The 113,771-nt window shown below is 59.6% G+C and carries 100 protein-coding genes, 1 other RNA gene and 1 pseudogene (2 of these 102 cut by a window edge); 58 read left to right on the top strand and 44 right to left on the bottom strand.

Going from position 1 to position 113,771, the window contains the following annotated elements:
• A protein-coding gene (hrpB, locus tag JJD66_RS02585; protein ID WP_200647546.1) for an ATP-dependent helicase HrpB crosses the window boundary here: on the top strand, positions 1–2,077 show its 3' portion. It extends 434 nt beyond the left edge of the window; 2,077 of the gene's 2,511 nt are visible here — the last part of the coding sequence; the start codon falls outside the window, past its left edge; the stop codon is at positions 2,075–2,077.
• Between the two features lie 124 nt (positions 2,078–2,201).
• Here the strand turns inward: hrpB and JJD66_RS02580 are convergent, their stop codons facing one another.
• Both JJD66_RS02580 and JJD66_RS02575 read right to left on the bottom strand, forming a co-directional pair.
• Positions 2,202–3,290: an endonuclease/exonuclease/phosphatase family protein gene (locus JJD66_RS02580; RefSeq protein WP_200647545.1), complete on the bottom strand. Its 1,089-nt coding sequence runs from the start codon at positions 3,288–3,290 to the stop codon at positions 2,202–2,204.
• Between the two features lie 41 nt (positions 3,291–3,331).
• On the bottom strand, positions 3,332–3,991 hold the full coding sequence (locus JJD66_RS02575) for a YciC family protein (RefSeq protein WP_200647544.1): 660 nt from the start codon (positions 3,989–3,991) through the stop codon (positions 3,332–3,334).
• Between the two features lie 182 nt (positions 3,992–4,173).
• On the opposite strand from JJD66_RS02575, the gene JJD66_RS02570 reads away from it, so the two are divergent.
• From JJD66_RS02570 to JJD66_RS02550, 5 genes are all read left to right on the top strand, one after another.
• Positions 4,174–4,899 carry a DUF2076 domain-containing protein gene (locus JJD66_RS02570; RefSeq protein WP_105228619.1) on the top strand — a complete coding sequence of 242 codons (726 nt, stop codon included), beginning with the start codon at positions 4,174–4,176 and terminating at the stop codon, positions 4,897–4,899.
• Positions 4,900–5,018: 119 nt separating this feature from the next.
• The gene (locus tag JJD66_RS02565) at positions 5,019–5,495 is read left to right on the top strand and encodes a LabA-like NYN domain-containing protein (protein ID WP_003194396.1); all 477 of its coding nucleotides are present in this window, start codon (positions 5,019–5,021) and stop codon (positions 5,493–5,495) included.
• 25 nt (positions 5,496–5,520) lie between these two features.
• Complete coding sequence (locus JJD66_RS02560) at positions 5,521–6,132, top strand: 3'-5' exonuclease (RefSeq protein WP_032895195.1); 612 nt, start codon at positions 5,521–5,523, stop codon at positions 6,130–6,132.
• Positions 6,133–7,110: 978 nt separating this feature from the next.
• Entirely contained in the window at positions 7,111–7,677 is a 567-nt protein-coding gene (locus tag JJD66_RS02555) for a hypothetical protein (protein ID WP_200647543.1), read from the top strand.
• Positions 7,667–7,930 (top strand): acyl carrier protein, encoded by a 264-nt coding sequence (locus JJD66_RS02550; RefSeq protein ID WP_198715367.1) that lies wholly within the window; start codon positions 7,667–7,669, stop codon positions 7,928–7,930. The genes JJD66_RS02555 and JJD66_RS02550 overlap by 11 nt, the downstream gene beginning before the upstream one ends.
• A gap of 85 nt (positions 7,931–8,015) precedes the next feature.
• On the opposite strand, the gene JJD66_RS02545 is transcribed toward JJD66_RS02550, so the two are convergent.
• Entirely contained in the window at positions 8,016–8,477 is a 462-nt protein-coding gene (locus tag JJD66_RS02545) for an Lrp/AsnC family transcriptional regulator (RefSeq protein WP_054918076.1), read from the bottom strand.
• Positions 8,478–8,637: 160 nt separating this feature from the next.
• Here JJD66_RS02545 and yedA point away from each other — a divergent pair, with 160 nt between their 5' ends.
• Positions 8,638–9,534 carry a drug/metabolite exporter YedA gene (gene yedA, locus JJD66_RS02540; RefSeq protein ID WP_034126930.1) on the top strand — a complete coding sequence of 299 codons (897 nt, stop codon included), beginning with the start codon at positions 8,638–8,640 and terminating at the stop codon, positions 9,532–9,534.
• A 48-nt stretch (positions 9,535–9,582) separates the two neighbouring features.
• Positions 9,583–10,917, top strand: coding sequence for a DEAD/DEAH box helicase (locus JJD66_RS02535; protein WP_200647542.1), 1,335 nt, complete (start codon positions 9,583–9,585; stop codon positions 10,915–10,917).
• Positions 10,918–11,037: 120 nt separating this feature from the next.
• On the opposite strand, the gene JJD66_RS02530 is transcribed toward JJD66_RS02535, so the two are convergent.
• Together JJD66_RS02530 and JJD66_RS02525 are read right to left on the bottom strand one after the other, a co-directional pair.
• Complete coding sequence (locus JJD66_RS02530) at positions 11,038–12,264, bottom strand: TIGR03862 family flavoprotein (RefSeq protein WP_200647541.1); 1,227 nt, start codon at positions 12,262–12,264, stop codon at positions 11,038–11,040.
• A 171-nt stretch (positions 12,265–12,435) separates the two neighbouring features.
• Positions 12,436–13,356: a histone deacetylase family protein gene (locus JJD66_RS02525; protein ID WP_102666350.1), complete on the bottom strand. Its 921-nt coding sequence runs from the start codon at positions 13,354–13,356 to the stop codon at positions 12,436–12,438.
• Between the two features lie 77 nt (positions 13,357–13,433).
• Between JJD66_RS02525 and JJD66_RS02520 the strand changes: the two genes are divergently transcribed.
• The 3 genes from JJD66_RS02520 (at position 13,434) to JJD66_RS02510 (ending at position 15,616) form a co-directional block, all read left to right on the top strand.
• A complete protein-coding gene (locus JJD66_RS02520) occupies positions 13,434–14,003 on the top strand; it encodes a GNAT family N-acetyltransferase (RefSeq protein WP_054896171.1) in 570 nt (189 codons plus the stop codon).
• Between the two features lie 159 nt (positions 14,004–14,162).
• Positions 14,163–15,032 carry an acyl-CoA thioesterase II gene (gene tesB / locus JJD66_RS02515; RefSeq protein ID WP_200647540.1) on the top strand — a complete coding sequence of 290 codons (870 nt, stop codon included), beginning with the start codon at positions 14,163–14,165 and terminating at the stop codon, positions 15,030–15,032.
• Positions 15,029–15,616, top strand: coding sequence for an HAD family hydrolase (locus JJD66_RS02510; RefSeq protein WP_089042497.1), 588 nt, complete (start codon positions 15,029–15,031; stop codon positions 15,614–15,616). The genes tesB and JJD66_RS02510 overlap by 4 nt, the downstream gene beginning before the upstream one ends.
• A gap of 132 nt (positions 15,617–15,748) precedes the next feature.
• On the opposite strand, the gene JJD66_RS02505 is transcribed toward JJD66_RS02510, so the two are convergent.
• From JJD66_RS02505 to JJD66_RS02495, 3 genes are read right to left on the bottom strand one after another with little or no spacing between them, the layout of a single operon-like run.
• A complete protein-coding gene (locus JJD66_RS02505; RefSeq protein ID WP_200647539.1) occupies positions 15,749–16,723 on the bottom strand; it encodes an alpha/beta hydrolase in 975 nt (324 codons plus the stop codon).
• On the bottom strand, positions 16,724–17,611 hold the full coding sequence (gene ypfJ / locus JJD66_RS02500) for a KPN_02809 family neutral zinc metallopeptidase (RefSeq protein ID WP_014720040.1): 888 nt from the start codon (positions 17,609–17,611) through the stop codon (positions 16,724–16,726).
• A gap of 45 nt (positions 17,612–17,656) precedes the next feature.
• Positions 17,657–18,070, bottom strand: coding sequence for a lipoprotein (locus tag JJD66_RS02495; RefSeq protein ID WP_034126935.1), 414 nt, complete (start codon positions 18,068–18,070; stop codon positions 17,657–17,659).
• A 199-nt stretch (positions 18,071–18,269) separates the two neighbouring features.
• On the opposite strand from JJD66_RS02495, the gene JJD66_RS02490 reads away from it, so the two are divergent.
• Entirely contained in the window at positions 18,270–19,148 is an 879-nt protein-coding gene (locus tag JJD66_RS02490; protein WP_003194370.1) for a DMT family transporter, read from the top strand.
• Here the strand turns inward: JJD66_RS02490 and JJD66_RS02485 are convergent, their stop codons facing one another.
• The gene (locus JJD66_RS02485; protein ID WP_014720038.1) at positions 19,149–20,483 is read right to left on the bottom strand and encodes an MFS transporter; all 1,335 of its coding nucleotides are present in this window, start codon (positions 20,481–20,483) and stop codon (positions 19,149–19,151) included. It abuts the gene before it with no gap.
• Between the two features lie 226 nt (positions 20,484–20,709).
• Here JJD66_RS02485 and quiC point away from each other — a divergent pair, with 226 nt between their 5' ends.
• Both quiC and JJD66_RS02475 read left to right on the top strand, forming a co-directional pair.
• Positions 20,710–22,611, top strand: coding sequence for a 3-dehydroshikimate dehydratase QuiC (gene quiC, locus JJD66_RS02480; RefSeq protein WP_200647538.1), 1,902 nt, complete (start codon positions 20,710–20,712; stop codon positions 22,609–22,611).
• 77 nt (positions 22,612–22,688) lie between these two features.
• On the top strand, positions 22,689–23,354 hold the full coding sequence (locus JJD66_RS02475; protein WP_054896166.1) for a TetR/AcrR family transcriptional regulator: 666 nt from the start codon (positions 22,689–22,691) through the stop codon (positions 23,352–23,354).
• A 141-nt stretch (positions 23,355–23,495) separates the two neighbouring features.
• On the opposite strand, the gene JJD66_RS02470 is transcribed toward JJD66_RS02475, so the two are convergent.
• Together JJD66_RS02470 and aroQ are read right to left on the bottom strand one after the other, a co-directional pair.
• Positions 23,496–24,344, bottom strand: coding sequence for a shikimate dehydrogenase (locus tag JJD66_RS02470; RefSeq protein ID WP_234452146.1), 849 nt, complete (start codon positions 24,342–24,344; stop codon positions 23,496–23,498).
• Positions 24,344–24,790, bottom strand: a complete 447-nt coding sequence (aroQ, locus tag JJD66_RS02465) for a type II 3-dehydroquinate dehydratase (RefSeq protein WP_019818037.1) — start codon at positions 24,788–24,790, stop codon at positions 24,344–24,346. The genes JJD66_RS02470 and aroQ overlap by 1 nt, the downstream gene beginning before the upstream one ends.
• A 39-nt stretch (positions 24,791–24,829) precedes the next feature.
• Here aroQ and JJD66_RS02460 point away from each other — a divergent pair, with 39 nt between their 5' ends.
• From JJD66_RS02460 to JJD66_RS02450, 3 genes and pseudogenes are all read left to right on the top strand, one after another.
• Positions 24,830–25,057 carry a hypothetical protein gene (locus JJD66_RS02460; protein WP_198715359.1) on the top strand — a complete coding sequence of 76 codons (228 nt, stop codon included), beginning with the start codon at positions 24,830–24,832 and terminating at the stop codon, positions 25,055–25,057.
• Between the two features lie 85 nt (positions 25,058–25,142).
• A pseudogene (locus JJD66_RS02455) lies at positions 25,143–25,378 on the top strand (DUF4160 domain-containing protein).
• Positions 25,375–25,839 (top strand): DUF2442 domain-containing protein, encoded by a 465-nt coding sequence (locus JJD66_RS02450; RefSeq protein WP_197883757.1) that lies wholly within the window; start codon positions 25,375–25,377, stop codon positions 25,837–25,839. Before JJD66_RS02455 ends, JJD66_RS02450 begins: the two are co-directional and overlap by 4 nt.
• A 53-nt stretch (positions 25,840–25,892) precedes the next feature.
• Here the strand turns inward: JJD66_RS02450 and trmA are convergent, their stop codons facing one another.
• Positions 25,893–26,972, bottom strand: coding sequence for a tRNA (uridine(54)-C5)-methyltransferase TrmA (gene trmA, locus JJD66_RS02445; protein ID WP_200647536.1), 1,080 nt, complete (start codon positions 26,970–26,972; stop codon positions 25,893–25,895).
• The gene (locus tag JJD66_RS02440) at positions 26,969–28,264 is read right to left on the bottom strand and encodes an NCS2 family permease (protein WP_003194342.1); all 1,296 of its coding nucleotides are present in this window, start codon (positions 28,262–28,264) and stop codon (positions 26,969–26,971) included. Before JJD66_RS02440 ends, trmA begins: the two co-directional genes overlap by 4 nt.
• Positions 28,265–28,452: 188 nt before the next feature.
• Here JJD66_RS02440 and JJD66_RS02435 point away from each other — a divergent pair, with 188 nt between their 5' ends.
• From JJD66_RS02435 to JJD66_RS02420, 4 genes are all read left to right on the top strand, one after another.
• Complete coding sequence (locus tag JJD66_RS02435; RefSeq protein ID WP_096144165.1) at positions 28,453–28,899, top strand: DUF4879 domain-containing protein; 447 nt, start codon at positions 28,453–28,455, stop codon at positions 28,897–28,899.
• 96 nt (positions 28,900–28,995) lie between these two features.
• Complete coding sequence (locus JJD66_RS02430) at positions 28,996–29,520, top strand: (2Fe-2S)-binding protein (RefSeq protein WP_200647535.1); 525 nt, start codon at positions 28,996–28,998, stop codon at positions 29,518–29,520.
• Complete coding sequence (locus JJD66_RS02425) at positions 29,517–30,506, top strand: FAD binding domain-containing protein (RefSeq protein WP_020301733.1); 990 nt, start codon at positions 29,517–29,519, stop codon at positions 30,504–30,506. Before JJD66_RS02430 ends, JJD66_RS02425 begins: the two co-directional genes overlap by 4 nt.
• Positions 30,503–32,686: a xanthine dehydrogenase family protein molybdopterin-binding subunit gene (locus tag JJD66_RS02420; RefSeq protein WP_200647534.1), complete on the top strand. Its 2,184-nt coding sequence runs from the start codon at positions 30,503–30,505 to the stop codon at positions 32,684–32,686. The genes JJD66_RS02425 and JJD66_RS02420 overlap by 4 nt, the downstream gene beginning before the upstream one ends.
• A 136-nt stretch (positions 32,687–32,822) precedes the next feature.
• Here the strand turns inward: JJD66_RS02420 and JJD66_RS02415 are convergent, their stop codons facing one another.
• Positions 32,823–34,061 (bottom strand): MFS transporter, encoded by a 1,239-nt coding sequence (locus JJD66_RS02415; protein WP_133634565.1) that lies wholly within the window; start codon positions 34,059–34,061, stop codon positions 32,823–32,825.
• Between the two features lie 316 nt (positions 34,062–34,377).
• On the opposite strand from JJD66_RS02415, the gene JJD66_RS02410 reads away from it, so the two are divergent.
• The 3 genes from JJD66_RS02410 to JJD66_RS02400 are packed head-to-tail and all read left to right on the top strand — an operon-like array spanning position 34,378 to position 37,003.
• Positions 34,378–35,817: a cytochrome ubiquinol oxidase subunit I gene (locus tag JJD66_RS02410; protein ID WP_198715354.1), complete on the top strand. Its 1,440-nt coding sequence runs from the start codon at positions 34,378–34,380 to the stop codon at positions 35,815–35,817.
• Between the two features lies 1 nt (position 35,818).
• Positions 35,819–36,826, top strand: a complete 1,008-nt coding sequence (cydB, locus tag JJD66_RS02405; protein ID WP_014720024.1) for a cytochrome d ubiquinol oxidase subunit II — start codon at positions 35,819–35,821, stop codon at positions 36,824–36,826.
• A 12-nt stretch (positions 36,827–36,838) separates the two neighbouring features.
• Positions 36,839–37,003 (top strand): DUF2474 domain-containing protein, encoded by a 165-nt coding sequence (locus JJD66_RS02400; RefSeq protein ID WP_003194328.1) that lies wholly within the window; start codon positions 36,839–36,841, stop codon positions 37,001–37,003.
• Positions 37,004–37,078: 75 nt separating this feature from the next.
• Here the strand turns inward: JJD66_RS02400 and JJD66_RS02395 are convergent, their stop codons facing one another.
• Entirely contained in the window at positions 37,079–38,203 is a 1,125-nt protein-coding gene (locus JJD66_RS02395; RefSeq protein ID WP_200647533.1) for a methyltransferase, read from the bottom strand.
• A 140-nt stretch (positions 38,204–38,343) separates the two neighbouring features.
• Positions 38,344–39,054, bottom strand: a complete 711-nt coding sequence (locus tag JJD66_RS02390) for a helix-turn-helix transcriptional regulator (protein ID WP_200647532.1) — start codon at positions 39,052–39,054, stop codon at positions 38,344–38,346.
• 447 nt (positions 39,055–39,501) lie between these two features.
• Between JJD66_RS02390 and JJD66_RS02385 the strand changes: the two genes are divergently transcribed.
• A complete protein-coding gene (locus JJD66_RS02385; protein WP_200647531.1) occupies positions 39,502–40,278 on the top strand; it encodes a ferredoxin--NADP reductase in 777 nt (258 codons plus the stop codon).
• Positions 40,279–40,319: 41 nt separating this feature from the next.
• On the opposite strand, the gene mscL is transcribed toward JJD66_RS02385, so the two are convergent.
• Entirely contained in the window at positions 40,320–40,736 is a 417-nt protein-coding gene (gene mscL, locus JJD66_RS02380; protein WP_014720019.1) for a large-conductance mechanosensitive channel protein MscL, read from the bottom strand.
• A gap of 287 nt (positions 40,737–41,023) precedes the next feature.
• On the opposite strand from mscL, the gene katB reads away from it, so the two are divergent.
• From katB to radA, 3 genes are read left to right on the top strand one after another with little or no spacing between them, the layout of a single operon-like run.
• The gene (gene katB / locus JJD66_RS02375; protein WP_198715351.1) at positions 41,024–42,565 is read left to right on the top strand and encodes a catalase KatB; all 1,542 of its coding nucleotides are present in this window, start codon (positions 41,024–41,026) and stop codon (positions 42,563–42,565) included.
• A gap of 57 nt (positions 42,566–42,622) precedes the next feature.
• Positions 42,623–43,162, top strand: a complete 540-nt coding sequence (locus JJD66_RS02370; RefSeq protein WP_105228587.1) for an ankyrin repeat domain-containing protein — start codon at positions 42,623–42,625, stop codon at positions 43,160–43,162.
• Between the two features lie 35 nt (positions 43,163–43,197).
• Entirely contained in the window at positions 43,198–44,565 is a 1,368-nt protein-coding gene (gene radA, locus JJD66_RS02365; RefSeq protein WP_200647530.1) for a DNA repair protein RadA, read from the top strand.
• Between the two features lie 67 nt (positions 44,566–44,632).
• On the opposite strand, the gene JJD66_RS02360 is transcribed toward radA, so the two are convergent.
• On the bottom strand, positions 44,633–45,001 hold the full coding sequence (locus tag JJD66_RS02360) for a PilZ domain-containing protein (RefSeq protein WP_198715350.1): 369 nt from the start codon (positions 44,999–45,001) through the stop codon (positions 44,633–44,635).
• A 174-nt stretch (positions 45,002–45,175) separates the two neighbouring features.
• Here JJD66_RS02360 and JJD66_RS02355 point away from each other — a divergent pair, with 174 nt between their 5' ends.
• The 3 genes from JJD66_RS02355 to yjiA all read left to right on the top strand — a co-directional run bounded on the left by JJD66_RS02355 (position 45,176) and on the right by yjiA (position 48,600).
• Positions 45,176–47,242, top strand: a complete 2,067-nt coding sequence (locus JJD66_RS02355) for a carbon starvation CstA family protein (RefSeq protein WP_003194310.1) — start codon at positions 45,176–45,178, stop codon at positions 47,240–47,242.
• 14 nt (positions 47,243–47,256) lie between these two features.
• Complete coding sequence (locus JJD66_RS02350) at positions 47,257–47,454, top strand: YbdD/YjiX family protein (protein ID WP_003194308.1); 198 nt, start codon at positions 47,257–47,259, stop codon at positions 47,452–47,454.
• Between the two features lie 189 nt (positions 47,455–47,643).
• Positions 47,644–48,600: a GTPase gene (yjiA, locus tag JJD66_RS02345; RefSeq protein WP_200647529.1), complete on the top strand. Its 957-nt coding sequence runs from the start codon at positions 47,644–47,646 to the stop codon at positions 48,598–48,600.
• A 128-nt stretch (positions 48,601–48,728) separates the two neighbouring features.
• Here yjiA and glyA read toward each other — a convergent pair whose 3' ends face one another.
• The gene (gene glyA / locus JJD66_RS02340; protein WP_003194304.1) at positions 48,729–49,982 is read right to left on the bottom strand and encodes a serine hydroxymethyltransferase; all 1,254 of its coding nucleotides are present in this window, start codon (positions 49,980–49,982) and stop codon (positions 48,729–48,731) included.
• Between the two features lie 233 nt (positions 49,983–50,215).
• On the bottom strand, positions 50,216–54,067 hold the full coding sequence (locus tag JJD66_RS02335) for a sensor domain-containing protein (protein WP_200647528.1): 3,852 nt from the start codon (positions 54,065–54,067) through the stop codon (positions 50,216–50,218).
• Positions 54,068–54,352: 285 nt separating this feature from the next.
• Here JJD66_RS02335 and ettA point away from each other — a divergent pair, with 285 nt between their 5' ends.
• A complete protein-coding gene (gene ettA / locus JJD66_RS02330; protein WP_014720011.1) occupies positions 54,353–56,017 on the top strand; it encodes an energy-dependent translational throttle protein EttA in 1,665 nt (554 codons plus the stop codon).
• Positions 56,018–56,083: 66 nt separating this feature from the next.
• Here the strand turns inward: ettA and JJD66_RS02325 are convergent, their stop codons facing one another.
• Positions 56,084–57,013, bottom strand: coding sequence for a LysR family transcriptional regulator (locus tag JJD66_RS02325; RefSeq protein ID WP_200647527.1), 930 nt, complete (start codon positions 57,011–57,013; stop codon positions 56,084–56,086).
• A gap of 95 nt (positions 57,014–57,108) precedes the next feature.
• On the opposite strand from JJD66_RS02325, the gene JJD66_RS02320 reads away from it, so the two are divergent.
• The 7 genes from JJD66_RS02320 to gdhA all read left to right on the top strand — a co-directional run bounded on the left by JJD66_RS02320 (position 57,109) and on the right by gdhA (position 65,185).
• Positions 57,109–58,302 carry an MFS transporter gene (locus tag JJD66_RS02320; protein WP_200647526.1) on the top strand — a complete coding sequence of 398 codons (1,194 nt, stop codon included), beginning with the start codon at positions 57,109–57,111 and terminating at the stop codon, positions 58,300–58,302.
• 34 nt (positions 58,303–58,336) lie between these two features.
• The gene (locus tag JJD66_RS02315; protein ID WP_019818016.1) at positions 58,337–59,161 is read left to right on the top strand and encodes a hypothetical protein; all 825 of its coding nucleotides are present in this window, start codon (positions 58,337–58,339) and stop codon (positions 59,159–59,161) included.
• A 32-nt stretch (positions 59,162–59,193) separates the two neighbouring features.
• Positions 59,194–60,411, top strand: a complete 1,218-nt coding sequence (locus tag JJD66_RS02310; RefSeq protein WP_198715347.1) for an MFS transporter — start codon at positions 59,194–59,196, stop codon at positions 60,409–60,411.
• A 39-nt stretch (positions 60,412–60,450) separates the two neighbouring features.
• The gene (locus JJD66_RS02305; protein ID WP_198715346.1) at positions 60,451–61,680 is read left to right on the top strand and encodes a pyridoxal phosphate-dependent aminotransferase; all 1,230 of its coding nucleotides are present in this window, start codon (positions 60,451–60,453) and stop codon (positions 61,678–61,680) included.
• A gap of 24 nt (positions 61,681–61,704) precedes the next feature.
• Entirely contained in the window at positions 61,705–62,550 is an 846-nt protein-coding gene (locus tag JJD66_RS02300) for a hypothetical protein (protein ID WP_200647525.1), read from the top strand.
• Between the two features lie 48 nt (positions 62,551–62,598).
• Complete coding sequence (gene aepX / locus JJD66_RS02295) at positions 62,599–63,489, top strand: phosphoenolpyruvate mutase (protein ID WP_072448313.1); 891 nt, start codon at positions 62,599–62,601, stop codon at positions 63,487–63,489.
• A 358-nt stretch (positions 63,490–63,847) separates the two neighbouring features.
• On the top strand, positions 63,848–65,185 hold the full coding sequence (gene gdhA / locus JJD66_RS02290; RefSeq protein ID WP_032904174.1) for an NADP-specific glutamate dehydrogenase: 1,338 nt from the start codon (positions 63,848–63,850) through the stop codon (positions 65,183–65,185).
• Here the strand turns inward: gdhA and JJD66_RS02285 are convergent.
• The 4 genes from JJD66_RS02285 to JJD66_RS02270 form a co-directional block, all read right to left on the bottom strand.
• Positions 65,182–65,679, bottom strand: a complete 498-nt coding sequence (locus JJD66_RS02285) for a GreA/GreB family elongation factor (protein WP_060764087.1) — start codon at positions 65,677–65,679, stop codon at positions 65,182–65,184. The genes gdhA and JJD66_RS02285 overlap by 4 nt on opposite strands.
• Before the next feature lie 56 nt (positions 65,680–65,735).
• Positions 65,736–66,092, bottom strand: coding sequence for a hypothetical protein (locus JJD66_RS02280; RefSeq protein WP_200647524.1), 357 nt, complete (start codon positions 66,090–66,092; stop codon positions 65,736–65,738).
• A 221-nt stretch (positions 66,093–66,313) separates the two neighbouring features.
• Positions 66,314–68,167: an Lnb N-terminal periplasmic domain-containing protein gene (locus JJD66_RS02275; protein ID WP_200647523.1), complete on the bottom strand. Its 1,854-nt coding sequence runs from the start codon at positions 68,165–68,167 to the stop codon at positions 66,314–66,316.
• A 92-nt stretch (positions 68,168–68,259) separates the two neighbouring features.
• Positions 68,260–68,748, bottom strand: a complete 489-nt coding sequence (locus tag JJD66_RS02270) for a DUF3015 domain-containing protein (RefSeq protein WP_003194274.1) — start codon at positions 68,746–68,748, stop codon at positions 68,260–68,262.
• A gap of 263 nt (positions 68,749–69,011) precedes the next feature.
• Here JJD66_RS02270 and JJD66_RS02265 point away from each other — a divergent pair, with 263 nt between their 5' ends.
• Positions 69,012–71,450: a Lon protease family protein gene (locus JJD66_RS02265; protein ID WP_200647522.1), complete on the top strand. Its 2,439-nt coding sequence runs from the start codon at positions 69,012–69,014 to the stop codon at positions 71,448–71,450.
• A gap of 311 nt (positions 71,451–71,761) precedes the next feature.
• Positions 71,762–72,079 carry a PA4575 family protein gene (locus JJD66_RS02260; RefSeq protein WP_003194269.1) on the top strand — a complete coding sequence of 106 codons (318 nt, stop codon included), beginning with the start codon at positions 71,762–71,764 and terminating at the stop codon, positions 72,077–72,079.
• Positions 72,080–72,085: 6 nt separating this feature from the next.
• Here the strand turns inward: JJD66_RS02260 and JJD66_RS02255 are convergent, their stop codons facing one another.
• Positions 72,086–73,909 (bottom strand): hypothetical protein, encoded by a 1,824-nt coding sequence (locus JJD66_RS02255; RefSeq protein WP_200647521.1) that lies wholly within the window; start codon positions 73,907–73,909, stop codon positions 72,086–72,088.
• A gap of 163 nt (positions 73,910–74,072) precedes the next feature.
• Between JJD66_RS02255 and JJD66_RS02250 the strand changes: the two genes are divergently transcribed.
• Entirely contained in the window at positions 74,073–74,561 is a 489-nt protein-coding gene (locus JJD66_RS02250; RefSeq protein ID WP_014719996.1) for a TIGR00645 family protein, read from the top strand.
• A gap of 15 nt (positions 74,562–74,576) precedes the next feature.
• On the opposite strand, the gene JJD66_RS02245 is transcribed toward JJD66_RS02250, so the two are convergent.
• The 5 genes from JJD66_RS02245 to JJD66_RS02225 all read right to left on the bottom strand — a co-directional run bounded on the left by JJD66_RS02245 (position 74,577) and on the right by JJD66_RS02225 (position 79,529).
• On the bottom strand, positions 74,577–76,010 hold the full coding sequence (locus tag JJD66_RS02245; RefSeq protein WP_200647520.1) for an ArnT family glycosyltransferase: 1,434 nt from the start codon (positions 76,008–76,010) through the stop codon (positions 74,577–74,579).
• A gap of 116 nt (positions 76,011–76,126) precedes the next feature.
• Entirely contained in the window at positions 76,127–77,152 is a 1,026-nt protein-coding gene (locus JJD66_RS02240; RefSeq protein ID WP_198715341.1) for a hypothetical protein, read from the bottom strand.
• Positions 77,153–77,258: 106 nt separating this feature from the next.
• Positions 77,259–77,513 (bottom strand): DUF6124 family protein, encoded by a 255-nt coding sequence (locus tag JJD66_RS02235; RefSeq protein WP_200647519.1) that lies wholly within the window; start codon positions 77,511–77,513, stop codon positions 77,259–77,261.
• A gap of 368 nt (positions 77,514–77,881) precedes the next feature.
• On the bottom strand, positions 77,882–78,739 hold the full coding sequence (locus JJD66_RS02230) for an NYN domain-containing protein (protein WP_200647518.1): 858 nt from the start codon (positions 78,737–78,739) through the stop codon (positions 77,882–77,884).
• 271 nt (positions 78,740–79,010) lie between these two features.
• Positions 79,011–79,529, bottom strand: a complete 519-nt coding sequence (locus JJD66_RS02225; RefSeq protein ID WP_200647517.1) for a cysteine hydrolase family protein — start codon at positions 79,527–79,529, stop codon at positions 79,011–79,013.
• A gap of 375 nt (positions 79,530–79,904) precedes the next feature.
• Here JJD66_RS02225 and JJD66_RS02220 point away from each other — a divergent pair, with 375 nt between their 5' ends.
• Together JJD66_RS02220 and JJD66_RS02215 are read left to right on the top strand one after the other, a co-directional pair.
• Positions 79,905–80,708, top strand: coding sequence for an HNH endonuclease (locus JJD66_RS02220; RefSeq protein ID WP_200647516.1), 804 nt, complete (start codon positions 79,905–79,907; stop codon positions 80,706–80,708).
• A 218-nt stretch (positions 80,709–80,926) separates the two neighbouring features.
• Complete coding sequence (locus JJD66_RS02215) at positions 80,927–81,523, top strand: hypothetical protein (protein WP_200647515.1); 597 nt, start codon at positions 80,927–80,929, stop codon at positions 81,521–81,523.
• A 439-nt stretch (positions 81,524–81,962) separates the two neighbouring features.
• Here JJD66_RS02215 and JJD66_RS02210 read toward each other — a convergent pair whose 3' ends face one another.
• From JJD66_RS02210 to JJD66_RS02190, 5 genes are all read right to left on the bottom strand, one after another.
• Positions 81,963–84,320, bottom strand: a complete 2,358-nt coding sequence (locus tag JJD66_RS02210; protein WP_200647514.1) for a restriction endonuclease subunit S — start codon at positions 84,318–84,320, stop codon at positions 81,963–81,965.
• A complete protein-coding gene (locus JJD66_RS02205) occupies positions 84,317–85,786 on the bottom strand; it encodes a type I restriction-modification system subunit M (RefSeq protein ID WP_200647513.1) in 1,470 nt (489 codons plus the stop codon). The genes JJD66_RS02210 and JJD66_RS02205 overlap by 4 nt, the downstream gene beginning before the upstream one ends.
• An 88-nt stretch (positions 85,787–85,874) precedes the next feature.
• Complete coding sequence (gene hsdR / locus JJD66_RS02200) at positions 85,875–88,241, bottom strand: EcoAI/FtnUII family type I restriction enzme subunit R (protein WP_200647512.1); 2,367 nt, start codon at positions 88,239–88,241, stop codon at positions 85,875–85,877.
• A 294-nt stretch (positions 88,242–88,535) separates the two neighbouring features.
• Positions 88,536–89,369 (bottom strand): ATP F0F1 synthase synthase, encoded by an 834-nt coding sequence (locus JJD66_RS02195; protein WP_200647511.1) that lies wholly within the window; start codon positions 89,367–89,369, stop codon positions 88,536–88,538.
• Between the two features lie 4 nt (positions 89,370–89,373).
• Entirely contained in the window at positions 89,374–89,940 is a 567-nt protein-coding gene (locus JJD66_RS02190) for a hypothetical protein (protein ID WP_060768026.1), read from the bottom strand.
• A gap of 1,252 nt (positions 89,941–91,192) precedes the next feature.
• On the opposite strand from JJD66_RS02190, the gene JJD66_RS02185 reads away from it, so the two are divergent.
• The 4 genes from JJD66_RS02185 to JJD66_RS27960 are packed head-to-tail and all read left to right on the top strand — an operon-like array spanning position 91,193 to position 94,169.
• Complete coding sequence (locus JJD66_RS02185) at positions 91,193–92,593, top strand: YfjI family protein (RefSeq protein ID WP_200647510.1); 1,401 nt, start codon at positions 91,193–91,195, stop codon at positions 92,591–92,593.
• Positions 92,586–92,939 (top strand): hypothetical protein, encoded by a 354-nt coding sequence (locus JJD66_RS02180; RefSeq protein WP_200647509.1) that lies wholly within the window; start codon positions 92,586–92,588, stop codon positions 92,937–92,939. The genes JJD66_RS02185 and JJD66_RS02180 overlap by 8 nt, the downstream gene beginning before the upstream one ends.
• Entirely contained in the window at positions 92,923–93,903 is a 981-nt protein-coding gene (locus JJD66_RS02175; protein ID WP_200647508.1) for an integrase domain-containing protein, read from the top strand. Before JJD66_RS02180 ends, JJD66_RS02175 begins: the two co-directional genes overlap by 17 nt.
• Entirely contained in the window at positions 93,900–94,169 is a 270-nt protein-coding gene (locus tag JJD66_RS27960; RefSeq protein ID WP_234452145.1) for a hypothetical protein, read from the top strand. The genes JJD66_RS02175 and JJD66_RS27960 overlap by 4 nt, the downstream gene beginning before the upstream one ends.
• Positions 94,170–94,338: 169 nt before the next feature.
• Here the strand turns inward: JJD66_RS27960 and JJD66_RS02170 are convergent, their stop codons facing one another.
• From JJD66_RS02170 to JJD66_RS02150, 5 genes are all read right to left on the bottom strand, one after another.
• Positions 94,339–95,595, bottom strand: coding sequence for an integrase domain-containing protein (locus JJD66_RS02170; RefSeq protein ID WP_200647507.1), 1,257 nt, complete (start codon positions 95,593–95,595; stop codon positions 94,339–94,341).
• Positions 95,596–95,780: 185 nt separating this feature from the next.
• Positions 95,781–96,177, bottom strand: a transfer-messenger RNA (tmRNA) gene (gene ssrA / locus JJD66_RS02165).
• Between the two features lie 94 nt (positions 96,178–96,271).
• Positions 96,272–96,550: a hypothetical protein gene (locus JJD66_RS02160; protein WP_020301768.1), complete on the bottom strand. Its 279-nt coding sequence runs from the start codon at positions 96,548–96,550 to the stop codon at positions 96,272–96,274.
• 136 nt (positions 96,551–96,686) lie between these two features.
• A complete protein-coding gene (locus JJD66_RS02155; RefSeq protein ID WP_200647506.1) occupies positions 96,687–99,497 on the bottom strand; it encodes an FAD-binding and (Fe-S)-binding domain-containing protein in 2,811 nt (936 codons plus the stop codon).
• Between the two features lie 70 nt (positions 99,498–99,567).
• A complete protein-coding gene (locus JJD66_RS02150) occupies positions 99,568–101,262 on the bottom strand; it encodes a lactate permease LctP family transporter (protein ID WP_020301770.1) in 1,695 nt (564 codons plus the stop codon).
• A 251-nt stretch (positions 101,263–101,513) separates the two neighbouring features.
• Here JJD66_RS02150 and JJD66_RS02145 point away from each other — a divergent pair, with 251 nt between their 5' ends.
• Positions 101,514–102,281 carry an FCD domain-containing protein gene (locus JJD66_RS02145; RefSeq protein WP_014719963.1) on the top strand — a complete coding sequence of 256 codons (768 nt, stop codon included), beginning with the start codon at positions 101,514–101,516 and terminating at the stop codon, positions 102,279–102,281.
• A gap of 27 nt (positions 102,282–102,308) precedes the next feature.
• On the opposite strand, the gene smpB is transcribed toward JJD66_RS02145, so the two are convergent.
• Positions 102,309–102,791 carry an SsrA-binding protein SmpB gene (smpB, locus tag JJD66_RS02140; RefSeq protein WP_014719962.1) on the bottom strand — a complete coding sequence of 161 codons (483 nt, stop codon included), beginning with the start codon at positions 102,789–102,791 and terminating at the stop codon, positions 102,309–102,311.
• A 167-nt stretch (positions 102,792–102,958) separates the two neighbouring features.
• Here smpB and JJD66_RS02135 point away from each other — a divergent pair, with 167 nt between their 5' ends.
• On the top strand, positions 102,959–103,393 hold the full coding sequence (locus tag JJD66_RS02135; RefSeq protein WP_003194226.1) for a type II toxin-antitoxin system RatA family toxin: 435 nt from the start codon (positions 102,959–102,961) through the stop codon (positions 103,391–103,393).
• Positions 103,386–103,688 carry an RnfH family protein gene (locus tag JJD66_RS02130; protein ID WP_200647505.1) on the top strand — a complete coding sequence of 101 codons (303 nt, stop codon included), beginning with the start codon at positions 103,386–103,388 and terminating at the stop codon, positions 103,686–103,688. Before JJD66_RS02135 ends, JJD66_RS02130 begins: the two co-directional genes overlap by 8 nt.
• 305 nt (positions 103,689–103,993) lie before the next feature.
• On the opposite strand, the gene JJD66_RS02125 is transcribed toward JJD66_RS02130, so the two are convergent.
• On the bottom strand, positions 103,994–104,521 hold the full coding sequence (locus tag JJD66_RS02125; RefSeq protein WP_019817954.1) for an outer membrane protein assembly factor BamE: 528 nt from the start codon (positions 104,519–104,521) through the stop codon (positions 103,994–103,996).
• 98 nt (positions 104,522–104,619) lie between these two features.
• On the opposite strand from JJD66_RS02125, the gene fur reads away from it, so the two are divergent.
• Positions 104,620–105,024 carry a ferric iron uptake transcriptional regulator gene (gene fur / locus JJD66_RS02120; protein WP_003194220.1) on the top strand — a complete coding sequence of 135 codons (405 nt, stop codon included), beginning with the start codon at positions 104,620–104,622 and terminating at the stop codon, positions 105,022–105,024.
• A gap of 85 nt (positions 105,025–105,109) precedes the next feature.
• Here fur and recN read toward each other — a convergent pair whose 3' ends face one another.
• On the bottom strand, positions 105,110–106,783 hold the full coding sequence (gene recN, locus JJD66_RS02115; protein ID WP_105228516.1) for a DNA repair protein RecN: 1,674 nt from the start codon (positions 106,781–106,783) through the stop codon (positions 105,110–105,112).
• Between the two features lie 254 nt (positions 106,784–107,037).
• On the opposite strand from recN, the gene grpE reads away from it, so the two are divergent.
• From grpE to carB, 6 genes are all read left to right on the top strand, one after another.
• Positions 107,038–107,598, top strand: coding sequence for a nucleotide exchange factor GrpE (grpE, locus tag JJD66_RS02110; protein WP_034126999.1), 561 nt, complete (start codon positions 107,038–107,040; stop codon positions 107,596–107,598).
• A 102-nt stretch (positions 107,599–107,700) separates the two neighbouring features.
• Complete coding sequence (dnaK, locus tag JJD66_RS02105) at positions 107,701–109,617, top strand: molecular chaperone DnaK (RefSeq protein WP_014719959.1); 1,917 nt, start codon at positions 107,701–107,703, stop codon at positions 109,615–109,617.
• Positions 109,618–109,933: 316 nt separating this feature from the next.
• Positions 109,934–111,058 carry a molecular chaperone DnaJ gene (gene dnaJ, locus JJD66_RS02100; protein WP_054896114.1) on the top strand — a complete coding sequence of 375 codons (1,125 nt, stop codon included), beginning with the start codon at positions 109,934–109,936 and terminating at the stop codon, positions 111,056–111,058.
• Positions 111,059–111,068: 10 nt separating this feature from the next.
• On the top strand, positions 111,069–111,875 hold the full coding sequence (gene dapB, locus JJD66_RS02095; protein WP_200647504.1) for a 4-hydroxy-tetrahydrodipicolinate reductase: 807 nt from the start codon (positions 111,069–111,071) through the stop codon (positions 111,873–111,875).
• 259 nt (positions 111,876–112,134) lie between these two features.
• The gene (carA, locus tag JJD66_RS02090; RefSeq protein WP_200647503.1) at positions 112,135–113,271 is read left to right on the top strand and encodes a glutamine-hydrolyzing carbamoyl-phosphate synthase small subunit; all 1,137 of its coding nucleotides are present in this window, start codon (positions 112,135–112,137) and stop codon (positions 113,269–113,271) included.
• A gap of 105 nt (positions 113,272–113,376) precedes the next feature.
• On the top strand, positions 113,377–113,771 hold the 5' end (the start) of the coding sequence (gene carB / locus JJD66_RS02085) for a carbamoyl-phosphate synthase large subunit (protein ID WP_003194205.1). The gene runs 2,827 nt beyond the window's last position; only the first 395 of its 3,222 coding nucleotides appear in the window; its start codon is at positions 113,377–113,379; the stop codon falls past the right edge of the window.

Genomic DNA, 113,771 nt, shown 5'->3' with positions numbered 1-113,771 from the left:
GCTGTTTCGCGACGAGCAGCCGCTGAAGATCCTGCTGATGTCCGCCACCCTCGAAGGCGAGCGCCTGGCCGGTCTGCTGGATGACGCGCCGATCCTGCGCAGTGAGGGGCGCATGTTCCCGGTGCAGATGCGCTGGGGGCGCCCTTACCAGGCCGGGGAGTTTATCGAGCCGCGCGTGGTGCAAACCATCCTCGAAGCCCTGGAGGATGAAACCGGCAGCGTGCTGGTATTTCTGCCGGGGCAGGCGGAGATTCGCCGGGTCAACCAGCAACTGGCCGAGGCCCTGGGTGATCGCCCTGACGTGCTGTTATGCCCCCTGCATGGCGAGTTGGACCTCAATGCACAGCGCGCCGCCATCGACCCGGCGCCGGCCTGCAAGCGCAAAGTGGTGTTGGCTACCAACATCGCCGAGACCAGCCTGACCATCAACGGCGTGCGCGTGGTGATCGACGCCGGGTTGGCTCGGGTGCCGCGTTTCGACCCCGGCAGCGGCATGACCCGCCTCGACACCCAGCGCATCTCCCGCGCCAGCGCCACCCAGCGCGCCGGTCGGGCAGGTCGGTTGGAGCCGGGGGTGTGTTACCGATTGTGGTCCGAAGACCAGCACGACGGTCTGGCCGCTTATGGCAGCGCGGAAATCCTCGCCGCCGACCTGGCGGGGCTGGCCTTGCAACTGGCCCGTTGGGGCGTGACCCCCAGCCAGTTGGTGTGGCTGGATGCGCCACCCACAGCCGCGTATGCCCAGGCCCAGGATCTGTTGCAACGCCTCGGTGCATTGAACGATGAAACCCTCACCACCCATGGTCAGAAAATGGCCGAGTTGCCGGCGCACCCGCGTATTGCCCACCTGTTATTGCGTGGCCAAGACCTGGGGCTCGCCGCCACCGCCTGTGACGTGGCGGCGCTGTTGGGCGAGCGCGATATCCTGCGCGGCGGCGGTGCCGACTTGCACAGCCGCCTGGCGCTGATGTCCGGCGAGGAGCGTGCGCGAGGTACCCAGGGTGGCGTGCAGCGCGCCAAGCAACTGGCCCGGCAATACCGTGGCTACCTGCGCGGCAAGGCGACCCAGCCGGTGGACAACCCCGACCACCCGCGCTGGCTCGGCGCCTTGCTGGCACTGGCCTACCCGGACCGCGTCGCCCAGCAACGTCGCCCCGGTGGAGCTGAATACCGCCTGGCCAATGGCCGCGCAGCGCTGTTTGCCGAAGCCGACAGCCTGATGAAACAACCCTGGCTGGTGATCGCCGACCTGGGCAGCCGCCAGGGCCAGCGCGAAGAACGCATCTACCTGGCGGCGGATTTTGATCCGGCACTGTTCGACACGGTGCTGGCCGAGCAAGTGCGCAACGTCGACCAACTCGACTGGGACGAGCGCGAAGGCGTCTTGCGTGCCGAGCGCCAACGCAAAGTCGGTGAGCTGGTGCTCAGCCGCGAACCCCTGACCGGCCTCGACGAATCCGCCCGCAGCCAGGCGCTGGTCAACCTGGTGCGCCGCAAAGGCCTGGAACTGCTGCCCTGGACCCCGGAACTGCGTCAGTGGCAAGCCCGTGTGATGCTGCTGCGCCAACTGGATGCCAGCAACACCAGCGAGTGGCCCGACCTCAGCGACAAAGCCCTGCTCGCCAGCCTCGAACACTGGCTGATGCCTTACCTGGGCAAGGTCTCGCGCCTCAGCCATTTCGCCAACCTGGATATCTCCAGCTACCTGCACAACCTGCTGCCCTGGCCCTTGCCCCAACGCCTGGAAGAGCTGGCGCCGCAGCATGTGAAAGTGCCGTCGGGGTCATCGGTACGCCTGGACTACAGCGAGCAGCCGCCGATCCTGGCGGTGCGCTTGCAGGAATTGTTCGGGCTGGCAGACACCCCGCGCATTGCCGGCGGGCGCCTGGCCGTGAAGTTGCACTTGCTGTCCCCGGCGCGCCGGCCGGTGCAGGTCACGCAGGACCTGGCGAACTTCTGGCGCAGTACCTATGCCGAGGTGAAGAAGGATCTCAAGGGGCGATACCCCAAGCATTATTGGCCGGATGACCCGTTGGTGGCCGAAGCGACGGCCAGGATCAAGCCCCGCAAATCCTGACGACAAAGATCCAACCTGTGGGAGCGGGCTTGCTCGCGAAGGCGTCGGGTCAGCTAATATATGCGCTGGCTGACACACCGCCTTCGCGAGCAAGCCCGCTCCCACAGGGGGGGCGTGTCAACGCTCATTGCGCGGCAGGCAGCAGGAAGCGGGCAATGACCGGTAAATGATTGGAGATGCGCAACGTGTCTTCTTGCCTCACCTTCGCCTCCACCCGCTTGATGCGAGGGCTATAGAACAGATAATCCAAGGTGCGATCCGGCCCGTCCAGGCTCGGGTCATTGGGGAAGTGCGTCAGCCATTTTTCACGATCAATCCCGCTGGATTCACTGTTTCTCGGGATCATCGGGTACTTGTCCCACAGCATGTGCAGCTCGCTGTCCGGCGCATACTGCCCACGCTTAGCCGCGTCCAGGCGCAGGTATTGGCCCAGTGGCAGCAGGTTGAAATCCCCGCCGATCAACCAGGGCGTTCCCCGGCCCTCAAACTTGTCCAACAGCTTGGCTGTGGCTTGCACCTGCTGTTGCGCTGCCGAGCGGCCAGGTGCACCGCCGTCCAGGCGGGTGTTGAGCACCGCCAGTTGGCCTCCGTCGCTCAACGGCAGATACGTCAGCAGCAGGGCCGGCTTGGGTTGGAACTGACGGCTGACGAAGTTGGCCTCGGCGGTTGGCAGTTGCAGGCGTTCGGCGTGTTCGATCTGGTAGCGGCTGAGCGTAGCGAGCTTGCGCCCCACGCTACCGAAGATGTGCAGGCTGGGCACAAAGTCGGCTTTCCAGTCGAAGGCGTGGGCGCTGCACGGGTAGAGGTCGACCAGACGCTCCTGCAACAGCGCAAGCTGGTCCTGATAGTGGGAAGGCTTGGCGCCTTCGTCGACTTCCTGCAACAGCAGGATGTCGGGCTGTTCGTCGCGAATCACCCGCGACACTTCGTCGAGGCTAAAGGCCATGTCTTCGACGGTGGGGCGATCGTCCGGGCCGCTGCCGTCCGGGGTGTCGTACCAGAACACGTAGTTCTTGCCGGCCAGGTATTGCACATTCCAGGTCATGACCTTGAGCGCTTGCCCCGGTAACAGTGTCGGGGCGCGGGGTGCCACGCAGCTGACGGGCAGGGTCTCTTTGTCGGCAGGGCGCCAAGTCAGGCTGTAGATCAGCGCGGCCAGCAGGCCGGCGATGATCAACAGGCTCAACAGGGTGATGCGCAATAAACGGGTCATCGGCTCGGCTTATATGCGTGTCAGAAGAGCCACGGAGCATATCACCGCACGTCGGCGTCGCCACCGATCAGCATGAATAAACGGAACAGCACCACGCTGGTGAACAGTTGCAGGAAGCTGTGGGCGCTGTCCATCAGCAACCCCAGCAACGGCGCGGGCTCAGGGTACGCCGCCACGCTGGCGCCCTTGAGCAGCCACAACGGCGTCATCACGCACAGCAGGCACACCAGGATGCGCCAGAAATGCCCACGGGTCAGGCGAAAGCTCTCCTTCATCGCCGCCAACGCCGGCATGCCGCGTAATACCAGCAGGTATTCGGCAAACGCCAACACCACCATCAGCCACAAGCCCGGCAGGAAATACAGCGACAGCCCCAACAGAATCAGCAAGGTGCTCATGGCTGTCAGCAGGGCAAAACGCGGCCACAGGCTCAAGGCCATGGCCCACACGTCCTTGGTGCGCGGCGACTCGCCTCGGGTGCGGGCATCGAGAAACAGGATCAGGGCACCGGTGTACAGCGGGTACACCAACAAACCTACGACCACGCTGTAGCCGGGAAACGCATCCGGGCCCAGCGTGTGGACCAGCACCTGTTGCAGCAAGGCTTCGAGGATCACCAATGGCAGGCACAGCTGGACGATGGCGCCCAGGTTGCGCTGGGTAAAGCGGAAGGAGTCGCGCAAAACGTCTAACGGATTCATCAGGGTCATCACAGGCCTGGAAGCAGAGGGCCACACTTTAACCGATCAGGGTCCAAGGGGCGCAAACGTAAACCTTGAGTAAAGACCATTGAAACAACTCGTAACATCCCCATAACTGGAAAGCCCCCAGCCTGATCACAGGCGGGACCGGAATTTTTTATCGGCAATCTAACGAGGTCGCCATGAACAGCGAAGAGCAAACCCTGATCGATGGACTGTTTTCACGGTTGCAGCAAGCCGAAACGGACTCAGCCCCCCGCGACGCCCAGGCCGAAGCGCGGATCAAGGAGCATATGGCTCGCCAACCCGCGGTCGGCTACTACATGACCCAGTCGATTCTGGTACAGGAACATGCGCTGCAGAGTCTTGACGCGCAGAACAAGCAACAGGCCCAGCAGATCCAGCAATTGCAGGACGAGCTGCAACGGGCCAAGGCCACGCAACCTGCGCCGGCCAGCGGTGGTGGGTTCCTGTCGAGCATCTTTGGCGGCGGCTCCCGTGACCCACAGCCTGCGCCGAGCAACTCCGGTGGCGGCTGGCGTGAACCGGCGCGGCCATCGTTCAACCAGCCAGCGCCCCAGCAGAACTATCAGCCGGCGCAAGCACCGGCAGCCGCGCCAGCCGGCAGTGGCTTCCTCGGTGGTGCCATGAAGACCGCCGCCGGCGTGGCCGGTGGGGTGTTGCTGGCCGAAGGGATCAGCAGCCTGTTCCATCACAACCAGCAACCGCAGGTGGTGGAAGAGATCATCGAACAACCGGCACCGGCCAGTGATTCAGGTAACTGGGGCAACGATGACCAGAAGTTTGCCGGCAATGACAGCTGGGGCAGCAATAACGCCGATAGCTTCGCCGACAGCGATTATTCCGACGATTCCTCTTCCTTTGGCGACGACGATTCCTTCGTCTGACACACCAGGCCCGGGGCGCTGCGGCGCTCCGGTCTGATTTTTTCCCGGAAACGCTCCCTTGGCTGGCATACTGGCGCCCTTTCCGGGCGCTGGCGCCTGGCTGTCCATGAGGAAGTGCGGTGAAAAAAATTGCAGTGTTCGCCGATGTGCAAAACCTCTACTACACCGTGCGCCAGGCCTATGGTTGCCACTTCAACTACGCCGCCCTGTGGGCTGACATCAGCGCGCGCGGGCAGATTGTCGAGGCGTACGCCTATGCCATCGACCGCGGCGACAGCAAGCAGCAGCAGTTCCAGCAGATCCTGCGCAACCTGGGGTTCACGGTAAAACTCAAGCCGTACATCCAGCGCAGCGACGGCTCGGCCAAGGGCGACTGGGACGTGGGCATCACGCTGGACATCATGGACGCCGCCGACCATGTCGACGAAGTCGTATTGGCCTCTGGTGACGGTGATTTCGACATGTTGCTCGAACGCATCATCCACAAGCATGGCGTGCGGGCCGTGGCCTACGGCGTGCCGGGGCTGACGGCCAACTCATTGATACGCGCCGCCAGCCACTACGTGCCGATCGAAGGCGCGTTGTTGCTCAAATAGATCGTAGAACGGAGTTGGAACAGGTTTGGAACGTATAGCGGTCATCGACTTTGAAACCACTGGCATCACCCCCAGCAGCCACTGCCGGGCCACGGAGATTGGCGTGGTCATCCTCGAGCGTGGGCAGATCGTGGACCGCTACCAGAGCCTGATGAACGCCGGTGTGCGCGTACCGGCGTTTATCGAACAGCTCACCGGCATCAGCAACGCCATGCTGCGCAGCGCGCCACCGGCTGAACGGGTGATGAACGAAGTCAATGAGTTCGTCGGCACCACGCCCTTGATGGCGCACAACGCCGCGTTCGACCAGAAGTTCTGGGACTTTGAGCTGGGCCTGATCCGCCGCACCCGCCTGCAGAAATTCGCCTGCTCCCTGCTGCTGGCCCGCCGCCTGATGCCGGCGGCGCCCAACCACAAGCTCGGCACCCTCAACACCTACGCCAAACTGCCCCACACCGGCCAGGCTCACCGGGCGCTGGCGGATGCGGAAATGGCCGCCAACCTCACAGCGCACCTGGCCCAGGAACTGCGCCAGACTCATGGCTTGCGGGAACTGTCCCATGACTTGCTGTGTACCTTGCAAAAAGTGCCGGCCGCGAAGATCAATGAGCACCTGAAGAAACATCGCGGGTTCTGATCCAGCTACTGCCTCAAGAACACTGGAGTTCCAATGTGGGAGCTGGCTTGCCTGCGATAGCCATAAGTATCTACACAACGCTGTAACGGTCGACGGTAACCACGATGCGAAGCGAGTCGCTTTTGATCTTGATCTGCTTTTGATCTTAGGCGCCCCGTTAAACCACGCTGGCCGAAATTCGACAGTGATTTGGGGGGGTAAACCGGCAGGGATGCCGGTTTAGCCGCCCCGCGCCATGGATGGCGCGTGGCGGCGGCCCCCCAAATCACTGGCGGATTACGGGTACACCGAGCCTAGGCGAGGTGCCGAGTGGTGGGGCAAGAGCCCTTTTGGTTACTTTTGGGGCTCTTTTCCAAAAGTGACCCGCTGTCAGAGCGGAACCCTAAGTGGCCGTTACCGCAGGAATGGATATGCACTCGGTATAACAGCGTAGGCTTTCCAGGCCGCCATCGCAGGCAAGCCAGCTCCCACAATTTGATCGCGGGGCGTCAGGTAGATATGCGCTGGCCGCCGGGGCCGTCACGGGAGCAAGCTCCCTCGCCACAGATTTAGCGTCGTGCCGAAGTTGTGTAGATACCTATGCTGCGATAGCGGTGTATCAGCCAGCCATTTATTGCCTGACCCTCCGCTATCGCGGGCAAGCCCGGCTCCCACAGGGGTTATGCGTCGTTTATCGAGGCTGTGCGCACTCCAACGCCTGGCCCACCACCCCCTTCGCCATCTCCACCCAACGCATCTCATCACTTCGCCCGACGCGTGGGCCAAGGCGTCGGACTTGCACGTCCGGTCACCGAGCATTCGATGGCAGGGCGAGACTGGCTACCGAATCCGACGCAAACAAGGCACCTGAGCGCTGAATGGTCGGTAGGTCAAATCCGGCTATGAGTTAGGACCTTTCTGGTTTTCTTCTTTACTCATCCATCGCGTTTTACTGCGACCTACCATTCTGTGTGTCATTCACGCACAGGGACAAAGAACATGCAGGAAAGCGACCTTCATACAGCGATCATGCAAAGCAAGTTGGAACTCGAACCACATGGCATTGATCTGGGTTCCAGTTCAAGCATGGCGTTTCATGTGGGCAACACGATGACAAGCTGCCCGGCAGTCATGGTGTTGCCGAGTTTGCCAGGTTGGAGTCATGGCCCTCATTACCAGTTACTCAAGCCGATTCACGCTGACTCCGCTGTGCCCGATACGACGTTTGATGAACTCTGGAAATGTACACAGCAACACTACGGCCTCACGGCAGCCACAGTGATCACTGGCGCGGCGGGCATACCCATAAGCAAAATTGCGGTGGGTGCCTGGGTTCACGTCGGCTCCAGCAAAACCACGAACCTGGCTAGCCTGATCGGCATGCGCTTTTTCCCTCGTACGTTGATCAGGCAACCCACCATGGCCAGAATGGCAAAGGCAACGTTTGGCACGGTGCGGGTATTTGGCATCATCGGGCGAGGCATGCCCTTCGTCGCTGCCGGGCTTGCAGTCTTTGACCTGGTCAGTATTGGTAAGTGTGCCTATGAGGCGAGAAATGGAAGGTAGCCTGGCCAGAGCCGACATCAGCGAAAAAGTGATCCAGCTGTTCGTCGATATCATCGGTTTTATCGACCGGCGCGATGTGACGGAGCACACCGATTTCATCCATGACTTCGACATCATTGATGAAGACCTGACCTGCTTTGTCATGCAGATCAAGTGGCAGTTCAAGCTGCAAGCGACGCAGGAGGATTGGGATCACATCACTACGATTGAGCAGGTAGTCGATTTGATTGTTCAGCGTTCGACTCTTCGGTGAGGCCACTGGCGCCATCGCAGGCAAGCCAGCTCCCACAGTTGACCGCGTCGCTCGGGCAGTACGCGATCCCTGTGGGAACGATCGCTCAGCCAGCATTTTTCCCATTGGCTTCCAATTGCCCCAACGGCACCCGCCGCTCTATGGCGCTGGACAAAATAATCGAGGTCTTGCTGAAGCCAAACTTCGCGACCCGGTTAATCAGGCTCTCCAACTCGGGCATCGAGCCCACCGCCGCTTGCATGATCACGCATGGGTCGCCCGTGACCCGGTGGCATTCGGTCAGTTCGGGTATCTCCGCCAGGGCGTCGTACACCTTTTGGCTGCCATGGTTGGTCAGCCGCAATTCAATCACGCATTGAATCGGCAAGCCCACTTTGGATAAATCCACCTTGGCCTGGTAGCCGGTGATCACGCCGCTGGCCTCAAGCTTGGCCACGCGTTCGGCCACGGCGGGGGCGGAGAGGTTTACGGTGCGCGCCAGTTGCGCGTAGGAAGCACGGCCATCTTCAAGCAGGGCGCTGAGGAGCATGCGGTCATATTTGTCCATGATAAGGCTCCGGTTGCGCGTGGCTTTCGAAAGCACGGTTTATAGCCTTGATAACCATGGTTTGAGAAGTGTATTGGCGTTTTAAACAGGTTTTGTAACTTAAGTTTATCCGCCTTCGTTTCTAGAATAAGTCTCCCATTTCCTGCCATAGAGCCGCCCAATGCCTGGCCCACGTCGCTTTCCCTTACCGTTGATCGCCGCCTTTTTTGCGTTGTATGTGATCTGGGGTTCCACCTACCTGGTGATCCGTATCGGCGTGGAGTACTGGCCGCCGCTGTTGCTGGCGGGGATTCGGTTTTGCACGGCGGGGGTATTGATGTATGGCTTCCTCAGATGGCGCGGGGTGCCGGCGCCGACCTGGCCGCAGTGGAAGGCGGCCGGGATGATCGGCATTTTGTTGCTCACCGTGGGCAATGGTGGCGTCAGCGTGGCGGAACATATGGGCGTGTCGTCCGGCGTGGCGGCGCTGGCGGTGGCGACGGTGCCGCTGTTTACCTTGCTGTGTGGGTTTTTCTGGGGCGCGCGTAATACGCGGTTGGAATGGGCAGGGGTGCTGCTGGGGATCATCGGCATCGCCATGCTCAACATGGGCAGTACCTTGCAGTCGAGCCCACTGGGCGCGGTGTTGCTGTTGATGGCGGCGGCGTCCTGGGCCTTCGGCTCGGTGTGGAGCCGCCATTTGCCGCTGCCCCAAGGCGCCATGGCCAGCGCCGCGGAAATGCTCGTGGCTGGCGTGGCGCTGCTGATCGTCAGCGCGTTGTCTGGCGAGCACCTGCAGGCCATGCCGCCGTTGGAGGGCTGGCTGGCCCTGGCGTACCTCACGGTGTTCGGCTCGATCATCGCCTTCAACGCTTATATGTACCTGCTCAAGCACGTACGCCCGGCGGCGGCGACCAGTTATGCCTACGTGAACCCGGCCGTCGCCGTGTTGCTGGGGATTGTGTTCGTCGGCGAGAGCATCGGCCTGGAAGAAGCCCTGGCAATGCTGGTGATCATCAGCGCGGTGTTGCTGATCAGCCTGCCCCAATGGCGCAAGCCCAAACCCGAAATAAGGTAAACTGCCGCGCATTACGCCCTTGCGCTGAATTTTTCCTACGGTAACTACATGACTTTCGCCACCCTTGGCCTGATCGAACCCTTGCTGCGCGCCCTTGAGACGCTTGGCTACCAGACCCCGACGCCGGTGCAGGCGCAAGCCATTCCGGCAGTGCTGGCCGGTCGCGACCTGATGGCCGCGGCCCAGACCGGCACCGGCAAGACCGCAGGTTTCGCTTTGCCGCTGCTGCAACTGCTGACCCTGGAAGGGCCGAAAGTCGCCGCCAACTCGGCGCGTGCGCTGATCCTGTGCCCCACCCGTGAACTGGCCGAGCAGGTTCATGCCAGCGTTGCCGAGTACGCCCAACACCTGCCGCTGACCACTTACGCGGTGTACGGCGGCGTGAGCATCAACCCGCAGATGATGAAGCTGCGCAAAGGCGTCGACATTCTGGTCGCCACCCCTGGCCGCCTGATCGATCTGTTCCGCCAGAACGCGCTGAAGCTCAACCAGCTGCAAACCCTGGTGCTGGATGAAGCCGACCGCATGCTCGACCTGGGCTTCTCCGAAGAGCTTGCCAACATTTATCGCATGCTGCCGAAAAAGCGCCAGACCCTGTTGTTCTCCGCGACCTTCTCCGATGACATTCGCCTGCTGGCCGGGCAGATGCTCAACGACCCGCTGAGCATCGAAGTCAGCCCACGCAACGTTGCCGCCAACACCGTCAAGCAGTGGGTGGTGCCGGTGGACAAGAAGCGCAAGCCGGAGCTGTTTGTGCACCTGATGCGCAAAGGCCGCTGGAAGCAGGTGCTGGTATTCGCCAAGACCCGCAACGGCGTGGATGCGCTGGTGGACAAGTTGCAGGGCCTGGGGGTCAACGCCGACGGCATCCATGGCGACAAACCCCAAGCCACCCGCCAACGCGCACTGGACCGCTTCAAGGCCAGCGAAGTGCAAATCCTGGTGGCCACCGATGTGGCGGCCCGTGGCCTGGATATCGAAGACCTGCCGCTGGTGGTCAACTTCGACCTGCCGATCGTGGCCGAGGACTACATCCACCGTATCGGCCGTACCGGGCGTGCGGGCAACACCGGTGAGGCGATTTCCCTGGTGTGTGCCGATGAGGTGAACATGCTCTCGGCCATCGAGATGCTGACCCGTCAGACCCTCACCCGCAAGATGGAACCGGATTTCGAGCCGGAGCACCGCGTGCCGGACACCGATGCCAGCGGGCAGGTGGTCAAGAAGCCGAAAAAGCCGAAGAAGCCTAAAGCGTCCGGCGGTGGCAGCAAGCGCAACCTGGGCAAGTGGGTGGACAGTGGGGACGTAGCCCCGGCTGAGCCGTCGATCAAGCCGGTGCGCAAGGTGCCGGTGTTTAATACTGGGCCGCGTAAGAAGAAGTGATTTTGCGCGGTGGCTGATGGCCTCATCGCAGGCAAGCCAGCTCCCACCTTTGAATTGTGAATACAGTCAAAGGTGGGAGCTGGCTTGCCTGCGATGGGGGCCTTGAATCCACCGCAGCGCTCAGCGGTGGAGCCACTCCAACATCCCCAGCCCAGCCGCCCGGCCACTGGCAAAACAGCCGGTCAGCAAATATCCACCGGTCGGCGCCTCCCAATCGAGCATTTCCCCCGCACAGAACACCCCAGGCAACGGCTTGAGCATCAACCGCTCATCCAGCGCTTCAAACGGCACACCACCCGCCGTGCTGATCGCCTCATCCATCGGCCGCGTCCTCACCAGCGTCAGCGGCAACGCCTTGATATCCACCGCCAATTGCGCCGGATCGGTGAAGTGTTCAGCGGGCGTCAACTCGCGTAACAACGCCGCTTTCACCCCATCCAGCCCCAACTGACTGTGCAAATGCTTGCTCATCGAACGCGAGCCACGGGGCTTGGCCAATGCGGCCTGCACCTTGTCCAACGGCTTGCTGGGCAGCAAATCGATATGCACCGTGGCCGCACCGTCGCGGTTGATCGCTTCGCGAATCGGCGCCGACAAGGCGTAAATCAAACTGCCTTCAATGCCGGTGGCGGTGATCACGCATTCACCCAGCCGAGGTTTGTCATCCCCCAGGCCAATGGCGACGTTTTTCAACGGTGCGCCCGCGAATTTGCTGACCATCAACGCGCTCCATGCCGACACTTCAAACCCGCAGTTGCTCGGTTGCAGTCGCACATAGGGCAGGCCTTTGCCTTCAAACAGGTTGAGCCATGCACCGTCGGAGCCCAATCGCGACCAGCTGCCGCCGCCCAACGCCAGCAACACAGCATCACTGTGGACAACTTTTTCGCCGTCCGGGCTGTGGATAAGTAAATCGCCCTCGTCATTCCAACCCGTCCAACGATGCCGGGTGTGGATAACCACACCTTGCTCCCGCAGACGCTTGAGCCAGGCGCGCAACAGTGGCGCGGCTTTCATATCGGTAGGAAATACGCGGCCGGAGGTACCGACAAAGGTCTGGATACCCAGGCCATGAATCCATTCGCACAACGCCTCGGCACCAAAGCTGCGCAGCAACGGCGCCATGTGCGGCGCGCGTTCGGCGTAGCGCGACAGGAACGCCGGGTACGCCTCGGAGTGGGTGATGTTCATGCCGCCCACGCCGGCCAGCAGGAACTTGCGCCCCACCGACGGCATGCCGTCGTACAGGTCCACCCGCACGCCCGCCTGGCTCAAGACTTCGGCGGCCATCAGCCCGGCGGGGCCGCCGCCGATAATGGAGACGTGGTGGGCAGAACTCTGAGGCATGGGCAGGGCTACGGTGATGTGAATAGGCCGAGCATTCTACCCGACCACGACGCCGCTGCATGATCAAAAAACGTACACTTTCCTACAGGCCATGCGGTCAAACGCTTGTAGCCGCTTACGCTCAAGTTATCCACAGGCCGTTCCACAGGCATTGTGAGTAACGCTCACACTTCAATGACAGCCTGATGACGTCCATACCCGCTGTGCGCTGTGGTGCAGGATGCCGTGGCGGCGGGCGAGGGCAGGGCGGTCCTTGCTATAGCCGCCACCGATCACGCCCATCACTGGAATGTCGCGGCCCAGGCAGTGGCGCATCACGCTTTCATCACGGGCGGCGACGCCTTCGTCTGTCAGCTTGAGGTAACCAAGGGCGTCGTCCTTGTGCACATCCACGCCGGCGTCGTACAGCACCAGGTCCGGCTGGTAGAGCGGCAGCAGGTAGTTGAGCGCGTCATCCACCACCTTGAGGTAGTCGGCATCGCCCATGCCCATGGGCAGCGGGATGTCCCAGTCGCTCTGGGCCTTGCGTGCCGGGAAGTTCTTTTCGCAGTGCAGCGACACGGTAATGGCGTCCGGTGTGTCGTGCAGGATGCGTGCGGTGCCGTCGCCCTGATGTACGTCGCAATCGAAGATCAACACGCGATTGACCCGGCCGCTGGCCAACAGGTAATGGCTGATCACCGCCAGGTCATTAAAAATGCAGAAACCCGCCGGATAATCGTAATGGGCATGGTGGGTGCCACCCGCCAAATGGCAGGCCAGGCCATGTTCAAGGGCCTGTTCGGCCGCCAGTATCGAGCCGCCCACCGCACGCACCGTGCGCCGGGCCAGGGCTTCGCTCCACGGCAGGCCAAGGCGGCGTTGGTCCTCGCGGGACAGTTCGCCGCTCATGTAGCGTTCGATATACCCAGGTTCATGGGCCAGGGCCAAAATGTCTGCCGGGCACAGCGGCGGGCGCAGCAATTGGCTGTCTTCGGTGAGGCCGCTGTCCACCAGGTGGTCACGCAACAGGCGAAACTTGTCCATGGGGAACCGGTGGTCCGCCGGGAACTCAGGGCTGTAGTCTTCGTGGTAGATCAATGGCAAGGGCATGGGATTTTCTGACGGGAACCTGCGACGGATCTTAACAGCGCTGTACACTCACGCACATGGCAAGGCAGGGGGGACCCATGGAGCCGATACTGGAATTGGAAAGTGCACGCTTGGTGCTGCGCCAATGGCGCGACAGCGACCTGCCGGACTTTGCGCGCATGTGCGCCGACCCGCAGGTGATGCGTTACTTCCCGGCTCAATTGAGCCACTTGGAGAGCGCAGCGTTGATCGGCCGTATTCGCGGGCATTTTGCTGAATATGGCTTTGGGTTCTGGGCTTTGCAGCGCAAGGACACTGGTGAATTTATCGGCCTGACGGGCCTTGCGAATGTCAGCTTCGAAGCCGGCTTTACCCCGGCGGTGGAGATCGGCTGGCGCCTGGCCCGCGAACATTGGGGCCTGGGTTATGCCAGTGAGGCGGCCTGGACGGCGTTGCGCTGTGGTTTTGACCGCTTGCAACTGGACGAAATCCTGGCCTTCACCACTGAAGCCAATCTGCCCTCACAAAAAGTCATGCAGGCCATCGGTATGCATTACGATCCGCAGGCAGATTTTGAACACCCGAAAGTCGCAGCCGGTGACCCGCTGCGCCCGCATGTTTTGTACCGCATCACCCGCGCCCAATGGTTGGACACGCTGCACGGATAAGCAGGCGGTCATGCTCAACAGAAACCCGTAGGAGCGAGCTTGCTCGCGAAGAACGCAAGAGCGCTGCGGTAAACCAGAAGCGCTGCGTCATCGTTAACGACCTTCGCGAGCAAGCTCGCTCCTACAGGTGGATACCGTTTTGCTTTGAGGAGAGTTTCAATGAGCCAAGTATTGGAAGATCTGGTGGACTTGCTGACCCTGGAGCCGATCGAGGAAAACCTCTTTCGCGGCCGCAGCCAGGACCTGGGCTTTCGCCAACTGTTCGGCGGCCAAGTGCTCGGCCAGTCGCTGTCGGCGGCCAGCCAGACCGTAGAAGAAGCGCGGCATGTGCATTCCCTGCACGGTTATTTCCTGCGCCCTGGCGATGCCGCGTTGCCGGTGGTGTATTCGGTGGACCGCGTGCGCGATGGCGGCAGTTTCAGCACGCGTCGTGTCACCGCGATTCAAAAGGGCAATCCGATCTTCACCTGCACGACCTCGTTCCAGTACGACGAACAAGGCTTCGAGCACCAAACCACCATGCCGGTGGTAGTGGGCCCGGAAAACCTGCCGTCGGAGCTGGAGCTGACCCAGCAACGTGCGCACCTGATCCCCGAGCACATGCGCGACAAGTTGCTGTGCCCCAAGCCCATTGAAGTGCGCCCGGTCACCGAAAAAGACCCGTTCAACCCGCAGCCGTCCGACCCAGTCAAGTACGTGTGGTTTCGTGCCGACGGTGCCTTGGCGGACACGCCGGCGTTGCATAAATACCTGCTGGCCTACGCCTCGGACTTCGGCCTGTTGACCACCTCGTTGCTGCCCCATGGCAAGACCGTGTGGCAGAAAGACATGCAGGTCGCCAGTCTCGATCACGCGCTGTGGTACCACGCCGACCTGCGTGCCGATGACTGGTTGCTGTACGCCATGGACAGCCCGTGGGCCGGCAACTCCCGGGGTTTCTCCCGGGGCAGCGTGTACAACCGCGCCGGGCAACTGGTGGCGTCGGTGACTCAGGAAGGTTTGATCCGCCATCGCAAGGATTGGGCATGAGCCTCTGCGACGTGAAGCACTGGGTGTTCGACATGGACGGCACCCTCACGGTGGCGGTGCATGATTTTGCGGCTATCCGCGTGGCGCTGCAGATCCCGCCTGAAGACGACATTCTCACGCACCTCGCGGCATTGCCGGCAGATGTCGCGCAGGCCAAACATGCCTGGTTGCTGGAGCATGAGCGCGAGCTGGCGCTGGGTTCCATAGCGGCCGAAGGTGCCGTTGAGCTGGTACGCGAATTGGCCGGGCGCGGTTATCGCTTGGGGATCCTGACCCGTAATGCGCGGGAACTGGCCCATATCACCCTGGAGGCGATAGGCCTGGCGGACTGCTTTGCCATTGAGGACGTGCTGGGGCGCGATGATGCGCCGCACAAGCCGGATCCCGGTGGGTTGCTGAAACTGGCGGCGGCTTGGGACGTAGCACCCCGCGAAATGGTGATGGTGGGGGATTATCGCTTTGACCTGGATTGTGGCCGGGCAGCGGGCACCAAGACGGTGTTGGTGAACTTGCCGGAGAACCCTTGGCCGGAATTGGCGGATTGGCATGCCGAGGATTGTGCGGCGTTGCGCCGAATGATCTAACCCGGGCGACAGAGATCAAATGTGGGAGCTGGCTTGCCTGCGATAGCGGTGGGTCAGCTGACACTTTATCAACTGACAGTCCGTCATCGCAGGCAAGCCAGCTCCCACATTTTGATGGGGTTCCTTCAGGTGCTACTGGGCGAACAGCACCTTTTCTCCCTCTGGCGAGGTAAACATCTTGTCCCCGTCATGCCCCACCCCCGGCACTTCTACCAGCCGGTGGCCCAACTGCGGATGCCGCTGCTTGAGGTAGTCAAAATAGTTGTGGCCACGAAGCAGCCGATACGCACCCTGGGTTTCGGCCTCGCAGCTTTTATCCAATGCCGGGTGGTTGGGGTCGGTGTCCTGCTGGCCCAACAGGTAAGTGATGTCGCGTGAGACGTAGGCTTGTTCCAGTTGCTGGGCGCCTCGCTCACCCACGTAATCCGGCAGGTTTTGCATGCCGTATTTCCAGTCGTTGAAGCTTGGGCAACTGGCCGTATCGAACGGTACCGGCCGCTGCGGGCTGAAGTAGGCGTAGGACGATGGGTTGGCCACCACGTACCGCAGGCTGATGCCTTCGGTTTGCAGCAACGGGTGGTCATGGCCGGTGAGGGCGAAGCGTTGGACAACCTGGCCGCCACCGGAATGCCCGGCGATCACGATTTCCTTCAGCGCCGGGAACAGCTTGCGGTTGCCCAGGTGCTTGATGATCTGGTCCAGAGCGCCATAAGAACTGACCTGCCCAGGCGCGGTGGAAGCTTCGCCAGCCATCCAGTCGTTGCCCTTCCAACGCAATACCTGATTGCCCAGATGGTTACGCTTCACGTCCGATTGATTCAGAAACTGCGGCGCGATCACCAGCGTAGTGCCGCCGACCCCGGCATGGGTGGCGGCGTCGATGCCGCTTTGCAGATAGGTCTGCGCATTGCGCAGGCGGCCATGCACGATGATCAATGCGCGCGTGACCTTGGGCAGCGGCTGGCCCCAGTTTTGGCTCACGCCGAGGCTGAGGTCGCCGGCCTCCAGATGAAGGCGATCGGGGCTGACCACCTTGACGCCGTGTTCAGCCGCGAAGGTGCAACAGGACACGAGCACACCCAGCAGTAACCCCAACCGTTTGATCATTTAGAGACTCTTGGCCGCGAAGGTATCGCATTGAGTGATCTGGCCCTGGGCGAAGCCGGTCTTGAACCAGCGCACGCGCTGGGCCGATGTGCCGTGGGTGAACGAGTCGGGTACCACGCGCCCCTGGCCTTGTTGCTGCAAGCGGTCATCGCCGATGGCATTGGCTGCGTTCAGGGCCTCTTCGATATCACCGGGTTCCAGCCAGTTCAGGCGTTTTTGCGCATGGTTGGCCCACACGCCGGCAAAGCAATCGGCTTGCAGTTCCTGGCGAACCAGCAGGCCACCGTCGCCTTCCATCTGCCGACCCTGTTGGCGCGCTGCCTGGATCTTGGACGAGATGCCCAGCAACGTTTGTACGTGGTGCCCGATTTCGTGGGCGATCACGTAGGCCTGGGCGAAATCACCGGCGGCCTGGAAGCGTTGCGACATTTCCCGGAAAAAATCCAGGTCCAGGTACACCTGCTGGTCAGCCGGGCAGTAGAACGGGCCGCTGGCCGAGGTGGCGCCACCGCAGGCTGAGTTCACCCGGCCACGGAACAGGATCAGCTTCGGGTTCTTATAGGCCAGCCCATTTTCCTGGAACACCTGGCCCCAGGTGTCTTCGGTATCGCCCAGCACGGCGCGCACAAAGTCGGCTTGCTCATCGTTGGCTGGGGGCGCTTGACGCGGCTGGGTGCTGACCGACGGCGCCTGTTCCATCTGGCCGGTCAATTGGCCAAGAATCTGCATCGGGTCCTGGCCGGTCAGCCAGCCAATGCCGACGATCAGCACGATGGCTGTGAGGCTCAGGCCCTTGCCGCCGCCGAAGCGCATACCGCCACCGCCGCCGCCACTGTCGTTACGGGCATCCACCACGTTGTCGCTGCGTCGGCCTTTTTTCCATAGCATGGGAGCAATCCTCTGTGTGCTAACCGTGATTGATTATGGTCGGTATTAACGGCAATAGCCTTCGCCAGTGGCAACGATCAGGCAGTCTTTTTTATCCGCCAGCCACTTCAAACCGGTGGCGGCGCCATCGCCAGCGCGCAACAGCTGCGGGCCGTCGGGGCGGGTGAAGGCGATGCCGTCTTCAGCGGCCTCACCTTTGAAGGTGCCGGCGTCATCGGCGTCCAGGCCATATTGCATGGTGAGAAGGTAGTGGCCGCGGCCAATGCTGTCGTCCTTGGCGATGGTCAGGTGCAAGCCTTCGACGCCGACCCACTTGCCGACCCATTTATCGGTGGGCGGGGTCTCGGGCACCAGGGTCGCTTGCACGGAGGCGGGCGCGGGCTTGGGGGCTTCTTTCGGGGTTTTATCGCAGGCGGCGAGCAGGGCGAGGGCAGACAGGGCAAAGAGGATTTTTTTCATAGCGGCAAGGCCTTGGTTAAAAAGTGTGCAACGCCGGGGCGAGCGTGCAGCGTTGGACTCGGATCCATCGATTTAGTGCGCTGTTCGCCCGGTGTTTGGTTATGCTCTTGGGGCAGACTCCGGCCCGGCTGCTAGATTACCGGGTTGAGCGCGACTTGGTTCAGCGCTCAGCGTCCCGCTCGCCACACAAGAGAATTCAATGACTGTCAGTACCCCGCTCTCCGGCGTCAACCATCCGTTCAAAGGCATCCTGCTGATTGTGCTGGCGACGTTCCTGTTCTCCAGCCACGACGCCTTGTCCAAATACCTGGCCGGGTTTTACCCGATCGTGATGGTGGTGTGGGCGCGGTACATGGTCCACACCTTGCTGATGGCCGGGATCTTCCTGCCGCAATCGGGCCTGCGCGTGTTGCGCAGCAAGCGGCCGGGCATGCAGGTGGTGCGGGCGTTATGCCTGTTGGGCACCAGCCTGTTCTTCACCACGGCGCTGCATTACATCCCGTTGGCCGAAGCTACAGCGGTGAACTTCCTTGCGCCGATCCTGGTGACGGCGCTGTCGGTGCCGTTGCTCGGTGAGCACGTGACCCGTGGCCAGTGGCTGGCGGTGATCTGCGGGTTTATCGGCGTGGTGATCATCATCCACCCCGGCGGCGAGCTGTTTACCCCGGCGGTATTGCTGCCGCTGTGCTCGGCGCTGTTCTTCTGCTTCTACCAGTTGCTTACGCGCATCCTCAGCCAATACGACAGCCCGACTACCAGCAACTTCTTCGCCGGCCTGTGCAACACCTTGGTGATGAGTGCGATGGTGCCGTTCTTCTGGCAAGTGCCGACGTTGTGGCACGCGGTGATGATGCTGGCGCTGGGCACCTGCGGGATGACCGCGCACCTGATGCTCACCCAGGCGTTCCGCTTCGCGGCGCCGGCCTTGCTGGCGCCGTTTGGCTATTGTCAGATCGTGTTCGCGGGGTTGTTGGGCTGGCTGGTGTTCAGCCATACCCCCGATATGACCACGGTGGTGGGTATCGGGGTGATCTGCATGAGCGGGTTGGCCGCTGCCTGGCAGCAGCGGCGGCGTTAGTTAAACGTCTACCGTAGGGATCTTGCGCGGCGCCATGAAGTACATCCACACCAGTGCGATGAAGTACATCGCCGGGATCAGGGTGAACAACACCGTGTAGTTGTTGTTGGTCACCGTGAGGATATGGCCGACGATCTGGGTCATGAACATGCCGCCGATGGCCGCGCACATGCCGCCGAAGCCGAACACCGTGCTCATCATGTGCTTGGGCGTGTAGTCCATCACCAGGCTCCAGATGTTGGCGGTCCAGGCCTGGTGTGCGCCGATGGCCAGGGAGATGGCGAACACCGCCACCCACAACTGGCTGGAGCCGGCCGCCATGATCACGCCGACGATGCAGCAGGCGAACAGCAACATCGACAACAGCCGCGCCTTGATCGAGTTCATCCCACGGCCGATCAGGAATGACGACAGGATCCCGCCCCCCACGCTGCCAAAGTCGGCGGTGAGGTAAATGATGATCAGCGGAATGCCCATCTGGGTCACGTTGATGCCCAGGTTGTATTGCTGGTTCAAGAACGGCGGCAGCCAATACAGGTAGAACCAGAACACCGGCGCAGTGAGCGAGTAGGCGAGGGCGAAGGCCCAGGTGCCGCGCATGCGCAGGATGCGGCTGAACGGCACGCGGGGTTGTTCCGGCTCGACTTCCTGTTGCACGTAGTCCAGTTCGGATTGTTTAACGGTGGGGTGGTCTTCCGGGTTGTAGTACTTCAAGCCCCAGAGCACCAGCCAGATACCGCCGAGTGCCGACATGCACAGGAACGCTGCCTGCCAGCCCCACACGTGCAGGATCAACGGCAGCAGCATGGGCGTCATCATCGCGCCGACGTTGGTGCCAGCGTTGAAGATGCCGGTGGCCACTGCCCGTTCACCCGCCGGGAACCACAAGCGTGTGGTCTTGACGCAGGCCGGGTAGTTGGCGGCTTCGGTCAGCCCGAGGACAAACCGGCAGACCATAAAGCCGACCGCCGAGGTGGCCAGGCCATGGGCGCCGGTGGCCAGGCTCCATAGCAGCACGGCGCAGAAGAACACGCGCTTGACGCCAACCCGGTCAATCAGGCGGCCTTGCAGCACAAAGCCGATGGCGTAGCCGACCTGGAACCAGAAGTTGATGTTGGCGTAGTCCATCGCCGTCCAGCTCATTTCCTTGGCGAGGATCGGTTGCATCACGCCCAGGGCGGCGCGGTCGATGTAGTTCAAGGTGGTGGCAAAGAACACCAGGGCCAGCATGCCCCAGCGCGTTTTACCCACGGCCAGGGCACCGCGGATCTTGTCGCCGATGCCGGCGTGCGGGTTGCCCGGGCGCGCGGCCAGGGCTGAATTTTGCAGAGGCATGAGGTTTGTACCCGTTTTTTGAAATTCTTATGGTGTGTTCTGGGTCTTTGTTGCGTGAGCGAATTGCCCGGTCGATGGTGCGCAGTGGTTAAAAAGTCGTCAATTCGCCAAAGGGGCTTAGTGTTCGATAATCGCACCAAAAACTAACCGGTTCGTACATTTTAATTGCTGCCTGTAGGCTGGGGGCGAATAATTTGCCACAAACAACAATTGCCGGGAGTCTTCCATGCAACGTTCTATTGCCACTGTGTCCTTGAGCGGCACCCTGCCGGAAAAACTCGAAGCCATCGCCGCCGCCGGGTTTGATGGGGTGGAGATCTTTGAGAACGACTTGTTGTATTACGACGGCAGCCCTCGGGAAGTCCGGCAGATGTGCGCCGACCTCGGCATCGCCATCACCCTGTTCCAGCCGTTTCGCGACTTCGAAGGCTGCCGCCGTGATCGCCTGGCGCGCAACCTGGAGCGCGCCGAACGCAAATTCGATCTGATGCAAGAGCTAGGCACCGACCTGGTGCTGGTGTGCAGTAACGCCTCGGCCGACAGCGTGGGCGACGAACGTATTTTGCTCGATGACCTGAGCCTGCTGGCCGAACACGCGGGCAAGCGCGGCCTGCGCATCGGCTATGAAGCGTTGGCCTGGGGCAAGCATGTGAACACCTGGCAGCAGGTGTGGAACCTGGTGCGCCAGGTCGATCACCCAAGCCTCGGTGTGTTGCTCGACAGCTTCCACACCTTGTCGCTCAAGGGCGACCCCAGCGGCATCGCGCAGATCCCCGGCGACAAGATTTTCTTTGTGCAAATGGCCGATGCGCCGATCCTGGCCATGGATGTGCTCGAGTGGAGCCGGCATTTCCGCTGCTTCCCAGGCCAGGGCGAATTTGACCTGGCGGGCTTTCTCGCGCCGATCATCCAAAGTGGTTACACCGGGCCGTTGTCCCTGGAAATTTTCAATGACGGTTTTCGTGCTGCGCCGACCCGCGCGAATGCGGCGGATGGCTTGCGGTCACTGTTGTATCTGGAAGAAAAAACCCGCCAGCGCCTGGCTGAAGAAGTCCCCGCTGCGCCCGTGGATATCCTGTTTGAAACTCCGGCGGCCAGCGAATACGACGGTATCGAGTTTCTTGAATTTGCCGTGGACGAAAGCCTCGGCGCCAAACTGACCCACTGGTTGGAGCGCCTGGGTTTCGCCAGGGCCGGCCAGCATCGCTCCAAGAATGTGAGCCTGTTGCGCCAGGGTGACATCAACCTGATCCTCAACTGCGAACCGTACTCCTTCGCCCACAACTTTTTCGATGCCCACGGCCCGTCGCTGTGCGCCACGGCAATTCGGGTCAAGGACAGTGCCAAGGCCCTGGAGCGGGCGGTGGCCTACAAGGGCCAGCCATATCGCGGCCTGGTCGGCCCCAACGAGCTGGAATTGGCCGCCGTGCGTGCGCCGGATGGCAGCCTGATTTACCTGGTCGACCCCAGCGAAGGCGGGCTGTACGACACCGATTTCAACCTGCAAACGGCCGCACCCGCCAGCGGCGGCTTGTTGCGCATCGACCACATGGCCATGGCCTTGCCGGCCGACAGCCTCGACAGTTGGGTGCTGTTCTACAAAAGCCTGCTGGATTTCGAAGCCGATGACGAAGTGGTCCTGCCCGACCCCTACGGCCTGGTGAAAAGCCGTGCGTTGCGCAGCCGTTGCAGCTCGATTCGCCTGCCGTTGAATATCTCCGAAAACCGCAACACGGCGATTTCCCACGCGCTCTCCAGCTATCGCGGTTCGGGCGTGCACCACATTGCCTTCGATTGCGCGGATATCTTCGCCGAGGTACGCCGGGCCAAAGAGGCCGGTGTGCCGTTGCTGGATATCCCGCTCAACTATTACGACGACCTGGCGGCACGCTTCGATTTCGACGATGAGTTCCTCAGTGAGTTGGCGTATTACAACGTGCTGTACGACCGCGACGCCCAGGGCGGTGAGTTGTTTCATGTGTACACCGAGGCGTTCGAGGGGCGGTTTTTCTTCGAGATCATCCAGCGCAAGAATGGCTATGCCGGCTACGGCGCGGCCAACGTGGCGGTGCGTCTGGCGGCGATGGCCAAGTCGCGCAGTGGGGCGGTACGCCAGGCTCGGCTATAACCGCAAGGCAGGTGCTTCCTTCGGGGAGCGCCGCGGCCCATAATCAGCGCCTGCACAACAATGGCCGTGAGCGCACCATGACCTCGAGTCCCGATCTCCCCGCGGTAGCTGACGCACCGCGCAAGAGTCGCAAGAACAATCCGGAAAAGACCCGGGAGAATATTCTCCAGGAAGCCATTGTCGAGTTTGTTCAACAGGGCCTGGCCGGCGCTCGCGTAGACGCCATCGCCGAGCGCATCCATACCTCCAAGCGCATGATCTATTACTACTTCGGCAGCAAGGAGCAGCTATACGTCGAGGTGCTGGAGAAGCTCTACGGTGATATCCGCAACACTGAGACGCGTATGAACCTCACCGCCCTGGAACCTCGTGAGGCGATCCGGCGGTTGGTGGAATTTACCTTCGATCACCACGACCAGAATGTGGATTTCGTGCGCATCGTCAGCATCGAAAATATCCACAACGCCGAGTACGTCAAGCGCACCGACACCATCAAGGCGATGAACAGCAAAATCCTGGAAGGGTTGGGGGAGACCTTGCGGCGCGGGGCTGAGTTGGGGCTGTTTCGCGAAGGGCTGGAGCCGCTGGATGTGCACTTGCTGATCAACTCGTTCAGTTTCTACCGGGTGTCCAACCGGCACACGTTCAGCGAGATTTTCCAGATCGAGCTGTCGGATGAGGCGATCAAGCAGCGCCATCGGGAAATGATTTGCGAGTCGGTGTTGCGCTACCTGCAAGCCTGAGAACACCCATTTTCAAGGCTGAACTCAATCAATGTGGGAGCCGGGCTTGCCCGCGATAGCGGTCTGTCAGTGCCCCATAGGTTGACTGGCCCACCGCTATCGCCGGCAAGCCAGCTCCCACATTTTAATGAGGTTGCATCCCTAGATATTCATGCTCTGGAAGTGCGCCAGCATCCTGTCTGCATCCGCCACTTCGCCGCTGAACAACTCAAACGCCTTCACCGCCTGAAACACCGCCATATTGCCGCCATCCAGGGTACGGCAACCCAAGGCGCGCGCGTCGCGCAGCAGTTGGGTTTCCAGCGGGAAGTACACAATTTCCGCCACCCACAATTCAGCCCGTAATAACGCCGCAGGTACAGGCGTGCCGGGCAACTTGGCCATGCCCATCGGCGTGGTGTTCACCAGGCCATCGGCCTCGGCCATGGCGTTTTCCAGGTGGCTGCCGACTTGAGCGCGACCGACGCCGAACTGCTGGGCAAGGTTATCCACAAGGTCCTGGGCGCGAGTGCGGTCGACATCGAAGATGCTCAAGTGCTCCACGCCTTCTGCCAACAGTGCATGGGCCACTGCCGCGCCCGCGCCACCGGCGCCCATCTGCACCACGCGTTGGCGCGGTACGTTGTGCAAGTTGCGCCGAAAACCTTCGGCGAACCCCAGGCAGTCGGTGTTATGACCGATGCGTTTGCCACCCTTGAACACTACGGTGTTGACCGCACCAATGCCCCTGGCTTCATCGGAGAGCTCATCGAGCAAAGGCAGGATCGCCTGCTTGCACGGGTAGGTAATGTTCAGCCCGGTGAAGTGCATCAGCTCGGCGGCCCGTAGTAATTCCGGCAGGGCGTTGAGGTCCAGGTGCAGCGGCTCCAGGTCGATCAGGCGATACAGGTAGCGCAAGCCCTGGGCGTCGCCTTCCTGCTCGTGCAGTGCCGGTGTGCGTGAGGCCTGGATGCCGGCGCCGATCAGGCCAGCGAGAATGCGTGGTTTCATCACGTGCGTCCCTTCAGCGTCAGGCTGAAATGTTCCAGTGCCAGGTGGTAGCCATGGCTGCCAAACCCGGCCAGCACGGCCTGGGCGATCGGTGACACAAACGAGTGATGACGAAAGGCTTCACGGGCATGCACGTTGGATAAATGCACTTCGATCACCGGCACTTCACTGGCCACCAGGGCATCGCGGATCGCGACCGAAGTGTGAGTCCAGGCCGCCGGGTTGATCACAATACCCGCGCAGCGGTTGCGGGCGCCGTGGATCCAGTCGAGCAATTCGCCCTCGTGGTTGGTCTGGCGAAACTCGATCTTCAGCCCGAGCTTGTCGGCGCTGCGACCACACAAAGCGGCAATGTCGGCCAGGGTTTCATGGCCATAAGTGGCAGGCTCGCGAGTGCCGAGCAGGTTGAGATTGGGGCCGTTGAGCACCAGCACGATGGGCGGCATAGAGGCTTCTCCACAGTTCTTATTGGTTGTGGAGTCAAAATGTACTGGTTGGTTAATTTGGTCAATGGATGGCTGCGGATCTGTTCGGTGATCGAACGTTTAATCAATGCAATTGATGGATCACCGGCTGATGTGCATTCGGTTGAAGTATTGCGCGAGGTTGCTGAACGAGGAGGGCTTTCGAGCATTGGCCGGGTCGTTCCAGTTGTTGGCATCCCTGGTTACAACCCGGCATTCGCCGGGTTTTTTGTGGTTACTAATCTGTGAAACAGCTTCGGGAATAGGAGCCGGTTGTCGGGTGTGCAGAGGGAAATTGTTACCTGACGGAAAATAACCTAACGGATGGGTTACGATGAGAGTAGGTGCTTACAAAGGCTATGTCATTTCGGTGTTTATCAGGGATGAGCATTGTCCGCCCCATGTGCATGTCAGGGGCAAGGGATGGGATGCGCGGTTTCGTTTCAGTTTCCTGGATTGGTCATTCAGCGTGGTGTTTACGTGATTGCACGTGCCCGACACGATGTCGTAGGGCAGAAAACAATTTTGAATCTGGTAAGAGCGCCAGATTGCGTGGGGATTAATTTATGAAAATCATAAAAGCCAAAGTCACACCTTATGTACCTCTCACTGAAGCCGACGTTGACAAGGCAATCGCCCGAGGGCGCAGGTTGAAACGCCTGTACGCCAACGCCAGCAATGTGCGTTATGAACACGACTGCCTCTCCATTGGCTTCTCCGATGGCAGCCGCGTGGTGTTGCCGGTGGCTGGCCTGCCGGAGTTCGAAGGGTTTTCAGCGAAGGATTTCCAGCAGTTGGAAGTGACTTTCGGTGGCAAGGCGATTAGCTGTGAAGCGCAGGACCTGGATGTTTCGATCACAGGCCTGATCGCTACAAGCCAGCCGCTGATGGACCTGGCAACCAGCCTGGTAGCATCGCGCAATGGTCGCAAAAGCAGCGCGGCCAAGACCGCAGCGGCCCGGGCCAATGGCAAGAAGGGTGGCCGGCCACGCAAGGAAGTACCGCAGCCCCCAGAGACAACAGACACTTGAATAACCAATAGGGGAACTGTAGGAGCGAGCAAGCTCGCTCCTACCTCGCAGATTTATCGGCGGGTCAGCAACACACCCGACTCCATATGGTGCGTCCACGGGAACTGGTCAAACATTGCGCATTGGGTGATCCGGTGCGTGTCGTGCAGTTGCGCGATGTTCGCCGCCAGCGTCTCCGGGTTGCAGGAGATGTACAGGATGTTGTCGAAGCGCCGGGTCAGCTCGCAGGTGTCCGGGTCCATGCCTGCGCGGGGTGGGTCGACGAAGACGCTACCGAACTCGTAGCTTTTCAGGTCGATGCCGTGCAGGCGGCGGAACGGGCGCACTTCGTTCAGGGCTTGGGTGAGTTCTTCGGCGGAGAGGCGCACCAGGGTGACGTTCTCCACGCCATTTTCATCCAGGTTGCTCAGGGCCGCATTCACCGAGGTCTTGCTGATCTCGGTGGCCAGCACCTTGCGCACGCGGGTCGCCAGCGGCAGGGTGAAGTTGCCGTTGCCGCAGTACAGCTCCAGCAAATCGTCCGGGCGATCGCCCAGCGCTTCGTAGGCCCAGTTGAGCATCTTCTGGTTCACCGTGCCGTTGGGCTGGGTGAACGCGCCTTCGGGTTGGCGGTAGCTGAAGGTGCGCCCACCGACGTCGAGTTTCTCCACCACGTAGTCGTGGCCGATCACATCGCGCTTGCCCTTGGAGCGGCCGATGATGCTCACATTCAGCTCAGCGGCCAATGTGTTCGCGGCGGTGTGCCAATGTTCGTCCAGCGGGCGGTGATAACAAAGGGTGATCATCGCGTCGCCGGCCAGGGTGGTGAGGAACTCCACCTGGAACAGCTTGTGGCTCAGGGCGGCGCTGGCTTGCCAGGCGGCCTTCAGTTGCGGCATCAACTGGTTGATGCGCTGGCTGGCGATGGGGAACTCTTCGATGAGGATCGGCGTGCGCTTGTCCTCCTGGGAGAACATCGCGTAGTGGCGCTCGCCGCCTTCGCGCCACAGGCGGAACTCCGCGCGCAGGCGGAAGTGCTGCAGCGGCGAGTCGAATACCTGCGGCTCGGGCGCGTCGAACGGTGCCAGCAGGTCACGCAGGCGCGTGACCTTGTCTTGCAGTTGAGCGGTGTAGCTTGCGGCGTCAAAAGTCATGCGTTGAACCAGCCCAGCTTGATCACGAATAGGATCGACAGGATCACCAGTGCCGGGTTCAGCTCACGGTAGCGGCCCGAAAGCAGCTTGATGGCGGTCCAGGCGATGAAACCGAAGGCGATGCCGTTGGCGATGGAGTAAGTGAAGGGCATCGCCAGAGCGGTGATCACCACCGGCGCTGCCACCGTAATGTCGTCCCAGTCGATTTCGGCCAGGCCTTGGCTCATCAGCACCGCCACAAACAGCAAGGCTGGCGCGGTGGCATAGGCCGGCACGCTGGCGGCCAATGGCGAGAAGAACAGCGCCAGCAAAAACAGGATCGCGACCACGATGGCGGTCAAGCCGGTACGGCCACCGGCGCTCACGCCTGCGGCCGATTCGATGTAGCTGGTGGTGGTCGAGGTGCCCAGCAGGGAACCGGCCATGGCGGCGGTGCTGTCGGCAATCAGCGCACGGCCCATTTTCGGCATATGGCCGTCCTTGCCCATCAGGCCGGCGCGCTTGGCGACGCCGATCAGGGTGCCGGAGTTGTCGAACAGGTCAACGAACAGGAAGGCGAAGATCACGCTGACCAGGCCGATGTCCAGCGCGCCCTTGATATCCAGCTGCAGGAAGGTCGGCGCCAGGGACGGCGGTACCGAGGTCACACCGATAAAAGGTGTGAAGCCCAGGACGATGGAAGCGACGGTCACCGCCAGGATGCCGATCAGCACCGCGCCGCGTACGGCCAGGGCTTCCAGCGCGACGATCAGCACGAAACCCAGGGTCGCCAGGATCGGCGCCGGTTGTTTCAGGTCGCCCAGGCCAACCATGGTGGCCGGGTTGCTCACCACGATACCGGCGTTATGCAGGGCGATCAGCGCCAGGAACAGGCCGATGCCGGCGGCAATCGCCGAGCGCAGGGGCAGGGGGATGGCGTTGATGATCCACTCACGAATGCGGAAGATCGACAGCAGGAAAAACAGCACCGCCGAAATGAATACCGCGCCCAGCGCCACCTGCCAGGTGTGGCCCATGTGCAGGACAACGGTGTAGGTGAAGAACGCGTTGAGGCCCATGCCCGGTGCCAGGGCAATCGGGTAGTTGGCGATCAGGCCCATCACGGTCGAACCAATGGCCGCCGCCAGACAGGTGGCGACAAACACCGCGCCCTTGTCCATGCCGGTCTCGCCGAGGATGCTCGGGTTCACGAACAGGATGTAGGCCATGGCCAGGAAGGTGGTGATCCCCGCGAGAATCTCGGTGCGCACATTGGTGTTGTGGGCTTTGAGTTGAAACAGCTTTTCCAGCATGCCGGCTCCCTGTGACGCTAGTGTGCGTCGTGATTTGTTGACCTCTAAGTCAAAGCACAAACTGCGCCAAACGCTTGTGGTTTCAGAGAGGATCGGAAAAAGCGGCGCATCATACCAGCAGCCGAGGCTGTGTGGCGCATGGGCTTGAGGCATACTGCGCCGACGTTCAATACCGGGTCATTGCCAGCATGAAAAAAGCCAACCCGTGGAGTCTAGCTCTGATCGCCAGTATCAGCCTGTGGCTGGGCGCGGCACCGGCATGGGGCGCGGCTGCACCGGCCTTGAGCGAGGTGCGGGTGTTCAAGGTGGAATCGGCCAACTGCAGCGAAGCGATCCCGGAGCGGGTCAACACCACCCAGATGTGCGAGCACCGCGGGCCCACCAAGGTCTCGGTGATGGAAGTCGGCCTGGGCAACAGCCCCATGGGCCGCTTTAACGGCGCAGAGTTGAATGGGCAACGCACAGCGGTGTGCCAGGTCGGCAACATCAGTGAGGCGTGCAACGGCGTGGGCACCTTGATGGGCTACATCTATGTGTTCGACCTGAACGTCCAGGCCCAGGGCTGGTTCGAATTCACCAATACCTCGATCAACCCGCCGCAAAACACCCTGAAAGCCCAGCTCAATATCCGCTGATCAATCATCTTGAACGCTCAAAACCCCGGGAAGTCGTACCCCTAAGACGGCGATTTTCCTGAACGCCGCGGACGTACACCAACCCGTGAGGTGTTTATGAGCGCGACCCCCAATGGCGCGGCGGCCCAGCCGTTCGTCGCCCACCCGATACGCCTGACACTCAACGGCCAGGATCGCCAACTGAACGTGTTGCCCTGGACCACCTTGCTGGACTTGCTGCGTGAACAGTTGGACCTGGTGGGCAGCAAAAAAGGCTGCGACCACGGCCAGTGCGGCGCTTGCACCGTGTTGCGTGACGGCAAACGCGTGAATGCCTGCCTGACCCTGGCCGTGATGTGCGACGGCGCCGAATTGACCACCATCGAAGGCCTGGCCGACGGCGACCAACTGCACCCCATGCAACAGGCCTTTATCCAGCACGACGCTTTCCAGTGCGGCTATTGCACCCCCGGCCAGATCTGTTCCGCCGTGGGCCTGGCCAATGAAGGCCGCGCCCACGACCGTGCGCAGATCCAGGAACTGATGAGCGGCAACCTGTGCCGCTGCGGTGCCTACAGCAATATCCGCGACGCCATCGAAGACGCGCTGCCGGCCTGCCGTCGCCAGGGAGGTGAGTCATGAATCCCTTCCACTACAGCAGGCCGACCGATGTGCAGCAGGCCGTTCAGATGAGCAGCGCCGCCTCGCGCTTTATCGCCGGTGGCACCAACCTGCTGGACCTGATGAAGGAAAACATCAGCCATCCCGAGCACCTGATCGACATCACCGGCTTGCCGCTGCATGACATTCAAGAGACCGCCGAGGGTGGCCTGCGTATCGGTGCGCTGGTGAGCAACGCCGACCTGGCCTGGCACCCACTCATTGAGCAGCGTTACCCGTTGCTGTCCCAGGCCATCCTCGCCGGGGCGTCCCCGCAGTTACGCAACATGGCCAGTACCGGCGGCAACCTGTTGCAGCGCACCCGTTGCTATTACTTCTACGACGCCGCGGTACCGTGCAACAAGCGCCAGCCCGGCAGCGGCTGCCCGGCGCGCAACGGTTTGAACCGTATCCATGCGATCCTCGGCGCCAGTGAACAGTGCGTGGCCACCCATCCATCGGACATGTGCGTGGCCCTGGCGGCGCTTGCGGCGCGGGTGCATGTAGAGGGACGTGGCGGTGCGCGGGTGATCGAGTTCGCCGACTTCCATCGCTTGCCAGGCGATGCGCCGCAACGTGACAACCAGTTGGCCGACGATGAGCTGATCACCGCGATTGAACTGCCCGCCGATCACCTGGCCCGCCACAGCCATTACCTGAAAATCCGTGACCGTGCCTCTTATGCCTTCGCCTTGGTTTCGGTGGCCGCCGCCTTGGAACTGGACGGCGATGAAATCATCGACGCCCGCCTGGCCTTGGGCGGTGTGGCGCATAAACCCTGGCGTGACCGCGCAGTGGAAGCCTTGCTGATTGGCCGCACGGTCAGCCGCGAAACCTTCAGCGCCGCCGCCGACGCCCTGCTGCAAGACGCTGAACCGTTGGAACACAACGGCTTCAAGGTCAAGCTGGCCCGGCGTGCAATCATTCGTGCCCTGAGCGACGCCGCCGTCGCAGGAGAACAGCCATGAGCGCCATCGGTAAACCCATGGACCGCGTCGACGGTCTGCTCAAGGTCACCGGCCAAGCGCGCTACGCCGGTGAATTTCCCGAGGACGGCCTGCTGCATGGCAGCGTGGTGTCGAGCACTATCGCCAAAGGCCGGGTGCTGCGCATTGATGCGTCCAAGGCGTTGGCCTTGCCCGGTGTAGTGGACGTGATCCATCACCTCAACCGGCCGAAAATCGCCAGCTATGACGAGGCGTTCGCCGATGCCGATGCGGCCGATGGCTCGCCTTTTCGCCCGCTGTATAACGACCGCGTGCTCTACAGCGGCCAGCCCCTGGCCCTGGTGATTGCCGATAACCTCGAACTGGCGCGGCACGCCGGCTCGCTGGTGCAGATCGACTACGCGCCCGAAACCTTCGAAACCGACCTGCTCACCCGGCAAGCGGCGGCGCACCCGTCACCCCAGAACCCGCCCGAACCGCGAGGCAACTTCGAGGCTGAATGGGCCGGTGCCGCAATCAGTCTGGACCTGCACTACAGCACGCCCATCGAGCACCACAACCCGATGGAGCCCCACGCCAGCACCGTGCTGTATCAGCCCGACGGCAGCCTGCATATCCACGACAAGACCCAGGGCCCGCAGAACTGCCAGGCTTATGTGCAAAAAGTCTTCGGCCTGGATAAGAGCCAGGTGCGCATCTTTGCCGCTTTCGTCGGCGGTGCCTTCGGTTCGGGCCTGCGCCCGCAATACCAATTGCCGCTCGCGGTGATGGCGGCCATGGCGCTCAAACGCTCGGTGCGCGTCACCCTGACGCGCCAGCAGATGTTCACCTTCGGCTATCGCCCGCGCACCTTGCAGCGTTTGCAGATGGGCTCCGCCGCCAATGGGCGCTTGCTGGCGTTGGGGCATACCGCGATTGGCCAGACGTCGCGCTTTGAGGATTTCAGCGAGCACGTGGTGGAGTGGAGCGGCATGCTCTATCACTGTGACAACGTGCACATGACCTACAAGCTGGTGCCGCTGGACGTGTTTACCCCATTGGACATGCGCGCCCCCGGTGCGGCACTGGGTGTGATCGGCCTGGAATGTGCCATGGACGAACTGGCCTGTGCCCTGGCCATCGACCCGGTGCAATTGCGCCTGATCAACTACGCCGAACGTAACCAGAACGAAGACAAACCCTGGTCGAGCAAGGCCCTGCGCGAATGCTACAGCGAGGGCGCTGAACGCTTCGGCTGGCACCAACGCAACCCCGAACCGCGCAGCATGCGTGACGGCCGCCAGTTGATCGGCTGGGGCATGGCCGGCGGCGTGTGGGAAGCCATGCAGATGAAAGCCAGCGCCAAGGCGCGCCTCGACGCGCAGGGCAAGCTCACCGTCAGCAGCGCCACCACCGACATTGGCACTGGCACCTACACGGTGATGACCCAGATCGCCTCCCAGGCCAGCGGCGTGGCCATGGCCGACGTGCGTTTTGTGCTGGGCGATTCGTCGTTGCCCACGGCGCCGTTGCAGGGCGGCTCGTTTACCGTGTCCTCGGTGGGTACGGCGGTGCAGCAAGCCTGTGAAGCGCTGAATGCCAAGTTGTTGCAGGTCGCCCGGCAGGCCTACCCGGTGTTCAAGGACGCCGAAGCCGTGCGGTTTGAAGAGGGCCAACTGCATGCCGGTGATGTGAGTGTGTCGTTGGCGCAACTGGTCAAGGACAGCGGTGAAGAGGTGCTGCAAGCACAGGTTGACAGCGAGCCGGACGAGAAGCGCCAGGGCTATGCCTGCGCGACCCATTCGGCGGTGTTTGTCGAAGTGCGGGTTGATGAAGACCTGGGCACCATCAAGGTCAGCCGTGTGGTCAGCGCCATTGCCGCGGGGCGCGTGGTCAACCCCAAGATGGCCCGCAGCCAGATCCTTGGCGGCGTGGTGTGGGGCATTGGCATGGCCCTGCATGAAGAGACCCAGGTCGACCATGAGCTGGGGCGCTACATGAACCACAGCCTGGCCGAGTACCACATCCCGGTGAACGCCGATATTGGCGAGATTGACGTGCTGTTCGTCGAAGAGCACGACGAGATCGTCAATGCGCTCGGTTCCAAGGGCGTGGGGGAAATCGGCATTGTCGGGGTGGCGGCGGCGGTGGCGAATGCGGTTTACCACGCCACCGGCAAACGGGTCCGGGAGTTTCCGATTACCTTGGATAAGGTGTTGTAGCGCAAACCGCCAGACAAATGAAGTTCCAGTGTGGGAGCTGGCTTGCCTGCGATAGCGGTGTATCAGCCACCAGAAAGTTGCCTGATACACCGCTATCGCGGGCAAGCCCGGCTCCCACAGGGTATGGCGGTGAAGCCTATGGCTTGGTTTCTTCCACCGGCACATGCATGCGATCCCGGTTGGCCAGGGTCGGGAACAGCTTGATCCATACCCCGGTCACCACCAGCGTGCCAACCCCGCCCATCACCACCGCAGGCACGGTGCCAAACCAGTGGGCGGTAATCCCGGATTCGAATTCGCCCAATTGATTGGACGCACCGATAAACAGGCCATTGACCGCACTCACTCGCCCGCGCATTTCATCTGGCGTTTCCAACTGCACGAACGACGCACGGATGACCATGCTGATCATGTCTGCCGCGCCCAGTACCACCAGCACCGCCAGTGAAAACCAGAACGAAGTCGACAGGCCGAAGGCGATGGTTGCCACCCCGAACACGCCGACGGCGGTGAACATCACGCGGCCCACCTGGCGGTCCACCGAAAAGCGCGCCAGCCACAGTGACATCAGCAATGCGCCCACGGCCGGGGCCGACCGCAGCAGGCCCAGGCCCCAGGCACCGGTCAGCAGGATGTCCTTGGCGAACACCGGTAACAGTGCGGTGGCGCCGCCCAGCAGCACGGCAAACAGGTCCAGGGAGATGGCGCCGAGAATGTCCGGGCGGCTGCGGATAAAGCGTATGCCGGCCAGCAGCGAGTCCATGGTGGCCTTGGCTTTGTTCAGCGGGGTCTGGCGTGCGGGCAGGTTAAGGGTCAGCACGCAGGCGATCAGGTACAGCGCCACGGTGGGGCCGTACACCCACACACTGCCAAACGCATAAAGCAGGCCGCCCAGGGCCGGTGCGACGATGGTCGCCAGTTGCTGGGCCGATTGCGAAGCGGCCACAGCGCGGGGGAACAGCGCGCTGGGCACGATGCTGGGCAAGAGCGCCTGGGTGGTGGGCATTTCAAACGATCGCGCGGCGCCCAGCAGGAAGGCGAGGATAAAGATCATCTCGCGGGTCACGTTGCCGGTCAGGCCGCCGATGGCCAGGGACAAGGCGATCAGCGCCTGCAAGGTCTGGCAGATGGCAGCGACACGGCGGCGTTCATAGCGGTCGGCCACGTGCCCGGTGTGCAGCATGAACAGCACGCGCGGCACGAATTCCACCAGGCCGACCAGGCCCAGGTCCAAGACGTTGCCGGTCAGCTGGTAGAGGTTCCAGCCGATCGCCACGGTGAGCATCTGGAAGCCGCTGGCGGTAAAGATCCGCGCCAGCCAGAACGCGATGAAAGGGCGGTGGTGACGTAACAGCAACGCAGGTTCACTGGGCATCGGCAATCAGGTCGGCAACGGGAGAATGGCGAGATTAGCATCAAGCTGTAACAAATAGTTGCAAGAACTGAGCTGAGGCAAGCTGTCACGCGGCAAAAGACCACACAGTCCTACAGCAAAAATGGGACTACTCTTTCAACGATGCTTGATCCAGATCAAAACCTGCCCCGGGATTGTTCTGGCGGTCGAAAGGCCAGATTCCCCACGCGATGGGTAATAAAAGAAACGAATTGAAATTCGCCACACTCCATATCCGTGGGGGCAGTGGGTGCAGGCTCCCAGCCAGCAGCCGGTATTACCTGACAGAGGAAGACTTATGTTCGGTTTGGAGGCGCTAGATCTCGCCCGAATTCAATTCGCGTTCACCATCTCATTCCACATCCTGTTCCCGGCGATCACCATCGGCCTGGCCAGTTACCTTGCGGTGCTGGAGGGCTTGTGGCTCAAGACCCACAACGACACCTACCGTGACCTCTACCATTTCTGGTCGAAGATATTTGCCGTCAACTTCGGCATGGGTGTGGTATCGGGCCTGGTCATGGCGTACCAGTTCGGTACCAACTGGAGCCGCTTCTCGGACTTCGCCGGTGCCGTCACCGGGCCGTTGCTGACGTACGAAGTGCTCACGGCCTTCTTCCTCGAGGCCGGTTTCCTGGGCGTGATGTTGTTCGGCTGGAACAAGGTGGGGCGCAAGCTGCACTTCTTCGCCACGGTGATGGTGGCCGTGGGTACGTTGATCTCCACGTTCTGGATTCTTGCCTCCAACAGCTGGATGCAGACGCCCCAGGGCTTTGAAATCATCGATGGCCGCGTAATACCGACCGACTGGCTGGCGGTGATCTTCAACCCGTCGTTCCCCTACCGCCTGATGCACATGGCCACGGCTGCTTTCGTTGCCACGGCGTTCTTCGTCGGCTCGTCGGCGGCCTGGCATTTACTGCGCGGCAAGGACAACCCGGCGATCCGCAAAATGCTCTCGATGGCGATGTGGATGGCCCTGATCGTTGCGCCCATCCAGGCGGTGATCGGCGACTTCCACGGCCTCAATACCCTCAAGCATCAGCCGGCCAAGATCGCCGCGATTGAAGGCCACTGGGAAAATATCGGCAACGAGCCCACGCCGCTGATTTTGTTCGGTTGGCCGGACATGAAAGCCGAGAAAACCAAATACGCGGTCGAGATTCCGTACCTGGGCAGCCTGATCCTGACTCACTCCCTGGACAAGCAGGTGCCGGCGCTCAAGGAGTTCCCGCCTGAGGACCGTCCCAACTCCACCATTGTGTTCTGGTCGTTCCGGGTCATGGTCGGCCTGGGGTTCCTGATGATCTTCACCGGTCTGTTCAGCCTGTGGCTGCGCCGGGGCGACAAGATGTACACGTCCAAACCGTTCCTGTACCTGGCGCTGTGGATGGGCCCGTCTGGCCTGATTGCGATTCTTGCCGGTTGGTTCACCACCGAAATCGGTCGCCAGCCCTGGGTGGTCTACGGGTTGATGCGCACGGCGGATGCCTCCTCCGGGCATAGCCTGACGCAGATGACCATTACCCTGGTGTTGTTCGTGGTGGTGTACTTCGCGCTGTTCGGCGCGGGCCTGGGCTACATGATGCGCCTGGTGCGCAAAGGCCCCGTGACCCACGACAGTACCGAGCCAGCTGACGGTGGCCCCGGCCAGAAACGCACCCCCGCGCGTCCGTTGTCTGCTGCCGACGATGGCAGTGATAACGACCACGACCACATCCAGCACAAGGGGAATTGAGATGGGCATTGATCTTCCGCTGATCTGGGCCGTGATCATCATCTTCGGCATCATGATGTACGTGGTCATGGACGGCTTCGACCTGGGGATCGGCATTCTTTTCCCGTTTATTCCGGGAAAAGTCGACCGTGACGTGATGATGAACACCGTGGCGCCCGTGTGGGACGGCAACGAAACCTGGCTGGTACTCGGGGGCGCGGCGTTGTTCGGCGCGTTCCCGCTGGCCTATTCCGTGGTGTTGTCGGCGCTGTACCTGCCGCTGATCCTGATGCTGATCGGGCTGATCTTCCGCGGCGTAGCCTTTGAGTTCCGCTTCAAGGCCAAGGACCACAAGCGTCACCTGTGGGACAAGGCGTTTATTGGCGGCTCGCTGGCGGCGACCTTCTTCCAGGGGGTGGCGTTGGGCGCCTTTATCGACGGTATTCCGGTGGTGGATCGCCAGTTCGCCGGCGGTTCACTGGACTGGCTCACACCCTTCACGATGTTCTGCGGAGTGGCGCTGATCGTGGCGTATGCCTTGCTCGGCTGCACCTGGCTGATCATGAAGACCGAAGGCAAGTTGCAGGAGCAGATGCACAACCTGGCGCGGCCATTGGCCTTCGTGGTGTTGGCGGTGATCGGCATCGTCAGCATCTGGACGCCGCTGACCCACCCGGAAATCGCGTCGCGCTGGTTCACCTTGCCGAACCTGTTCTGGTTCCTGCCGGTGCCGATCCTGGTGCTGGTCACCATGTACGGGCTGATCCGCGCTGTGGCACGTAACGCGCACTACACGCCGTTCCTGTTGACGCTGGTGCTGATTTTCCTCGGCTACAGCGGGCTGGGGATCAGCCTGTGGCCGAACATCATCCCGCCGTCCGTGTCGATCTGGGATGCCGCCGCGCCGCCGCAAAGCCAGGGCTTCATGCTGGTGGGCACGCTGTTCATCATCCCGTTTATCCTGGGCTATACCTTCTGGAGCTACTACGTGTTCCGCGGCAAGGTCACCCACGAAGACGGCTATCACTAGGAGGGGTGAAACATGTCAAAACCTTCGTTGCACGAAATTGAACAGGCCGAGAAGCAGCCGTTGTGGCGGCGCCTGGGGTGGCTGGCGATGATCTGGACCGGCAGCGTGCTGGCCCTGTTCGTGGTGGCTAGCCTGATGCGCATGTTCATGAATGCGGCAGGCCTGAGCACCCACTGATGTTCCGCTGAGGTGTAGGAGCAAGCTCGCTCCTACGAAAAAGCCCTGCTTTTCTTGATCGAAAAGCAGGGCTTTTTATTTACGCGCCTTGAGGATGACGAACTTGGGCGTGGCCGCTACTTGCTCGACACCACGGAACAACCGCGCCAGCTTGCTGTGGTAGCCCAGGTGACGATTCCCGACGATATACAGGGCTCCGCCGACCACCAGCGCTTCGCGTGCCTGCTGGAACATGCGCCAGGCGAGGAAGTCGCCCACCACTTGTTGTTGGTGGAACGGTGGGTTGCACAGCACCACGTCCAGCGATTGCGCCTCCTGGCCGGCCAGGCCATCGTCGGCACGTACGCTGACGTCCCGTTCACCCAAGGCGGCTTGCCAGTTTTCGGCGGCCGATTGCACTGCCATATACGACTCATCCACCAAGGTGTAGTGCGCGTCGGGATTCTTCAGGGCGCTGGCAATCGCCAGTACGCCGTTGCCGCAGCCCAGGTCCGCCACGCGTGCACTGCCCAGGTTTTTTGGCAGGTGCGGCAGGAAGGCACGGGTGCCGATGTCCAGGCCCTCGCGGCAAAACACGTTGGCGTGGTTAAACAACTCGATGACCGGCGCATCCAGGGTATAGCGGGTCGGGTAGGGCGAGACCGCTGCAGGGCGCTGCTCGACGCTGGCAATCAGCAACCGCGCCTTTTTGACCGCCAATGAGGCGTGCATGGGCCCGATGTAACGCTCCAGCAACTCGCCCGCAGCCCGTGGCAAATGCTTGACCATTGCGCCTGCGATCACCTCGGCGCCGGGCGCCAGTTGCCCTTGCAGGCGGATCAGTTGTTCTTCCAGCAACGCCAGGGTTTTCGGCACGCGGATCAACACGCGATCGAACGGCCCGGTCGCGAACTGGCTGGCCGGTATGAAGGGCACGGCATCAAAGGACTTGCCGTTGCGCACCAGGTTTTTTTCCAGGCCCTGAGCGGCGAGGAACGAGTCACCGCTGGAGGTCACTTGCACCTGGCCTTGAAGGCTGGCTGCCAAGGCGCCGAAGCTGTCATTGAGCACCAGCACGCGGGTGGCGGCAGTGGGCTGTTGCGCGGCGAGGTGGCTGAGCAGGTATTCGTCGGCGGCATCGAAGGCTTGCAGCGGATCATTGTGTTGCTCCGGCTGACGAATCAGGTCGAGCTGGGCGAAAGGGCTGTCAAGCAGGGGCATGGCTGGGCAAGGCTCTGGGTAATCGACGGACCTTCTGAGCGAACGGCGGGGCAACCGTGGAAAGCGCACCCTCAACACTCAGAATTGGCCGTAAATGTTACGTTTTTTTCAACGCGATGACATGCGGTGTTTTGTGTGGGCTAGAACAGCCCGGCTTTAGCGGCGCGCAACACCGCCTGGATTTTGTTATGCACGCCCAGTTTCTTGAAGGTACTGCTGATATGAAACCCCACCGTGCGCTCGGACAGGCAAAGAATCGCGGCAATCTCGGAGGCGGTCTTGCCCATCGCAGACCACTTGAGGATTTCTGTTTCCCGGGCAGTCAATTTGCTGGGCGCTTTGATGTCGGGTGCGTCGGCGTACTTCTGCGCGACGACCGCATGCATCGCATGGCAAAGCCACAACACCTGGCCGGCTTTTTCGTAAAGCTCTTCAGGGCTGACCTCGCCCTTGCTGCGAACCAGGGTCAGCATGCTGAATACACCCTGGAAGTCATGCACGGCTTGGGTCCAGCCTAAATGCACCCCGCATGACTGGGCCAACTCCCAAAGCCTGGGGGTGTTGGCAAAGGTTTTTGGCTCCCAGAGAATGGGCAGTACCGAGGTTTTACAGTGGGTTACAACGGGGTCTACATCGAAAAAGTGCGCTTGTTTATAAATGCTAAGCCATTCATTTGGGTAGTTATTGAATAGAATGGGTTCTGTTTGGGTACTGTGTGATTGGGAACTCATGGTAAAGGAGCAATATTCAAAACCTAGCTCATAGGTGTGGTTTATCACCATCTCAAACACACTGGTGATTTCACTTTCGCCGTCCAGCTTGGGCAGCCGGATATTATGCCAATTGACCATCTGTGACTCTCCATAGGTGTCTGTGTAACCTGGGTACGTCCTGATCCCCCAATGCAGCTCGAAAACAAGTGTAGGGCAAGTCCTGCAGAAGAGTCTGAAAAATATTTTACTTGCAGGATTTGTCTAGTTGGCCGGTTTTGTACAAGGTTTGGAGCTTTGTATAAGAGCGCTTGGCAGGTATCTTTTTTTCAATATTTTTAATGTCTTGAAGGTAGTATCAAAGTGATGTCTCTTTAAGTGCAGTTTCATCTAGTGAGGTATTCGGGGCGCGTTAATAGCCAAATAATTAGTGCCAGTGTGGAGCCCGTGGCTTGCCTCTTGGACTGGTTAAAAAACGCGCAGGCCAGCCGCGTGAACCTTGAGCGATTGCAAAGCCAGTACCAATCATCAGTGTTTGCGCGGTCTGTTTTGAGGGACACTAACGGCCTGTGCAAAACGGAGCCCCCCATGACGGCCAGTGCTGAGAAATTTACCCGCCAGACCCTGCTCGATGTGCAATCGCTGACCCCCAGCCTGTTCACCCTGCGCACCACCCGCGATGCCGGTTTTCGTTTTACCGCCGGCCAGTTCGTGCGCCTGGGCGTTACCAAGGCGGATGGCAGCACCGTCTGGCGTGCCTATTCCATCGTGTCTTCGCCGTTTGACGAGCATCTGGATTTCTTTTCCATCGTGGTCCCCGATGGTGAGTTCACCAGTGAACTGAGCCGCCTGAAGGTGGGCGATACCTTGCTGGTCGAGCGCCAGGCCACCGGGTTTCTGACCCTCAACCGCTTTGTCGACGGGCGTGACTTGTGGTTGCTGGGAACCGGAACGGGCGTCGCGCCGTTCCTGTCGATCCTGCAGGACTTCGAAGTCTGGGAGAAATTCGAGCGCATCATCCTGGTGTACAGCGCCCGGGAAGCCAAGGAACTGGCCTACCAGTCGCTGATCGACACGCTGGGTGAGCGCGAGTACCTGGCCGAGTACGCCCACAAGCTCACCTACATTCCCATCGTCACCCGCGAGCAGCATCCGGGCGCGTTGAATGGGCGTATTACGGCCTTGATCGAAAATGGCGAATTGGAGCGGGCCGCCGGCGTGGAGCTGACGGCGCAGGACTCGCGTGTACTGATTTGCGGCAACCCGCAGATGGTCGATGACACGCGCCAGTTGCTCAAGCAGCGGGACATGCAACTGAGCCTGAGCCGACGGCCTGGCCAGGTGGCGGTAGAAAATTATTGGTAGAAAAAAGGCGCCTTGCGAGGCGCCTTTTTTGCATCCGCAGGTTAAAGCGGCTTGTTGTTCTGTGCCTTGAGCAGATCGCGGATCTCGCCCAGCAGCACTTCTTCCTTGCTTGGCGTCGGCGGCAGGCTTGGGGCCACGGCTTCTTCGCGCTTCAGACGGTTGATCGCCTTCACGCCCATGAAGATTGCAAACGCGACGATTATAAAGTCGATGATGCTCTGGATGAACTTGCCGTAAGCCAGCACAACAGCGGGTACATCACCCTGTGCTGCCTTGAGCGTGACGGCCAGATCGGCAAAGTCCACGCCACCGATCAGCAGGCCGATGGGAGGCATTATCACGTCGCCTACAAATGAGGAAACAATCTTGCCGAAGGCAGCACCGATGATGATACCGACGGCCATGTCGACCACATTACCTTTGACCGCGAAGGCCTTGAACTCACTGATCACGCCCATAGGTTATTCCTTGTTACAGTTGAGGAGGGTGGAGGTCAGTGTAATTCAGTCGAACAGCGCTTGCTCGAAACAACTGTTAACACTGTCGGTTTTTATCGACACATCAAATCGCAAATAGTTTGCAAAGTGCCACTAGTCGCGCGCGAATTAGCCGCTATTTCAGCGGGTTACCAGATTTTTTTCTTAATCGGGCCTGTGGTGTTTTTCTATTTATCTTCTGACTCATAGGTCACTAGCCTCTGGCAAGCACAACTGAATGTGCATTAAAAAAACCAGAGGAAACCTCGATGAACACTCCAATCAGCCGCAGGCCCGTGTCGGCGCGACACGCGCTGGTACTGGTGACCGCCAGCCTGCTTTCCCTCTCCGTACAAGCCGCCAACCTGACCCGCGATAACGGGGCCAACGTCGGTGATAACCAGAACTCCCAGACCGCCGGTGCCAATGGCCCGGTGCTGCTGCAAGATGTGCAACTGATCCAGAAACTGCAGCGCTTCGACCGCGAACGCATCCCAGAGCGCGTAGTGCATGCACGCGGCACGGGCGCCCATGGCACCTTCACCGTGACCGACAACCTCAGCGACCTGACCAAGGCCAAAGTGTTCGCCGCCGGTGAAACCACGCCAGTGTTCGTACGCTTCTCGGCCGTGGTGCATGGCAACCACTCCCCGGAAACCCTGCGTGACCCACGGGGCTTCGCCACCAAGTTCTATACCGCTGAAGGTAACTGGGACCTGGTCGGTAATAACTTCCCCACGTTCTTTATTCGGGATGCCATCAAGTTCCCGGACATGGTTCATGCCTTTAAACCGGACCCACGCACTAACCTGGACGATGACTCGCGCCGTTTCGACTTCTTCTCCCATGTTCCAGAGTCCACCCGTACACTGACCGAGTTGTACTCGGACTCCGGCACCCCTGCCAGTTACCGCGAAATGGACGGCAACGGCGTACATGCCTACAAGTTGATTAACGCCAAAGGCGAAGTGCACTACGTCAAGTTCCACTGGAAGAGCCAGCAGGGCATCAAGAACCTTGATCCCAAGCAAGTAACCGAGGTGCAGGGGCGTGACTACAGCCATATGACCAATGATCTGGTCACGCACATCAACAAAGGCGACTTCCCTAAGTGGGACCTGTATGTGCAGGTGCTCAAGCCTGAAGACCTGGCCAAGTTTGATTTCGACCCATTGGATGCCACCAAGATCTGGCCGAATGTGCCCGAGCGCAAAGTCGGGCAAATGGTGCTGAACCGCAACCCGGCCAATGTGTTCCAGGAAACCGAGCAAGTCGCGATGGCCCCGGCCAACCTGGTACCGGGTATCGAGCCGTCGGAAGACCGCTTGCTGCAGGGGCGCGTGTTCTCCTACGCCGATACGCAAATGTACCGCCTGGGCGCGAACGCCTTGCAGTTGCCGATCAACGCTCCACGGGTCACCGTCAACAACGGCAACCAGGACGGCGCGATGAACGTCGGCAAGACCACCACCGGCGTCAACTACCAGCCAAGCCGCCTGTTGCCCCGCGAAGAGCCGCAAGCCGCACGCTACAGCCAGTCGCCGCTGTCGGGCAGCACCCAGCAGGCCAAGATCCAGCGTGAGCAGAACTTCAAGCAGGCCGGTGACCTGTACCGCTCCTACACCAAGAAAGAGCGCGAAGACCTGATCAACAACTTTGGCGGCTCATTGGCCACCACCGATGACGAGAGCAAGCACATCATCTTGTCGTTCCTCTACAAGGCGGATCCGGAATACGGCACCGGCGTGGCCAAGGTCGCCAAGGGCGACCTGGCTCGCGTAAAGGCGCTGGCGGAAAAACTGACTGACTGATTCGTTGGTTGCGGTCGGCGCCTTCACGGGCGTCGACCTTTGGCAGGAGAACACCCTATGCGTATCTCTATCGGTTTACTGATGGTCATGCTGGCCTTTGCCGCTCATGCCGAGTCCCCCGACCCGGTGGCGCTCAAGGCGCAGTTGCAGGACTACTATTTCGACGCTGCCCGTCGTGGCGACCTCGACATGCTCAACACCTTCATAGAGTCCGGCTACGGCCTCAATGCCCAGGATGACAAGGGCTACACCGCGTTGATCCTGGCTGCTTATCACGGCCAGGGCCCGTATGTGGAGCGCCTGCTGGATGCCGGCGCCGACGCCTGCGTCCAGGATAAACGCGGTAACACAGCGTTGATGGGCGCCATCTTCAAAGGCGAGCTGAAAATCGCCCAGCGCCTGTTGGCCACCGACTGCAACCCCGACCAACGCAACGGCGCAGGGCAGACCGCCGCCATGTACGCCGGGCTGTTCAAACGCGTCGAGTTGTTGGGGGCGCTGCAAGCCAAAGGTGCAGACCTGAACGCCGAGGACCCCGTGGGTAACAGTGCTTCACGTTTAGCCAAGGGCGAAATCCGGACCCCGGCGTCGCGCTGAGCTATCATCGCGGTTTTTCGGTTGGAGGTTCTCATATGGCAAAGGCCAAGCGCATGTACGGCTGCACAGAGTGCGGCGCGACCTTTCCCAAATGGGCGGGCCAGTGCTCCGAATGCGGCGCGTGGAACACCCTGACTGAAACCATGATCGAGAGTGGCGGTGCCGCGGCCCCCACCGGCCGTGCCGGCTGGACCGGGCAACAGGCGCAGATCAAGACCCTGGCCGAAGTCAGCGTCGAAGAGATCCCGCGCTTTTCCACCGCCTCCGGCGAATTGGACCGGGTCTTGGGCGGTGGTCTGGTGGACGGCTCGGTGGTGCTGATCGGCGGTGACCCTGGCATCGGCAAGTCCACGATCCTGCTGCAAACCCTGTGCAGCATCGCCAGCCGCATGCCTGCGCTGTATGTCACCGGCGAAGAGTCCCAGCAGCAAGTGGCCATGCGTGCCCGGCGCCTGGGCTTGCCCCAGGACCAGTTGCGGGTCATGACCGAAACCTGCATCGAAAGCATCATCGCCACGGCGCGCGTCGAAAAGCCCAAAGTCATGGTCATTGACTCGATCCAGACGATTTTCACCGAACAACTGCAATCGGCACCCGGCGGCGTGTCCCAGGTGCGCGAAAGCGCCGCGCTGTTGGTGCGTTACGCCAAGCAGAGCGGCACGGCGATCTTCCTGGTCGGCCACGTGACCAAGGAAGGCGCACTGGCCGGGCCACGGGTGTTGGAACACGTGGTCGACACCGTGTTGTATTTCGAAGGGGAATCCGACGGTCGCCTGCGCCTGCTTCGGGCGGTGAAGAACCGCTTTGGCGCCGTCAACGAACTGGGTGTGTTCGCCATGACCGACCGGGGGCTGAAAGAAGTCTCTAACCCCTCGGCGATTTTTCTCACCCGCGCTCAGGAAGAGGTCCCGGGCAGTGTGGTGATGGCGACGTGGGAAGGCACCCGGCCGATGCTGGTGGAAGTCCAGGCGCTGGTGGATGACAGCCACTTGGCAAACCCACGACGGGTCACATTGGGCCTGGACCAGAACCGCCTGGCGATGTTGCTGGCGGTGCTGCACCGACATGGCGGCATTCCGACCCACGATCAGGATGTGTTCCTTAACGTGGTGGGCGGGGTCAAGGTGCTGGAGACTGCGTCCGACCTGGCGTTGATGGCGGCGGTGATGTCCAGCCTGCGTAACCGGCCGTTGCCCCATGACTTGCTGGTGTTTGGCGAGGTGGGGTTGTCGGGCGAAGTGCGCCCGGTGCCGAGTGGGCAGGAGCGCTTGAAGGAAGCGGCCAAGCATGGTTTCAAACGGGCGATTGTGCCCAAGGGCAATGCGCCGAAGGAGGCGCCGCCGGGGTTACAGATCATTGCTGTGACGAGGCTGGAGCAGGCGTTGGATGCCCTGTTCGAATAATCCGCAACACTGCTGAACCCCTGTGGGAGCTGGCTTGCCTGCTCCCACATTTGATTGATGTGTGTTTTCAGATCTCCAGCAGGGCGCCCAGCTCGCGCTCCAGTTCTTGCTCATCACCCAGGTTCAGCTCAACGAACCTACGCAAATGGCTGATCGAGTCCAGATCAATGTGTTTGCACACAAAGCCCAATTGACCCTGATCTTCATGGGTCAGCCGCGCTTGCATCTTTATATGCGTCTTCTGGTCCAGGCGTATGTCTACCTCAAAGGGCAGCGCTTTATTCCCCTTCCAGTTGTCAGGCCGTTCCACCAGCAATCCCTTGAGTGATAAATCCACCAGTTTTACCGGCCATTCGCTGCCGCTTTGCCGAAGTTCGGCCGTGGCATCGAAGGCGATCCGGCGAAAACGGCGACGTTCAGACGCATGTTCGGTCATGGTAAAGCCCTCTGTGAATGGGAGGAGTGTAGCCCGGGGCCATCAAGGGGCGTTTATTTCGGCTTTTTTTAACGGTTGAAGGCTCTAGACCAACGTAGGGGGCTGGTCTTTGAGGCCAGTAGCGCTAAACTCGGGCTGGCTGTCCTTTCTGTCCACCCTGGCTGGAATATAAAAATGAAAAATAATAATAGCCTGCTACGCCACTTACCCTGGCTGGTGCTGGCAATTGTAGGAGCGTGCGCCCTGGGCGTAGTGGCCTTGCGCCGCGGCGAGGCGATCAACGCCTTGTGGATTGTGGTCGCTGCTGTGGCCATCTATCTGGTTGCGTACCGTTACTACAGTCTGTTCATCGCCAACAACGTGATGCAACTCGATCCCCGGCGGGCAACCCCTGCGGTGGTCAACAACGATGGTCTGGACTATGTACCGACCAACAAACACATTCTTTTCGGTCACCACTTTGCGGCGATTGCCGGTGCAGGCCCGTTGGTCGGCCCGGTGCTGGCGGCGCAAATGGGCTATCTGCCCGGCACCCTCTGGCTGATTGCCGGGGTGGTGCTGGCCGGTGCGGTGCAAGACTTCATGGTCCTGTTCCTGTCCACTCGTCGCAACGGCCGTTCCCTGGGGGACATGGTTCGCGAAGAGATGGGCCGCATTCCGGGGACCATCGCGCTGTTCGGCTGCTTCCTGATCATGATCATCATCCTCGCGGTGCTGGCGCTGATCGTGGTCAAGGCCCTGGCCGAGAGCCCATGGGGCATCTTCACGGTGATGGCGACCATCCCGATCGCGATGTTCATGGGCATTTACATGCGCTACATCCGCCCGGGCCGCATCGGGGAAATCTCGATCATCGGCGTGCTGTTGCTGCTAGGTTCGATCTGGCTGGGCGGGCAGATTGCCGCTGATCCGGTGTGGGCCAAGGCGTTCACCTTCACCGGCATCCAGATCACCTGGATGCTGATCGGCTACGGTTTCGTGGCCGCTGTGCTGCCGGTGTGGCTGATTCTGGCGCCCCGCGACTACCTGTCGACGTTCCTGAAAATCGGCACCATCATCGCCCTGGCGATTGGCATCCTGGTCACCATGCCTGACCTGAAAATGCCGGCACTCACCCAGTTCATCGACGGCACTGGCCCGGTGTGGAAGGGCGGCCTGTTCCCGTTCCTGTTCATCACCATTGCCTGTGGCGCGGTCTCGGGCTTCCATGCGCTGATCTCCTCGGGCACCACGCCCAAACTGCTGGCCAGTGAAAGCCATGCCCGTTACATCGGTTACGGCGGCATGCTGATGGAGTCGTTCGTGGCCATCATGGCGATGGTTGCCGCCTCGGTGATCGAGCCTGGCGTGTACTTCGCCATGAACAGCCCGGCTGCCATTGTCGGCACCGACGTGGTCACCGTGGCGCAGACGGTCAGCAGTTGGGGCTTTGCCATTACGCCTGAGGCGCTCTCTGCAGTGGCCCACGATATCGGCGAAACCACCATCCTGGCCCGTGCCGGCGGTGCGCCGACCCTGGCGGTAGGTATCGCACAGATCCTGCACAGCGTGCTGCCAGGTGAAAACACCATGGCGTTCTGGTACCACTTTGCGATCCTGTTCGAAGCGCTGTTCATCCTTACGGCAGTGGATGCCGGTACCCGCGCCGGTCGTTTCATGCTGCAAGACCTGCTCGGTTCCTTCGTGCCTGCGCTCAAACGCACCGAGTCGTGGACTGCCAACCTGATTGCTACCGCAGGCTGCGTGGCGATGTGGGGTTACTTGCTGTACCAGGGCGTGATCGACCCGCTGGGTGGCATCAATACCTTGTGGCCGCTGTTCGGTATCTCCAACCAGATGCTGGCCGGTATCGCGCTGATGCTGGCGACCGTTGTGCTGATCAAAATGAAGCGTCAGCGCTACATCTGGGTGACCATGCTGCCGGCTGTCTGGCTGCTGATCTGCACCACCACCGCAGGCTTCATCAAGCTGTTCGACGCTAACCCGGCGATCGGCTTCCTGTCGCTGGCCAAGAAATACAGCGATGCCCTGGCTAACGGCCAGATCCTCGCGCCGGCCAAGAGCATCGACCAGATGCAGCACGTGATCTGGAACGCCTACACCAACGCAACGCTGACGGCGCTGTTCCTGTTCGTGGTGTTCAGCATCCTGTTCTATGCGCTCAAAGTCGGCGTCGCCGCCTGGGGCAATAAAGAGCGTACGGATAAAGAAGCCCCGTTCCAGGCTGTACCGGACGCATAACGAGGATTGCAGACATGTTCAATGACATCAGTCGCCTCGGTAAATACCTCGGTCAGGCCGCCCGCCTGATGGTCGGCATGCCCGACTACGACACCTACGTCGAGCATATGCAAACCAAACACCCGGACAAGCCGGTGATGGACTACAAGGCGTTCTTCCGGGAACGCCAGGAAGCCCGTTACGGCGGCAAGGGTGGGCCCAAGTGCTGCTGACCCGGTAACGCGGGCCAATGCGATACCCCTGTGGGAGCAGGGCTTTCTGTGGGAGCTGGCTTGCCTGCGATAGCATCACCTCGGTCTGACGCAAACACCGAGTTGTCTGCATCGCAGGCAAGCCAGCTCCCACAGGGGCCTTTGCTCCCACTTTTGTTTTGTGTTCATTCAATTATCAGGAGAACAGTTGTGTCCTCTCCCATCCCCGTCACCATCCTCAGCGGCTTCCTCGGCGCCGGCAAGACCACCTTGCTGCGCCACCTGCTCAAAGCCGAACACGGCTTGAAAATCGCCGTGATCGAGAACGAATTCAGTGACGCCGGTATCGACCCCCAGCTCTTGGGCGACGAGCCGGTGCAAGTCATGACCCTGTCCAACGGCTGCGTGTGCTGCACCATCCACACCGACCTGACCAAAGCCCTGTACCTGTTGCTGGAACGCCTGGACAGCGGCGAGATCGCCTTCGACCGGCTGGTGATCGAATGCACCGGCCTGGCCGACCCCGCGCCGGTGGCCCAGACCTTCTTCATCGACGAAGAACTGCGCGAGCGTTATATCCTCGACGGCATCATCACCCTGGTGGATGCGGCCCACGCCGAGCATCATCTGACCCAGACCATCGCCCAGGCCCAGATCGGCTTTGCCGACCGCTTGTTGGTGAGCAAACGCGACCTGGTAGACGACGCCAGCTTCGACGCCCTCAGCCAGCGCCTCACCCGCATCAACCGGCGTGCGCCGATTCGTGTGGTGGATCACGGCAAGATTGACCTGGCCGAATTGCTGGATGTGCGCGGCTTCAACCTCAACGCCGGCATGAGCCTGCGCCCGGTCAGTGCAGCGCCTTCGGTCGACCGTATTTCCAGCCTGGTGCTGCGCACCGACCAGCCGCTGGATATCGATCGTCTCAGCGAGTTCATGAACGAACTGCTGGAAGACCATGGCAAGCAACTGCTGCGTTACAAAGGCGTGTTGAACATTGCCGGAGAGGATCGACGCATGGTGTTCCAGGGCGTGCTGAAGCTTTACGGTTTCGACTGGGACACCGAATGGGCCGAAGGCGAAGTGCGCGAAAGTGTGATTGTGTTTATTGCCGATGAGCTGCCCGAAGACAAGATTCGCCAAGGCTTTGAGCGGGTCTACCAATAAACCCGGCTTGAAATGCACTCCAATGTGGGAGCAGGCAAGCCAGCTCCCACACTTGACCCTGTTTCAAATTGAAATCGGCATAAAAAAGCCCGGCTCATGAGCCGGGCTTCTTATTCACGCAACTGCCATCAAGCGCCGTATACCGGCAGCTTCTTGCAGATGGCCTTGACCTTCTCACGTACCGCGTCGATCACGGCTTCGTTGTTCAGGTCGGCCAGGATGTCGCAGATCCAGCCCGCCAGTTCCTTGCACTCGGCTTCCTTGAAGCCACGGGTGGTCACTGCCGGGGTGCCGAAGCGCAGGCCGGAGGTGACGAACGGCGAACGTGGGTCGTTCGGCACGGAGTTCTTGTTCACGGTGATGAAGGCTTTGCCCAGGGCAGCGTCAGCATCTTTACCGGAAATGTCCTGCTTGATCAGCGACAGCAGGAACAGGTGGTTTTCAGTACCGCCGGACACCACGTCAAAACCGCGCTCGATGAACACGCTGGCCATGGTCTTGGCGTTCTTGACCACTTGCTGCTGGTAGGTCTTGAACTCAGGCTGCAGTGCTTCCTTGAAGCAGATCGCCTTGGCCGCGATCACGTGCTCCAGCGGGCCGCCTTGGGCGCCCGGGAAAACGGCGGAGTTGAGCTTCTTCTCGATCTCGGCGTTGGCGCGTGCCAGGATCAGGCCGCCACGTGGACCGCGCAGGGTCTTGTGGGTAGTGGTGGTGACCACGTCAGCGTAAGGCACTGGGTTGGGGTAAACGCCCGCAGCCACCAGACCGGCCACGTGGGCCATGTCGACGAACAGGTAGGCACCGACCTTGTCGGCGATTTCACGGAAACGTGGGAAGTCCAGGATCTGCGAGTAGGCAGAGAAACCGGCCACGATCATTTTTGGCTTGTGCTCAACCGCCAGGCGCTCGACTTCGTCGTAGTCGATCAGGCCGTTGGCATCGATACCGTACTGAACGGCGTTGTACAGCTTGCCGGAGGACGAAACCGTAGCGCCGTGGGTCAGGTGACCGCCGTGGGCCAGGCTCATGCCCAGGATGGTGTCGCCGCCCTGCAGCAGGGCCAGGTACACGGCGCTGTTGGCTTGGGAACCGGCGTGTGGCTGGACGTTGGCGTAATCGGCGCCGAACAGCTCTTTTGCACGGTCGATGGCCAACTGCTCAACCACGTCGACGTACTCGCAACCACCGTAGTAGCGCTTGCCTGGGTAGCCTTCGGCGTACTTGTTGGTCAGAACCGAACCTTGAGCCTCCATCACCGCAGGGCTGGTGTAGTTTTCCGAAGCGATCAGCTCAATGTGCTCTTCCTGGCGCACGGCTTCTTGCTCCATGGCGGCGAAGAGATCGGCGTCGTACTTGGCAATAGTCAAATCACGGCTGAACATGGCGGTCCTCAAGGATCGGGGGCAGAAAAGGAGGGCATTCTAACTCAATGGGTTTTAGATGGCATATGAAAGGACATCATGTCGCGGACAAGTGGGGCTCATCTGGGGATGGGCGGTGTCAGTACTGGCCCCATCGCAGGCAAGCCAGCTCCCACACTTGATCGGGTTCACACAGTCAAATGTGTGGGAGCTGGCTTGCCTGCGAAGAGGCCCTCAGACTCACCACAGCACTTTTAGTCGAACATGAACAGCGCATCATTACTGAACTGCACCTCAAACCGATTCGCCGGCATCGGCCGCCCGAACAGGTAACCCTGCACCTCATCACAGCCATGCTCACGCAGGAAGTCCAACTGCTCATGGGTTTCCACGCCTTCGGCAATCACCGCCAGGTTCAGGCTGTGGGCCATGGCAATGATCGCCCGGGCAATCTGTGCGTCCTGCTCACCCGAGGGCAGGCCGTCGACGAAGGTGCGGTCGATCTTCAGCACATCGATAGGGAATTGCTTGAGGTAGTTGAGCGACGAATAGCCGGTGCCGAAGTCATCCACCGCGATGCTCAGGCCCAGGTTTTTCAGGCTGGCGAGGATCTGCAGGGCTTCGTTGACTTCACGCATCAGGATACTTTCGGTCAGTTCCAGCTCCAGGCACGCCGGCGGCAGGCCGGTGTCCTTGAGGATGGTGGCAATGCGCGTGCCCAACTGGCCGTCGGAGAACTGCCGCGCCGAGATGTTCACTGAGACTTTCGGTACGCGCACTTTGTTCTGGTGCCAGGTCTTGAGCTGGCGGCAGGCTTCGCCGATCACCCAGTCGCCCACATCCACCACCAGCCCGAGTTCTTCCAGCACCGGGATAAAGTCCCCAGGCGGTACCAGGCCACGGCGCGGGTGGCGCCAGCGCAGCAGGGCTTCGGCGCCGGTCAGGCGTTTGCCGTCGCCGCTGAATTGCGGCTGGTAATAGAGCACGAATTCGTTCTGGTCCAAGGCGTGGCGCAGGTCGCTTTCCAGTTCCAGGCGCTCCAGGGCGCTGGCGTTCATGTCGGCCTGGTAGAACTGGAAGTTGTTCTTGCCGCGCTCTTTAGCGTGATACATCGCCGTGTCGGCGTTTTTCATCAATTGGCTCAGCTCGTTGCCGTCTTGCGGGCTGAGGGCGATGCCGATACTGGCGGTCACGAAGAATTCGCGGCCCTCCAGCACAAAAGGTTTGACCAGGCTGGCGAGGATCTGCTCGGCCACATGGATCGCACGGTTGAGCGCCATATCGCGGCTGACCCGTGGTTGCAGGAGCAAGGTGAATTCGTCGCCGCCCATGCGCGCCACGGTGTCGTCCTCGGCCACACAACCGAGCAGGCGCGTGGCCATTTCCTTGAGCATCCGGTCGCCGGCCGCGTGGCCGAGGGAGTCGTTGATCGGCTTGAAGCGGTCAAGGTCGAGGAACATCAGCACCACCCACGACTTCTGCCGTTCGGCCGACTGCAACGCGGTGTGCAGGCGGTCCTGGAACAGGGTGCGGTTGGGCAGGTGGGTCAGGGCGTCGTAGTAGGCCAGTCGGTGGATACGCTGCTCACTGGCCTTGCGCTCGCTGATATCGCTGAAGAAACACACGTAGCTGGCCAGGTCGCCTTCATCGTCGAACACCGCGGTAATGCCGACCCAGGCCGGGTAATGTTCGCCATTGCGGCGCTTGAGCCACACTTCACCTTCCCAGGTGCTGTGCTGGTGCAATTGCTTGAGCACATAACGCAGATGGGCTTCCTGCTGCTCATCGACGGTGAGCATATTGGGCAACTGGTCGAGCACATCGCTCACCGCATAGCCGCTGACCCGGCTGAACGCCTCGTTGGCCTGCACGATATAACCGGCCGGGTCGGTGATCAGGATCGCCGAAGTGGAATGTTCGAACACCGTGGCTGCCATGCGCAGGTCTTTTTCGGCGCGGCGTTGCTGGCTGATATCGCGGCCCACGCCGAGGACGCCTTCAAACGCGCCATGTTCATCCCACACCAGCACCAGACGCAGCTCAATCGGCACCTTGCGCCCGTCGGCGCGCAGGCAGTCGAACAGAAACAGTTGGGTCTGGACTTCATCACGCAAGGTGTTCAAGGCGTCGGGGTTGCCGAGGGCGCGGCTGACCTGTTCCATCAGGCTGTAAATGCCGGTCAACTGCTGAGGGTTGGCAACGATCGACTGCCAGCCGTTCTTGAACACCCAGTCCACGTCATAGCCCAGGACGGTGTTGACCGAGGGGCTGATGTAATTGAGGGCCAGTTGGCTGTCGGTGGAGCAGATCACGTCGCTGATGCTTTCGGCCAGCATCCGGTAGCGCTGTTCGCTGTCGCGTAGAGATTCGCTGGCTTCGATCTGGTCGGTAATGTCCTTGGCCACGCCGATGATCCGGGTGACCACCGTAGACGTATCGCGGGCCAGGGCCTGTTCGCGGATATCGAAGCGGCGCCACTGGTTATTGCGGTGACGAAAGCGCAGTTGGCAGTGCAGTTGGGTCGTGTAGCCGACCTGGCGTTGCTGTTCGCGCGCGTCATGGTAGTGCTCGGCGTCTTCGGGGTGTAGCAGGATTTCCCAGAAGTACTCACCCATTTGCTGCAGTTCGGCTTTGTTGTAGCCCAGGGTGTGGCCCAGATGGTGGTTGCTGAAAATCATGCGCTGGCTGATCACGTCCTGCACATACAGGTGATCGGGCACGGTGCGCACCACATCCGACCAGAAGCTTTCACGCTCCACCAGCGACAACTCGATCAGCTTGCGGCTGGTGATGTCGCTGATGCTGAGAATCACGGCCTTGACGTCATCCTGCTGCTCCGGCAAACGCATCACCAGCCACAGGTACTGTTCGTTGCCGGCCACGTCGTTGAGCTGGATTTCCAGCTCCAGCTGTTTTTGCCGGGTCAGTACGGCCTCCAGCACCTGATAGCCGATGGACGTGGCATTGCTCGGGCAATCATCGATCAGGCGTTCCCACGCCTGCTCGCAGGACGCGACGTTGAGCAGGCGCACGGCCATCTGGTTGACCTCGGTGACGCGCAACTCCTTGAGCAGTTGCTTGCGCTCCGTGGGGTTGGCCTGCAACCAGGCGAGCAACTGCTCGCGGCTTTGCACCTGGGTCTTGTTGCAAAACGCCTTGAGCCCCGACAGGTCCAACACGCACAACGCGACGCCGGTGCCTTCGAAGATGTCCTGGTAGCGTCGCCGGCCTTCATTTACTTGGCGTTGGCGGCGGCGCATGTTGAGCAGCACGATCACCGGGATCAGCGAAAACGCCAGGCCCAGCAGGCACTTGCCGATAAAGGCCGGCAGTAGTTGTTCCAACACCGCGCTGCGGTCAAACATGCCGCGCAGTTGCCAATCGCTTTTGCTCAACGGCGTGACCAGCACGCTGCGGTTCAACTCTTCCGGCGTCAGGGCGCCGGACCACTGCGCCGGCATGCCGCTGTCACGGCTGACCACACGATGGTTCAGGCTGTTCTCGATCGCCCACATCGGGCGCTGGCCCTGGACATCCTGGCGCGTGAGGTTGGCCAGATAATTGGGCGCCAGGCGCAAGGCCCAGTACACCTTGGAGCCACCGCTGGGTTGGTGCAGCAACAGATAGATGACCGTGCCGTCATTGTCGTTGCTCAAGTAGTAGGACTGGGCGTGACTGCGCTTGACCAGGTCTTCGAGCAGGGCACTGTCTTGGCTGCCTTCGGCAGTGTCGCTGATCAGTGCGCCGCTGGGGGCGAGCAGGGCGAAGCTGCGCAGGTCCGGCAGCGAGCGCTGCAACGTGCGCATCAGGGCCTGCTGCTGTTCGGGGTTGCGCGGCGGCTCGACAATCGGCAACAGGTTCAGGGCGATCTGCGCGCTCAGGGCCATGCTCTGGCTGATCTGCTCGGCCAGGTCGGCACTGTAGTCGATGGTGTATTGCTGTTGGTTTTTCTGGTTTTGCTGCAATTGGTCCAGCAGTTGCCAGAACAACAAGGCGAGCAACAGCAGGACAAGCGTCGCCAACGCGCCTTTCAAGGTGCCGTGCAGGGGCGCTCCCGGCGCAATATGAGCGGCGCGCAAGGGCGTGGGCGGCGTGACGTTGGACAAACTGTGATCCTGCGGTTTGGCTGGACTGGCGCGCGACGTGCACTATAAGCCGGACGCCCGAAGGGCGGCTAGCATGCCTTGAGTTGTGGCAAAGTGCCAGTCCTGCCTGGCTGGACTGCCCCAGCGCATTCAGGTAGCTTTGCCGGTTACGCGGGGGCGTTCCAGCCCCAGACATTCAGGCTTTTTTTGCTCGCTGGCATTGATGATAGTCAAAGGCCCGCGCGGCGCATGGCCTGGCACGGGCTTCGTCCGCTTAATTCATCAGTCACTGACGCTAGGTTCACCATGGCTCAATACGTCTTCACCATGCATCGGCTGGGAAAAGTTGTTCCGCCGAAGCGGGAAATCCTGAAAAACATTTCGCTGTCCTTCTTCCCAGGCGCCAAGATCGGCGTGCTCGGCCTCAACGGTTCGGGTAAGTCCACCCTGCTGAAAATCATGGCGGGCGTCGACACCGAGTTCGAAGGCGAAGCCCGCCCGATGCCGGACCTGAACATCGGTTACCTGCCTCAAGAGCCGATCCTGGACCCGACCAAGACCGTGCGTGAAGTGGTCGAAGAAGCCGTCAGCGTGATCAAGGACGCCCAGGCCCGCCTCGATGAGGTGTACGCCGCCTACGCCGAACCGGATGCCGACTTCGACAAGCTGGCCGCCGAACAGGCCAAGCTCGAAGCGATCCTGCAGGCGGGCGATGGCCACAACCTGGAGCGCCAACTGGAAGTCGCCGCCGATGCGCTGCGCCTGCCAGCCTGGGACGCCAAGGTCGAACACCTGTCCGGTGGTGAGAAGCGTCGTGTGGCCCTGTGCCGCCTGCTGCTGTCGGCCCCTGACATGCTGCTGCTCGACGAACCGACCAACCACCTGGACGCCGATTCCGTCGCCTGGCTGGAGCATTTCCTCCACGATTTCCCGGGCACCGTGGTTGCGATCACGCACGACCGTTACTTCCTGGACAACGTCGCCGGCTGGATCCTCGAACTCGACCGCGGCGCCGGTATCCCTTACGAGGGCAACTACTCCGGTTGGCTGGAAGCCAAGTCCGACCGTCTGGCCGCCGAATCCAAGCAGCAATCGGCCCACGAAAAAGCCATGAAGGAAGAACTGGAGTGGGTGCGCAAAGGCGCCAAGGCCCGCCAGTCCAAATCCAAGGCCCGTCTGCAACGCTTCGAAGAAATGCAGTCGCAGGAATTCCAGAAGCGCAGCGAAACCAACGAGATCTACATCCCGGCCGGTCCGCGCCTGGGTGACAAGGTCATCGAGTTCAAGAACGTGACCAAAGGCTATGGCGACCGCGTGCTGATCGACAACCTGTCTTTCGCCATGCCAAAAGGCGCGATCGTCGGCGTTATCGGTGGTAACGGTGCGGGTAAATCCACACTGTTCCGCATGCTGATGGGCAAGGAAACCCCGGACTCCGGCAGCATCGAGATCGGTGACACCGTGCAGTTGGCCTGTGTGGACCAGAGCCGCGACGACCTCGACGGCAGCAAGACTGTGTTCCAGCAGATCTCCGACGGTTCTGACCAGATCCGTATCGGCAACTATGAAATCCCGTCGCGCACCTACGTTGGCCGTTTCAACTTCAAGGGCGGCGACCAGCAGAAGTTCGTCAAGGACCTGTCCGGTGGTGAGCGCGGTCGCTTGCACCTGGCCCTGACCCTGAAAGAGGGCGGCAACGTCCTGCTGCTCGACGAACCGTCCAACGACCTCGACGTTGAAACCCTGCGTTCCCTGGAAGAAGCCCTGCTGGACTTCCCGGGCGCCGCCATTGTGATCTCTCACGATCGGTGGTTCCTTGACCGCGTCGCGACCCACATCCTGGCATACGAAGATGACTCCCAAGCGGTGTTCTTCGAAGGTAACTACACCGAGTACGAAGCCGACCGCAAGAAGCGCTTGGGTGAGGCCGCTGCCCAGCCGCACCGTGTGCGTCATAAAAAACTGGCCTGATGCTGCAATAGCCGCAACAGCCTGTTGAAAAAATACCCCTCACGCAGGGGTATTTTTTTGTCCGCGTTATGCCGGGAGCCTCGTGGGCGCCAGCGCTGGGCGGCTGCGCAGCAATTCTTCGACCACCCCCATGAACGCCTCGACCAACAGTGAGCGTGACGGTGAGCGTGTGAGTATCAGCAGGTGTACCCAGGCTTCGGGGTCTGCCAAGGGGCGGTAGACCACGCCTTTCCTGGCCAGGGTGCGTGTGCACTGGGGCACGAGCGAGACACCTTGGCCTGCCGCCACCAGGGCGATGATCGAGGTGATCTGGCGCCCCGCAGGGCCCGGGCGCAGCGCCAGGCCGCGGCGTTGATACAGGTGCTCGATGGAGCCGTTGAGGCCCGAACCGTAATCGCTGGGAAACAGAATCAACGGGTACTCACTGAGCTGGGCGAGGGTGACTTCGCTCTGCTCCGCCAGCGGGTTGTCGCTGCAAAGAGCTGCCACCAACGGTTCTTGCCCCAAGGACAAAGCCTCGACGCCGGTTTGCCCAGCCTCCGGCAGCAGGCGGCTCATGCCGACGTCGATGCGCCCGTCCAGCACGTGCGTGTGCAGGCTGCCGGAAGCGCTCTCCACCAGAGTCAGTTGCACATCGGGAAAACGCTGGGCGAAGGCTTGCAGGGTTTGGCTGAAGAGTTCCGACAACGCGATCGAGCTGGCATAGCCTACGACCAGTTGGCCGGTCGAGCCGGCAGCCAGTTTGGCGGCGATGTCTTGTGCAAGCCTGGCGTGTTCCAGCGCTGCGCGGGCATACGGCAAAAAGTGCTGGCCTTGGGCGGTCAGTGTGACCGTGCGACTGGTGCGGTCGAACAGGCGAAAGCCAAGCTCGGTTTCCAGGGCCGAGATCTGCCGCGTCAGAGGCGGCTGGGCAAGGTGCAGGCGCTGGGCCGCACGGCCGAAGTGCAGCTCTTCGGCGACCGTCAGGAAGTAACGTAACTTGCGTAGATCAAGCATTCTGTTTCCTGGGTATTGATCGGTCCGAATTCGGTATTGGTGTTCGCTGCGCTGGGTATTCTATAAACATCCTCGACTATAAGACGAGAGGCCACATGAACCCGCGCATGCATCACGTCCGCTTCGCCGTGTTCCTGTGTGGCTGTGCGGCGTTTCTGAATCTCTATGCGACACAGAGCATCCTGCCTGCGTTTGCCGAAAGCTTCCAGGTGAGTGCCCGGCAGGCAGGGTGGAGCATTACGGTGACCACGCTGGCGGTGGCGGTGACCGCGCCGTTTGTCGGGCGCCTGACCGGCCGTTTCGAGCAGCGCACGGTGATTGCCGTGGCCGCGTTGCTGCTGGCGCTGCCGACGCTGCTGACGGCCTATGTGGACAGTTTTGCCGAGCTGCTGGTGTGGCGTTTTGTCGAAGGGATGTTGATCCCAGTGGTGTTCGCCACCAGCGTGGCTTATATCGGTGATCGCTGGCGTGCGGCCACGGTCACCGAGATCACCAGTTTGTACGTCGCGGGGACGGTGCTCGGTGGGTTTGCCGGGCGCTTTGTCTCGGGTGTCATGACCCAATATGTGGGCTGGCGCGAAGCCTTCGAACTGTTGGCGGTGATCAGCCTGCTGGTCGGCCTGCTGATTGTGTGGCTGTTGCCGGCCAATCCGGTGGCGCGGCCCGGCGTTGCGGCCGTGGGCATGCACGGGGTGCGCCGGCTTCTGCGCAAACCCTTGCTGGCGGCCTATGGCGTCGGTTTCTGCGTGCTGTTCTCCCAAGTCGCAACCTTTACCTATGCCGGGCTGTATCTCAGCCAGGCCCCGTTCAACCTGGGCGCCGCCGCCTTGGGCACTTTGTATGCGGTGTTCCTGCTGGCGCTGGTGGTCATTCCTGTTGCGGGGCGCTTGAGCAAATCGCGACCACAATCGCAGTTACTGACCGGCGCTGTTGCGCTCGGCATCTGTGGCTCGGCGCTGACATTGTTGCCGTCCCTGTGGCTGATCGTGTTGGGGCTGGCCCTGAGTTCGACCGGCGTATTCCTGGCACAGGCATCCGCCAATGCGTATATCGCCACCACGGCAGGCCCGGACAAGTCCGGCGCCGTGGGGCTGTACCTGACCGGCTATTACCTGGGCGGCAGCGCCGGCGCCGTGGCCCCGGCCATGCTTTGGAATCAATGGGGCTGGCCGGGCTGCGTCGCGTTGGTCGCAGGTTTTCAGCTGTTGTCGCTGGCGATTGCCCTGCTGGGCTGGAAACCGGTAAAGCCCCAGGCCCTGATCGCCGGACAGCGCGGCAAACCAGCCTGATTTTTCATCCAATAAAGGACTATGAGAGGTGAACATGACTAACACCGTGATCAAGCGCAGCCAGTTGTTGAAGCTCATCGAACCGGTATTGAACGACATGCCGGCCGGCGCCTTGCGCCACGCTCTGTTCGAAGCCTTCTGGGCTCAGGAAGACGCGCTGGTGGATATCGAAGACGCTTTTGCACGGCTCACCTCGCGTCGGCATTCGCCGGCGGTACTGCGCAAGTTCTTCGCCAGTTGGTCCAAGACCAATAATTCGGCGGCCAGTGTGTCCGGCCTGGCCAACCGCATTACCTTGCTGGCGCGCTCCGATGAAGGCTCCGCCGCCGCCGCGCAGTTGTACCGCGCCTGCGGCAGCCTGCAACGCATCACCGATGAAGATCTGGGCGCGTTGGGCAACACCTTGCACGCGGACCTGTTCTACACCATGGCCACCGCGCTGTGCGGTGATGACCAGTGGATATTGAAGGACAATTGCCTGCCCTCGGCACAGGCGTTCAAAGACTGGACCGACACCCGCCGCCTGCGTGATCGCGACCTGCTGCAGGGGTTACTGACCACGTTGATCCACGAGGTGTACACCCACGGCGAAGTGGAATTCATCCACCCGCTGTACTCGCAGTGGTTCGTGCGGGACATGGGCGTGCCGCCGGAGAAATCCCGTGCGACGGTGGCCTGGGTCACGGTGCACACCGGCGGTACCGAGAGCAACCATTTCGCCCATGCGGTGGCGGCGGTGAATGAGTTCACCACTGCCATGCAGATTGAAGTGGACCCCGCCACGGCGCGCGACATTTTTGCTCAATACCTGCAGCGTAAAGCCAGTGTGATGAGCGACTGTGCGCAGTTGCTGGGTTAACCCGGCGTTTTGCCTGAGAGCCTCTGACCCAGATGAGCACCCTGAAGCAGACCGCAACGCCATCGTTGTCGCCGCCTGACCCGGTCAGCGTGCGTCGCCGCGCTCTGGTGGCAGGCTGCGGCGCGCATGCCGTGCACGATGGGCTGACCGATGTGATTTATGTGCTGTTGCCGATCTGGCAAGCGCAGTTCGGCCTCAGCTACGCCCAGATCGGCCTGTTGCGCGGTGCTTACGCGGGCATGATGGCCGGTTTTCAGTTACTGGCCAGCCGTGCTGCCGCACGCTGGGGGCGTGAACGCTTGCTGGTAGGTGGCACTGCGTTGGCGGGCCTGGCCTACCTGCTGGCCGGCCAGGCTGGCGGGCTGGGCGTGTTGCTGTTGGCGCTGCTGCTGGGCGGGCTCGGCGCGAGTACGCAGCACCCGCTGGCCTCGTCGTTGATCACCGATACGCACGAGGCCGGCGGGGGCGTCAAACAAGCGCTGTCGCAGTACAACTTCAGCGGCGATATTGGCAAAACCCTGATTCCGGGGTTGATCGGCCTGTTGCTGGCGGTCATCAGTTGGCGCGCCAGTGTCACCCTGCTGGGTGTACTCGGGCTGCTGGCGGCAGGCCTGTTGTGGTGGCTGATCCCGGCACGCGCCGAGGCTTCGGCGGCGCCGGTGAAAGCCACCCGTACGGGCGGCGGCGCCGGCTCCGCGAGCGGCCTGCGTGCGCTGATCGTGACCGGCACGCTGGACAGCGCCGTGCGCATGGGTTTCCTCACGTTCCTGCCGTTTTTGCTCAAGGCCAAGGGCGCCGGGCCTGCGGGCATCGGCCTGGCGCTGACCATGCTGTTTGTCGGCGGCGCCTTCGGCAAATTGCTGTGCGGTTACCTCGGTGCGCGCATCGGCATGATGAAAACGGTATGGGCCACGGAGTTCACCACGGCCGTGCTGATCGTCATGGCGGTGTACTTGCCCTACGCCGGCTTGATGGTGATGTTGCCGCTGCTGGGGCTGGCGCTGAACGGCACGTCGTCGGTGCTGTACGGCGCAGTCCCGGACCTGGCAGGGCCGGGCAGGCGCGACCAGGCGTTCGCCGTGTTCTACACCGGCACCATCGGTGGCGGCGCCTTGGCGCCGGTGCTGTTCGGCAGCCTTGGGGATGCCACCGGTGTGCCCATGGCCGTCCTGTTGTTGGCCGCCACCCTGTTGCTGACCTTGCCGCTGTCCTGGCGGGTTCAGCAAGGGTTGGAGGCCCAAGCCCGGTAGGGCGAACGAATTTTTCAGCGTGTTCTGGCAGGTATAACAATGAATAACAGTGAACCCTCTGCCGTGTCATTGCCGTTGTCCCAGCGTGCGCAACGTCTCAGCGCACCCGGCACGTCCAGCATGCGCAGTAAAGCCAATGCCTTGAAAGAAGCCGGCGTCAACGTGGTCAACTTTGCCGCGGGCGAATTGTCCTTCGATGCCTGCCCGGTGATGAAAGCCGCCGCGGCCGATGCGCTCGCCACTGCCCGCAACCGCTATACGCCGCCCATTGGCCTGCCCCAGCTTCGCCACGCGCTGGCGCAGCAGGTCACTCAGCGCTGCGGGGTGAATTACGCCGCCGATGAAATAGCGGTGACCGCGGGTGCCAAGCAGGCGCTGTATAACGCCGCGATGGTGCTGCTCAATCCGGGGGATGAAGTCATCGTCGCGGTGCCGTACTGGGAAACCTTCCCCACCCAGATCCAACTGGCCGGTGGCGTTCCCGTCTATGTCGACACGGCTGCGGATGACTATCGCCTCACCTGCGCAGCGGTCCAGAAGGCCCTGACCCCGCGTACCCGGATGATTGTGATCAACACCCCGAACAATCCGACGGGCACGGTTTATCAGCGCGAAGAACTGTTGGGTATTGCCCGGCTCGCCTTCGCACACAGGCTTTGGGTGGTGTTCGACGAGTGTTACCGCAAACTGGTGCGCGCGCCCCATGAACATCACAACATCGTGTCGCTGTTTGCGCCGCTCAAACATCAGACGGTACTGGTCGATTCGTTTTCCAAGAGCCACGCGGTCACCGGCTGGCGGGTAGGGTATGCGTGCGCGCCCGCCCCAGTCATCGCCGCCATGCACAACCTGCAAGGGCATACGACGTCCAACCCCAGCAGCCTGTCCCAATATGCCGCGCTCGGCAGCCTAATGGCGGATGCGCCGCACTTTACTCGCCAGGTCAATGCCTTCCTCGACCAGCAATTGCTCGCGGCCTGCACCTGCCTGGGGCATGTCGACGGCATTCGGTGCGCCCCGCCGGAAGGGGCGTTCTATCTGTTTATCGATGTGTCCCGCAAGTTGGGGGGCCGCTACCTGGGCACCGTTATTCGTGACGTCGACCACTTGGCCGATCTGTTATTGACCGAGGCCCATATTGCGGTAGTGCCAGGCTCTGGCTGTGGTGACGGCAACAGCATCCGTATCTCCTACGCCGTTGAGCGTGAAGCGCTGATTGAGGGCCTCACACGCTTCGCTCGTTTCATGTCAGAAATCGTTGCGCATTAACCCCACCTTAAAAGGATATGAGCCGTGGAAAATCTGAGCCGTCAATTTATCGGGTACGTGAACCAGGCGCTGGTGGATGTCGAGGACGGACATCTGGCCCAGGCCCTGCTCAGCGGTTTCAACAGTCAAACCGCCGCGCTGGACACGTACTGCGAGACCTATGTCGACATGACCTCCAGTAATTGGAGCGAGTCGTCACTGTGTACGTTCTTCTGTGGCTGGCGTAGCCCGGACGGCGCCGCCCATGCCGTCTCGAGCATCATCGTGCGCATCCTCCAGGAGTCGGCATCGTTGACGGATGACGCCCGGTTGAAAATGCTCGAGGCGGCGGCCCATTGTGGGGAGATCATTGTCGAGGACATCGGGCTGGGTGAAATGCATGGGCATCCGCACCACTCCAAGCTGTATTACCGCATGGCTTCGGCCATCTGCGGCTCCGATGAATGGCGCCTGCAAGACAAATTCCTCAACCCGATTACCAAGGAATTCTCCGGTTGGGTGGGGGAAAAGCGCCCGTTGGCGCCGCTGCTCATCGAAGCGCTGGAAATGATGGCCATGACGGAGTTGTTCAATACCGGCGAATACAACCTGATGACCCCGCTATGGAAACAGTGGTTGCGCGATGTGCGGGGCTATAGCGCCGGTGAGGCCAGCCGCGTCGCGAGTTTTCTCAGTGTGCATTGCGGCAGCGTGGAAGCACGCCACTTCAAGCATGCCGCTGAGGCGTTGAGGCTGTATGCCAGCGCCACCGGGCAGGCCGTGGATTACGCACGTATCGCACGGCTCTCCAGGGAGTACGTGGCCAGGGCCTGCGAACATCTGCAAAAGATGGCGTCGGTGCTCAAGTGCGAACAGCCCGCCTGGGATTGAGGCTGTCCGATAACCCTTGTTGTGCCGCTGATAAGGAGCCTGAACCCTATGATGGATACCGAAGCGCGCCGACGCCCTCTGTCGGCGCTATTGGATAGCAACCGTTGCCTGCGTGTACTCGAAGCCCATAGCCCGATATCGGCGTTGCTCGCGCAGCGCGCCAGGCTGGAGATCAGCCCCGGGCATACGGTGGGGTACGACGCCATCTGGTCGAGTTCGCTGACCGACTCGACCCAGCGCGGGTTACCCGACATCGAAATTCTTTCGCCCAGTAACCGATTGCCGGGGATTCGCGAAATATTCGATGTGTGCTCGCTGCCGCTGATATTCGATGCCGATACCGGCGGCAAGGCCGAACATTTCGCGATTCATATCAAGATGCTGGAGCGCGCGGGCGTCTCGGCGGTGGTGATCGAAGACAAGTGCGGCCTGAAGAAGAACTCACTCTTGGGCATCGAGGTCGATCAGGCGCAGGAGTCCATCGAGGCCTTTTGCGCCAAGCTCCAGGCCGGCTGCACGAGCCGCACCGGCTCAGGGCTGATGATGATTGCCCGGTGTGAAAGCTTGATTCTGAATCGCGGCATGGAAGAGGCGATGGCACGGTGCCTGGCGTATGTCGAGGCGGGGGCGGATGGCATCATGATCCACAGCCGCAAGCAGGATGGCCTGGAAATCCTGGAATTCGCCCGGCAGTTTCGCCTGCAGCGGCCCAGAGTACCGCTGATTTGTGTGCCGACCAGCTATGTTCACCTGAAGTTCGAGGTGCTGGAGCGAGCAGGTTTCAATGCGGTGATTTATGCCAATCACATGTTGCGCAGTGCCTACCTGGCCATGCGCGATACCGCCGTCGGAATCCTCGCCAATGGCAGGACGCTGGAGCTGGAGCCACGTTGCCTGGGCATCGACGAGATACTCGACCTGGTGCCCGGCACGCGCTAGTGCCCTGCGCGAGGCTGTGGGCAAATGTAAGAGCAGTGTGGGAGCGGGCTTGCTCGCGAAGGCGGTGTGTCAGCCACTGAATCTTGAGCTGAACCACCGCTTTCGCAGGCAAGCCAGCTCCCACATTTGATCGAGTACACCGGTCATGTGGGAGCTGGCTTGCCTGCGATAACGGCCTACCTGTTGGTGCAAAACTCTGAGTGAAATCCCCATTTAAGGGCAGAAAACGCGGGTTATTTATACTTATTGCACCATTTAATTTCACAAAAGCGACATCTTGCCCTGTCACGGTGCGAAACGAATTGATAAAGTCCGGCTCATTCTCTGTTTAACAACAATCAATTTGCCGAGACTTTTCATGACCGAATCCGTCGATTCCTTCCTTGCCCGCCTCAAGAAACGCGACCCGGACCAACCGGAATTCCACCAGGCTGTAGAAGAAGTTTTGCGCAGCCTGTGGCCCTTTCTTGAAGCCAACCCGCACTATCTGACCTCGGGCATCCTGGAGCGCATCTGCGAGCCGGAACGCGCGATCACGTTCCGGGTGTCGTGGGTGGATGACCATGGCAAGGTCCAGGTCAATCGCGGTTTCCGTATCCAGATGAACAGCGCCATTGGGCCCTACAAAGGTGGCTTGCGCTTCCACCCTTCGGTCAACCTGGGTGTGCTGAAATTCCTCGCCTTCGAACAGACTTTCAAGAACTCCCTGACATCGCTGCCCATGGGCGGCGGCAAAGGCGGCTCGGACTTCGACCCCAAGGGCAAGAGCGACGCCGAAGTGATGCGCTTCTGCCAGGCATTCATGAGCGAGCTGTACCGCCATATCGGTGCGGACGTGGACGTACCGGCCGGTGATATCGGTGTGGGCGCACGGGAAATCGGCTTCCTGTTCGGCCAGTACAAACGCCTGAGTAACCAATTCACCTCAGTGCTGACCGGTAAGGGCATGACCTACGGCGGCAGCTTGATCCGCCCGGAAGCCACCGGTTTCGGCTGTGTGTATTTCGCCGAGGAAATGCTCAAACGCCAAGGTCAGCGCGTTGAAGGCAAGCGTGTGGCCGTGTCCGGCTCCGGTAACGTGGCGCAATACGCGGCGCGCAAGGTCATGGACCTGGGCGGCAAGGTGATTTCCCTCTCGGACTCCGAAGGCACCCTGTACGCCGAAAGCGGCTTGACCGAAGAACAATGGTCGGCCCTGCTGGAGCTGAAAAACGTACAGCGCGGGCGTATCAGTGAACTGGCCACACGTTTCGGCCTGGAGTTCCGCAAAGGCCAAGCGCCTTGGGAACTGGCCTGCGATATCGCGCTGCCTTGCGCCACCCAGAACGAACTCGACGCCGAGGCTGCGCGCACCTTGCTGCGCAACGGCTGTCTCTGCGTGGCCGAAGGCGCGAACATGCCGACCACGTTGGAGGCTGTGGATATCTTCATCGATGCGGGCATCCTGTTTGCGCCGGGCAAGGCGTCCAACGCGGGGGGCGTGGCGGTGAGCGGCCTGGAAATGTCGCAAAACGCCATGCGCCTGCTGTGGACCGCAGGGGAAGTGGACAGCAAGCTGCACAACATCATGCAGTCGATCCACCATGCCTGCGTGCATTACGGTGAAGAAAACGGCCGTATCAACTACGTCAAGGGCGCGAACATCGCGGGCTTCGTGAAAGTGGCTGACGCGATGCTGGCCCAGGGTATCGTCTAGGCTTCGGGTTCGATGCGCAGCACTTCGATCAACTGATCGCCGACGGGGCGCTGCCACAGCACCTCGTCGCCCACCTGGGCGCCCAACAAGGCACGGCCCAGGGGCGACCCCCAGTTGATCAAGCCTGCGTTGGCATCGGCTTGGTCTTCACCGACCAACTGGATGCGCTGCTGTTCGTCCTGTTCGTTGGCGAACGTGACCCAACTGCCGATCTGCACCTTGTCGGTGGACGTGGCCGGCGCGACTACCTGGGCGCTCTGCACTCGTTGGTTGAAGTAGCGCAGGTCCCGCTCAAGATCCGCCTGGCGCTGTTTATCGGCCTGCTCACCCTTGGCGGCTTCGTCGCTGTGCTCCCCTTGCAACTGTGCCACCCTGGCCTGCAACTGCGCCAACCCTTGCGCGGTCAGGCGGTTAGGTTGCGCGCTGACCTGACGCTCCACCGGCTGATCAGCCTGGGCCGCGGCGTTATCTTCATTTACAAAAGCTCGGCTCATGGCGTCCTCCTACCTATGGAACTTGGGCCACGTTCGCTGCCTGATCGTTCCCACGATCAGCGTGAGCGATAGGCTTTGGCGGCGTCACGATCTTTTTCCTGCTGCCAATCGCGTTCGCGGTCGTCCCTGCGGTTTTCCTCGTAATCGCGCAGTTCCTGGCTCTCACGCATGGCCTTGCACTGGCGAAAGCCATCTTCCCAGCCTTCGGCGTATGGCCGGTCTTTGAGGTAGCGCGGCACATTCTTGCGAAACGCCCCGGTAATCACCCCAGCGGCCTGGCGACCGCTGCTGCAACCGTCGTCAAAGCCATCGGCGAAGGCGGGTGGGTAACCCTTGGCCAGCAGGTCCTCATGGGTTGTCTGGCAACCCGCCAGCCAAACCCCGGCACACAGCATTAGCGCATACCGCCACATGGCGTACTCCCTGGCCGGTTAACGGCTGATAAGGAGAGTCTAGAAGGGGATTTGTCAGCTGTATGTGAAAGAGGTGTCAGAGGGATGTGCAGGACTTTTGTAGGAGCGAGCTTGCTCGCGAAGAACCCATAGGCGCCGCGTTTATTCGGGAAACACGCGTTATCGTTGACGTTTTTCGCGAGCAAGCTCGCTCCTACATTGGGCATTTCACCAGGCTTGAGTCAGTAGTGGTACCACTTCACTTCAAGCATCACTTCATTCACTGGCGTGGACAGGTGGCTGTATTCACGCTGGGCGCTCAAGCGCAGGCCCAGGTTACGCGACAGTTCCCACTGCTGGTTGAGGCTGATGCTGCGCCGCACTTCGCCGTTGGTGAAGAAATCACCCTTGGCTTCCAGGCTCAGGTTGCCCAACGGGTTTTTCCACAGCACGCCGGTGTTAAAGCCAGCGGCCGGGGAGATGGCTTCGCTGAAGTCGTTGTTATGTTCCACGCGCACGGTGCCGAGGGCGAAGCCGAGCATGTCGTCGGAGAGTTGCCAGGTGCCGCCCGCGCCGCCGTTGACGTGGGCCACCAGGGTTTCGTCGTCGTGTTTGCCCGGCACGCGTTCCAGGCCGCCGGTGACTTGCCACGACCAGGGTTGCAGCAGCGCATTGCGCGGCGTCAGCGAGCGGATGGTGGCCAGGTCCAGTTGCTGGAGCTGCCAGTGATTGCCCTCGTACTGGCGCAGTTTCATTTGCAGGATTTCGATCTGCGCGCCCAGGGGGAAGCCTTCGGCGTTGTCGTTGAGGTCGTGGTAGGCCATGCGCAGGCCGTATTCGCCGAAGGCTTTGTCGCCGCGGGTGCCGATGCCGACTTGCCAGGTGCGCGATTCATGGCCGTTTTCCGGCAGGCCAGGCGGGGTGATCTTCAGGTCTGGCGCCGGGTTCTGGTTGATCGCGCGCAGCAGTTCGAAGCTGCGCTGGGAGCGTGTCGCATCGCGCTCCAGGCCATTGGCGCGGTAGCGGCCCAGGCGGTAAGCAGCGTCCACGATCAGTGCCTGGCGCTCGCGGGGCAGTGCTTTGAATGCCGGTTCCTGCAGTTGCTTTTGGTCGTCGCTGATTTTCAGCACCCACTGTTGCTCATCGCTATCGAGTGGCTTGGCGCGTTCCAGCAGTTCACGTTCACGGGAGGGGCGATAGTCGATCTTTTCGACCAGACCTGCGTCCTTTACCGCCTTGACGGTATCGGTAGGGATCGCGGTGAGCGGGAACTGTTCGGTCAGGCGCAGGCCGGGGCGGGCCACTTGCAGCAGTTCCAGCAGGCGGTAGGAGCAGTTTTCGTCGAAGAAGAAGTAATCAAACTGGATCTGCTTGAGCTCCCACACGTGCTCGACCATACGCTTGGTCTCGACCTCGGTGAGGTTCAGGCGGTATTCCCATAAATCGCGGTTTTCGAGACTGCGGTATTCGGAGAGTTTCTCCTGATAGGGCACCAGGGCGAACAGGCCGGGGTAGCCGCCCATCAGGCCCTTCCAGGCATAGAGGATGCTGTTGTCGGAGCCTTCGATATAGGCGCCGAAGTTGATCGCATAGCTGAGCAGCGCGGTGTTGTTGCTTTGCACGTCGGCCTGGTCGATACGCAGCAGGGTGTGACCGAACATCGACGACGGGCTGTTGAGGTAGGCCGCCGGGAAGATCATCACTGCGCTATGGGGCGCGACATCCTTGAACCACTGGGTGAACTCTTTGCATTCCAGGGCGGGCAGGTCGTTCAGTTGCAACTGCGCCTTGAGCCAGCGGGTACGGGCGGGGTAAACGCACTGGGCGTGTTTTTCACCCAAGCTGGCCGGTGCATACAGCGCATCAACGGTGGCCTTGAGTTCGGCGTCCGGATGGTGTGCGCCATCGGCGGCTAGGAAGAACTTCTTGTCGCTGACATAGCTGCGCCAGCCACTGATCTTGCCGGCTTCGTAGTGCCCCAGCGACAGCCAGAACGGATCATTGGCCAGTTGCTGCAAACGTTGATCGTCGAGGTGCGGTGCCGCATGCAGCGGGGCGCAGGCGAAGAGAGCCAGGCAAGCGAGGCGTTTGAGCATGGGGGCTACTTAAGTCGGACGGAAAAAAAGACCCAAGGTGGGCGGGTCGAAAAAATAAAACCCGCGCCTCGAAAGGCGCGGGCAGGTCGAGCTTAAGCCTGGGTTGCGTATTTCGCCAGACGGGCATCGCTTTTCAGTACAGCAATGGTGTTGTTGTGCACGTCGTCAGCGGTCACGTCAGCCTTGCTGAAGATCTGCTGGAAGTGCTCGTGGGTCACGGCCGCGAAGTGGTCGCGATCTTCCGGGGCAACACCCAGTACCACGGCATAGGTGGTCAGCGCTTCGCCGTTGCCTTTGGCCATGTCTTCGGACAGCTCGTTCATCATGCCATTCATGGCAATCCAGGACTTGCCGCCGTAGGTCAGGGCGCTGTTGGTGCTGCAACCGTTGGTGCCCGAGGTCATGCCGAAGGTGGCGTTACCCGAAGTACCGTTGGTGGTGGAGGCGAGGAAGTGGGCCGGAGTACCGCGCTGGCCTTCGAACAACATGTTGCCCCAACCGCAGTTCGGGCCACCTGGTGCTTCTGCCATTGCATTGAGGGAGACGACGGTGAAGAGAGTACCAAGAAGGATCCGTTTCATAGCTTTGTTCTCTTTGTGTGCAAACCAATGGACAAGGGTTCAGGTGCTCAACGCACCCTAGGGGCCAGTTATTAGTCCAACCCGCGCAGTTTGGAGTTTAGGCACGTTCCCAGGGTTCCGTGTTTTTTTATAAACATTCAGTCGCGGGCGATTTTTTTGTAGGAGGCGTGCGGTGGCTATGCTTTCCCGAAAGCGCGCCTTGCCAGAGCGCTCAACCGGGAGCCAGAATGCCCCATCTGCCCCGCCTGATGTAAGGAAGCCCGATGCCTGATCCTGTTGCTGCCAGCTTGCGTCTAGCGCCCGAAGCGCTGACTCGCCCTTTCTCCGCTGAACAGTTCAGCTTCTCGACCACCAATGATTTGGAGCCCTTTCGCGGTGTGCTTGGCCAGGAACGTGCGGTTGAAGCCTTGCAGTTCGGCGTGGCCATGCCACGCCCCGGTTACAACGTGTTTGTGATGGGCGAGCCGGGCACCGGCCGCTTTTCGTTCGTCAAACGCTACCTGAAAGCCGAAGGCAAGCGCCTGCAAACCCCGGCGGACTGGGTTTATGTGAATAATTTCGATGAGCCCCGCGAGCCTCGCGCCCTGGAATTGCCGGGTGGCGCCGCCGCGGCGTTTATCGCCGATATCAACGGCCTGGTCGATAACCTGGTCGCCACCTTCCCGGCGGCGTTCGAGCACCCGACTTATCAACAGCGTAAAAGCGCCATCGACCGGGCGTTCAACCAGCGCTACGACAAGGCGCTGGACGTGATCGAGCGCCTGGCCCTGGAAAAAGACGTGGCGCTGTACCGCGACAGCTCCAACATCGCCTTTACGCCGATGCTCGACGGCAAGGCGCTGGACGAAGCGGAGTTTTCGCAACTGCCGGAGGCCGATCGCGAGCGCTTCCACACCGATATCTCCGAGCTGGAAGAACGCCTCAACGAAGAGCTGGCCAGCCTGCCGCAGTGGAAGCGCGAGTCCAACAACCAACTGCGCCAGTTCAACGAAGAAACCATCACCCTGGCCCTGCAGCCTTTGCTGGCGCCATTGTCGGAAAAATACGCAGAAAATGCGGGCGTCTGTGGCTACCTGCAGGCCATGCAGGTGTACCTGCTCAAAACCGTGGTCGAGCAATTGGTGGACGACGCCAAGACCGACGCCCAGGCGCGCAAGCTGCTCGAAGAGCAATACTGCCCTAGCCTGGTAGTGGGCCACTCGGTCAACGGTGGCGCGCCGGTGGTGTTTGAACCGCACCCGACCTACGACAACCTGTTCGGCCGTATCGAATACAGCACCGACCAGGGGGCGCTCTACACCACCTATCGCCAGTTGCGTCCCGGCGCGTTGCACCGCGCCAATGGCGGTTTTCTGATACTGGAAGCCGAAAAAATGCTCAGCGAGCCCTTTGTGTGGGATGCGCTCAAACGCTCCCTGCAATCGCGCAAGCTGAAGATGGAATCGCCCCTGGGCGAACTCGGCCGCCTGGCCACCGTGACCCTCAACCCGCAGATGATTCCCTTGCAGGTCAAGGTGATCATCATCGGCTCGCGCCAGTTGTATTACGCGCTGCAAGACGCCGATCCGGATTTCCAGGAGATGTTCCGCGTACTGGTGGACTTCGACGAAGACATCCCCATGGTCGACGAGAGCCTGGAGCAGTTCGCCCAGTTGCTCAAAACCCGTACTTCGGAAGAAGGCATGGCGCCGCTGACCTCGGACGCGGTGGCGCGCCTGGCGACCTACAGTGCACGCCTGGCCGAACATCAGGGGCGCTTGTCGGCGCGTATTGGCGATTTGTTCCAACTGGTCAGCGAGGCGGATTTCATTCGCCACCTGGCCGGCGACGAAATGACCGATGCCGGGCATATCGAGCGCGCCCTCAAGGCCAAGGCCACGCGCACCGGCCGCGTGTCGGCGCGGATTCTCGACGACATGCTCGCTGGCGTCATCCTGATCGACACCGCCGGTGCGGCCGTGGGCAAGTGCAACGGGTTGACGGTGCTGGAGGTCGGCGACTCGGCCTTCGGCGTACCGGCGCGGATTTCCGCCACGGTGTACCCGGGCGGCAGCGGCATTGTCGACATCGAGCGCGAAGTTAACCTTGGCCAGCCGATTCACTCCAAGGGTGTGATGATCCTCACCGGTTACCTGGGCAGCCGTTATGCCCAGGAATTCCCGCTGGCCATCTCAGCCAGTATCGCCCTGGAGCAGTCCTACGGGTATGTGGATGGCGACAGCGCTTCCCTGGGTGAGGCCTGCACCTTGATCTCGGCCTTGTCGAAGACGCCACTCAAGCAGTGCTTTGCGATCACCGGCTCGATCAACCAGTTTGGTGAAGTGCAGGCGGTGGGCGGGGTCAACGAGAAGATCGAAGGCTTCTTCCGTCTTTGCGAAGCCCGCGGGCTGACCGGTGAGCAGGGTGCGATCATCCCTCAGGCCAACGTGGCCACGCTGATGCTCGACGAGAAGGTGTTGCAGGCCGTGCGTGCCGGGCAATTCCACATCTATGCGGTGCGCCAGGCCGATGAGGCGCTGAGCCTGCTGGTGGGCGAGGATGCCGGCGAGCCGGACGCCGAAGGGCAGTTCCCGGAAGGTACCGTGAATGCGCGGGTGGTGGAGCGCTTGCGGGCGATTGCCGAGATGATCAGTGAGGAAGATTTGAAGGAGGCGGAGAAGGAGCTGGCGCAGCAGGCGTTGGCGGAAGCCAAGCCGACCTGATTGCTGTCATCACTCGGTCAAGGTGGGAGCTGGCTTGCCTGCGATAGCGGTGTATCAGTCAACTGGGAGGTTGGCTGTGAGTCCGTCATCGCAGGCAAGCCAGCTCCCACAGTGATCTATGGTGTATTTGGGATGTTTAGCGTGCCACAAAATTGACTCTCGCCTGGGACCAACGTCCGTTGGTCCCTACAACCTTGGTTTGTCGCGTTTTTATTCTATTCTCAGAGTCAGGGATATCCACAGGAGTCGCAGGATAGAAACAGCCTCGCCTTGCGCTGGGGCTGAACACCGATCTACCGAGGGGCGCCGCCATGTCGCGCAACCTTTGCCTTACTCGCCAGTGCCTGGGCCTGGTCACCCGTATCGAATGCTCCATTCGCCCTCTCGCCGGGGATAACGGGATGTGGACGCTATTGTTTGCCGCCGGCATGTCGGGCGAGCAGCCTTCCACCGTCAAATCCCAGGGCCCGTTCCATGGGCCCTTCGTGGCAGAACGCATGCTGGGCACCATCGTTGATAGCCTGACCTTGCACGGCTACGAGCAAATGGACGAGCCGCAGATATGGTGCCTGCACCTGCAGGCTCATCTGCGCCAACTCAATGGCGGCCAGGAGCGGCTGGCCCTATAGCGTCGGCTATTTGCTCTCAGGCTTGTCCAGCTTGACCTCAAAGCCGTATTGCACGGTGCTGAGGTCGGTGCGCTGGTAACTTTCCAGCGTGGTCGGCTGGCCGTAGAAGTAATGCACGTCAAACATCGCCGTGCCGTATTCCTCGGCGCGGTGGCTGACACCGAGGATCTCCTTTAAGTAATTGCCGCTGGCATCCTTGGCGTAGAAGCGCCAGCTGTCGGCGGGGAAGTCCTTCTGGTCGACGATCAGCGCGTTGTCCTTGAGCGACAGGCCCTTGGGCAGCTTGGCGGCGTCAATCGTGGCTTTCTCGATGGTGGCCAAAAACAACGGTACCGAGCCCACCACATACGCCGGGGTTTCCGGGAACAGGTTGAGGTCGTAGGTGAGCGTGCCGCTTACTGCGTTCAGCTCGAAAGCCTCGGTCGGCAACTCGATAGGCTCGCCGCGCTCGCCCTTGTCATCGGCGGTGAAAAAGGTGATAGGCGCGTCACTGTTGTTGCGCTCGGCACCGACCAGGTCGTCATTGAAGGTGAACGGGTGGTCGAACACGATTTTTGCGGCACTGGCGTCTTCGGTCGATTGGCTGATGGTGACGCTGTTTTTCAGTTGGTCCTCCGTCATCGAGGCATCTTTGAGCCAACTGGCGGCGCCGTCGTCATACACCGTGACCGGCATTGGCAGGGGCTGTACGGTGTTTTGCAGGCTGTTCCTGTCAAAGCGCATCACCGGCAGGTCCAGGTCTTTACGGGTGAGCGTGGCCTTGGATAAATCCAGCACATTCACCTGCAGGTTATCGATCAGCCCGTTGAAATATACCTTGGCGTAATGGCTGGTCTGCTGGCGCTCGAAGGCTTTTTGCGCGTCGGTGAGCTGTTTATCGAAGGCATCGGACCACGCGGTCTGTTTTTGCATCTCGGCCAGTTGTTTCTCATAGAACGCCACTTGCGCGGCACTCTCGTTGATCGAGCCTGAGCGGGTCAGAAATTGCCCGGTGCTGTCCCGTGCCTGCACCAGCAGCGGGTTGGGTGACGCGTCGCCGACTTCGGCGGCCAAGGGCTGGCTGTTGGTCAGTTCGATCTCGGCGTAGTTCTTTTCCAGCGTCAGCAGATTGAGGGTGATGTTGCCGTCGGTGCGTTTATGGCCCACGTCTTGTTTGGTCAGGTCGAACGTCAGCACCTTGCCCGGGGTGATCACCTCCACCGCGCCCTTGAGGCTGATGGGTTGTGGCTGGCTCTTGTTTTCCGTCTCGATCCCTTCAATAAACGGGTAGGTCACCGTCAGGTCGTCGGGGTTGGTCAAGTTGGAGCTGCTGGGGCTCAGCTGGATGCCGGGGTCGGTTTCTGACCATTCCGGCTGGAAGGGAATGACTTTATTGTTGCTCAGGGTGACCGACTGCCATTCCAGGCCATGGGGGAAGGGGAACTGGTCAGGGGCGTTGAAATTGAACGGGAAGACCGGCTGCAAATCCGTCAGGTAGTCGGAGTGTGAGGTTTTGCGCAGCACGAACAGGCCATTGATGTAGGTGTCCACCAGCGCTTGGGGCGTAGGGTAATGCTTGAGCAGGGCCAGGCTGTCTTCGCCGTATTCGGCTTCGATGGGCTTGCTGGCGAGCTTGACGCGCGCACGTTCCAGCAACAGCAGCGAGCCGCCCAGGTCCGCAATGGCATCGCGCAGCTTGGGGTCCTGAATACTGTCCAGGGACTGTTCGAACTTCGTGGTTTTCTCTTCGAGGGTCGCCTGCTTCTGCTCTTCTTTGGGGGAGCAGCCGCTGGCCATCAGCAACGCCGCGCACAGGCCGAGAGTGGCCAAAGGGGATCGCACATCCATCATCTGAAGTTTTCCTGTCCGACATCATCGAGCCGAGTGAATGGCCTCGACACTAGCAGAAAAATTCTCTTACAGATGCCACTTGGGTCAGTTTTCTCGCGGTGACAGGGGCCGGGTGGCGGCTGGTATACTCGGCGCCATTTTTAGCCAAGCTGTGTGAGATTCAATGGAACGCTTTATCGAAAATACGATGTACGCCTCGCGTTGGCTGCTGGCGCCGATCTACCTGGGGCTGTCTTTGGGCTTGCTGGTCCTGGCGCTGAAGTTCTTCCAGGAAATCATTCACGTGATTCCCAACATCTTCACCATGTTGGAAGCCGAAGTGATCCTGCTGCTGCTGTCGTTGATCGACATGGCCCTGGTCGGCGGCTTGCTGGTGATGGTGATGATTTCCGGCTACGAGAACTTCGTTTCGCAGCTGGATATCGATGAAAACAAGGAAAAGCTCAACTGGCTGGGCACCATGGACTCTTCGTCGCTGAAGATGAAAGTGGCGGCCTCCATCGTGGCGATTTCCTCCATCCACCTGCTGCGTATCTTTATGGACGCCAAGAACGTCGATCCACAGCACCTGATGTGGTACGTGATCATCCACATGACGTTCGTGGTGTCGGCGTTCGCCATGGGCTACCTGGACAAACTCACCAAGCACTGATGCCCCGCGCCAGCCTTACTGCTCGACAAAGTAGTAAGGCTGGCGGTTGATCGCCATTTGCTTGATCACCGTGACCGGCTCTTTCAGCCGGTCAGTGTGGTCCGTCAGCGCAACGTTGCCGGGCTTGTCGGCAAGGAAGGCGCGCAGTTCGGCTTCGGTGTTCAGGATCGGCAAGTAGGCCTGCAGGTAGAACACGCTGGCGCCGTCGATGCGCTCGTTGGGTTGGTACATCGCCACCGTCCTGCCTTCGTCTTGTAGGGTCTGGATCTGGCTGATCACCGGCACGAATGAATGGCGCACATCGGCTTTGGGTGCAAACCAGAACGCTGCGCTCAGGTAGCAGGCGATCGCCAGGCTGAAAACCCCGCCGATGATCTGCCGGTGATAGCGGTACAGCCCCGGCTTATGGTCTTTGACCCACTCCAACAGCACCCGCGCATATTCGGCGGCCAATACCGCGGCGGCTGGCGTCAGCGCCATCAAATACACGGTGCGTTTGCTGGAAGCCAGGGTCAGCAGGGTGAACTGCGCCACCAGCCACACGCTGAAAAACAACCGGTAGCGGTTGCGCACCAGGCTTTTGCGGAAGTGCCACAGGCCCAAGTACACCAGGATATTCCAGGGCAGGAAGGCCTCAGGCAGTTTCGCGAGGTAATAGTAAAACGGCTCGTAATGCCCGGCTTCTACGAACGAACCACTGAAGCGCCCGACACTATTGGTCCATAACACTTCACCCACCGCCTGCATCCCGCCGCGCTGAAACAGAAACCCCAGCCAGATCAGCAACGGCACCAACGCCAACAAGGTGAACAGCGCCGGCTTGAGCCAATCGCCCAGCCGCAGGCGCTTATCCATTAGGCTGGTACTGAGCAGGTACACAAAAATCACAATGCCCGGCATCGCCAGCCCCAACACGCCCTTGCTCAACGTGGCGATGACCATCCCGGCGGTAAACAACGCCCAGGCCCAGGTACTCGAACCTTCACGCTCGGGCCGTACCGCCTGGTAAAACCCCAGCAGGGCAGCGGTGACACCGAGGCTGAGCAACGAATCCTCACCCACCCCCCGCACATTGCCCCAATAACTGGCCATGGTCGCCAGGATCAACGCAGCGCTGAGCGCCAGCGTCTGCGGCCGCCCAAACCGCCGCAGCATCCCGTACAACAGCATCACACTGAACAGCCCGGCAAACGCCGACGCCAGGCGCACCGCCCCGGTGCTGGCGTCAAACAGGCGAATCGCCCCGGCGTCCAGCCACAGGCTCAGGGGTGGTTTTTCCAGGAAGGGTTCACGAAACAGGCGCGGCACCACCCAGTCATTGTCCAGGTGCATCGCCATGGCGATCCCGGACACCCGTGCTTCGGTAGAGCCTTGCAGCTCATGGTTGCCGAGGGCGAAGAAGAACAACAGAGCAGCAAGCAAGAGCAGCAGGGGAGCGGGGCGCGTCATGGAGTCTGGCTACCGAGGCATGAGACCGATCGGGCGACCGGTCATGGGTAGTCAGGGAGTATACGAGCGCGATTCTTAACCTTTGGTGAACGGCCGTGGGGTTTTTCTCCGGCGCGTCAGGGCATTTTCAAGCTGGGCACTGCCGCTTTGCCTTGTGCGCTCAGCACCGGCTCCAACTGCTCCCAGGTGAAGGCCAAGTCGTTGTCGCAACCGTCACCATTGGCCGGTGTCGAGAGTTGCAGGCCCTGGGTGTTGAAGCTCAGGTGAAAGTTGGAGTAATCGGTGATCGCGGGGCAGCCCTCGTCGGTGGTGGTTTGCTTGGCCAGCCAAGTGCTGAAGGCGGCCGGCAGCTTCAAATGGCCGGAGTAGGCGTCATGCCATTGCTGATGGCCGCCGAGCCAGGTCCATGGGTCCACACTCTCGCCGGTTTGCAGGTTCCAGGAGTGCAGGCCCCAACTGATGCCCATGGCGCCTTGGCCTGCGGCCCAGCGATAGAACCGCACGGTGAGAAATTGCGATGACCAATAGGCGGGCTCAACCTCGATCTCACTGGTATAGACCGAGCCGTTTCGACCCAGGTATTCACGCCGTTCATAAAAATAGTCGGTTAGATCTTGGTCATTGACGGCCAGCGCGGCGAGTTGCTGATTGATCTTCTGCACCGCCGGGCTATCGCCCTCCAGCTTGAGCGTGACGCGGGGGCCTTGGGTCTTGAGCTGGTAGGTGTGGTTGTGGAAAGTCTTCTTCTCAGTCTTGATCGGCAACGGCGCGGCTTCCATGGGCGCGTTGTAGGCATCGCTGCCGCAGCCGTCCGTGCCAATGCGGCGCAGGGCCAGTGGCAGCGGCGCACCGCCATCGGTTTTGCTCCAGGCACCCGAAAGGGTATCGGCCTGAGGTTTTTGCAGGGCCCAGAAACCGGTGTTGCCTTCCTCCACCCAAGGCGCGTTGTCCTTGGCCTGGGTCAGTTGAATCGGGGTACGGATGCGCTGGTAGTAATAACTGCCATGCTCCCCGTCGGCGCCGTTGAAACACACGGTGATAGCGGACTTGCCCAAAGTGCCTTGCCAAACCCCGGCCAACTCGGCAGCGGTGGCAAGTAAAGGCATGACGGAGAGGGCGATGACGGCGAAGGGCTTGAGCACGAGTATCTGACTTCCGGGTGTCTGATAAAGGCCGTCAGGGTAATGGGAAGTGTGAGGGGATGCCAGCGGGCGAGATGCGCTGAGGCGTCTCGCCCTTTTGCGTGTTTTAGGGTTGTGGCGTCTGGCTGGTGAATGGTTGCGTGTTCAAGACTCGTTCTACCAGTAGCTCACCCAGAACGATCAATTGTTGGGCGCCCAGCAACTTGTGGCGGTGCGCGCCTTCAAGTTCGAAAGCCAGGTCGGTGGTCATGGCGTTGAGGGAGGAGAGGGTTTCGCTGGCCTGGATTAGCAGGGTTTCGGGGTGGATGTTTTCGGCGAGGGTGAAGAGGGTGGTTGGGGGATTGGGGGTGATTTTTTTCATGGCTCAAACTCCTTGATTGATGGAGTCGCCAGACATCGCTGCTAAACGAAAAGGGTGGCGACCGTACGCGGGTTAGCAGACCAGGAATCAAGGAACCCGGCGCACCCGAAAGTGCCCCACGCACAGCCGCCATGACACGAACCAGCGGATGCTGAAAGCATCGCTCGCACGGATGGTGGCTTTGCAGGCCTTGATATTAACCGAGCTGCTAAACCCGGTCGCTGATTTTGCAGCGACCGGGGAAGGCTAGGCTTGTTGGTTGGAGTGCGCTAGTTCATCAACAGCGCGGTATCTTGCGGGAAAATTCCGAAGCCTGGCCCTGTACCGCTTCTAGACGAGCGACACAATGGAAGCCGTGAAGTTTGAGCTCAGTCCCTGGCTTCCAGGCATGGCTTTTTAACGTGCACCCCTGGATCAGCTTCCAGGTTACCCGCAATTGCGATTTCAGTGGCCTCATCACGTTGGTGTCGCATATCTGGTCGTATAGCCCACCACTCCGGACTCTTAATGACATCGGCGCCGGTGATATCCCTGATCATCTTCACAATGTCGAAGGATCGAAGGCCATCTACGTGTTCGCTAAGACTGCTGGTCGTATTGGCCCAAATGGGATCTAGAACGAAGTCGATCCCTTTCATCCTTGCCAGCTTTGCCGCAGGTACGAAATCAGCGTCGCCGGCCACCAGAACAATGACGTCAACCAGTCGGTCCATGGCCAGGGTCGTGATATCCATGCCCAGTTTGGTATCTACGCTTTTTTGCTCCACGTTGTAGTGGAAGTCTGCATTGGTGAGCTCGCTCCAAGCCTTGTGGCCATTAAGCAAAGCTTTGAGTGAGTGGGAGTTGAGCCGCCATTCTCCACTTTTGGCTAGCTCGCCGAGCCTGAGCGCTGTTTTCCTGCTGCACCTGAGATTGTCATGAAGGGCACGTCGTAACTGGTAGGGCGGATGGGTATTGAAATTCAAATGTCCTGGCGTTTTGTGGCCTGGTGGTATGAGTGGGAGACGTACCTGATTGGAGGGCAGCGGACAGTCGTAGTAATAGACTCGGTAGAGTTCCCGGCGGGCGGATCGCTCGTCCTCAATGTGAAGCCTGACCAGCTTCCTGATAATCTGCGCCAAATGTTCCGCGTTCGGCAGCAGGCTGTCTCGGAAGTACTTTCGCCCGAAGAACAGCACGCGCTGAAAGAAAAAACCACCATCGATGAGAACGGCTGTTCGCTTCACTCACTTTTCTCCGGGCAAAAAAAAGCTCAGGACTGCTGGGCAGGTTCTAACAATTGCCTGCGCGCTGTACTGAGCTGGTAGATAGTTTTGTTCAGTCGCCGCCTGAGCGTCAAGGACAAGATGGAAGCCATCTTAGAGCTGGGCTCTACCATTGCTGCGACAGTTGAAGGTTATCTGCGACAGGCGGAGTTGGCCAGTTCACCAACAGCGCGACATCTTGCAGGAAAGTTCCGAAGCCCGGCCCTGTTGACCTCCCCGTCGTCAGGCTCTGTTAAAAGCTCCAGTCCACAGCCTGAACCAACTGGCAGAACGGCCCGTTGAGCGTGGCATTGTGATGAGCCACGATGGCCTCGGCTTTCATCAAGGGCGTATCAGAACAGGTATGACCGTCGGCGATAAGCACCGCATCGAAGCCAAGATCACGCGCAGCACGGCAGGTACTGTCGACGCAGTATTGCGTTTTCATCCCAGTGACTACGACGCCGGTGGCGCCGCTGGAGCGCAGATGGTCAGCCAGGTCAGTCATTGCAAAAGCGTTAGGCCGGCGCTTTTCGAACACCACTTCTTCACCCTGCAACTTCAGTTCCTCTGCAATCAGCGTAAGTGGGCTGCCCGGTTCGATTGGCGAGCCAGCGGGGCCGATGTGGCGCGCGAGAAAAATCGGCGCGCCTGCGCTGCGAGCCTTGTCCATCAGGGCATTCAGTGTCTCCAACAGCTCGTCGCAGCGCCAGGGTTTTTTCGGGCCGTGGATGAGTCCGACTTGGATATCGAGTATCAACAGGGCGTACATGGGTGCATCTCCTTGCGTGTGAACCAGCGACACAAGGGCATAAAAAAGGCCCTGTCCATCGCTGGCGGGCCTTTGAAGTGTTTGTTATTGGCTCACGACACCTCGCACGCTCCGCTTGATGCGGTCGTGGTGGTGGTTGTCGAGGTGAGGCAATAGGTAGTCATGGGGCGACACTAGCATTGTGGTTGATGGAATGCCAGGTACAAAAAAGACGTCTTTGGACGTCTTTTTTGTTGATTCCGGGGGAAGCTGAAAAGCTTTTTCACCTTATTAATTTATATAAAGAATAAGAATCTTAAAAAGTTGAGCTGGAATATTTTGTAAGAAGTTTCCTCATTTTTGGTAGGCTTTTGCCATCAGTCGAGAGGAAATGGAATGCCCGCAGTCATCGTTGAAAACGACACATCGCAATGGCAAGACGAGACCGGTGCTGTCTATCACTTCCCCAAGCGATACCAAGCCTGGCTTGCTGAAGGAACCGAAGTGATCTATTACAAAGGACGCATCCAGGACAAAACCTTTGCTTCTGTCCGCCTCAGCGCCGATCCGCATTATTTTGGTATGGCACGCATCGGCAAGGTCTACGCAGACCGGAAAAGTGATAAGGGTGACCTTTTCGCCTTGATCGAAAACTTCACTCCGTTTGAAAGCGCTATCCCCTCGAGAATTAACGGAGCGTACTTGGAGACGATCCCCGCTACTCGCGTGAACAACTATTGGCGTGACGGGGTTCGGTCCATTTCCCAACTGGATTACGATGCAATCCTAAGTCATGCGAAGCTCCTGTCTTCCCAGGCTGACCAGGGCACACCAAATATCGAAGGCGATCCATTGACCTTTGAGTCGGCCAATGAAGGCAGCAAATCAAGTTACTTTGGAACCCGTTACGAACGCCGGAAAGATCTAAGGGTGAAGGCCATTGCTATCCACGGGCTTGACTGCAAGGCATGTGGCTTTGATTTTGAAAAGGCGTACGGCGAGCACGCGAAGGGCTTCATTCACGTTCACCATATAGTGCCGATTTCGGACTTTGGTGGTGAGAAAGCCGTGAATCCTGAGACCGACCTCGTCACGTTGTGCGCCAACTGTCACGCCGTGGTCCATCGCAAGCGGGATATGACGCTGAGCGTTGATGAGCTGAGAGGCATGTTGCGCGGGCGATGGGTAATCGAGCCTTAGTTTTCTACTGTGTTCAGCCTACGGTTTTTTTGTGAGGCTGAACCCTGAATAGTGACATCGTACCGGTGGGCCCATTAGCCGTTACTGAACCGGCAAGTCGGCTCTTAAGGTATTGCGCGGTCTCCTGATCATTGCCGTATAGGTAGCAGCCTTGCACTGTGTCTCGTGCCTCTCTCGCGCTATGATCAAAGATATCAATTTAACGAGGTGGCAGTGGTATGTCTCGCAAAGCTATTGGCAAAACTGTTGCTCGGACGAGCCGATCTGATGCTAAAGGTGGTGGGCTGCTCACTCAAAAAAAATTCCGGTTTCTTGAGTCAGTGCGGTTCACAAATCTCACGACGATCATGCTACCTGGCGGGGACAAAGCCACGGACTTTGTAGAGTTCACATTCGCCGACTTTAAAAAACTGCTCAAGCAGCACGAAAAAAAGAGCTTGGTCAGCAGCGAGCTTTTAGAAGAGCAAAAGACCTCGTCAAAATATGAACTGAGTAGTGCATTGGAGAAACTGGGTAAGCGCAATCGTGCCCTAAAGAAACATAAGCTGATAGCTGAGCAGCAGGTCGAGAGGGTCGAGGCTCTAGAGCATGCCCTTGGAGTGAGCGAAAACCGGATCGCGGAACTAGAATCGCAGGTAGCGGAGGAGATCGAAAACTTTTCTATCCTCAAGCGCAATTACGACGCCGTTCTCAGAAACATTGACGAGGAGGACGACGGCTCTAGAAGCATGACGCCATCGGCAACTCGCGGATGGGACACAATAACAAGTCGCAGAGCACTGCCAGGTAGCTACGGTACGGGCAAGCGTCGTTGATTTGTGATGACTTTAAGCGGATTTTTGTAAGGTGGTGGCACACTGCCATTTACCCCTATGATCAAGACTCAAGGGATGAGAATGTATCCGCCTTGAGCTGGCGGTTGGAAAGGCGAAGGGCTGGAGCAGGCATGAGAGCTACCTCTGACACCATTTTGGTATTCCAAAAATAGCACCGTATGGCTGGAACTCAAAAAAACTCTCCAGAGCCAAGTAGCGCTTAAATTCATGATTTGCTGGATTTCTGGCACAAAGAAGACGTCCGTGGACGTCTTTAGAGCCGGGGTAATCTGAACCAAGTTTTTATGTATTTGATTCAGTTGATTAATGTTGGTCTGTAAATTTCTTTGGAATACCGATTGGAATACCGAGAAAAGCTGGAATGAGCAATATGCTTCATTTCCGTATCTTGAAAAGGACGGCCAAAAGGATCATTTGTTTACGCCAAGCCGGGCAAGCTGAGCATGCCGCCCTTGGTGCGCTTGCCAAAGCCGGTGGGCATTAGGATTTTGTGTTTTTTCATCTCTGCGAGTACCGCCACCCATTCAGCTTTGCCAAATCGCAGTTTGGTGTTGTTCCAGCTATGCATGACTTCGTCCACGATGGCGTCATCGGAAACCAGGCGGCCTTCGAGAATAAAGTCGTTCCAGGCGGCATAGAGCGTCACACTCATTTCGCAACGATCAGTATCCCAGTCCCGCATTAGCTCGATGACCTGCTCAATGGAGGCGCGTTCAGCGACCGGCCAGGCGTTGCAGTACGCCCGTCGATGCTGCCCTGCTTGGGAAAGCGGGCGGTAAGCATGGCCAACAGTCTCGCGCTCTACGCGCTCATACCACTGCTGGTTTTGCAGCTCGCCTTCGACCGTATTCATCAACTGGCGATCATGGGGGCCAGCAGCATCGCGCAGATAGTCACCCTGAATAGCGGCAAGCCTGGCTACGTGCTCAGCCAAGTAAATCACTTTCTGCAGCTTGCGTTGGCCGAATGTGCGTTGACTATGCAGTCGATGAGTTATTTCTGCAGCGAGTAGGGTACGAGCTGCTTGCCGATCCGTGGCGCTGGGAGACTGCTGGCCATTCTCGGCGAGAGCTCGTTCGACCAGGGTGCTGGCCAACTGCTCATTCAGTTGGCGAGCTTGGGTTAGGCGGGTTTTGAGTTGGTCGCAGAGAACCATAAGTTCGTCGATTTTGGCGACGATGCGGTGTTGTTCTGCGATGGGTGGAATCGGTATGGCAATATTTTTAGATTTGGTTATCGATATATTGTCTTGTCCAGCGGTGCCGATTAGTTCGATGTTTCGCAGAAAGGAACCTTCCTTAAGAAAATTAAGCACATACTGCGGAAGCATTGTTCCTATTAGTCCGAAAAAAACGATTGCTTGGTTGCAGTTCCACTCAGGAAATGTGTTTGGGATTATCGCAACCTTTCCTAGTGGAGGCCCTACGATGTTCATTACAATATCGCCAGGAATCAAAGTGGAGCGTTTCATTTTTGATGAGTGATATTCAGGGCTAACAAATTGCCTTTTATAATCGAAGTCAATTTCTTGATTTCGGATGTTGTAAACCTTCAGGAATGGAATGCCATCTTCATATCGGAACAATTCCGGCGACGGAGTTGACCCTGAGGACACCGGGCGACAAATTTCACCTATGCGAATCCATTCCCAGCTTGTGGGAATATCAAATAATTTTTCGCTCTCAGCAACAGCATCAAGTGACGGTGAGACCTTGATTGTTTTACTCTTAACCAACCCTGCCTTTTCCTCCGCAATGCGTTTCAGCAACTCGCCGGCTGGTTCATCATTGGGGTCCTGCGGCACCAGCTTGCCCATCACGCCCAAGTGCAGCAGGGTTTGTTTGAAGGCGTCGATGCTGGATTCAGTGGTGAACAGGGTGTGGAAGTGTTCGGCCAAGTGCTCCCAATTGTCGGCAAAATCGGTTGCGCCGCTGGATTGGGTCAGACTGTCAAGCAGCGCTTGCACCAGTTGGACGTGGGCGCTTTCGGCGTCGGCCTGTTGGGCTTCCAGTCGATCGCACAGATCCATCAGTTCATCGACTTTAGCGACGATACGATGTTGCTCGTTGATTGGTGGAACCGGAACAAAAAGGCGGGGTATGTCACCCAGATTCAGCTTATTAGTATGGCTGCCTCCAGCCTTAATCTGATCATACTGATGGTACATCATAGGACTTGATAGCACGCAATGAAAATACCGAGAGAACTCCGTTTTCTTCGGAAGTTTCAATAGGCCAACGCTCACGAATAAGCTGAAAGGAACCTCGGTATCCACAATGGTTGGCCGTCCAAGAGTGCCAATCCGACATAGCAAAATGTCTCCTTGCTCAGGGTTGCAGCGTGCATTAATCGTTGTGTGCTCTTCGTGCGAAATGTATTTGCAGTTATCAAAAGAAATAGTTGTCCCATCAATGTCCTTTACAGAAATAAACGGGACGCCTGAGCTTATATACTTGGGCGTATGATGGGTTCCATCAGTGATGAGCAATGTCAGTGTCGCTGTACTGGCCCATTCCCATCCAGCAGGTAACTCAAAGAATTGCTTTTTTTCAGCAACTATTGACGGTGATTTTTGCTTCTTGATTTGGCCTTCAGCCAAAAGTTGCGTCTTTTCCTCGGCAATGCGCTTAAGTAATTCGCTAGCCGGTTCATCATTCGGATCTTGTTGTACCAACTTACCGCGAACTGCTAGGTCCAGGATTAACCCACGCAGTTTTTTTATGCCATTGGGAGCACCGGCCAGTAGCGGCAGATTGTCAGTAAGCAATGTTGTCATGCCTGACGCTCCAGAGCTACCGCCAATACGGCCTTAAGCTGGTCGCGCAGGTCGCTAATTTCGTCTTGCAGGCTGGCGTAGTTGCGTAGCAGTTCATCTGGGTCGTGGCTAATCTGCTCGCCGATATGCGGGTTTTTGCAGTCCAGGTTCCAGTTGCGCGCCTGCAACTCTTCGACGCTGACCTTCCAGGTGAATTCATTTTCCACCCGTGCGGCAAAGCCATCGGCCTCGTTGCCCCACCAGAGTTCTTCGACTGCGAACTCTTCGATACGCATGGGGCGAGTTTTTGAGTAGTTCTTAACGCCCACCGGGTACTGATGTTCGTAGAACCACACCTGTTTGGTCGGCGTGCCCTTGGTGAAGAACAGCAGGTTGGTCTTGATGCTGGTATACGGGTTGAACACGCCGTTGGGCAGGCGAACGATGGTGTGTAGGTTGCACTCGTTCAGCAGCTTTTCCTTGATCCTGCTTTTTATTCCTTCACCGAATAGGAAGCCGTCTGGCAGCACTACGGCGGCACGGCCGCCGTCTTTGAGAAGCTGCATGATCAGTACCAGAAACAGGTCGGCAGTTTCGCGGGTGCGGAAGGCTGCGGGGAAGTTGGTTTCGATGCCATCTTCCTCCATGCCGCCGAAAGGTGGGTTGGCGACGATACAGTGCACGCGTTCACTCGGCCCCCAGCTGATCAATGGTTTGCTCAGAGTGTTGTCGTGGCGGATCTGGCTAGGTACTTCAATGCCATGCAGGATCATATTGGTGGTTGCCAGCAGGTGAGGTAGTGGCTTTTTCTCCACACCAAATATGCTGGCTTGCAGGGCGCGTTCGTCCTCGGCGGTTTTTACATAGCGGCTGCGCTTGTGTTCGATGGCGCAGGTAAGGAAGCCACCGGTACCACAGGCCGGATCCATGACCTTTTCGTCCAGCTTTGGATCGACCATGCGTACCATAAATTCGGTAACCGGGCGTGGAGTGTAAAACTCGCCAGCGTTGCCCGCGTTCTGTAGGTCTCGCAGCAGTTGCTCATAGAGGTTGCCGAACTCGTGCCGCTCCTGGGCTTTGTTGAAGTCCACTCCTACCTGGATTTTGTTGATCACCTGGCGCAGTAATTGCCCGGACTTCATGTAGTTGTACGCGTCTTCAAACACGCTGCGCACCACAAAGGCCGACGGCGTGTTGCTGTACTCATGAAGGTTCTGCAACTGGGGGAACAAGTTATTGTCGATAAAGTCCTTGAGCGCGTCACCGGTCATGCCTTCCGGATCGGCAGCCCAGGTACGCCAGCGGCAACTATCGGGAATGGGCGAACGGTAGTTGTCGTCCATCAGTTCCCACTCAAGCTCGCGGTCATCGAAGATTTTCAGGAACAACAGCCAAACCAACTGACCGATGCGCTGGGCGTCGCCGTCTACGCCAACGTCTTTGCGCATGATGTCCTGGATGGACTTGATGGTGGAGCTAATGGACATGAAATTCTCTCAACGCGTACCGCAAGGGGGGCGAAATTCTACCGGATAGTGTGGACGGCTGCTTTGGCATGTCGTCGGTGTTTAGCCTTTAGCTTGCGTAAAGCTCGTCTTCCAGCTCGTGGATAGCCTTGTTGTAAGCAGCCTTGCCGCCAAAGGCCTTGACCAGCTCGATGGGCGCACCGAACTGGCTAAAAGGGTCAAGCTGTAGGATTTTGATGTCCTCGATATGCTCGATGCCGGTGTCGGCATATTTATCCAGCAACGCCTCCAGAACCTGGCGGGCCGCTCCGGAATACTTCGCGAAATAGTTGCGCTTTTTCACCTGCTCCGCCCGCTCGCGGCGTGATAGGGCAGGCTGATCGAAGGCGACGTGGCAGATCAGGTCGAACGGATCGAGCGGCTTACCCTGCTTCTTTTCCACTTCCTCGGCCAATGCTTCCCACATCACGCCCTGGACGGCCATTTCCTCGATGATGACTTTCTTTTGCTCGGAATCACTCCAGCGCCGGAGGAAGTCATCCAGTGAGGCGAACTGCTTATGTACGCATGTGCGGGTGTAGTCGTGAAGCGACTCGGTGATCAGTCGGCCATCCGGGCCGTAATACTGCACACGCTCGGCGATGACATAAATCGGGACGTTGTCGATGACGTACTTGATGCGTTTTTTGCCCTCATCTTCGCCGGTAAAATCCAGGTCATCGCCCTCGTTATCGTTGCCTGCGCTTATGCCATCTTCATCGGCAAGCGGTTCATCCGGCGGTACGGGGGAGTCATCGCCTTCTGGCGCGTAGATCACCACTGGGTCTCCATCGAAGGCCGTGTCGGCAAACAGCTCGGTGGCCTTTTTGAAGTCCATGATGGTGAACCAGTATTTGCCGTAGTCCTCATTGATGCGAGTGCCGCGACCGATGATTTGCTTGAACTCGGTCATAGATTTGATGTGCTGGTCGAGCACGATCAGCTTGCAGGTCTGAGCATCGACGCCGGTGGTCATCAGCTTGCTGGTGGTGGCAATCACCGGGTAGCGCTCTTCAGGGTTGATGAAGTTATCCAACTCGGCCTTGCCTTCCTGGTCATCGCCGGTGATACGCATGACGTATTTGCGATTCTCGGCCACACGCTCGGGGTTGAGGTTGACCAGGGCTTGGCGCATGCGCTCAGCGTGGTTGATGTCGTCGCAGAAGACGATGGTTTTCTGAAACGGATCGGTGGCCTTGAGGAGTTCGGTAACCTTTTGCGCCACCAGTTGGGTCCGCGCCTCGATAACCAGGGTGCGGTCCATGTCCTTGAGGTTGTAGATGCGGTCTTCGATTAACTCGCCATTCTTATCGAGCATGCCTTTGGGTGGCCGCCAGCCTTGCAGGTCTTTATCGAAGTCGATACGCACCACTTTGTAGGGGGCGAGAAAGCCGTCTTCGATGCCTTGCTTCAAGGTGTAGCTGTAAATCGGCTCACCGAAGTAAGTGATGCTGGATACTTCTTTGGTTTCCTTTGGTGTGGCGGTAAGGCCGACATGGGTGGCGCTGGAGAAGTATTCGAGGATTTCACGCCAGGCGGAATCCTCGGAGGCGCTGCCACGGTGGCATTCGTCGATCACGATCAGGTCGAAGAAGTCGCGGGAGAACTGCTTGTAGATGTTCATCTCTTCATCGGTGCCGGTGACGGCCTGATAGAGCGACAGGTAGATCTCGTAGGAGGTATCGATCTGACGTTTGGCGATCTTGGTCATCGCCTGGCCGAAAGGCTTGAAGTCGTTGTTCTTGGTCTGGTCGACCAGGATGTTGCGGTCAGCCAGGAACAGGATTCGTTTCTTCTGTTTCGATTTCCACAGCCGCCAGATGATTTGGAAGGCGGTGTAGGTCTTACCGGTGCCCGTGGCCATCACTAGTAAGATACGGTCTTGGCCACGTGCTACAGCTTCGACGGTGCGGTTGATGGCATTCATCTGGTAATAGCGCGGCATGCGCCCGGAACCGTCGTCGTAGTAGGGCGCTTCGATCTTGTGCTGAGCGGTATTATCCAGCCCCTTCCACTGGCAGTAGCGCTGCCAGAGTTCTGTGGGGCTGGGGAATTGATCGAGGGTAAGTTCGGTTTCTACTTGGCTGCCTGTACCACTGCGGTCATGAAACAGGAAGCCATCGCCATTGCTGGAGAACACAAACGGTACGTCCAGCGCCTCTGCATAGCCCAGGGCTTGCTGCATGCCGGAGCCAATAGAGTGTTTGTTGTCCTTTGCCTCGATTACAGCGATAGGCAGGTTGGCCTGATGGTAGAGGATGAAGTCTGCGCGGCGTGCTTCGCCGCGGCTGTGCAGTTTACCCCGGACGATGATGCGGCCTTTGGTAAAGCTGACTTCCTCGCGCACCTGCTTGTGCATGTCCCATCCAGCTTGCTGAACGGATGGGGCGATGTACTTGCTGCAGATGTCCCGCTCGGAAAGTGATTTCTTGTCCATGGCTGGCTATGTCCCTATGGCGTGCCGTGGACTTTACCAGATCGGGCTGGAGGCATGCTGCCAGTATTGGTGCGCTAGGCTGACACGCAGCGTGGTAGCCTCGGAAAGCGTACGCTTCTAATCCTTACGTGCGTCGGTTTGTTCCATCCGCGTAATTGCCGCGCGTAGAAGCGGTGCCTGTCAGGTATCTGGGAATTGACGTAGACGATGCCCTTTAGACGGAAGAGCAGACCAATATCTGGCTTGGATAAGCGACGGCTGAGGTCAGGTCGTCGCTATCCGGCCCATAAGGTACTATCCCAATGCTTGGACAGAGTTTGCCAAACGTTTTTCTTGTCCAAATTGGGTGGTGTAGAACCGCTGCTCTATTCCATAGATGAGCATTTTTAGGTCGTTGTCCGTAGAAATGTCAAACATTCCCGAATCTTTGTTAAATTTCAAGCTCTCGCCGCAATAGCCATCAATGTAGGAAAGCATACCTTCTTTGTCTTGCTCGGGTAACGCTGCCAACGTAGCCATAGCCAGTGCAATTCGTTTTCGGTTTGGCTTTGATACTTTGTCGGCATCAAATTCATTGCGGAGCGTAATAAATGGCTCGTCGAGGAATTGCTTAACTTCTTCTTGGGTTGCCTCTTTATAAAGCTCATCGATGCCGGGGAAAATACTGGAAATTGTCGCCAGATTTTTGAAAATCAGCACGTCAAGTGCGGAGAAATATACCGCATCCGGTTGAGCATTGATCACCAACCTCAGTCGATCATCTTCAACCTCTGCCACCTCACCGAATACAAAGGTCTTTCGGCGCAGAAACAGAGAAGGCGTGACTTTCTGAAAGTAGAAATCATCGCCCTGAAGCGCACAGATGTGAGAGATATCCGGAAATTTATCCTTAGGTAGGTCGTCGTAGTCCTTTGCATCGAAGTCCGATGTGAGAATTTCAGAGCAGTAGGTTTGCTCTGAAAACTCTTCGACCTTAAACCAGCACTCCTCGTCCAAATTATGATCAGGGTTGTAAGGAATGCACGCGGCGGGATCAATCTCCAGTTTTGGGAATAATGTGTAATCAGAAATTAACTTGAAGATTGGCTTTTTACGCAGTTTTTTTACTTTTACTAGTACATGGTCCATATGTTCATTCTCGCTCAATAAATGTGTAATTATTTATTCTGAAGGCTTTGGCAATGGCGATATCACTGGGAACCTTGTATCTCTCGCGACTGATGAGGAATATGGAGGCCTTGGATGTCGTGGTTATATTGTAGAACTCATATCCATACAGCAAAAATAAGGGGTTGAAATACAATGCCTGTGACCTGAACGTAAAAATGAAGAGGACCCCATATACAAAAAATAGTGTTTCCCAGTTGCTCACGCTGAGCGCCACGAAGAAATACCCCAGGTAGCTGGGTAGAAAGCTATTGTTTGCGTGCTCGATACTTTCCACCTGCCCTTGTTTGAACTCGTCCTTTCCTAAAAAAGAACTGAGGCGAAGACTAACTCCAGTGAGAAGTATCGGAACCAAAAGATATAAGGCATAAGATACGGCATTAGGTGTTTTGTCTAACCAGGGAAGGCCAGAAAAGAAATGTGCCAGCGTAAGACCTTTTTGAACGAGATAAATGATGACCAGAAGCGACGTAGCATTAAAGGTCAGCAATATCCTGAATATAAAGTTAAGATCAAATCGTAACCTGTCCATAGGTTCCTTAGCTTAAAGATTAGGCATCGCAATATCAGCACTGTAGATCGGAACGATAGCAAATTGCCATATTTTCGTCTAGCGTATGCTTGTTTCGTCAGGTTGATCTCATGCTGGGCGAGTTAGCCTTGCTGGGATTCGTGAAGCCGCCGCATCCGGACCAACAAGTTTCGATGCTTGAGGCTGCAATTGACGTTTGAAACTTTGCTTTCCCCGCTAAACCCTCCGATTCAGCGATCTTTGATCGCGCCGATCGGAGGGTTCACTCGCTTTTTCTCGAAGCCACCTCGTTCCACCGTCTCATTTGGATATCTGATTGGCGCCACGCCTTCTTTTACCCTTCAGTAATTACCACGATCTCTATCGGGCGCAGCGCGGTTTCAGTGTCAAAGCGGATCTTTTCGTGGAGGCATGAATGTAGGTGTGGCGAAAGCGGCGACGCCGGCGACAACCCACGTAGAACGTGACCTGGAACGTGGCGACAGAAGTGGCGACAGTCGCCACTTTCTGAGCGCATTGGCCGTGACGCTTGACCGCCTTTTCGAGTGGGTATAAAAATTGGCGCACGGATCGCTGTCGTTGACAGCACCTGCCCAGGTAGCCAGAACCTTTAAGGCTACGCCACTTGCGTGGTGGTTCTCCCACAGTGCGATTAGCGTCCGGCGGCTCGCACGATCACTTCCCAGGAGTGATGGATGCCTACTCGACTGATCTGCCCACTGCGGCAAACGATGGACCTACCTCGCTGCGCTGCAGCAACCTCACCTCTCGGCTCAATTCGCTGCGCCAATCCGCGCCCGTCTCTTTCTCCTGGAAAGAGACGGGCGTTCGTACCACTGCTGCAAGCCATGTCTTACATGGCATTGCCGCGACTCTCCTCGTGACAATCGGCCTGACAAAGCCGATTCGTCGCCATCCGCAACGACACAGGCACCGGTGCCGCAGCCAATGGAAAGGCTGCACCTGACTGACAGTCAGGCATGCCCCAGAGTGTCTAGATCTTTGCCTTCTCCCACCCATGATCTCTAGGTGCCGAACCCGTCAGTCGGCACAGCCTCCACCCGCCCGCATCTTCGGATGCGTCTAAGGAGGCCAGATTCATGGGTTCATGCCCTCGCTCCCGGTCGTAAGGAGCCGTGCGTTCCGCGTTAGTGAACACCTCACAGGCCGCAGGGGCCTTTATCCCTGATAACACTCAACAGCCGTGGCGGGACTACGTGAGGACAACCAGCAATTACCGAGGAGAGGGCCCATGCAGCAGTTAGATCCGAAGCTTGAACTACCACGACCGCCTCGACCGCTGATTGAGTCGAATCCCGTGGCCCAGCCTTATCCGGTGCAGGCACTGGGTGGGATTCTTGGGCCTGCGGTTGAGCGCATGGCTGAGGTCATCGGTGTGCCCCAGGCACTGGCTGCGCAATCAGCGCTGGCTGCCTCGGCGCTGGCCACTCAAGGTCATGCGGGCTTACAGCTCGACGGGAGAAATTATCCCCTGTCGCTGTACCTGATCACGGTGGCTGCGTCCGGTGATCGCAAGACCGCTGCAGACCGATCCGCACTGCTGCCAGCGCGCCAATGGGAGCGGGAACAGTGGCAACATTATCGTGAGCAGCTCTTTCGGTACCGTGCCGCACAGCGACATGCGCAGCGTATCAATCCTGCCGATCCCGCCCCCACAAACAGCGTACCGCTCGAAGCGGAGCCTTCAGCCCCTCGGCTGATCACCACAGACCCGACGATCGAGGCCCTGATCAAGGGGCTCTGCCATGATTTGCCGAGCATGGGGCTGTTCTGTGACGAGGGCGGACAATTCCTTGGCAGCAGCACCATGAGTCGGGACAACCGTTTGAAAGCGGTCACGACCTTGTCGTCACTTTGGGACGGTAGCCCCATTGATCGTGCTCGCTCTATGGCAGGCGAAAGCCTACGAGCATATGACCGACGCCTGAGCCTGCACCTGATGCTGCAACCGTATCTAGCCATGCAGTTACTCAGTGACCCATTGCTGCAGGGGCAAGGCATTCTAGGGCGCTGCTTGATGACCTGGCCAACCAGTCTAGCCGGGCAACGTAGCTACCAGGCTGTCGACTTGTCCAAAGACGCCGCCCTCAAGCGCTATCATCACCGCCTTTCGGCTCTGTTTTATCAGCCTTGGTCACTTTCCGCTGACGGAGCCTTGCAGCTGTCAAAGCTGAGTCTCAGTCCGCTGGCGCGTCGTCGGTGGATTGATTTGCATGATGCTATCGAAGCTCAGCTGGGGGAGTTTGGCGAGCTGGCCAGCGTACGGCCCAGCGGATCAAAGGCCGCCGATAACCTGCTGCGCGTCGCCGGCATTCTTGCAGTTGTGGAGGAGAGCAGCGTCGTGGAGGTCGACCATATCCAACGGGCCTCCGCTTTAGTCGGCTACTACCTCAACGAGATCCAGCGCCTGACTGAGCAGGAGCCGGTGTGTCGAGTAAAAGAGGAGGCAGACCGGCTGCTGCGATGGCTACAGGTCAAAGATTGGAAGCGTTTCAGTATTCGTGAATTGAATCGCAACGGTCCCCGCTTTGCCCGCAAGAGCAGTCGTCATGCCGCCAAGCTGCTGGTCGAGTTGATTGATCATCAGTGGTTGATCACCGATGGCCACACCTTCGAGGTGCGCCATGTTTAATCTCGATGAAGCGCTGCGCAACCATCTGGCTCAGCGTCAAAAGGAGCCCAAAGCGCGATTTGTCGCCGCTACTGTCGCCACTTTGTCGCCACGCTCAAAACCAGGCAGGACAAGGGTTGTCGCCGATGTCGCCAGTGTCGCCACCACCCATAAAGCTATCGCCTCTACGACAGCCATTATTCAATGGTTGAAAGAGGAGGGGGCGCATCTTTACGTCACCGACAACACGCTGTGTTTTCGCCCGACTGATTGGGCTCAGTTCGCGATTGTAAGTGCGCACTGGCGAGCCCTTTTGCATGATCTCGCGGCAGTCGATCAGGAACAGAAAAATGGCTCGGGTCGGTAAGCGAGCGGGGCGCAATTTCGGCTTCGGTCGCCAGCTTAGCTATGCTGGACCGCAAGCACTGAAAGACCTGTTTGGCGACGGCCATTTTGCTACCGTCAAAGCCCATAGTGATCGCTGGCAGGCGTTCGTGCATTGGTGTCGATCCGATGAAGGACCGAGGGTCAACGACGCGCGCCATATAGACCGCGAGATCCTCATGCGGTACGCCGTCCACGTGCGGGAGCAGGTTGATCAGGGCAACGTCGGCATTGCCACCGCGCAGAACCGACTGTCCAGCGTGAACCGAACGATGGCCGCGCTGCGCGGTGATCAGTACGTCAAAATCCCGAGTCCGAGTAAGGCGCTTGGCTTGCAGCGCTCAAGCGTGCGTAGTGAGGCTCCGCAAGGCCAAGACCGTGCGCAGGTCGAGTTGATCGCGCGGGCGCTGTCAGATCGTCAGCAATCGAGGGTGAGTGCCATTGTGCTCCTCGCCCGTGAGACTGGTATGCGCCTGCGCGAAGCGATCCTGGCCGATCTGGCCCGACTGCAACGTGAGGTTCGGCAACTGGGCAAGATCAACATCCAGGATGGCACCAAAGGTGGTCGATCAGGGGCCTCGGCACCGCGCTGGATTACGGCAACGGATCAAGTTCGCGATGCCCTGGATTGGGCCAGCGCGACCTCACCCAATGGCAGCCGGAATTTGTTGGCGCCCGACGAAAGCTACAAAGACTTTATGCAGGCAGTTGTGCGACCGGCACGGGACATCCTGCATGAGTATGGATTGAAAGGTTTTCATGAGCTGCGGGCGGCTTACGCCTGTGAGCGCTATGAGCAACTAATCGGCTTTCCAGCACCCGTTAATGGTGGTCGTGTTCATCAAGAGGATCGAGCACTCGATCAGCGAGCCCGTAAGCAGATCAGCCACGAGTTGGGACATAACCGCATCGATGTGGTGAGTGCCTACATCGGAGGCCGGCGATGACGGCCGAGTTCGACATAGCGTTGTTCCTGCGCCCCGTGCTCAAAGGTGCACATGCCACGCGGCAGCGGCACATCAGGCAAGCAGAAAGGATGCACGAGGCTATTCGTGAGCGCTGGGGTTGCGCGACTCCCTGGTCTTGGAGAGATAAGCACGTGAGATGGTTTCTGGAGCACTACCTGCGATGCTCAGCTCCAGCTACCGTCTACTACTACGACTTAACAGCAGGGTTGATCCGCCGCAGAAAGGCAAAAGTCGTGGTTGCCTGATAGACCTTTAAGCGTGAGCCCCTGAGTATGGGAATGCGGAGCCTTCCCTTACTCAGGGGCTTGGCTGAAGAGGCGCAGGCATACCAGAGAAGATCTAGCGACCGTCGTCACTCCTTTCGCCCTGCTACACGACACGGATCGTAGCCGGTGTCGCGTACCTTTTGGATGCTCAGCGAATTGGTACGACATTGCGGTCCCTGGTTTGATTGATAGCCGATGCCGACAGGCTGCCGGTGGCCGCGTTCTGGATATGTTCACTCCACCAAGCCATCATCGGACGCCGGCGTTCGATGTAGTCAGTCCTGTTGTAGGCGCTACGAACTTCGTCCTTGTCGACATGCGCCAGCGCGACCTCGATCAGTTCCGGATCCCAGCCATGCTCATTCAGGATGGTGCTCGCCATCGAGCGCAAGCCGTGGCTGACTAGACGGTCCTGAAAGCCCATGCGCTTCAACGCCATGTTGGCGGTCTGGCTATTGGCATGGGTGCGGGGGTTTCTATCTGAGGGGAACACGTACTCTCTGTTACCACTGAGTTGCTTGAGCGTTTCCAGTAACGAAAGTGCCTGATCGGTGAGGGGGATTGTGTGCGGGCGCCGCTTTTTCATGCGCTCTGGCGGAATGGTCCAAATGCGTTTGTCGAAGTCGATATCTGCCCATCGTGTGGTGGCTGCTTCGGCGGGGCGGGTCATCGTGTGCAACTGCCATTCGATCAGGCAGCGGGTCGTGCGCTTGATGCTGGCATTCGCGATTTCCATCATGAGCTCGGGAAGCTCCTCAGGTGGTAGCGCAGCCATGTTCTCTTTCTTGGGTTTCTTGAACACCGCCCGAATTCCATTGAGGGGGTTCGCAAATATCAGCCCGGAGTTGACCCCGTAGGTCATGATCTCGTTGAGTCGTTGACACAATCGTTTCACGGTTTCGAGGCTCCCTTTGGCCTCGATGGGGCGAAGGATCTTGATAACCATCGGAGCGGTGATTTGAGAGAGCGGCGTTGTTTTCATGCTTGGGAAAACATGGAGTGTCAGCGATCTCCAAATGTCTTCGGCGTAGGCTTTGGTTACGGAGTCTTTCTTCAGCTCGAACCAGGCGGTGGCCACCTTCTCGAAAGTGTGTTCAGTCTCAGCAAGTTTGGCTTGCCTTACTTCATCACGCTGGGTTTTGGGATCAGTGCCCAAAGCGAGCAGCTCACGCGCCTCTGCGGCTTTCTTCCGGGCGTTGGCTAGCGAAAGGTCGGGGTATGGACCAAGCGCCATATTGATACGGCTTCTGGTCAGGGGCTCGCGGTAATTGAAATTCCACATCATTGAACCGCTCGCGCGGACTCGAAGCTGTAAGCCATCGCCGTCGCTGAGGACGAAATCTTTACCAGTTGCCTTGACTGCCTTGAGCTGGCGATCGGAGAGGCGGGTTGCGTTAGTAGGCATGGGGCTACCTCCAGCACCGTTTTGGTATCCTGAAAATAGCATTTGGCAGTCCGGGATACCACCTGGGATACCAAAGCGGCTGGAACTCAGAAACTCTCCAAAGCTCCCATAAGCGCTGAAACCCCTGTATTCACTGGATTTCAGGCACAAAAAAAGACGTCCGTGGACGTCTTTAGATGATGAGGTGGTGGAGCCGGGGGGATTTGAACCCCCGTCCGCCAGTACTCCGCTGTCGGTACTACATGCGTAGCCGTTTCTATTAAGTTAACCCTCAGCGACCCGAAGGGCAGGGTGCTTTGGGCGAGTTGTGTAAGTTTTAGCCGCTTCGTCCACAACGTACTGCACGGCGATTCTGTTCTATATGACAATCACTTTGGGTTTACAGACATCCCCTGGTGATTGCTGGACCCGAAGGTACCAGAAGCTCAGGGCTAAGGCTGCTTACGCAGCGAGAGCGAATTCCTGGCCGTAGTTTTCGTCATTGGCAACTATAAGAAGTTGCAACAGTGGATTTACGAGTTCTGTTACCAACTCGGCATGCACCTAAAGTTTCGCGACCGGCGTCGAATCCTAAACGGCCCCGTGCTTGTAACTCGTTGTTTCTTAGTGAGTGACAAGCCTGTGCAGTGTACGCCAAAACGTCAGCGAAGGCCAACCCGAAGGTTGGCCCTCTCGCTTACTGGCCGCCTTTCTCGCTGTTTTGCAGGTCTTGCAGGGCCTTGGAGGTGATTTCGATGCATTTCTTCTCATCACCGGCGGCGTGGGCGGCCTTGGCCTGGGAGACGGCAGTGTCTATTTCGCCACTTTTACCGCTGGTGTCGGTGGCGAGCAGGGCTTTGCCGTTGTTGATTTTGTCCAGGTTGATCTGGCACAGGTCTTTGTCACCGGCGGCGAAAGCGGGGGAGGCGAGCATCGCAGCGGTCATGAACAAGCCAGCAAGAGCGGAACGCTTCATAGGGTGTCTCCTTGCGCAAAAGGGCTCGACGCTGCTGGCGTGCAACCGCTGCCAGCGACATCACTGATGGGCCTCGTTTGTCGAGGCCTATGCAGATGACTGCGCCGGTGCGCGAGGGTTCGGTTTTTTTGCCGGGTCAGTGGGCGCGGGCGCGGGTGACGCGGTCTACCAGGTAGACCAGGCCGTGGTAGTCGATGCCGCCATGCTGGCTCAGGCCGATCTCGCAGGTGCGGCTGGTGGAGATGCCTTCGCTGCAATATTGCACGGCGTCCTTGAGGGAGCGCAGGGCGTGGGCGTTGAGCTCTGGGGTGGTGAAGCCTTTGTCGCCGGCAAAGCCGCAGCAATGAATGCCTTCGGGGATCGCCACGGTTTTTGCGCAGCGGCGGGCCAGTTCGATCAGGGCCTGGCTTTCGCCCAGATGTTGGGTGCTGCAGGTGACGTGTACGGCGATGGGTGCTTCCTGGGGGGTGAAGTCGAGGCGGTCCATCAGGTGGGTGCGGATAAAGCGCACTGGGTCGTAGAGGTCCAGGCGCGTTTCTCCCAACTCTTGCACCAGGCGCAGGGTGCAGGGGCTGGTGTCGCAGTAGATCGGGTCGAGGCCGCCGCGGCTGGCGTGGAGCAGGGCGCCGATCAGTTCCTGGCGCTTGTGTTCGGCCTGCTCGGCGTAGCCTTTGGACGCGAAGGGTTGGCCGCAGCAGAGGCTGTCCTGGTTGTCGGGGAAGACCACCTGGTAACCGGCTTTTTCCAGCAGATGGCGGGTTTTGTCGTACAGCGACATTTGCTCTTTATCGCCGGCTGCCGGGCCCATGGCGCGGGAGACGCAGGCGGCCAGGTAAACCACGCGTGGGCGCGCGTCCGTCACTGCCGGGCTGAAGCGGATGGCCTTTTCGGGCTGTGGCATGGCGTTGGTCCACTGCGGAATTTGCCCTTTGGACAGCTTGGTCAGCGTGCTCGAGAGCTTGGCCAGCCGTGGAGCACCCAGCAGCATGCGCGCACCGTTGGCGACGTGCAGGGTAAAGCGCGCACCTTGCAGTGCGGTGGCGAAATGGCTGGCGAGCCAGTCGGCGGTTTTCGTACGGTCGGCCTCGCGGCTGCGCAGCTTTTTCACCAAGTCGCCGGTATTGATGCCTACAGGGCAGCGTTGCGCGCATAAGCCGGTGGCGGCGCAGGTGTCGATGCCCTGGTAGTGGTAGGCCGCTTCCAGTTCGGTGGTGTCCACGCCTCCGCGTTTTTTGGCCTGGATATCGCGCCAGATCACGATGCGCTGGCGCGGGCTCAGGGTCAGGCCTTTTGATGGGCACACCGGCTCGCAGAACCCACACTCGATGCACTTATCCACAAGCTCATCGGCGGCGGGCAGGGGCTTGAGGTGTTTGAGGTGGATCTGCGGGTCTTCGCTGAGCACCACGTCCGGGTTGAGGATGCCGTTGGGGTCGAGCAGGCGCTTGAGCTGCCACATCAGTTGATAAGCGTCGCTGCCCCATTCCAGTTCAACGAACGGCGCCATATTGCGGCCGGTGCCGTGTTCAGCCTTCAGCGAGCCACCGAACTCTACCGCCACCAGTTGCGCAACGTCGTCCATGAACGCTTGATAGCGTGCGACTTCTTCGCTGCTGTTGAAGCCCTGGGTGAACACAAAGTGCAGATTGCCTTCCAGGGCGTGTCCGAAAAGGATGGCTTCGTCGTAGTGATGTTTGTCGAACAGTGCGATCAGGCGGTTCACGCCAATCGCCAGTTGTTCGACCGGGAAGGTCACGTCTTCGATGATCACGGTGGTGCCGGTTTTGCGCACGGCACCTACGGCCGGGAAGGTGTCTTTGCGGATGGCCCACAGGCGCGCGTTTTCCAGTGGGTCTTCGGTGAAGTCGACTTGTTTCTCCACGGGAAACGCCGCCAGGGACGCCATGATGCGCGTCAGTTGTTCGTGCAGCAGTGATGACGAAGCGGCGCGGGATTCGATCAGCAGTGCGCAGGCGTTTTCCGATAGGTGCTGTACGAAAGCAGGCATGCCCGGTTTGTCCTGTACCGAGCGCATGCTGCGTCGGTCCAGCAGTTCAACGGCGGAGACTGGCTGGGTTTTCAGCACGGTGACGGCGTTGCAGCAGGTTTCGACATCCGGGAAGACGATCAGCGCCGAGGCTTTGTTGGGGTGATCGATCACGGTGTCGTAGGTGACCGCACTGATAAACCCCAGGGTGCCCTCGGAGCCGACCAGCAGGTGGCTGAGGATGTCCAGCGGGTCATCAAAATCCACCAACGCATTGAGTGACAGGCCGGTGGTGTTTTTCAGTCGGTATTTATGGCGAATCTTTGCCGCCAGCTCAGTATTTGCCCTTGTTTCGCGTCCCAACAGGGCCAGGCGTTCAAGCAGTGCGCTATGTGACTGGCGGAAGGCTTGCACGCTGGCGGCATCTTCGGTGTCCAGGCGGCTGCCATCGGCCAGCACCAGGCGGATGCCCGCCAGGGTGTGGTAGGTGTTTTGTGCCGTGCCGCAGCACATGCCACTGGCATTGTTGGCGACGATACCGCCGATCTTGCAAGCATTGATGGACGCTGGGTCCGGGCCGATCTTGCGCCCGAACGGTGCGAGCCAGGCGTTGGCCTGGGAGCCGATGACGCCGGGTTGCAGGCGTATTTGGGTGCCTTGCCCGCGAATTTCGCGGTGGTTCCAGTTATCACCCAGCACGATCAGCACCGAGTCGCTGATGGCCTGGCCCGAGAGGCTGGTGCCTGCGGCACGGAAGGTCACCGGCACGCGGTCGCGCTGGGCCAGTTGCAGCAGGGTTACCACTTCGTCTTCTGACTCCACGCGAATCACCAGCTGTGGGATCAGTCGGTAGAAGCTGGCGTCGGTGCCGAAGGCGAGGGTGGAAAGTGGATCGTCGAAGCGGCGATCTTGCGGGATCAGTTGTGCGACGTCGCTCAGGAAAGCAGCAGGCAGGCTCATCGGTCCTCCAGAAATAGCAGACGCCGGAAGGATGCCCCGGCGTCGATTCTTACCCTATTACGTGCAGGTCTCAGTGCACCAGCATACCGGTGAACCAGTACGCCTGCGCCAAGGTGATCAGCCCGACGATGGTGGCAAAAAACAGGCTGTGCTTGAGGGTAAAGCGGAACAGGTCGGACTCCTTGCCCACCAGGCCGGTGGCGGCGCAGGCCACGGCGATTGATTGCGGCGAGATCATTTTGCCGGTCACGCCTCCGCTGGTGTTCGCGGCTACCAGCAGGGTGTCGTTGACGCCGATCTGGTGCGCAGTAGTGGCTTGCAATGAGCTGAACAGGGCGTTGGATGAGGTATCGGAGCCTGTCAGGAAAACCCCCAGCCAGCCAAGGAATGGCGAGAAGAACGGGAAGGCGGCGCCGGTGCCGGCCAGAACCAGGGCCATGGTCGAGGACATGCCGGAGTAGTTGGTGACGAAGGCGAATGCCAGCACCATGCCGATGGACAGGATCGGCCAGCGCAGCTCAAAGAAGGTCTCTTTTAAAGTGGTAAGACCAGTTTTTACGTCGATTTTCAACACCAGCATGGAGACCAGTGCCGAGAAGAAGATTGCAGTACCGGTGGCCGAAATCGGGTCCAGCTTGAAGACGGCCGGGATGGCGGTGGGGTTGGTCACGATGGGCGCGACTTTAACCACCAGTTGATCCAGGTGCGGGATCGCAAAATTGAACACCCAGCCGTACATCGAGCCGCCCGCGGCGAACAGGGCCTTGAAGGGTTTGAGAGTCCAGATGGTCACCAGTACGGTGAGGATCAGGAACGGCGACCACGCCTTGAAAATTTGCCCCAGGCTGTAGGGCGAAACCACGGTGTTGCGCGGCAAGCCGAAGCCACCGGCGCTGGAAGTGACCGCCACGCTGGATGTAGCGCCGGCAATTTGTGCGCCTGCGGTGCGCTTGGGTTGCCAGACTTTCAGGAACAGCGTCAGGGCAATCAGGCTGGCGAGTGCCGAGGTGATGTCCGGCAGCTCAGGGCCAATGAAATTCGAGGTGAAATATTGGGTGACGGCAAAGCTCAAGCCCGCCACCAGGGCTGCCGGCCAGGTTTCGCGAACGCCGCGCAGGCCGTCCATCATGAACACCAGCCAGAACGGCACGAACAGCGACAGCAGCGGCAGTTGGCGGCCGGTCATGGCGCCAATCTTGAACGCGTCAATACCGGTGACCTGGCCGGCGACGATGATCGGAATGCCCAATGCGCCGAAGGCCACAGGCGCGGTATTGGCGATCAGGCACAGGCCTGCGGCGTACAGCGGGTTGAAACCCAGGCCTACCAGCAGCGCGGCGGTGATCGCCACGGGCGCGCCGAAACCGGCCGCGCCTTCGAGGAAGGCGCCAAAGCAAAAACCGATCAGCAACACCTGCAAGCGCTGGTCGTCGGTGATCGACAAAACGGAGCTGCGGATGATTTCGAACTGGCCGCTCTTGACCGTCAATTTGTACAGGAATACCGCTGCGACGATGATCCAGGCGATGGGCCACAGGCCGTAGGCAAAGCCATAACCGGCTGCAGCCAGCGCCATGTCTACCGGCATCTGGAAGGCGAAAATGGCGACTAGGATCGACAGGGCCAGGGTGATGCTGCCGGCCACATGGCCTTTGAGGCGGAACACGGCCAGCGCCAGGAAGAAGAATACGATGGGAATGACGGCGGCCAGTGCGGACAGGCCGAGGCTGCCGAGTGGGCTGTAAAGCTGTTGCCAGGTTTGCATATGGGGTGGCCCCTGATTGTTGTTGTTTGATGAGCTTGGATAATTGGTAATACCAATTTACAATCGCTGTGGGCTAGATTAAGAGGCTGGGCAGGGGTGTGTCAATTTGCCGCCTGCGAAACTTTGGTCGTAGGTCGGTAGGCGGGGTGTTCTGATCGGCGAAATTGAAGGCGTTCTGATAGGTGCTGCCGGCACGTCGATAGGCCAGAATAGGGGCCCCGGCGAGTGGTCGGGATGGTGGAGAGTGAGTTATGGGGTTTGATCAGGTGCGTCAGCGCCGTTTGTCTGACGATATTGTCGAGCAGCTTGAGGGGATGATTCTCGAGGGCACGCTGAAGTCGGGCGAGCGCTTGCCGGCCGAGCGCGCGTTGGCTGAGCGCTTTGGTGTATCGCGCCCGTCGTTGCGTGAGGCGATTCAGAAACTGGCGGCCAAGGGGTTGCTGGTCAGTCGCCAGGGCGGTGGTAACTATGTGGTGGACTCCCTGGGTTCGACCTTCAGCGATCCGCTGCTGCACTTGTTGGAAAGCAATCCCGAAGCGCAGCGCGATCTGCTGGAGTTTCGCCAGACCCTTGAGGCTTCGTGTGCTTATTACGCGGCGTTACGCGCCACGGAGGTTGACCGTGAACGGCTGACCGCAGCGTTTGAAGCGTTGCAGGATTGCTATGCGCGCGCCGACGAGGTGAGCCGAGTGGAGGAGGGTGCTGCGGATGCAAGGTTTCACTTGGCGATTGCCGAAGCCAGTCATAACGCCGTGTTGCTGCACACCATTCGCGGGCTGTTCGACCTGCTCAAGCGTAACGTAGTGACGAATATTGGTGGCATGTACCAGCAGCGTACCGAGACCCGCGACATGCTGATCAATCAGCATCGGGACTTGTACCTGGCCATCATCGAGGGGCGGGCGGAGCAGGCGCGCGAAGTCTCGACACGGCATCTGCTGTATGTGCAGGAGGTGTTGGAGGAGGTGCGTCAGGAAGTGCAGCGTGTGGCTCGGGCGGAGCGACGCAAAGGGATGTAGCCCGCCTGGGCTACACCGTCACAAGGATTACTCTTCCTTGCCTTTGTTGCGCACGGCGCGATGCAGCTCGCGATTGGAATCGCGCTCGCGTTCGGTGTCGCGCTTGTCGTATTCCTTCTTGCCCTTGCCCAATGCGATCTCGCATTTGACCAGGTGCTTGCTCCAGTACCAGGACAAGCAGACGCACGCGTAGCCTTTTTGCTGCACGGCTGCGGCGAGCTTTTCGAGTTCGCGGGCATTGAGCAACAGCTTGCGCGTACGCACCGGATCGGCAATCACGTGGGTGCTCGCGGTGGTCAACGGGGTGATATGACTGCCAAGCAGCCATGCCTCGCCATCCTTGAGCAGCACATAACTGTCGACCAGCTGCAGTTTGCTGGCACGCAGACTTTTTACTTCCCAGCCGGCCAGGACCAGACCAGCCTCGAACCGATGTTCGATGAAGTAATCGTGTCGCGCTTTTTTATTTTGCGCGATGGTCCCTGTGGGGTGTTTCTTTTGTTTAGCCATAGGGGCGGCATTATAGGGAGTTGCGAGCGTGTCGGCTACGGTCAACCTGTGTGCTTGAGCGAGTTGGACGAATCCCGGACAATGCGGGCAGTTCTTTGGTTTTTTTCTCTCGCGGATTGGGCTGTTCTTTCGCGATGTTTGCCTTAAGCAGTGGAAGTAACGCTCACATGACGACGCATATTCAACGTTCGGCCCTGTTGCCCTATCCGGCGCAGGCGCTCTATGACCTGGTCAACGACGTGGCGCGTTACCCGGAGTTTCTGCCTTGGTGCTCGACAGCCGAGGTTCTGGAGAGCAGTGACGAGCACATGGTTGCCAGTGTGGGGGTGGCCAAGGGCGGCCTCAGCCAGCATTTTGTGACGCGCAATGTGCTGGTGCCGGGCCAATCCATCGAAATGAACCTGCAGGAAGGGCCGTTCACCCAACTGCACGGTGTGTGGGTGTTCAAGGCGCTGACGGACAAGGCCTGCAAGATTAGCCTGGATCTTTCGTTTGATTATGCCGGGCCGATTGTTCGTGCGACTTTAGGGCCTTTGTTCAATCAGGCAGCCAATACCCTGGTGGACGCATTCTGTCAGCGCGCCAAGCAACTGCATGGTTGAGATCGAGGTGGTGTTCGCCGCCGAGGATCGCCAGGTGTTGCTGGGGGTAAAGGTGGCTGAAGGCACTAATTTGCGCGAAGCGGTGCGGGCGTCGGGAATGGCGGCGCATTTTCCTGATGTTGATCTGGCTGATTGCCCGCTGGGTATATTTGGCAAGGTTGTCGCGGATGCCGGGACGCGTTTCGTACAAGCGGGCGACCGTATTGAGATCTACCGGCCTTTGCTGGCCGACCCTAAAGAGGTGCGCAGGTTGCGCGCGGTCAAGGCGGCATTGGCCAGGCAAACGAATTCTTGAGCTTGCCAAATGGCAGCCTAGCTATCTGGAGCGCCGCGATCCAACTGTGGGAGCTGGCTTGCCTGCGATGACGCCCTGATAGCCAGCGCATATCTGCCTGATGCCCGCGATCCAAATGTGGAAGGGGGCGGTTCCGATAGCGGATATGTACTCGATCTGATCCAGGATCCTGGTCGACTGTCAGATCGCTTTCGCAGGCAAGCCAGCTCCCACAGGTTCAGCGTCGCACCAAGGTTATGTAGATGCCTATGTAGATGGCAGGCAACAAAAAGCCCGGCATGCCGGGCTTTTTATCGAGCGCAAAATTATTGCGGGCTGGTGTCCAGAGGCTCAGGCGTCGGGACGGGCACGGTTTCCACGTTGTCGATGTCTTTCTGGATGGTGTCCAGCAACGAACCTGGCTTGGCCGGTACCTCGGATTTCGGTTTTTCGGCTTCTTGCGCAGGTGCGGTCACGTTGGTGCCGCTGTCCTTGCCCAGCAAGGCTTCATCGCGGCTTACGCCGGGCATGAAGTCACCGGACAGGCTCACGAGCTGGTCATTGCCATTGAAGATGACACTGACGCGCTCCTGCTGGCGTTCACCGCCACCAGGCTGCAGGCTGTAGAGATAATCCCAGCGATCGGCATGGAAAGTGTCGGTCAGCAGGGGATTACCCATGATAAACCGTACTTGCCGTCGGGTCATTCCCGGGCGTAACTGGTCTATCATGTCCTGCGTGACGACATTGCCCTGCTGGATGTCGATTTTGTAAACCCCGGGGAATGAACAACCGGCGAGTGCGAGCAGTCCCACAAAGGTGAAACTGGTTAGCAAGAGCTTGGTGTTTTGCATCGGTGGGCGACTTCCACTATCTTGGCTGGGACAACGTAAACGCCGATCATACCCGTATTAAGAGAAGCTGCGAAGCAGCATCCGCGAGAAAGCTAACCATGGTTGAAAATAGCGAACTACGCAAAGCCGGTCTCAAAGTGACTCTGCCACGAGTCAAGATTCTACAAATGCTCGATTCTGCTGAGCAGCGCCACATGAGTGCCGAAGATGTTTACAAGGCGCTGATGGAGTCTAACGAGGACGTCGGCCTGGCCACGGTCTACCGTGTACTGACCCAGTTTGAAGCCGCAGGGCTGGTGGTTCGTCATAATTTCGACGGCGGTCATGCGGTGTTTGAATTGGCTGACGGTGGTCACCATGACCACATGGTTGACCTGGATACCAACGAGGTTATCGAGTTCACTAGCCCTGAAATCGAAGCGCTGCAGCACAAGATTGCTGAGGAGCATGGGTTCGATTTGGTCGACCACAATCTCGTGTTGTACATCCGTAAGAAAAAGTAAAAATCGACGCAGTTTTGCTTTGCGAAACGATTGAAGGCGACCCTCGGGTCGCCTTCGTGCTTTCTATAGAGTGGAAAATGTCGCTTCAGGCCTTCGCGGCCACCACCATTTTTTTCGCGTGAGCCAAGGACTCCTTGGTCAAGTCGATACCGCCGAGCATCCGCGCCACTTCTTCCACCCGTTCCGACTTGTTCAGCTTGGAGACGGCGGTGTGTGTCGCGTCGCTACCGCGCACCTTATGCACAAACAGGTGCTGATGCCCTTGGGCTGCCACTTGCGGCAAGTGGGTCACCGTAAGCACCTGGCCGCGATCCCCCAGGCGACGCAGCAATTGGCCAACAATTTCTGCGGTTGGTCCGCCAATGCCCACATCCACTTCATCGAATACCAGGGTGGGTACGCGTGAGGTCTGGGCGGTAATCACTTGGATCGCCAGGCTGATCCGCGAGAGTTCGCCGCCGGAGGCCACTTTGGCCAGGGCCTTGAGCGGTTGCCCGGGGTTGGCACTGACCAGCAGTTCGACGTGCTCCAGCCCATGGGGCTGCAATTCTTGACTGGCGTTGGGATGCAGCTCGATGGTGAAGCGCCCGCCTGGCATGCCCAGGCGTTGTATTTCCAGTTCAACGGCGCTTGCCAGGCTAGTAGCTGCCTGCTGGCGCAGAACGCTCAGCTCCCGGGCTTTTTCCTGATAATGACGGGCAAACGAAGCGAGCTCCTCGCCCAGTCGTTCGATGGATTCGTCGTTCGCGTTGAGTGTTTCGATTTCATCCAGCAGTTTCTGCTGCATGGTTGCGACTTCAGTCGGCTGGATTCGATGCTTGCGAGCCAGGGTATAAATAGTGTCCAGGCGTTCTTCTATTTCCTGCAGGCGAGCTGGGTCAGCGTCGAAATGGTCCAGGAAACGATTGAGTTCGCCCACGGCTTCCTCGACCTGGATCTGTGCGCTGGTCAGCAGGGTGGTCGCTTCGCTCAGTGAGCCGGAAGCATTGTTCACACTGGACAGGCGGTTGAGGCTGGCGGTCAGTGCGTTGAGCACATTGCCGGAATCGCTCTCGCTGCATTGCTCGACCACTTGGCGGCAGATGCCCAGCAAGGTTTCGGCGTTGGTCAGGTTCTTGTGTTCCTGCTCAAGTTGCTCCAGCTCTGTCTCACCCAGGCCAAGGCTTTCGAGCTCTTCCAATTGGTAGCTGAGCAACTGGTGGCGGGCGCGTTGTTCGTCGCCGGAGTTGGAGAGGCGCTCCAGTTCCTGGCGTGTCTGGCGCCAGCGTTGGGCGGCCAGTTGAACTTGCCGGGAAAGATCGGTGGCGCCGGCGTACTCATCGAGCAGGCGACGGTGGGTATCGGTTTTCAGCAGGGATTGGTGTTCGTGCTGGCTGTGGATATCGATCAGCAATTCGCCCAGGGCTTTCAGGTCGCCCAGTGGGCAAGGCGTGCCGTTGATATAGCCGCGGGAGCGCCCCTCGGCGGTGATCACCCGGCGCAGAATGCAGGGGCCTTCATTATTAAGGTCGCGCTCGGCCAGCCATGCTTCGGCTTCGGGTATGTCCGCCAGGTCGAAGGTGGCCAGGATGTCGGCCTTGTCGGAGCCAGGGCGTACCACGCCACTGTCGGCGCGGTCGCCAAGCGTCAGGCCGAGGGCGTCGAGCATGATCGACTTGCCGGCGCCGGTTTCGCCTGTGATTACGCTCATCCCGCGATCCAGTTCAAGATCCAGATGTTCAACGATGGCGTAGTTATGTACAGACAGGTGCACGAGCATGACGGCCGCTCCCAGGCTTTAGGTCTGGTTATTTATACAGTGTTTTGTTCAAGCCTGACAATCCTGACACTTAGCTCGATTTGCTTGAGTCTCGAATTTTTTTAGCGCGATGTGGAATGAGCGAGAAGGAAATGATCCAGGTCAGTCGAAAGACTTTTGGTAACGCCTGCGCCCTTGAACCTGGAAATTGTGGCCCCATATACCGGAGCAGAAGCGCGAGTTGAGTTCGCGCATGATTTTGAAAGGAGAAATCTATGGCTGACGAACAGACGCAGGATACGCAAACTCCAGACGCCAATTCGGCTGCCGGTGATGAGCTGGCGACTCGTGTGCAAGTGCTCGAAGAGCAATTGGCCGCTGCGCAGGATCAATCGTTGCGTGTTGCCGCCGATCTGCAGAACGTCCGCCGCCGTGCCGAGCAGGATGTAGAGAAGGCCCACAAGTTCGCGCTGGAAAAATTCGCCGGTGACCTGCTGCCGATTATCGACAGCCTGGAGCGTGGTCTTGAGTTGTCCAACCCGGACGATGAAAACATCCGCCCAATGCGCGAAGGCATCGAGCTGACCCTGAAAATGTTCCAGGACACCCTGAAGCGTTATCAGTTGGAGGCTATCGATCCGCAAGCCGGCGAGCCGTTCAATGCTGAACATCACCAAGCCATGGCCATGCAGGAAAGCCATGACCTGGAGCCCAATAGCGTCATCAAGGTGTTCCAGAAGGGCTACCAGCTCAACGGTCGCCTGATGCGTCCGGCAATGGTGGTGGTGAGCAAGGCTCCTTCACCCGTTGCACCTTCTATTGATGAGCAGGCTTGAAATTCGCCGTAAGGCCCCCATCTATAAGTCAAGCGTTTAAGTGCTACCGCAGTTAGCCAAAACTGCTGCGGCAACCAAATTCAAGTTTCGGGAGAGTAAATCATGGGCAAAATTATCGGTATCGACCTGGGGACCACCAACTCCTGCGTCTCCGTGCTGGAAAACGGCGTTGCAAAAGTTATTGAAAACGCCGAAGGCGCACGTACCACTCCGTCGATCATCGCTTACGCCAACGACGGTGAAATCCTCGTCGGTCAATCGGCCAAGCGTCAGGCGGTGACCAACCCGCATAACACCCTGTACGCGGTAAAGCGTCTGATCGGTCGTAAGTTCGACGAAGAAGTCGTACAGAAAGACATCAAGATGGTGCCTTACAAAATCGCCAAGGCCGACAACGGTGACGCCTGGGTTGAAGTGAACGGCCAGAAAATGTCGCCACCGCAAATCTCGGCTGAAATCTTGAAAAAGATGAAGAAGACCGCCGAAGACTACCTCGGTGAAGCAGTGACTGAAGCGGTGATCACCGTTCCTGCCTACTTCAACGACAGCCAGCGTCAGGCCACCAAAGACGCCGGCCGCATCGCGGGCCTGGATGTAAAACGTATCATCAACGAACCAACCGCAGCCGCACTGGCTTACGGTATGGACAAGGCCAAGGGCGACCACACCGTGATCGTTTACGACCTGGGTGGCGGTACGTTCGACGTCTCCGTGATCGAGATCGCAGAAGTTGACGGCGAGCACCAGTTCGAAGTGTTGGCCACCAACGGTGACACCTTCCTGGGTGGTGAAGACTTTGACATTCGTCTGATCGACTACCTCGTTGACGAATTCAAGAAAGAAAGCGGCATGAACCTCAAGGGCGACCCGCTGGCCATGCAGCGCCTGAAAGAAGCCGCTGAAAAAGCCAAGATCGAACTGTCTTCCGCTCAGTCGACTGACGTGAACCTGCCGTACATCACTGCAGATGCTACCGGTCCTAAGCACTTGAACGTGAAGATCTCGCGTTCCAAGCTCGAAGCACTGGTTGAAGACCTGGTTCAGCGCACCATCGAGCCTTGCCGCATCGCGCTGAAAGACTCCGGTATCGACGTTGGCTCGATCAACGACGTGATCCTGGTCGGCGGTCAGACCCGTATGCCACTGGTTCAGAAACTGGTTACCGAGTTCTTCGGCAAAGAAGCCCGTAAAGACGTGAACCCGGACGAAGCTGTTGCCATGGGTGCTGCTATCCAGGGTGCGGTATTGGCCGGTGACGTAAAAGACGTGCTGCTGCTGGACGTGAGCCCGCTGACTCTGGGTATCGAAACCATGGGTGGCGTGATGACTGCGCTGATCGAGAAAAACACCACGATTCCTACCAAGAAATCCCAGGTGTTCTCGACTGCCGATGACAACCAGGGCGCCGTAACTATCCACGTGCTGCAGGGCGAGCGTAAGCAAGCCGCTCAGAACAAGTCCCTGGGCAAGTTCGACCTGGCTGAGATTCCACCAGCACCACGTGGCGTGCCACAAATCGAAGTGACCTTCGACATCGACGCCAACGGCATCCTGCACGTCGGCGCGAAAGACAAGGCCACCGGTAAAGAGCAGAAGATCACCATCAAGGCCAACTCCGGCCTGTCTGATGAAGAAATTCAACAGATGATCCGTGATGCTGAAACCAATGCTGAAGCCGACAAGAAGTTCGAAGAGTTGGCAGGCGCCCGTAACCAGGGTGACGCGCTGGTTCACTCGACGCGCAAAATGATCGCTGATGCTGGCGACAAAGTGACCGACGAAGAGAAAACTGCAATCGAAGCGGCAGTGGTTGCGCTGGAAGCCGCCATTAAAGGCGACGACAAGGCTGCCATCGAAGCCAAGGTTGAGGAATTGTCGAAAGTCTCCGCGCCAGTTGCTCAAAAAATGTACGCCGAGCAAGGCCAGCCGGCTGACGGCGCTGCGCAACAAGCAGAGCCTGAAGCCAAGCACGACGATGTTGTCGATGCCGAGTTCGAAGAAGTTAAAGACAACAAGTAAGTTGTCGCCCGGTTGACCGCGCACAAGCGGTGACTGGTAGGATGTCGCCGCGCGGGAGCTTGCTCCCGCGTTGGCGTGTCTGGGGTATGCGAATTTTTACAGCATGCGACAACGCTCGGATGCTGGCGGTGTGAACGGGAATGCTCCTGCTTTCCGAATGACAGTCACCGCGTTTTTGGCCGGCTCCCTGGCTAAAAGCAGTAATGACCAGGATCGTTGAATTGACGTGAGTTGGGTCCGGGCCTGTATTGGGGCTCAACGAGTTTGGCAGGGTTCAGGAGGGCCAGGTCGAACGTCCTTAAGAGTGCAAAGACTTATGGCAAAGCGTGACTATTACGAAGTATTGGGTGTGGAGCGTGGCGCCAGCGAGGCGGACCTGAAGAAGGCTTACCGTCGTCTGGCGATGAAACACCACCCGGACCGTAATCCGGATAACAAAGAATCCGAAGAGATGTTCAAAGAGGCCAACGAGGCCTACGAATGCCTGTGTGATCCCAATAAGCGTGCGGCTTACGACCAATATGGCCATGCTGGCGTCGACCCGAGCATGGGCGGCGGCGGTGCCGGTTTTGGTGGCCAGAACTTCTCCGATATTTTCGGCGACGTATTCAGCGACTTCTTCGGCGGCGGCCGTGGCGGTCAGCGTGGCGGGCCTCAGCGCGGCAGTGACTTGCGTTACACCCTGGAGTTGAACCTGGAAGAGGCCGTGCGCGGCACCAGTGTCAATATCCGTGTGCCGACGCTGGTCAACTGCAAGCCGTGCGACGGCTCCGGTGCGAAGAAAGGCTCCTCGCCGATCACTTGCCCGACCTGCGGCGGTATCGGGCAGGTGCGCATGCAGCAGGGCTTCTTCTCGGTGCAGCAAACCTGCCCGCGTTGCCATGGCCAGGGCAAGATCATTTCCGATCCGTGCGATTCCTGCCACGGCGAAGGCCGCGTCGAAGAGTACAAGACGCTGTCGGTGAAAGTACCGGCGGGTGTGGATACCGGTGACCGTATTCGACTGTCGGGCGAAGGCGAGGCGGGTGCCCAGGGCGGCCCTACGGGCGACCTGTACGTGGTGATCAATGTGCGCGAGCACTCGATCTTCCAGCGTGACGGCAAGCACTTGTTCTGCGAAGTGCCGATCAGCTTTGTTGATGCGGCCCTGGGTGGCGAGCTGGAGATTCCGACGCTGGATGGTCGGGTCAAGCTCAAGATTCCCGAGGGGACTCAAACCGGCAAGCAGTTCCGCATTCGTGGCAAGGGCGTTGCGCCCGTGCGCGGTGGCGGTGCTGGCGACCTGATGTGCCGTGTGGCGGTTGAAACCCCGGTGAACCTGAATCGTCGTCAGCGTGAACTGCTGGAAGAGTTCCGCAGCTCGCTGGAAGGCGATGACTCGCACTCGCCGAAGACTACGGGCTTCTTCGACGGTGTAAAACGCTTCTTCGGCGACCTGTAAGGATCTGAATATGCGACGTATAGCCGTAATGGGCGCTGCCGGGCGCATGGGCAAGACGCTGGTCGAGGCGGTGCAGCAACGCTCGCCGGCCTCCGGGCTGACGGCGGCGATTGTTCGCCCAGGCAGTACGTTGATCGGCGCGGACGCAGGTGAGTTGGCCTCGTTGGGTCGCATCGGTGTTTCGCTGTCTGGCAACCTCGAGCAGGTGGCTGACGAGTTCGACGTGCTGATCGACTTCACCCTGCCGGAAGTGATGCTGAAAAATCTGGCCTTCTGCCGTAAGGCGGGCAAGGCCATGGTGATCGGCACGACTGGCTTGAGTGCTGAGCAGAAGCAGTTGCTGGTGGAAGCGGGCAAGGATATTCCGATCGTCTTCGCCGCCAATTTCAGCGTGGGCGTGAACCTGTCGCTGAAGTTGTTGGACCTGGCGGCGCGCGTGCTGGGTGATGAGGCTGATATCGAGATTATCGAGACTCATCACCGTCACAAGATCGACGCTCCGTCGGGCACTGCGTTGCGCATGGGTGAAGCTATTGCCGATGCGCTGGGTCGCGATCTGTCGAAAGTGGCGGTATACGGGCGTGAAGGCCATACCGGTGCGCGTGCGCGCGACACCATTGGTTTCGCGACCGTGCGTGGTGGTGATGTGGTCGGTGATCACACGGTACTGTTTGCTACCGAAGGCGAGCGTCTGGAAATCACCCACAAAGCCTCCAGTCGCATGACTTTCGCCAAGGGCGCGGTGCGTGCTGCACTCTGGTTGGACGGCCGCGAGCCGGGCCTGTACGACATGCGTGACGTGCTGGACCTGCACTAAGCAGTAGCTAAAACGGGGGCTCAGGATTATCCTGTGCCCCCGTTTTTACCCGCTAGGCGACGTCCTGTCGCATTCCCCTGCCTTTAAGGCTCATTAGCGGTGGACCAAAAAAGCCTTTTTCTGTAAGCTACAGCTTTAGTGTGTCCACTAAAAGCGCGCAGAATAATTCAGTGAAGAAGCGGGGTGACGTGTCCATACGTCACTCCGCTTTTTTACAACCTGCGATCGCCCTTTCAGGCTTTATTTACGGGAGGTCTTCTTGACTAAGCCAGCCATACTCGCCCTTGCTGATGGCAGCATTTTTCGCGGCGAAGCCATTGGAGCCGACGGTCAGACCGTTGGAGAGGTGGTGTTTAACACTGCCATGACCGGCTATCAGGAAATCCTTACCGATCCTTCCTACGCCCAACAGATCGTTACCCTGACCTATCCGCACATCGGCAACACCGGCACTACGCCGGAAGATGTCGAGTCTGATCGTGTCTGGTCGGCGGGCCTGGTGATTCGTGACCTGCCACTGGTTGCGAGCAACTGGCGTAACACGATGTCGCTGTCCGATTACCTGAAAGCCAACAACGTTGTGGCGATCGCCGGTATCGATACGCGCCGCCTCACGCGCATCCTGCGTGAAAAAGGCTCGCAGAACGGCTGCATCATGGTCGGTGACAATATCTCCGAAGAGGCGGCGATTGCCGCGGCGCAAGGTTTCCCTGGCCTGAAGGGCATGGACCTGGCGAAAGTCGTCAGCGTCAAAGAGAAGTACGAGTGGCGTTCCACTGTGTGGGATCTGAAGACCGACAGCCACGCGACTATCGAGGCTGCCGATCTGCCTTACCACGTGGTCGCCTATGACTACGGCGTCAAGTACAACATCCTGCGCATGCTGGTCGAGCGCGGTTGCCGTGTGACCGTGGTGCCCGCGCAAACCTCTGCCAGCGATGTGCTCGCGATGCAGCCGGACGGTGTGTTCCTGTCCAACGGCCCGGGTGACCCTGAGCCATGCGACTACGCTATCCAGGCCATCAAGGATGTGCTGGAGACCGAGATTCCGGTGTTCGGCATCTGCCTTGGCCACCAGTTGCTGGCTTTGGCCTCCGGCGCCAAGACCCTGAAAATGGGCCACGGCCACCACGGTGCCAACCACCCGGTACAAGACCTGGACACTGGCGTTGTGATGATCACCAGCCAGAACCACGGTTTTGCGGTGGATGAAGCCTCCCTGCCGAGCAATGTGCGCGCCATTCACAAGTCGCTGTTCGACGGTTCCCTGCAAGGCATCGAGCGCACCGATAAGAGCGCGTTCAGCTTCCAGGGCCACCCTGAAGCCAGCCCGGGCCCGAACGACGTAGCGCCGCTGTTCGACCGTTTCATCAATGAGATGGCCAAGCGACGCTGACTGAGTGGCCTGCGGGCGGCCCCGGATTGCGGTGGCCCCCGCAGGCTCTTCAAAGATTGTTCAAGACGGCTTGCCGACTGACCTGCGGATTTGAGTGACAAACCCATGCCAAAACGTACAGACATAAAAAGCATCCTGATTCTCGGCGCTGGCCCGATCGTGATCGGCCAGGCCTGCGAATTCGATTACTCCGGCGCCCAGGCCTGTAAAGCCCTGCGCGAGGAGGGCTACCGCGTCATCCTGGTGAACTCCAACCCGGCCACCATCATGACCGACCCGGCCATGGCCGACGCCACCTACATCGAGCCGATCAAGTGGCAGACCGTTGCCAAGATCATCGAAAAAGAGCGTCCGGACGCGCTGCTGCCAACCATGGGTGGCCAGACCGCTCTGAACTGCGCCCTGGACCTGGAGCGTGAAGGCGTCCTGGAAAAGTTCGGCGTAGAGATGATCGGTGCCAATGCCGACACCATCGACAAGGCTGAAGACCGTTCGCGTTT

Source organism: Pseudomonas sp. MF6751 (assembly GCF_016613265.1).
Lineage (GTDB): Bacteria > Pseudomonadota > Gammaproteobacteria > Pseudomonadales > Pseudomonadaceae > Aquipseudomonas > Aquipseudomonas fluorescens_BV.
The sequence above is the reverse complement of the archived record's forward strand: the minus strand, read 5'-3'. Positions and strand labels throughout refer to the sequence as shown.

Coding starts and splice junctions, on each gene's coding strand:
- JJD66_RS02270 (WP_003194274.1), bottom strand. CDS start 68,748: ATGAAACGGATCCTTCTTGGTACTCTCTTCACCGTCGTCTCCCTCAAT.
- trmA (WP_200647536.1), bottom strand. CDS start 26,972: ATGACTTTTGACGCCGCAAGCTACACCGCTCAACTGCAAGACAAGGTC.
- JJD66_RS02205 (WP_200647513.1), bottom strand. CDS start 85,786: ATGTCCATTAGCTCCACCATCAAGTCCATCCAGGACATCATGCGCAAA.
- JJD66_RS02570 (WP_105228619.1), top strand. CDS start 4,174: ATGAACAGCGAAGAGCAAACCCTGATCGATGGACTGTTTTCACGGTTG.
- JJD66_RS02260 (WP_003194269.1), top strand. CDS start 71,762: ATGTCGCGCAACCTTTGCCTTACTCGCCAGTGCCTGGGCCTGGTCACC.
- JJD66_RS02395 (WP_200647533.1), bottom strand. CDS start 38,203: ATGCCCCTGCTTGACAGCCCTTTCGCCCAGCTCGACCTGATTCGTCAG.
- JJD66_RS02195 (WP_200647511.1), bottom strand. CDS start 89,369: ATGGACCATGTACTAGTAAAAGTAAAAAAACTGCGTAAAAAGCCAATC.
- JJD66_RS02315 (WP_019818016.1), top strand. CDS start 58,337: ATGACTAACACCGTGATCAAGCGCAGCCAGTTGTTGAAGCTCATCGAA.
- JJD66_RS02555 (WP_200647543.1), top strand. CDS start 7,111: ATGCAGGAAAGCGACCTTCATACAGCGATCATGCAAAGCAAGTTGGAA.
- JJD66_RS02305 (WP_198715346.1), top strand. CDS start 60,451: ATGAATAACAGTGAACCCTCTGCCGTGTCATTGCCGTTGTCCCAGCGT.
- mscL (WP_014720019.1), bottom strand. CDS start 40,736: ATGGGCGTGATCAGTGAGTTCAAGGCCTTCGCGGTCAAAGGTAATGTG.
- JJD66_RS02550 (WP_198715367.1), top strand. CDS start 7,667: ATGGAAGGTAGCCTGGCCAGAGCCGACATCAGCGAAAAAGTGATCCAG.
- JJD66_RS02450 (WP_197883757.1), top strand. CDS start 25,375: ATGAAAATCATAAAAGCCAAAGTCACACCTTATGTACCTCTCACTGAA.
- JJD66_RS02265 (WP_200647522.1), top strand. CDS start 69,012: ATGCCTGATCCTGTTGCTGCCAGCTTGCGTCTAGCGCCCGAAGCGCTG.
- JJD66_RS02155 (WP_200647506.1), bottom strand. CDS start 99,497: ATGAGCCTGCCTGCTGCTTTCCTGAGCGACGTCGCACAACTGATCCCG.
- katB (WP_198715351.1), top strand. CDS start 41,024: ATGAACACTCCAATCAGCCGCAGGCCCGTGTCGGCGCGACACGCGCTG.
- yedA (WP_034126930.1), top strand. CDS start 8,638: ATGCCTGGCCCACGTCGCTTTCCCTTACCGTTGATCGCCGCCTTTTTT.
- hsdR (WP_200647512.1), bottom strand. CDS start 88,241: ATGGACAAGAAATCACTTTCCGAGCGGGACATCTGCAGCAAGTACATC.
- aepX (WP_072448313.1), top strand. CDS start 62,599: ATGATGGATACCGAAGCGCGCCGACGCCCTCTGTCGGCGCTATTGGAT.
- ettA (WP_014720011.1), top strand. CDS start 54,353: ATGGCTCAATACGTCTTCACCATGCATCGGCTGGGAAAAGTTGTTCCG.
- JJD66_RS02580 (WP_200647545.1), bottom strand. CDS start 3,290: ATGACCCGTTTATTGCGCATCACCCTGTTGAGCCTGTTGATCATCGCC.
- glyA (WP_003194304.1), bottom strand. CDS start 49,982: ATGTTCAGCCGTGATTTGACTATTGCCAAGTACGACGCCGATCTCTTC.
- JJD66_RS02355 (WP_003194310.1), top strand. CDS start 45,176: ATGAAAAATAATAATAGCCTGCTACGCCACTTACCCTGGCTGGTGCTG.
- JJD66_RS02250 (WP_014719996.1), top strand. CDS start 74,073: ATGGAACGCTTTATCGAAAATACGATGTACGCCTCGCGTTGGCTGCTG.
- ypfJ (WP_014720040.1), bottom strand. CDS start 17,611: ATGCTATGGAAAAAAGGCCGACGCAGCGACAACGTGGTGGATGCCCGT.
- JJD66_RS02520 (WP_054896171.1), top strand. CDS start 13,434: ATGGAGCCGATACTGGAATTGGAAAGTGCACGCTTGGTGCTGCGCCAA.
- JJD66_RS02535 (WP_200647542.1), top strand. CDS start 9,583: ATGACTTTCGCCACCCTTGGCCTGATCGAACCCTTGCTGCGCGCCCTT.
- dnaK (WP_014719959.1), top strand. CDS start 107,701: ATGGGCAAAATTATCGGTATCGACCTGGGGACCACCAACTCCTGCGTC.
- JJD66_RS02215 (WP_200647515.1), top strand. CDS start 80,927: ATGTCTCGCAAAGCTATTGGCAAAACTGTTGCTCGGACGAGCCGATCT.
- JJD66_RS02425 (WP_020301733.1), top strand. CDS start 29,517: ATGAATCCCTTCCACTACAGCAGGCCGACCGATGTGCAGCAGGCCGTT.
- JJD66_RS02460 (WP_198715359.1), top strand. CDS start 24,830: ATGTACTGGTTGGTTAATTTGGTCAATGGATGGCTGCGGATCTGTTCG.
- JJD66_RS02385 (WP_200647531.1), top strand. CDS start 39,502: ATGACGGCCAGTGCTGAGAAATTTACCCGCCAGACCCTGCTCGATGTG.
- JJD66_RS02145 (WP_014719963.1), top strand. CDS start 101,514: ATGGGGTTTGATCAGGTGCGTCAGCGCCGTTTGTCTGACGATATTGTC.
- JJD66_RS02220 (WP_200647516.1), top strand. CDS start 79,905: ATGCCCGCAGTCATCGTTGAAAACGACACATCGCAATGGCAAGACGAG.
- gdhA (WP_032904174.1), top strand. CDS start 63,848: ATGACCGAATCCGTCGATTCCTTCCTTGCCCGCCTCAAGAAACGCGAC.
- quiC (WP_200647538.1), top strand. CDS start 20,710: ATGCAACGTTCTATTGCCACTGTGTCCTTGAGCGGCACCCTGCCGGAA.
- JJD66_RS02435 (WP_096144165.1), top strand. CDS start 28,453: ATGAAAAAAGCCAACCCGTGGAGTCTAGCTCTGATCGCCAGTATCAGC.
- recN (WP_105228516.1), bottom strand. CDS start 106,783: ATGCTCGTGCACCTGTCTGTACATAACTACGCCATCGTTGAACATCTG.
- JJD66_RS02310 (WP_198715347.1), top strand. CDS start 59,194: ATGAGCACCCTGAAGCAGACCGCAACGCCATCGTTGTCGCCGCCTGAC.
- JJD66_RS02490 (WP_003194370.1), top strand. CDS start 18,270: ATGACTGTCAGTACCCCGCTCTCCGGCGTCAACCATCCGTTCAAAGGC.
- aroQ (WP_019818037.1), bottom strand. CDS start 24,790: ATGCCGCCCATCGTGCTGGTGCTCAACGGCCCCAATCTCAACCTGCTC.
- cydB (WP_014720024.1), top strand. CDS start 35,819: ATGGGCATTGATCTTCCGCTGATCTGGGCCGTGATCATCATCTTCGGC.
- radA (WP_200647530.1), top strand. CDS start 43,198: ATGGCAAAGGCCAAGCGCATGTACGGCTGCACAGAGTGCGGCGCGACC.
- JJD66_RS02410 (WP_198715354.1), top strand. CDS start 34,378: ATGTTCGGTTTGGAGGCGCTAGATCTCGCCCGAATTCAATTCGCGTTC.
- JJD66_RS02190 (WP_060768026.1), bottom strand. CDS start 89,940: ATGGACAGGTTACGATTTGATCTTAACTTTATATTCAGGATATTGCTG.
- JJD66_RS02495 (WP_034126935.1), bottom strand. CDS start 18,070: ATGAAAAAAATCCTCTTTGCCCTGTCTGCCCTCGCCCTGCTCGCCGCC.
- fur (WP_003194220.1), top strand. CDS start 104,620: ATGGTTGAAAATAGCGAACTACGCAAAGCCGGTCTCAAAGTGACTCTG.
- dnaJ (WP_054896114.1), top strand. CDS start 109,934: ATGGCAAAGCGTGACTATTACGAAGTATTGGGTGTGGAGCGTGGCGCC.
- JJD66_RS02175 (WP_200647508.1), top strand. CDS start 92,923: ATGGCTCGGGTCGGTAAGCGAGCGGGGCGCAATTTCGGCTTCGGTCGC.
- JJD66_RS02505 (WP_200647539.1), bottom strand. CDS start 16,723: ATGATCAAACGGTTGGGGTTACTGCTGGGTGTGCTCGTGTCCTGTTGC.
- JJD66_RS02525 (WP_102666350.1), bottom strand. CDS start 13,356: ATGCCCTTGCCATTGATCTACCACGAAGACTACAGCCCTGAGTTCCCG.
- JJD66_RS02325 (WP_200647527.1), bottom strand. CDS start 57,013: ATGCTTGATCTACGCAAGTTACGTTACTTCCTGACGGTCGCCGAAGAG.
- JJD66_RS02150 (WP_020301770.1), bottom strand. CDS start 101,262: ATGCAAACCTGGCAACAGCTTTACAGCCCACTCGGCAGCCTCGGCCTG.
- JJD66_RS02420 (WP_200647534.1), top strand. CDS start 30,503: ATGAGCGCCATCGGTAAACCCATGGACCGCGTCGACGGTCTGCTCAAG.
- JJD66_RS02125 (WP_019817954.1), bottom strand. CDS start 104,521: ATGCAAAACACCAAGCTCTTGCTAACCAGTTTCACCTTTGTGGGACTG.
- JJD66_RS02530 (WP_200647541.1), bottom strand. CDS start 12,264: ATGCCTCAGAGTTCTGCCCACCACGTCTCCATTATCGGCGGCGGCCCC.
- JJD66_RS02320 (WP_200647526.1), top strand. CDS start 57,109: ATGAACCCGCGCATGCATCACGTCCGCTTCGCCGTGTTCCTGTGTGGC.
- JJD66_RS02255 (WP_200647521.1), bottom strand. CDS start 73,909: ATGATGGATGTGCGATCCCCTTTGGCCACTCTCGGCCTGTGCGCGGCG.
- JJD66_RS02245 (WP_200647520.1), bottom strand. CDS start 76,010: ATGACGCGCCCCGCTCCCCTGCTGCTCTTGCTTGCTGCTCTGTTGTTC.
- JJD66_RS02170 (WP_200647507.1), bottom strand. CDS start 95,595: ATGCCTACTAACGCAACCCGCCTCTCCGATCGCCAGCTCAAGGCAGTC.
- JJD66_RS02280 (WP_200647524.1), bottom strand. CDS start 66,092: ATGTGGCGGTATGCGCTAATGCTGTGTGCCGGGGTTTGGCTGGCGGGT.
- JJD66_RS27960 (WP_234452145.1), top strand. CDS start 93,900: ATGACGGCCGAGTTCGACATAGCGTTGTTCCTGCGCCCCGTGCTCAAA.
- JJD66_RS02575 (WP_200647544.1), bottom strand. CDS start 3,991: ATGAATCCGTTAGACGTTTTGCGCGACTCCTTCCGCTTTACCCAGCGC.
- JJD66_RS02510 (WP_089042497.1), top strand. CDS start 15,029: ATGAGCCTCTGCGACGTGAAGCACTGGGTGTTCGACATGGACGGCACC.
- smpB (WP_014719962.1), bottom strand. CDS start 102,791: ATGGCTAAACAAAAGAAACACCCCACAGGGACCATCGCGCAAAATAAA.
- grpE (WP_034126999.1), top strand. CDS start 107,038: ATGGCTGACGAACAGACGCAGGATACGCAAACTCCAGACGCCAATTCG.
- JJD66_RS02390 (WP_200647532.1), bottom strand. CDS start 39,054: ATGGTCAATTGGCATAATATCCGGCTGCCCAAGCTGGACGGCGAAAGT.
- JJD66_RS02360 (WP_198715350.1), bottom strand. CDS start 45,001: ATGACCGAACATGCGTCTGAACGTCGCCGTTTTCGCCGGATCGCCTTC.
- JJD66_RS02485 (WP_014720038.1), bottom strand. CDS start 20,483: ATGCCTCTGCAAAATTCAGCCCTGGCCGCGCGCCCGGGCAACCCGCAC.
- JJD66_RS02285 (WP_060764087.1), bottom strand. CDS start 65,679: ATGAGCCGAGCTTTTGTAAATGAAGATAACGCCGCGGCCCAGGCTGAT.
- JJD66_RS02370 (WP_105228587.1), top strand. CDS start 42,623: ATGCGTATCTCTATCGGTTTACTGATGGTCATGCTGGCCTTTGCCGCT.
- JJD66_RS02350 (WP_003194308.1), top strand. CDS start 47,257: ATGTTCAATGACATCAGTCGCCTCGGTAAATACCTCGGTCAGGCCGCC.
- tesB (WP_200647540.1), top strand. CDS start 14,163: ATGAGCCAAGTATTGGAAGATCTGGTGGACTTGCTGACCCTGGAGCCG.
- JJD66_RS02160 (WP_020301768.1), bottom strand. CDS start 96,550: ATGAAGCGTTCCGCTCTTGCTGGCTTGTTCATGACCGCTGCGATGCTC.
- JJD66_RS02135 (WP_003194226.1), top strand. CDS start 102,959: ATGACGACGCATATTCAACGTTCGGCCCTGTTGCCCTATCCGGCGCAG.
- JJD66_RS02185 (WP_200647510.1), top strand. CDS start 91,193: ATGCAGCAGTTAGATCCGAAGCTTGAACTACCACGACCGCCTCGACCG.
- JJD66_RS02235 (WP_200647519.1), bottom strand. CDS start 77,513: ATGAAAAAAATCACCCCCAATCCCCCAACCACCCTCTTCACCCTCGCC.
- JJD66_RS02440 (WP_003194342.1), bottom strand. CDS start 28,264: ATGCTGGAAAAGCTGTTTCAACTCAAAGCCCACAACACCAATGTGCGC.
- JJD66_RS02545 (WP_054918076.1), bottom strand. CDS start 8,477: ATGGACAAATATGACCGCATGCTCCTCAGCGCCCTGCTTGAAGATGGC.
- JJD66_RS02475 (WP_054896166.1), top strand. CDS start 22,689: ATGACCTCGAGTCCCGATCTCCCCGCGGTAGCTGACGCACCGCGCAAG.
- dapB (WP_200647504.1), top strand. CDS start 111,069: ATGCGACGTATAGCCGTAATGGGCGCTGCCGGGCGCATGGGCAAGACG.
- JJD66_RS02415 (WP_133634565.1), bottom strand. CDS start 34,061: ATGCCCAGTGAACCTGCGTTGCTGTTACGTCACCACCGCCCTTTCATC.
- JJD66_RS02470 (WP_234452146.1), bottom strand. CDS start 24,344: ATGAAACCACGCATTCTCGCTGGCCTGATCGGCGCCGGCATCCAGGCC.
- JJD66_RS02180 (WP_200647509.1), top strand. CDS start 92,586: ATGTTTAATCTCGATGAAGCGCTGCGCAACCATCTGGCTCAGCGTCAA.
- JJD66_RS02225 (WP_200647517.1), bottom strand. CDS start 79,529: ATGTACGCCCTGTTGATACTCGATATCCAAGTCGGACTCATCCACGGC.
- JJD66_RS02130 (WP_200647505.1), top strand. CDS start 103,386: ATGGTTGAGATCGAGGTGGTGTTCGCCGCCGAGGATCGCCAGGTGTTG.
- JJD66_RS02400 (WP_003194328.1), top strand. CDS start 36,839: ATGTCAAAACCTTCGTTGCACGAAATTGAACAGGCCGAGAAGCAGCCG.
- JJD66_RS02275 (WP_200647523.1), bottom strand. CDS start 68,167: ATGCTCAAACGCCTCGCTTGCCTGGCTCTCTTCGCCTGCGCCCCGCTG.
- JJD66_RS02210 (WP_200647514.1), bottom strand. CDS start 84,320: ATGACAACATTGCTTACTGACAATCTGCCGCTACTGGCCGGTGCTCCC.
- JJD66_RS02430 (WP_200647535.1), top strand. CDS start 28,996: ATGAGCGCGACCCCCAATGGCGCGGCGGCCCAGCCGTTCGTCGCCCAC.